At 59.0% G+C, this 111298-nt stretch carries 108 protein-coding genes, 2 tRNA genes, 3 other RNA genes, 3 pseudogenes and 1 other annotated feature (1 of these 117 cut by a window edge); of the genes and pseudogenes, 44 read left to right on the plus strand and 72 right to left on the minus strand.

Features of this window, described 5'->3' with window-relative positions; genetic code table 11:
* Positions 1-372: 372 nt before the first annotated feature.
* The 7 genes and pseudogenes from ABLV54_RS20355 to ABLV54_RS20385 form a co-directional block, all read right to left on the minus strand.
* Complete coding sequence (locus ABLV54_RS20355) at positions 373-1161, minus strand: ABC transporter ATP-binding protein (RefSeq protein ID WP_060592572.1); 789 nt, start codon at positions 1159-1161, stop codon at positions 373-375.
* Entirely contained in the window at positions 1155-2150 is a 996-nt protein-coding gene (locus ABLV54_RS20360) for an ABC transporter permease subunit (protein WP_226564340.1), read from the minus strand. Before ABLV54_RS20360 ends, ABLV54_RS20355 begins: the two co-directional genes overlap by 7 nt.
* Positions 2131-3168, minus strand: a complete 1038-nt coding sequence (locus tag ABLV54_RS20365) for an ABC transporter substrate-binding protein (protein WP_032453216.1) — start codon at positions 3166-3168, stop codon at positions 2131-2133. The genes ABLV54_RS20360 and ABLV54_RS20365 overlap by 20 nt, the downstream gene beginning before the upstream one ends.
* Positions 3165-4139 carry an ABC transporter substrate-binding protein gene (locus ABLV54_RS20370; protein WP_226564338.1) on the minus strand — a complete coding sequence of 325 codons (975 nt, stop codon included), beginning with the start codon at positions 4137-4139 and terminating at the stop codon, positions 3165-3167. The genes ABLV54_RS20365 and ABLV54_RS20370 overlap by 4 nt, the downstream gene beginning before the upstream one ends.
* A 5-nt stretch (positions 4140-4144) precedes the next feature.
* Positions 4145-5296, minus strand: a complete 1152-nt coding sequence (locus ABLV54_RS20375) for an acyl-CoA dehydrogenase family protein (protein ID WP_226564336.1) — start codon at positions 5294-5296, stop codon at positions 4145-4147.
* A pseudogene (locus ABLV54_RS20380) lies at positions 5283-6378 on the minus strand (LLM class flavin-dependent oxidoreductase). Before ABLV54_RS20380 ends, ABLV54_RS20375 begins: the two are co-directional and overlap by 14 nt.
* 144 nt (positions 6379-6522) lie before the next feature.
* Complete coding sequence (locus ABLV54_RS20385) at positions 6523-7416, minus strand: LysR family transcriptional regulator (protein ID WP_044523784.1); 894 nt, start codon at positions 7414-7416, stop codon at positions 6523-6525.
* Between the two features lie 106 nt (positions 7417-7522).
* Here ABLV54_RS20385 and ABLV54_RS20390 point away from each other — a divergent pair, with 106 nt between their 5' ends.
* A complete protein-coding gene (locus ABLV54_RS20390; RefSeq protein WP_032453221.1) occupies positions 7523-8125 on the plus strand; it encodes a cysteine dioxygenase in 603 nt (200 codons plus the stop codon).
* A 5-nt stretch (positions 8126-8130) separates the two neighbouring features.
* Positions 8131-9711, plus strand: a complete 1581-nt coding sequence (locus ABLV54_RS20395) for a rhodanese homology domain-containing protein (RefSeq protein ID WP_101976364.1) — start codon at positions 8131-8133, stop codon at positions 9709-9711.
* Positions 9712-9723: 12 nt separating this feature from the next.
* On the opposite strand, the gene ABLV54_RS20400 is transcribed toward ABLV54_RS20395, so the two are convergent.
* The 8 genes from ABLV54_RS20400 to ABLV54_RS20435 all read right to left on the minus strand — a co-directional run bounded on the left by ABLV54_RS20400 (position 9724) and on the right by ABLV54_RS20435 (position 18086).
* The gene (locus ABLV54_RS20400) at positions 9724-10449 is read right to left on the minus strand and encodes a polyphenol oxidase family protein (protein WP_023290058.1); all 726 of its coding nucleotides are present in this window, start codon (positions 10447-10449) and stop codon (positions 9724-9726) included.
* A gap of 102 nt (positions 10450-10551) precedes the next feature.
* Entirely contained in the window at positions 10552-11748 is a 1197-nt protein-coding gene (gene mhpT / locus ABLV54_RS20405; protein WP_226564001.1) for a 3-(3-hydroxy-phenyl)propionate transporter MhpT, read from the minus strand.
* Positions 11749-11819: 71 nt separating this feature from the next.
* Positions 11820-12836: a 4-hydroxy-2-oxovalerate aldolase gene (gene mhpE / locus ABLV54_RS20410; RefSeq protein WP_226564003.1), complete on the minus strand. Its 1017-nt coding sequence runs from the start codon at positions 12834-12836 to the stop codon at positions 11820-11822.
* The gene (gene mhpF / locus ABLV54_RS20415) at positions 12833-13783 is read right to left on the minus strand and encodes an acetaldehyde dehydrogenase (protein WP_104467214.1); all 951 of its coding nucleotides are present in this window, start codon (positions 13781-13783) and stop codon (positions 12833-12835) included. The genes mhpE and mhpF overlap by 4 nt, the downstream gene beginning before the upstream one ends.
* Positions 13776-14582, minus strand: a complete 807-nt coding sequence (gene mhpD / locus ABLV54_RS20420; protein ID WP_023290062.1) for a 2-keto-4-pentenoate hydratase — start codon at positions 14580-14582, stop codon at positions 13776-13778. Before mhpD ends, mhpF begins: the two co-directional genes overlap by 8 nt.
* A gap of 9 nt (positions 14583-14591) precedes the next feature.
* The gene (mhpC, locus tag ABLV54_RS20425) at positions 14592-15458 is read right to left on the minus strand and encodes a 2-hydroxy-6-oxonona-2,4-dienedioate hydrolase (RefSeq protein WP_048297720.1); all 867 of its coding nucleotides are present in this window, start codon (positions 15456-15458) and stop codon (positions 14592-14594) included.
* Positions 15459-15475: 17 nt separating this feature from the next.
* Positions 15476-16420 (minus strand): 2,3-dihydroxyphenylpropionate/2,3-dihydroxicinnamic acid 1,2-dioxygenase, encoded by a 945-nt coding sequence (gene mhpB, locus ABLV54_RS20430; protein ID WP_023290064.1) that lies wholly within the window; start codon positions 16418-16420, stop codon positions 15476-15478.
* Between the two features lies 1 nt (position 16421).
* Complete coding sequence (locus tag ABLV54_RS20435) at positions 16422-18086, minus strand: bifunctional 3-(3-hydroxy-phenyl)propionate/3-hydroxycinnamic acid hydroxylase (protein WP_226564008.1); 1665 nt, start codon at positions 18084-18086, stop codon at positions 16422-16424.
* A gap of 177 nt (positions 18087-18263) precedes the next feature.
* Here ABLV54_RS20435 and ABLV54_RS20440 point away from each other — a divergent pair, with 177 nt between their 5' ends.
* The 4 genes from ABLV54_RS20440 (at position 18264) to ABLV54_RS20455 (ending at position 21970) form a co-directional block, all read left to right on the plus strand.
* Positions 18264-19076 carry a DNA-binding transcriptional regulator gene (locus ABLV54_RS20440; RefSeq protein ID WP_226564010.1) on the plus strand — a complete coding sequence of 271 codons (813 nt, stop codon included), beginning with the start codon at positions 18264-18266 and terminating at the stop codon, positions 19074-19076.
* A 92-nt stretch (positions 19077-19168) separates the two neighbouring features.
* Complete coding sequence (locus ABLV54_RS20445; RefSeq protein ID WP_109547219.1) at positions 19169-20227, plus strand: ABC transporter substrate-binding protein; 1059 nt, start codon at positions 19169-19171, stop codon at positions 20225-20227.
* Positions 20217-21224 (plus strand): iron ABC transporter permease, encoded by a 1008-nt coding sequence (locus tag ABLV54_RS20450; protein WP_109547218.1) that lies wholly within the window; start codon positions 20217-20219, stop codon positions 21222-21224. Before ABLV54_RS20445 ends, ABLV54_RS20450 begins: the two co-directional genes overlap by 11 nt.
* Positions 21221-21970, plus strand: a complete 750-nt coding sequence (locus ABLV54_RS20455) for an ABC transporter ATP-binding protein (protein ID WP_226564014.1) — start codon at positions 21221-21223, stop codon at positions 21968-21970. The genes ABLV54_RS20450 and ABLV54_RS20455 overlap by 4 nt, the downstream gene beginning before the upstream one ends.
* On the opposite strand, the gene ABLV54_RS20460 is transcribed toward ABLV54_RS20455, so the two are convergent.
* The 4 genes from ABLV54_RS20460 to ABLV54_RS20475 all read right to left on the minus strand — a co-directional run bounded on the left by ABLV54_RS20460 (position 21954) and on the right by ABLV54_RS20475 (position 26853).
* Entirely contained in the window at positions 21954-22697 is a 744-nt protein-coding gene (locus tag ABLV54_RS20460) for an extracellular solute-binding protein (RefSeq protein WP_109547592.1), read from the minus strand. The genes ABLV54_RS20455 and ABLV54_RS20460 overlap by 17 nt on opposite strands.
* A 56-nt stretch (positions 22698-22753) precedes the next feature.
* Positions 22754-23590, minus strand: coding sequence for a shikimate dehydrogenase (locus ABLV54_RS20465; RefSeq protein WP_032453232.1), 837 nt, complete (start codon positions 23588-23590; stop codon positions 22754-22756).
* A gap of 15 nt (positions 23591-23605) precedes the next feature.
* Positions 23606-24928 (minus strand): MFS transporter, encoded by a 1323-nt coding sequence (locus tag ABLV54_RS20470; RefSeq protein WP_023290068.1) that lies wholly within the window; start codon positions 24926-24928, stop codon positions 23606-23608.
* Positions 24929-24999: 71 nt separating this feature from the next.
* Positions 25000-26853 (minus strand): sugar phosphate isomerase/epimerase and 4-hydroxyphenylpyruvate domain-containing protein, encoded by a 1854-nt coding sequence (locus ABLV54_RS20475; protein WP_050533313.1) that lies wholly within the window; start codon positions 26851-26853, stop codon positions 25000-25002.
* Positions 26854-26979: 126 nt separating this feature from the next.
* On the opposite strand from ABLV54_RS20475, the gene ABLV54_RS20480 reads away from it, so the two are divergent.
* Positions 26980-27618 (plus strand): TetR/AcrR family transcriptional regulator, encoded by a 639-nt coding sequence (locus tag ABLV54_RS20480; RefSeq protein ID WP_023290070.1) that lies wholly within the window; start codon positions 26980-26982, stop codon positions 27616-27618.
* A 17-nt stretch (positions 27619-27635) separates the two neighbouring features.
* On the opposite strand, the gene fumD is transcribed toward ABLV54_RS20480, so the two are convergent.
* Entirely contained in the window at positions 27636-27848 is a 213-nt protein-coding gene (gene fumD / locus ABLV54_RS20485) for a fumarate hydratase FumD (RefSeq protein ID WP_004203074.1), read from the minus strand.
* Positions 27849-28084: 236 nt separating this feature from the next.
* The gene (locus ABLV54_RS20490; RefSeq protein WP_032428887.1) at positions 28085-28216 is read right to left on the minus strand and encodes a hypothetical protein; all 132 of its coding nucleotides are present in this window, start codon (positions 28214-28216) and stop codon (positions 28085-28087) included.
* A gap of 137 nt (positions 28217-28353) precedes the next feature.
* On the opposite strand from ABLV54_RS20490, the gene pykF reads away from it, so the two are divergent.
* Together pykF and ABLV54_RS20500 are read left to right on the plus strand one after the other, a co-directional pair.
* Positions 28354-29766, plus strand: coding sequence for a pyruvate kinase PykF (pykF, locus tag ABLV54_RS20495; protein ID WP_023290071.1), 1413 nt, complete (start codon positions 28354-28356; stop codon positions 29764-29766).
* A gap of 313 nt (positions 29767-30079) precedes the next feature.
* Positions 30080-30316 (plus strand): major outer membrane lipoprotein, encoded by a 237-nt coding sequence (locus tag ABLV54_RS20500; protein ID WP_002908860.1) that lies wholly within the window; start codon positions 30080-30082, stop codon positions 30314-30316.
* A 61-nt stretch (positions 30317-30377) separates the two neighbouring features.
* Here ABLV54_RS20500 and ABLV54_RS20505 read toward each other — a convergent pair whose 3' ends face one another.
* The 8 genes from ABLV54_RS20505 to ABLV54_RS20540 form a co-directional block, all read right to left on the minus strand.
* Positions 30378-31364, minus strand: a complete 987-nt coding sequence (locus ABLV54_RS20505) for a L,D-transpeptidase family protein (RefSeq protein ID WP_060592553.1) — start codon at positions 31362-31364, stop codon at positions 30378-30380.
* Between the two features lie 99 nt (positions 31365-31463).
* Positions 31464-31880 carry a cysteine desulfuration protein SufE gene (gene sufE, locus ABLV54_RS20510; protein WP_023290073.1) on the minus strand — a complete coding sequence of 139 codons (417 nt, stop codon included), beginning with the start codon at positions 31878-31880 and terminating at the stop codon, positions 31464-31466.
* Positions 31881-31891: 11 nt separating this feature from the next.
* A complete protein-coding gene (gene sufS, locus ABLV54_RS20515; RefSeq protein ID WP_226563550.1) occupies positions 31892-33112 on the minus strand; it encodes a cysteine desulfurase SufS in 1221 nt (406 codons plus the stop codon).
* Positions 33109-34383 (minus strand): Fe-S cluster assembly protein SufD, encoded by a 1275-nt coding sequence (sufD, locus tag ABLV54_RS20520; protein WP_226563551.1) that lies wholly within the window; start codon positions 34381-34383, stop codon positions 33109-33111. The genes sufS and sufD overlap by 4 nt, the downstream gene beginning before the upstream one ends.
* The gene (sufC, locus tag ABLV54_RS20525; RefSeq protein ID WP_048335957.1) at positions 34358-35104 is read right to left on the minus strand and encodes a Fe-S cluster assembly ATPase SufC; all 747 of its coding nucleotides are present in this window, start codon (positions 35102-35104) and stop codon (positions 34358-34360) included. The genes sufD and sufC overlap by 26 nt, the downstream gene beginning before the upstream one ends.
* Before the next feature lie 16 nt (positions 35105-35120).
* Positions 35121-36608: a Fe-S cluster assembly protein SufB gene (gene sufB / locus ABLV54_RS20530; RefSeq protein ID WP_023290077.1), complete on the minus strand. Its 1488-nt coding sequence runs from the start codon at positions 36606-36608 to the stop codon at positions 35121-35123.
* A 2-nt stretch (positions 36609-36610) separates the two neighbouring features.
* Positions 36611-36988 (minus strand): Fe-S cluster assembly scaffold SufA, encoded by a 378-nt coding sequence (gene sufA, locus ABLV54_RS20535; protein ID WP_004143232.1) that lies wholly within the window; start codon positions 36986-36988, stop codon positions 36611-36613.
* Positions 36989-37468: 480 nt separating this feature from the next.
* Positions 37469-37666, minus strand: coding sequence for a hypothetical protein (locus ABLV54_RS20540; RefSeq protein WP_226563552.1), 198 nt, complete (start codon positions 37664-37666; stop codon positions 37469-37471).
* Between ABLV54_RS20540 and ABLV54_RS20545 the strand changes: the two are divergent.
* Positions 37665-37754: pseudogene (locus ABLV54_RS20545) on the plus strand (hypothetical protein); the annotation flags it as partial. The gene ABLV54_RS20540 and the pseudogene ABLV54_RS20545 sit on opposite strands and share 2 nt — an antisense overlap.
* A 289-nt stretch (positions 37755-38043) precedes the next feature.
* On the plus strand, positions 38044-39228 hold the full coding sequence (lldD, locus tag ABLV54_RS20550) for an FMN-dependent L-lactate dehydrogenase LldD (RefSeq protein WP_060592545.1): 1185 nt from the start codon (positions 38044-38046) through the stop codon (positions 39226-39228).
* A gap of 49 nt (positions 39229-39277) precedes the next feature.
* Here the strand turns inward: lldD and ABLV54_RS20555 are convergent, their stop codons facing one another.
* From ABLV54_RS20555 to ABLV54_RS20570, 4 genes are all read right to left on the minus strand, one after another.
* A complete protein-coding gene (locus ABLV54_RS20555; protein ID WP_226563553.1) occupies positions 39278-42379 on the minus strand; it encodes an efflux RND transporter permease subunit in 3102 nt (1033 codons plus the stop codon).
* Positions 42376-43485: an efflux RND transporter periplasmic adaptor subunit gene (locus tag ABLV54_RS20560; protein WP_348814217.1), complete on the minus strand. Its 1110-nt coding sequence runs from the start codon at positions 43483-43485 to the stop codon at positions 42376-42378. Before ABLV54_RS20560 ends, ABLV54_RS20555 begins: the two co-directional genes overlap by 4 nt.
* Positions 43486-43559: 74 nt before the next feature.
* Entirely contained in the window at positions 43560-44174 is a 615-nt protein-coding gene (locus ABLV54_RS20565; RefSeq protein ID WP_065805468.1) for a TetR/AcrR family transcriptional regulator, read from the minus strand.
* 97 nt (positions 44175-44271) lie between these two features.
* Positions 44272-45267, minus strand: coding sequence for an NAD-dependent epimerase/dehydratase family protein (locus tag ABLV54_RS20570; RefSeq protein ID WP_226563554.1), 996 nt, complete (start codon positions 45265-45267; stop codon positions 44272-44274).
* Between the two features lie 96 nt (positions 45268-45363).
* Between ABLV54_RS20570 and ABLV54_RS20575 the strand changes: the two genes are divergently transcribed.
* The 5 genes from ABLV54_RS20575 (at position 45364) to ABLV54_RS20595 (ending at position 50473) form a co-directional block, all read left to right on the plus strand.
* Positions 45364-46275 (plus strand): LysR family transcriptional regulator, encoded by a 912-nt coding sequence (locus tag ABLV54_RS20575; RefSeq protein WP_023290091.1) that lies wholly within the window; start codon positions 45364-45366, stop codon positions 46273-46275.
* Positions 46276-46432: 157 nt separating this feature from the next.
* On the plus strand, positions 46433-47431 hold the full coding sequence (locus ABLV54_RS20580) for an ABC transporter substrate-binding protein (RefSeq protein ID WP_032453249.1): 999 nt from the start codon (positions 46433-46435) through the stop codon (positions 47429-47431).
* Positions 47431-48468, plus strand: a complete 1038-nt coding sequence (locus ABLV54_RS20585; RefSeq protein ID WP_032453250.1) for an iron chelate uptake ABC transporter family permease subunit — start codon at positions 47431-47433, stop codon at positions 48466-48468. The genes ABLV54_RS20580 and ABLV54_RS20585 overlap by 1 nt, the downstream gene beginning before the upstream one ends.
* The gene (locus ABLV54_RS20590; RefSeq protein WP_023290094.1) at positions 48468-49229 is read left to right on the plus strand and encodes an ABC transporter ATP-binding protein; all 762 of its coding nucleotides are present in this window, start codon (positions 48468-48470) and stop codon (positions 49227-49229) included. The genes ABLV54_RS20585 and ABLV54_RS20590 overlap by 1 nt, the downstream gene beginning before the upstream one ends.
* Positions 49230-49240: 11 nt before the next feature.
* On the plus strand, positions 49241-50473 hold the full coding sequence (locus ABLV54_RS20595; RefSeq protein ID WP_226566135.1) for an MFS transporter: 1233 nt from the start codon (positions 49241-49243) through the stop codon (positions 50471-50473).
* Between the two features lie 64 nt (positions 50474-50537).
* Here ABLV54_RS20595 and ABLV54_RS20600 read toward each other — a convergent pair whose 3' ends face one another.
* Both ABLV54_RS20600 and ABLV54_RS20605 read right to left on the minus strand, forming a co-directional pair.
* A complete protein-coding gene (locus ABLV54_RS20600; protein WP_023290096.1) occupies positions 50538-51569 on the minus strand; it encodes a methionine synthase in 1032 nt (343 codons plus the stop codon).
* A 23-nt stretch (positions 51570-51592) separates the two neighbouring features.
* Positions 51593-52573, minus strand: coding sequence for a DUF1852 domain-containing protein (locus tag ABLV54_RS20605; protein ID WP_032453251.1), 981 nt, complete (start codon positions 52571-52573; stop codon positions 51593-51595).
* A gap of 598 nt (positions 52574-53171) precedes the next feature.
* Here ABLV54_RS20605 and ABLV54_RS20610 point away from each other — a divergent pair.
* Positions 53172-53492 carry a hypothetical protein gene (locus tag ABLV54_RS20610; RefSeq protein WP_072421549.1) on the plus strand — a complete coding sequence of 107 codons (321 nt, stop codon included), beginning with the start codon at positions 53172-53174 and terminating at the stop codon, positions 53490-53492.
* A 98-nt stretch (positions 53493-53590) separates the two neighbouring features.
* Here the strand turns inward: ABLV54_RS20610 and ABLV54_RS20615 are convergent, their stop codons facing one another.
* The 3 genes from ABLV54_RS20615 to ABLV54_RS20625 form a co-directional block, all read right to left on the minus strand.
* Entirely contained in the window at positions 53591-53839 is a 249-nt protein-coding gene (locus tag ABLV54_RS20615) for a GlsB/YeaQ/YmgE family stress response membrane protein (protein ID WP_004203110.1), read from the minus strand.
* 203 nt (positions 53840-54042) lie between these two features.
* Positions 54043-54453: a 1,4-dihydroxy-2-naphthoyl-CoA hydrolase gene (menI, locus tag ABLV54_RS20620; protein WP_023290099.1), complete on the minus strand. Its 411-nt coding sequence runs from the start codon at positions 54451-54453 to the stop codon at positions 54043-54045.
* On the minus strand, positions 54450-57506 hold the full coding sequence (locus tag ABLV54_RS20625; protein WP_060592533.1) for an FAD-binding and (Fe-S)-binding domain-containing protein: 3057 nt from the start codon (positions 57504-57506) through the stop codon (positions 54450-54452). The genes menI and ABLV54_RS20625 overlap by 4 nt, the downstream gene beginning before the upstream one ends.
* Before the next feature lie 218 nt (positions 57507-57724).
* Here ABLV54_RS20625 and ydiK point away from each other — a divergent pair, with 218 nt between their 5' ends.
* A complete protein-coding gene (ydiK, locus tag ABLV54_RS20630) occupies positions 57725-58837 on the plus strand; it encodes an AI-2E family transporter YdiK (protein ID WP_023290101.1) in 1113 nt (370 codons plus the stop codon).
* 189 nt (positions 58838-59026) lie between these two features.
* Positions 59027-59134: antisense sRNA RprA (gene rprA, locus ABLV54_RS20635), an RNA gene on the plus strand.
* Between the two features lie 86 nt (positions 59135-59220).
* On the opposite strand, the gene ppsA is transcribed toward rprA, so the two are convergent.
* Positions 59221-61599, minus strand: a complete 2379-nt coding sequence (gene ppsA, locus ABLV54_RS20640) for a phosphoenolpyruvate synthase (RefSeq protein WP_348814218.1) — start codon at positions 61597-61599, stop codon at positions 59221-59223.
* Between the two features lie 74 nt (positions 61600-61673).
* On the opposite strand from ppsA, the pseudogene ABLV54_RS20645 reads away from it, so the two are divergent.
* The 4 genes and pseudogenes from ABLV54_RS20645 to hemP form a co-directional block, all read left to right on the plus strand.
* Positions 61674-61790, plus strand: a pseudogene (locus ABLV54_RS20645) (hypothetical protein); the annotation flags it as partial.
* Positions 61791-61937: 147 nt separating this feature from the next.
* Positions 61938-62771, plus strand: coding sequence for a pyruvate, water dikinase regulatory protein (locus ABLV54_RS20650; protein WP_002909061.1), 834 nt, complete (start codon positions 61938-61940; stop codon positions 62769-62771).
* Between the two features lie 154 nt (positions 62772-62925).
* Positions 62926-63972: a 3-deoxy-7-phosphoheptulonate synthase AroH gene (gene aroH / locus ABLV54_RS20655; RefSeq protein WP_032453261.1), complete on the plus strand. Its 1047-nt coding sequence runs from the start codon at positions 62926-62928 to the stop codon at positions 63970-63972.
* Between the two features lie 155 nt (positions 63973-64127).
* The gene (hemP, locus tag ABLV54_RS20660) at positions 64128-64307 is read left to right on the plus strand and encodes a hemin uptake protein HemP (RefSeq protein WP_023290103.1); all 180 of its coding nucleotides are present in this window, start codon (positions 64128-64130) and stop codon (positions 64305-64307) included.
* Positions 64308-64336: 29 nt separating this feature from the next.
* On the opposite strand, the gene selO is transcribed toward hemP, so the two are convergent.
* From selO to ABLV54_RS20680, 4 genes are all read right to left on the minus strand, one after another.
* Positions 64337-65779 carry a protein adenylyltransferase SelO gene (gene selO, locus ABLV54_RS20665; RefSeq protein ID WP_050533304.1) on the minus strand — a complete coding sequence of 481 codons (1443 nt, stop codon included), beginning with the start codon at positions 65777-65779 and terminating at the stop codon, positions 64337-64339.
* 113 nt (positions 65780-65892) lie between these two features.
* A complete protein-coding gene (locus ABLV54_RS20670) occupies positions 65893-66357 on the minus strand; it encodes an NlpC/P60 family protein (RefSeq protein ID WP_002909082.1) in 465 nt (154 codons plus the stop codon).
* An 81-nt stretch (positions 66358-66438) separates the two neighbouring features.
* Positions 66439-67188, minus strand: a complete 750-nt coding sequence (btuD, locus tag ABLV54_RS20675) for a vitamin B12 ABC transporter ATP-binding protein BtuD (RefSeq protein ID WP_023290105.1) — start codon at positions 67186-67188, stop codon at positions 66439-66441.
* The gene (locus ABLV54_RS20680; RefSeq protein ID WP_004203124.1) at positions 67188-67739 is read right to left on the minus strand and encodes a glutathione peroxidase; all 552 of its coding nucleotides are present in this window, start codon (positions 67737-67739) and stop codon (positions 67188-67190) included. The genes btuD and ABLV54_RS20680 overlap by 1 nt, the downstream gene beginning before the upstream one ends.
* A gap of 236 nt (positions 67740-67975) precedes the next feature.
* On the opposite strand from ABLV54_RS20680, the gene ABLV54_RS20685 reads away from it, so the two are divergent.
* Positions 67976-68776 carry a MetQ/NlpA family lipoprotein gene (locus tag ABLV54_RS20685; protein WP_065812933.1) on the plus strand — a complete coding sequence of 267 codons (801 nt, stop codon included), beginning with the start codon at positions 67976-67978 and terminating at the stop codon, positions 68774-68776.
* A gap of 45 nt (positions 68777-68821) precedes the next feature.
* On the opposite strand, the gene btuC is transcribed toward ABLV54_RS20685, so the two are convergent.
* On the minus strand, positions 68822-69799 hold the full coding sequence (gene btuC, locus ABLV54_RS20690) for a vitamin B12 ABC transporter permease BtuC (protein ID WP_023290108.1): 978 nt from the start codon (positions 69797-69799) through the stop codon (positions 68822-68824).
* Positions 69800-69920: 121 nt separating this feature from the next.
* Positions 69921-71354, minus strand: a complete 1434-nt coding sequence (locus ABLV54_RS20695; RefSeq protein ID WP_226563556.1) for a gluconate:proton symporter — start codon at positions 71352-71354, stop codon at positions 69921-69923.
* A gap of 275 nt (positions 71355-71629) precedes the next feature.
* Between ABLV54_RS20695 and ABLV54_RS20700 the strand changes: the two genes are divergently transcribed.
* Genes ABLV54_RS20700 through ABLV54_RS20710 form a run of 3 tightly spaced genes read left to right on the plus strand, consistent with a single transcriptional unit; the run spans position 71630 to position 74197 of the window.
* On the plus strand, positions 71630-72544 hold the full coding sequence (locus tag ABLV54_RS20700; protein WP_023290110.1) for a LysR family transcriptional regulator: 915 nt from the start codon (positions 71630-71632) through the stop codon (positions 72542-72544).
* A gap of 37 nt (positions 72545-72581) precedes the next feature.
* Positions 72582-73847 carry a D-amino acid dehydrogenase gene (locus tag ABLV54_RS20705; RefSeq protein ID WP_323067061.1) on the plus strand — a complete coding sequence of 422 codons (1266 nt, stop codon included), beginning with the start codon at positions 72582-72584 and terminating at the stop codon, positions 73845-73847.
* A complete protein-coding gene (locus tag ABLV54_RS20710; protein WP_077263840.1) occupies positions 73844-74197 on the plus strand; it encodes a RidA family protein in 354 nt (117 codons plus the stop codon). Before ABLV54_RS20705 ends, ABLV54_RS20710 begins: the two co-directional genes overlap by 4 nt.
* A 52-nt stretch (positions 74198-74249) precedes the next feature.
* On the opposite strand, the gene ihfA is transcribed toward ABLV54_RS20710, so the two are convergent.
* The 10 genes from ihfA to ABLV54_RS20760 all read right to left on the minus strand — a co-directional run bounded on the left by ihfA (position 74250) and on the right by ABLV54_RS20760 (position 83111).
* The gene (gene ihfA / locus ABLV54_RS20715; protein WP_002909098.1) at positions 74250-74549 is read right to left on the minus strand and encodes an integration host factor subunit alpha; all 300 of its coding nucleotides are present in this window, start codon (positions 74547-74549) and stop codon (positions 74250-74252) included.
* 4 nt (positions 74550-74553) lie between these two features.
* Positions 74554-76941 carry a phenylalanine--tRNA ligase subunit beta gene (pheT, locus tag ABLV54_RS20720; protein WP_224359813.1) on the minus strand — a complete coding sequence of 796 codons (2388 nt, stop codon included), beginning with the start codon at positions 76939-76941 and terminating at the stop codon, positions 74554-74556.
* Between the two features lie 15 nt (positions 76942-76956).
* Positions 76957-77940, minus strand: a complete 984-nt coding sequence (gene pheS / locus ABLV54_RS20725) for a phenylalanine--tRNA ligase subunit alpha (protein ID WP_002909105.1) — start codon at positions 77938-77940, stop codon at positions 76957-76959.
* Between the two features lie 63 nt (positions 77941-78003).
* Positions 78004-78128: a sequence feature (Phe leader region), on the minus strand.
* Entirely contained in the window at positions 78079-78123 is a 45-nt protein-coding gene (pheM, locus tag ABLV54_RS20730) for a pheST operon leader peptide PheM (RefSeq protein WP_001386830.1), read from the minus strand. Its footprint overlaps the feature before it by 45 nt.
* Before the next feature lie 118 nt (positions 78129-78246).
* Entirely contained in the window at positions 78247-78603 is a 357-nt protein-coding gene (rplT, locus tag ABLV54_RS20735; protein ID WP_000124850.1) for a 50S ribosomal protein L20, read from the minus strand.
* A 50-nt stretch (positions 78604-78653) separates the two neighbouring features.
* Complete coding sequence (gene rpmI, locus ABLV54_RS20740) at positions 78654-78851, minus strand: 50S ribosomal protein L35 (protein ID WP_001124225.1); 198 nt, start codon at positions 78849-78851, stop codon at positions 78654-78656.
* 92 nt (positions 78852-78943) lie between these two features.
* Positions 78944-79486 carry a translation initiation factor IF-3 gene (infC, locus tag ABLV54_RS20745; RefSeq protein ID WP_004189469.1) on the minus strand — a complete coding sequence of 181 codons (543 nt, stop codon included), beginning with the start codon at positions 79484-79486 and terminating at the stop codon, positions 78944-78946.
* A gap of 3 nt (positions 79487-79489) precedes the next feature.
* Positions 79490-81418 carry a threonine--tRNA ligase gene (gene thrS, locus ABLV54_RS20750; RefSeq protein ID WP_017900777.1) on the minus strand — a complete coding sequence of 643 codons (1929 nt, stop codon included), beginning with the start codon at positions 81416-81418 and terminating at the stop codon, positions 79490-79492.
* A 431-nt stretch (positions 81419-81849) separates the two neighbouring features.
* On the minus strand, positions 81850-82083 hold the full coding sequence (locus ABLV54_RS20755; RefSeq protein ID WP_023290114.1) for a hypothetical protein: 234 nt from the start codon (positions 82081-82083) through the stop codon (positions 81850-81852).
* A 269-nt stretch (positions 82084-82352) separates the two neighbouring features.
* Positions 82353-83111: a YdiY family protein gene (locus ABLV54_RS20760; RefSeq protein WP_004203142.1), complete on the minus strand. Its 759-nt coding sequence runs from the start codon at positions 83109-83111 to the stop codon at positions 82353-82355.
* A gap of 355 nt (positions 83112-83466) precedes the next feature.
* On the opposite strand from ABLV54_RS20760, the gene pfkB reads away from it, so the two are divergent.
* From pfkB to ABLV54_RS20775, 3 genes are all read left to right on the plus strand, one after another.
* Positions 83467-84399, plus strand: coding sequence for a 6-phosphofructokinase II (gene pfkB / locus ABLV54_RS20765; protein WP_023290115.1), 933 nt, complete (start codon positions 83467-83469; stop codon positions 84397-84399).
* 93 nt (positions 84400-84492) lie between these two features.
* Positions 84493-84777, plus strand: coding sequence for a type V toxin-antitoxin system endoribonuclease antitoxin GhoS (gene ghoS / locus ABLV54_RS20770; protein ID WP_023290116.1), 285 nt, complete (start codon positions 84493-84495; stop codon positions 84775-84777).
* A 105-nt stretch (positions 84778-84882) separates the two neighbouring features.
* A complete protein-coding gene (locus ABLV54_RS20775) occupies positions 84883-85755 on the plus strand; it encodes a fructosamine kinase family protein (RefSeq protein WP_023290117.1) in 873 nt (290 codons plus the stop codon).
* 43 nt (positions 85756-85798) lie between these two features.
* On the opposite strand, the gene tonB is transcribed toward ABLV54_RS20775, so the two are convergent.
* Complete coding sequence (gene tonB / locus ABLV54_RS20780; protein ID WP_032428890.1) at positions 85799-86545, minus strand: TonB system transport protein TonB; 747 nt, start codon at positions 86543-86545, stop codon at positions 85799-85801.
* Positions 86546-86755: 210 nt separating this feature from the next.
* Here tonB and ABLV54_RS20785 point away from each other — a divergent pair, with 210 nt between their 5' ends.
* Both ABLV54_RS20785 and ABLV54_RS20790 read left to right on the plus strand, forming a co-directional pair.
* Positions 86756-87052, plus strand: coding sequence for a YciI family protein (locus ABLV54_RS20785; RefSeq protein ID WP_002910042.1), 297 nt, complete (start codon positions 86756-86758; stop codon positions 87050-87052).
* A 685-nt stretch (positions 87053-87737) separates the two neighbouring features.
* A complete protein-coding gene (locus ABLV54_RS20790) occupies positions 87738-88385 on the plus strand; it encodes a YceI family protein (RefSeq protein WP_348814219.1) in 648 nt (215 codons plus the stop codon).
* Between the two features lie 276 nt (positions 88386-88661).
* Here the strand turns inward: ABLV54_RS20790 and ABLV54_RS20795 are convergent, their stop codons facing one another.
* Positions 88662-88835, minus strand: coding sequence for a YciY family protein (locus tag ABLV54_RS20795; RefSeq protein ID WP_023290120.1), 174 nt, complete (start codon positions 88833-88835; stop codon positions 88662-88664).
* Positions 88836-88978: 143 nt separating this feature from the next.
* Between ABLV54_RS20795 and cls the strand changes: the two genes are divergently transcribed.
* Positions 88979-90439 (plus strand): cardiolipin synthase, encoded by a 1461-nt coding sequence (gene cls / locus ABLV54_RS20800; protein WP_023290121.1) that lies wholly within the window; start codon positions 88979-88981, stop codon positions 90437-90439.
* Positions 90440-90473: 34 nt separating this feature from the next.
* The gene (locus ABLV54_RS20805) at positions 90474-90803 is read left to right on the plus strand and encodes an HI1450 family dsDNA-mimic protein (protein ID WP_002910079.1); all 330 of its coding nucleotides are present in this window, start codon (positions 90474-90476) and stop codon (positions 90801-90803) included.
* A 63-nt stretch (positions 90804-90866) separates the two neighbouring features.
* Here the strand turns inward: ABLV54_RS20805 and ABLV54_RS20810 are convergent, their stop codons facing one another.
* The 8 genes from ABLV54_RS20810 to ABLV54_RS20845 form a co-directional block, all read right to left on the minus strand.
* On the minus strand, positions 90867-91694 hold the full coding sequence (locus tag ABLV54_RS20810) for an ion transporter (protein WP_050533297.1): 828 nt from the start codon (positions 91692-91694) through the stop codon (positions 90867-90869).
* Positions 91695-91748: 54 nt separating this feature from the next.
* Positions 91749-92753 carry a murein tripeptide/oligopeptide ABC transporter ATP-binding protein OppF gene (gene oppF / locus ABLV54_RS20815; protein ID WP_002910083.1) on the minus strand — a complete coding sequence of 335 codons (1005 nt, stop codon included), beginning with the start codon at positions 92751-92753 and terminating at the stop codon, positions 91749-91751.
* The gene (locus ABLV54_RS20820; protein WP_023290123.1) at positions 92750-93763 is read right to left on the minus strand and encodes an ABC transporter ATP-binding protein; all 1014 of its coding nucleotides are present in this window, start codon (positions 93761-93763) and stop codon (positions 92750-92752) included. The genes oppF and ABLV54_RS20820 overlap by 4 nt, the downstream gene beginning before the upstream one ends.
* A gap of 11 nt (positions 93764-93774) precedes the next feature.
* Complete coding sequence (gene oppC, locus ABLV54_RS20825; protein ID WP_004145396.1) at positions 93775-94683, minus strand: oligopeptide ABC transporter permease OppC; 909 nt, start codon at positions 94681-94683, stop codon at positions 93775-93777.
* 14 nt (positions 94684-94697) lie between these two features.
* Complete coding sequence (gene oppB / locus ABLV54_RS20830) at positions 94698-95618, minus strand: oligopeptide ABC transporter permease OppB (protein WP_002910089.1); 921 nt, start codon at positions 95616-95618, stop codon at positions 94698-94700.
* 85 nt (positions 95619-95703) lie between these two features.
* A complete protein-coding gene (oppA, locus tag ABLV54_RS20835; protein WP_023290124.1) occupies positions 95704-97338 on the minus strand; it encodes an oligopeptide ABC transporter substrate-binding protein OppA in 1635 nt (544 codons plus the stop codon).
* Positions 97339-98082: 744 nt separating this feature from the next.
* A complete protein-coding gene (locus ABLV54_RS20840; protein ID WP_002910095.1) occupies positions 98083-98730 on the minus strand; it encodes a YchE family NAAT transporter in 648 nt (215 codons plus the stop codon).
* A gap of 183 nt (positions 98731-98913) precedes the next feature.
* On the minus strand, positions 98914-99129 hold the full coding sequence (locus ABLV54_RS20845) for a hypothetical protein (protein ID WP_032428896.1): 216 nt from the start codon (positions 99127-99129) through the stop codon (positions 98914-98916).
* 77 nt (positions 99130-99206) lie between these two features.
* Here ABLV54_RS20845 and adhE point away from each other — a divergent pair, with 77 nt between their 5' ends.
* Positions 99207-101882, plus strand: a complete 2676-nt coding sequence (gene adhE / locus ABLV54_RS20850; protein ID WP_023290125.1) for a bifunctional acetaldehyde-CoA/alcohol dehydrogenase — start codon at positions 99207-99209, stop codon at positions 101880-101882.
* A gap of 146 nt (positions 101883-102028) precedes the next feature.
* Here the strand turns inward: adhE and tdk are convergent, their stop codons facing one another.
* Entirely contained in the window at positions 102029-102646 is a 618-nt protein-coding gene (tdk, locus tag ABLV54_RS20855; protein WP_032429180.1) for a thymidine kinase, read from the minus strand.
* A 7-nt stretch (positions 102647-102653) separates the two neighbouring features.
* Between tdk and ABLV54_RS20860 the strand changes: the two genes are divergently transcribed.
* Together ABLV54_RS20860 and hns are read left to right on the plus strand one after the other, a co-directional pair.
* Entirely contained in the window at positions 102654-102785 is a 132-nt protein-coding gene (locus tag ABLV54_RS20860) for a hypothetical protein (RefSeq protein WP_032428897.1), read from the plus strand.
* 422 nt (positions 102786-103207) lie between these two features.
* A complete protein-coding gene (hns, locus tag ABLV54_RS20865) occupies positions 103208-103615 on the plus strand; it encodes a histone-like nucleoid-structuring protein H-NS (protein WP_002910103.1) in 408 nt (135 codons plus the stop codon).
* A 123-nt stretch (positions 103616-103738) separates the two neighbouring features.
* Here hns and galU read toward each other — a convergent pair whose 3' ends face one another.
* The 3 genes from galU to rssA form a co-directional block, all read right to left on the minus strand.
* Complete coding sequence (galU, locus tag ABLV54_RS20870) at positions 103739-104641, minus strand: UTP--glucose-1-phosphate uridylyltransferase GalU (protein ID WP_226564296.1); 903 nt, start codon at positions 104639-104641, stop codon at positions 103739-103741.
* 197 nt (positions 104642-104838) lie between these two features.
* Complete coding sequence (gene rssB, locus ABLV54_RS20875) at positions 104839-105852, minus strand: two-component system response regulator RssB (protein WP_226564298.1); 1014 nt, start codon at positions 105850-105852, stop codon at positions 104839-104841.
* Between the two features lie 89 nt (positions 105853-105941).
* Complete coding sequence (rssA, locus tag ABLV54_RS20880; RefSeq protein WP_109547201.1) at positions 105942-106844, minus strand: patatin-like phospholipase RssA; 903 nt, start codon at positions 106842-106844, stop codon at positions 105942-105944.
* Positions 106845-106956: 112 nt separating this feature from the next.
* On the opposite strand from rssA, the gene ABLV54_RS20885 reads away from it, so the two are divergent.
* The 6 genes from ABLV54_RS20885 to ABLV54_RS20910 all read left to right on the plus strand — a co-directional run bounded on the left by ABLV54_RS20885 (position 106957) and on the right by ABLV54_RS20910 (position 109019).
* Entirely contained in the window at positions 106957-107415 is a 459-nt protein-coding gene (locus ABLV54_RS20885) for a YchJ family protein (protein ID WP_226564300.1), read from the plus strand.
* Between the two features lie 42 nt (positions 107416-107457).
* Positions 107458-108300, plus strand: coding sequence for a formyltetrahydrofolate deformylase (purU, locus tag ABLV54_RS20890; protein ID WP_226564302.1), 843 nt, complete (start codon positions 107458-107460; stop codon positions 108298-108300).
* A 159-nt stretch (positions 108301-108459) separates the two neighbouring features.
* Positions 108460-108544 (plus strand) — tRNA-Tyr (locus ABLV54_RS20895).
* 43 nt (positions 108545-108587) lie between these two features.
* Positions 108588-108720, plus strand: a non-coding RNA gene (locus ABLV54_RS20900) — RtT sRNA.
* A 39-nt stretch (positions 108721-108759) separates the two neighbouring features.
* Positions 108760-108844 (plus strand) — tRNA-Tyr (locus ABLV54_RS20905).
* A gap of 43 nt (positions 108845-108887) precedes the next feature.
* Positions 108888-109019: non-coding RNA, RtT sRNA (locus tag ABLV54_RS20910), on the plus strand.
* Positions 109020-109135: 116 nt separating this feature from the next.
* Here ABLV54_RS20910 and ABLV54_RS20915 read toward each other — a convergent pair.
* Positions 109136-109579, minus strand: a complete 444-nt coding sequence (locus tag ABLV54_RS20915; protein WP_023290130.1) for an Lrp/AsnC family transcriptional regulator — start codon at positions 109577-109579, stop codon at positions 109136-109138.
* A 107-nt stretch (positions 109580-109686) separates the two neighbouring features.
* Between ABLV54_RS20915 and ABLV54_RS20920 the strand changes: the two genes are divergently transcribed.
* Positions 109687-110583 carry a DMT family transporter gene (locus tag ABLV54_RS20920; protein ID WP_348814220.1) on the plus strand — a complete coding sequence of 299 codons (897 nt, stop codon included), beginning with the start codon at positions 109687-109689 and terminating at the stop codon, positions 110581-110583.
* Here ABLV54_RS20920 and narI read toward each other — a convergent pair.
* Both narI and narJ read right to left on the minus strand, forming a co-directional pair.
* The gene (gene narI / locus ABLV54_RS20925) at positions 110580-111257 is read right to left on the minus strand and encodes a respiratory nitrate reductase subunit gamma (protein WP_002910189.1); all 678 of its coding nucleotides are present in this window, start codon (positions 111255-111257) and stop codon (positions 110580-110582) included. The two genes, ABLV54_RS20920 and narI, sit on opposite strands and share 4 nt — an antisense overlap.
* On the minus strand, positions 111257-111298 hold the 3' portion of the coding sequence (narJ, locus tag ABLV54_RS20930) for a nitrate reductase molybdenum cofactor assembly chaperone (protein ID WP_226564361.1). Its footprint extends 669 nt past the window's final position; the window shows 42 of its 711 coding nt (coding positions 670-711); its start codon lies off the right edge, out of view; its stop codon occupies positions 111257-111259. Before narJ ends, narI begins: the two co-directional genes overlap by 1 nt.

Genomic DNA, 111298 nt, shown 5'->3' on the forward strand with positions numbered 1-111298 from the left:
GTGGCGCATGGCGCCGGATGTCCATTGCCGGGCGGCGCTGCGCTTGCACCGGCCTACGTTCTACGGTCCTTCCCCTTCTGTGGAGCTCGTAGGCCCGGTAAGGCGCAGCCGCCACCGGGCAAAATCGTGGCGCATGGCGCCGGATGTCCATTGCCGGGCGGCGCTGCGCTTGCACCGGCCTGCGGTCCTTCCCCTTCCTCTCGAGTTCCCAGGCCCGGTAAGGCGCAGCCGACACCGGGCAAAATCGTGGCGCATGGCGCCGGATACCCATTGCCGGGCGGCGCTGCGCTTGCACCGGCCTGCGGTCTTCCCCCTTCCTCTCGAGTTCGCAGGCCCGATAAGGCGCAGCCGCCACCGGGGAGTGCGTTTACCCTACCAGTCCTCCTCCTGGCCGAGGATGCGCAATATATCCTGACGATGCTGCAGCAGCTGCGGGTTATCGCGGTGGCGGGGAAAGGCCAGCGGCAGCGCGAACTCGGCGATAATCCGCCCCGGACGCGGCGACATCACCAGCACCCGCTCGCACAGCAGCAGCGCCTCTTCGATATCGTGAGTCACCAGCAGGCTGGTATACCCCTGCTGCTGCCAGAGGGCGATCAGCTCCCGCTGCATGCTGATGCGGGTCAGCGAGTCCAGCTTGCCCAGCGGCTCGTCGAGCAGCAGCAGGCGCGGCTCGTTCAACAGCGCGCGCGCCAGCGCGGCGCGCTGCGCCATCCCCCCTGACAGCTGCCGCGGCCACGCCTCGCTGAAGGCCTGCAGCCCGATGCGGTCAATCAGCGCGTCGGCCTTTGCTTCCAGCCCCCTTTTGCCCTGCGCCTGCGGGCCCAGCAGCACGTTCTGCCGCACCGTCAGCCAGGGATAGAGCGTCGGGTCCTGAAACACCAGTATGCGCTCCGGCCCCGGAGCGCCGAGCGGCGCGCCGTCGAACTGCATCTGTCCGTTCTGCGGGGCTTCCAGCCCGGCCAGCAGCCGCAGCAGGGTGGATTTACCGCAGCCGGAAGGGCCCAGCAGCGCCACGCTTTCCCCTGGCCGCAGCTGCAGGCTGATATTCTCCAGCACCGGCACCGCCTGTTTGCCGAGCGTAAACGCGTGATGAAGATGGTTTATCGATACCGCCGCGCCGCGCGCTATCGTCTGCGAACCTGACGTCGCGGTTACCATTGCATCCCTCCCCGCTGCCAGCTCAGCAGCTTATCGCGCAGCATAAATAATCCGCTGATCAGGCCGGAGCACAGCAAGGCCATCACCAGCAGCGCGGCGTACATATTGGGATAGGCCGCCCAGCCCTGGGCCCACTGAAGGTAGAAGCCGATCCCCGACTTCACCCCGACCATTTCAGCCACAATCAGCACCGAAAACGACGCGCCAAGCCCCATAAACAGGCCGACAAAGACGTTCGGCAGCGCGGCGGGGATCGCTACCCGCAGGATCAGGAAACGCTGGCTGGCGCCGAGCGTCCGCGCCACGTCGTACCACGCCTTGTCAATGCCGATGACCCCGGACCAGGTCAGCACCGTGACCGGGAACCAGGTGCTCAGCGCAATCAAAAACACGCTGGCGCCGAAGCTTGACGGAAAGATAAACAGGCACAGCGGCAGCAGCGCGGTGGACGGCACCGGCCCCAGCAGGCGTAACACCGGATGGACCCAATAGCCTATCCGTTGCGACCAGCCAATGGCCAGACCGGTGACGAACCCGCTGCTGGTGCCGAGCAGCACCCCAAGCCCCAGCAGCCCCAGGGAGTGCAGCAGGCTGTCGAGCAGACGCGGCAAGTCGTCGTGCAGCACCTCAATCAGCGCCTGCGGCGGCGCGAAAAACGGCACCGGCAGCACGCCGCTCTTGGCGGTCAGCCCTTCCCAGGCAGCGAACAGCACCGGCAGCAGCGCCAGCCACTTGCCGGCATGCAGAACGCGCGCGCCGCGCGCTCGCCAGTAGCGATAGCTCAGCGCCAGCAGTAGCAAGCCGCCGCCGAAGGCGAACTGCGCCAGCGCCCAGCCCTCGCTAAACGGCCAGCGCCGCCCGGCATCGGGCCAGGCCAGGGTGAACAGACCGCCCAGCAGCCACAGCACGGCGGCCAGCAGCCCTTCTCCCCACAGCGGCGTGCGGCCGGTTGGGCGCGCCAGCGCCTGCTCAGGCGAATACGTTGGCATAGATACTCTCCGCAAACTGATGGGGATCGGTGCCCGGTTTGATCACCTGCACCCGCTGCAGGTCGACCGCATACTGCGTCAGCTCTTTCACGAACGCCTCCCCCACCGCGTGGTGGCCGTGCCCCTGTCCGTGCAGAATGCCGCTTACCTCCGCTTCACTGGTGTTGAGCGCATGGGCGAGGAAAGATTGCGCCACGCTTTCCGGGTGTTCGGCGGCATAGCTGTGCGCTTCAAGGATTGCCTGGGTGAGCGCCGCGGCGGCCGGTTTATGGTCCCGCGCCAGGCTCCCGCTCACCCCCAGCACGCAGCAGCTCAGATTGGCATAGTCCCCGGTCATATTGCTGGCGATCAGCTGATACTTGCCGGTCTCCAGCAGCCGATAGCTGAACGGCTCGCTGCCGCTGATGGCGGCGATCTCGCGCTTATCCAGCGCCACGCTGAGCAGATCCGCCGGGTAGACTTTCCACTGCACGTCGCTTATCGGATCGATACCGTGGCGCTTAAGCAGGATGGCGAAGAAGTTTTTATCCGGCCCGGCCATGTCGGTGACGCCGATGGTTTGCCCTTTCAGGCTCTCAAGGCCGTTGAACGGTGACGCTTTGGCCGTCAGCAGGTTCAGGCAGCCGCCATGGGTCCCGGCGGTGAGCTTGACGTCAAAGCCCTGCTCCAGCGCCTTCAGCCAGCGCAGCGCCATCCCCACCCCGGCGTCGGCCTTGCCGGTGGCGATCGCCTCCAGCAGCACATCGGTGGAGTTGCCGAAGTTAACCAACTCAACGTCGAGGTTATATTTACTGAAAATCTTCTGCTGCTCGGCGACGGCGACCGGCGCGAGGCAAACCGCGCTTTTGTTGATCGCCAGCTTGATCTTGTACGGCTGCGGCAGGCGCAGCGCCGGATGAGCATCGCCGCTGGCCATCTCCGCCATATCGTGAGCCCACAGCGGCAGGGAAACCCCGGCCAGCGCCAGGCCACCGCTTAGCTTTAAAAAACGACGACGGGAAAAAGCGGACGGGGTCATGGCGTTACCTCCGCGTGGGCCGGCCCGGCGGGCACGCTAAAGCTGGGGTCAAAGGTCGGCTTCACGTCCAGCCGGGTGCGGATCAGGCCGTTGGCGAGATAAAAGTCCGCCGTCGCCTGCTGCTGGGTCACCGTTTCCTCCGCCAGCGACTGCCACTGCGACTGGCGGTTGGCAAACTGCGCGCGGGCGATCTCCGCCGGGAAGCGGATGATCTCCCCCAGCGTTTTGCCGTAGCTGTCGAGATTGGCGTAGGCCCAGCGTTCGGCGCCGACCAGGCGCTGGAGATAATCCTGCAGCGCGGCGCGCTTTTGCGGATCGTTAAGCGCTGAATCCGTTGCCGCAAGGAAGGTATTCCCCGGCAGCAGCCCTTTGCCGCTCACCAGGATCTGCCCCTCGTTGGTCTTCACCATCTGGGTGGTGTAGGGCTCCCAGGTCGCCCAGGCGTCCACCGAACCGTTAAGCAGCGCCACTTTGGCGTCAACCGGACCGAGGAACACCCACTGCACCTCCTTCGGTGAAATCCCCGCCTGCTCGAGCGCTTTCAGCGCCACGAAATGGCCAATCGACCCTTTACCCGTGGCAATGCGCTTGCCTTTTAACCCGGCGGCGGTTTTTATCGCGCTGCCGGGAGAAACCAGCACCGCGGTCCCCGCCGGGTTGCTTTTGTCCACGGCGATCGCTTTTACCGGCGCGCCGTTAGCCAGGGCGAAGAGCAGCGGCGCATCGCCGATGATCCCCGCGTCCACCGCGCCAGCGTTAAGGGCTTCCGCCAGCGGCGCGGCGGCCGGAAATTCGGCCCACTTAATGTCGTAGGGGAGGTTTTGCAGGGCGTTGGCCGCCTCCAGCTGCGAACGCATGCCGCCTTTTTGATCGGCGATGCGCAGGGTAAGCCGCTCCTGCGCCGTCGCGTAACCGCCCAGCGCCAGCAGCATCAGCGCTGCCGCCACCCGGCCTGAGAATGATAGACGCATCGTGATTATCCTTGTGATTGAAAGACGAAGTGGCCGGCTGCCAGCCAGGCGCTGTCGCTCTGCGGGGTATGCACCCGGCCGCAGAGCACATTGCGGTAGTGGCGTTCCAGCGGGTTTTGTCGGCTGAGGCCATGATTGCCGGTCAGCTCGAGCGCGATATTCACCGCCTGAATGGCGTTGTCGGTGATAGTGACTTTCGCCAGGTTGGCCTCGATGGCGGAGAAGCGCAGCGCGGCGGCCTGCTCCAGCAGGCTGCGGTTAACCAACAGCAGTTCGGCGATCTGCCCGACCTTCTCCTGCACCCGCGGCAGGCGGGAAAGCGGATGGCCGAGACCCGCGGGCACCCGCCCCGCCAGCCACCTCACCAGCCAGTCGTGAGCGGCGCGGGCGATGCTGTCATAGATCGCCGCCAGCAATGCCGTCTGTCGGTTGGCGAACAGGCGCAACGGTTCCGCCTGAGCGGCGGGTGGCGCATCGACCGGCCAGACATCCACCGCGTGCTCTGCCGCCAGCCGCACGTGGCGAAAAATCACCTCATGGCTGCCGGTAGCCCGCATCCCGGCGTGATCCCAGCTTTTCACCACGCTAATTCCCGGGCTGTCGCCAGGCACCAGCCAGGTGCCCACCCGCGGCGGGTTCTCATCGCTTCTCGCCCATACCGCCAGCCAGCGCAGCCCTTCAATGCCGGTGGTATAGATTTTATGGCCGTTGATGTCCCAGCCGTCCGCGCGGCGGCTCGCCACGGTGTCCGGCAGGCCGCCGCGCGCCGGGGAGCCCAGATCCGGCTCAACGCGCAGACTGTTGATCAGGCCGCCGTGTTCGACGGCATCATGAAAAACCTGCTGGCGCAGCGGCGCGTGCCAGGCGTCGTTTTCCGCCAGCCGCAAATGGTGCAGATACTGCATGCAGACGATCAGCGCCGTCGCCGGCTCACCCCAGGCGATGGCGGCGATGGCCTGCTGCAGCTGGGCCAGGCTGGCGCCCGCGCCGCCGTATGCACGCGGCACGGCGAGGCTTAACCAGCCCCTCGCGCGCAGCGGGTCGATATTGCGCCAGGGAAAGTCGCCGCTGGCGTCAAGACTGGCCGCCTGCTCCGCCATCTGTTGGCGTACCGCCGTCAGCTGCTGCGCCCAGTCGTCGCGCTCAGGATGGATCACGATGCGCGCTCCGCCACCGCACGACGCGCGGCTTTTTCACGAGCGATCGGCAGCAGCGCCCGGCCGTAGTCTGCCGCATCGTTCAGCGGGTCGAATCCGCGGATCAGGAAGTTGCGCACCCCGAGGTCGTAGTAGTCGAGCAGCGCATCGGCCACCTGCTCCGGGGTGCCTACCAGCGCGGTGGAGTTATGCCCGCCGCCCACCAGCTGGGCGATGCCGGTCCACAGGCGTTTGTCCACCACTCTGCCCTGCGCGGCGGTGGCCCGCAGCCGCTGGGCGCCGATGCTGTCCGGTTTGGCCTTGAACCCGCCCCCGCGCTGCGCCGCCTGCTCGGTGGCGACGTGCAGGATATGCTCGGCTTTCTCCCAGGCCTCGGCTTCGCTGTCGGCGATAATCGGCCGGAACGAGACGCTGAAGCCAATATCACGCTGGTGTTTCGCCGCTTCGGCGCGCACGCGCTGGATGGTCTCGCCGGTTTGCGCCAGCGACTCGCCCCACAGGGCGAAGACGTCGGCGTGTTTGCCGGCGACAGCGATGGCCGCTTCCGACGAACCGCCGAAGTAGATGGGAAGATGCGGCTTTTGCAGCGGACGAATGGCTGACCAGGCCTGTTCGGCCTGATAAAAATCGTTGTGAATATCTACCGGCTGCTCACTGGTCCACACCCGGCGTACGACGTCAAGGAAGGCGTCGGTGCGGGCATAGCGCTGGTCGTGATCGAGGTAATCGCCGTCCCGGCGCTGCTCGGCGTCATTGCCGCCGCTGATGATATGCACCGCCAGCCGGCCCCCCAGCAGATGCTCAAGGGTGGCGAATTTGCGCGCGGCAAGGGTCGGCGAGACAAAACCGGGGCGATGGGCCAGCAGGTACTGAATTTTCTGCGTCGACAGTCCGGCCAGGGCGGTCACCAGAAAGCCGTCGGGTTGATCGGACCAGTGACCCACCAGCAGGTGATCGAACCCGGCGGCTTCATGGGTTTGCGCAAAGCGAACGATATAGTCGCGGTCAAAGATCGGCCCCACCGGGGCAATCGTTTCGGAAGAGAGGCGATGGCCAATCATGCCGAGAAACTGAATGCTCATGAACAACTCCTTGCGTCAGGGTAATGGAGTGGCCGCGACGGCGGCGCTGGTCATTACCCTATACAGGGTGTGTTAATGAACAAAATGCATTTTTATCATATCTTAATATGCAAGACTGGCATTAAACAAAAATACATAGTGCTTTCAGTCGGATACTGTCAGCTGCTGCACCACTTTGCTGGCGAAAAAGGTCAGCGGCGACTGCAAGTTTGCCAGATACCGGGCGTGGATCAGCCACAGCGACACCGCAGGCTGAAAGTCGCTGAGGTTGACGACCTCGAGCTCGTCACGCCACGGGCTGGCCGCCAGCGCCGCCCGCGGCACCAGCCCCAGCCCCAGTCCCTGCGCCACCAGCGCCATCTGCAGCTGGGCGCCCGCGCTCTCAACGTTAAGCTTCAGGCGCAGACCCTGGCTTTGCAGCTCGCGGATGAGCCCGGCGCGTAGTCCACAGCCGTCGGGGTTAAGGATCCAGCCCTGTTCGACGCACTCCCGCAGCGACGACGCCCGCAGATTCAGACGCCGGGCGGCAATCGGCACCACCTCCAGGGGACACAGCAGCCGCCCGCTGTAGCCCTCGGCGAAGGTCTGCTGGGCGGGGCCCATCGCCAGCATGCCGTCCAGTTCGCCGTTTTCCAACCGGCGCTGCAGCTCTCCGCTCCAGCCGCAGGCGACCTGCGGGGACAGTGCGGGAAACTGCTGGCTCAGCGCCGCCAGCGCCGCCGGCAGCGCGATCTCGCTGATACTCTGCGGTACGCCGAGACGCAGCGCGCCGCGCGGCTCGCCTTCCGGATCCAACAGGCTGTAGAGCTTTTTCGTCTCGCGCTTAATGCTCAGGCACTGCTCGTACACCCGCTGACCGGCGGCGGTCAGGGTCAGCGGGCGGGTCTGACGCGCCAACAGCGTGACGTTCAGCTCCTGCTCCAGACGCTGCAGGCGCCGGGTGATAGCCGACTGGGTGATCCCCAGATAGTCCGCCGCCTGATTGAGGGAAGAAAACTGCACCGTGGCCAGCAGAGCGTCAATATCGTCGATGCGCATAGGATCCTTATGTGTAATTTGCATATTAATATATGCGTAAATTGCATTTAAATAATATTAACGCCTCTGTTAGCGTTTTGACCAGTCCCTCTGACAGGAACCGCACATGACTGGACCACGACTGGAAAAATTACGCCATTTTATTCATGAGGTTGATCGCCTGCACCGTGAACACCACCAGACCGCGCCGCTGCTTGACGCCGTGGCCCAACGGCTGGCGGCGCTGGTACGTCACGACGACTGGCTGCCGGAAGAGTACACCCTGCCGCACCCGCACCATTACCAGCAGTATCTGCTGCATGCCGACTCCGGGGAGCGCTTCTCGATCGTCAGCTTCGTCTGGGGGCCGGGACAGGCGACGCCGATCCATGACCACCGGGTATGGGGGGCCATTGGTATGCTGCGCGGCGCGGAGGAGAATCAACGCTACCAGTTGGATGCAGACGGCATACCGCGGCCGCTGGGCGCCGCCACGCTCCTGCAGGCAGGTCAGGTGGAGAAAGTCTCCGTTGACGATGGCGATATTCATCGCGTCAGCAATGCGCTGGCGGACCGCGTCTCCATCAGCATTCATGTTTACGGCGGCAACATCGGCGCGGTGAAGCGCGCGGTGTATACCCCGGAAGGCCAGCAAAAACCGTTTATCTCCGGCTACGCCAACCGCCATGTGCCCAACATCTGGGATCCCTCCCGCGAACACCAAGGATAACCATTATGTCCACTTACGCTTACCGACAGGCCGCCGGGATCCGCCAGGCGCTGCTCGACCGTCGTGAACTGGCGCTCATCGACGTCCGTGAAGAGGCCGATTTCGCCACCGCTCATCCGCTGTTTGCCGTCAATCTGCCGCTCAGCAAACTGGAGCTGGAGGTGCGCCGGCGGATACCGCGCTTCACCACCCCGATCACCGTCTACGACAATGGCGAAGGGCTGGCGGAGATCGCCGTCGAACGACTGCGGACCTGGGGCTATCAGGATGTGGCCCTGCTGGCCGAGGGTCTCGCCGGCTGGCGCCGCAGCGGCGGCGAGCTGTTTCAGGACGTCAACTCCGCCAGTAAAGCCTTTGGCGAGCTGGTGGAAAGCGTGCGTCACACGCCGTCGCTCAGCGCCCGGGAGGTTCAGGCGCTCATCGACAGCCGACAGGAGGTGGTGATCGTCGACGCCCGGCGCTTCGACGAGTACCAGACCATGAGCATCCCCGGCAGCATCAGCGTGCCCGGCGGCGAGCTGGCCCTGCGGGTGGAGAGCCTGACGCCCTCCCCGCAAACGCCGGTGATCGTCAACTGCGCCGGACGCACCCGCAGCATCATCGGCACCCAGTCGCTGATCAACGCCGGCGTGCCGAACCCGGTCCATGCCCTGCGCAATGGCACTATCGGCTGGACGCTGGCCGGCCAGACGCTGGCGCACCAGCAGCAGCGGCAATACGATCCCTCCGCCCGCGCCTCTGGCGCCCGGGCCGCCGAGGTGGCGCATCTCGCCGAACGGGCCGGGGTGGCGGTCATCGATGAGGCGACCCTGCAACGCTGGCTGCAGCAGAGCGACCGCACCACCTTCCTGTTTGATGTGCGCAGCCCTGAGGAGTACGCGGCGGGCCACTATCCTGGCAGCCTGAGCGCGCCAGGCGGCCAGCTGGTGCAGGAGACCGATCACTTCGCCAGCGTACGAGGGGCGCGAATCGTGCTACTGGATGACGATGGCGTCCGGGCGGCGATAACCGGCTCGTGGCTGGCGCAGATGGGCTGGGAGACGGCGCGGCTGAGCGCGCTGTCGGCCAGCCAGCTGAGCGAGCGCGGGGTACCGGCCGCCGAAGTGCCCCCCGCCCCGCAGGCGGCGGAGATAAGCCCGGCGCAGCTGGCGCAACAGCTGGACGACCCCGGTACAGTGGTGCTCGATTTCACCACCAGCGCCAACTTTGTCGCCCGCCATATCCCCGGCGCATGGTGGCTGACGCGCTCGCAGCTGCGCCAGGCCCTGGAAGCGCTCCCTCCCGCTCAACGTTACGTGGTGACCTGCGGCAGCAGCCTGCTGGCCCGCTACGCGGTGCCCGAGGTGGCGGCCTTAACCGGTAAGCCGGTACAGGTATTGCGCGGCGGGACGCTGGCATGGATCGCCGCCGGTCTGCCGCTGGCCCATGGCGTCGCCGGCCTCGCTGTCGAGCGCCGGGACCGCTATCGCCGTCCCTATGAAGGGACCGATAATTCCGCAGAGGCCATGCAGGCCTATCTGGAGTGGGAGTACGGCCTGGTGGATCAGCTGGCCCGCGACGGCACCCACGGTTTTCAGGTGATCTAACGCCAGCGCGACTCAGGCCTCACGCATGATCCACGAGTACTGAAAGCTCTTCGGCGCCGGAAAATGGGTCCGGCGCCGGTAGGAGCCCAGCGACTGCGGCGTGCAATAGGTGCAGCTCCCCAGCCATTCAACGCTCGTTGACGCCACCCCCGCCTCTGCGAAGATCGCCTCAGCGAAAGCGCGCAGATCAAACCACAGATTATCGCTGCCGCGCGCCGCGGCTTTGAGCGGATCGCTGACCGGGCCAGAACGGGAATGGAACAGCCGCTGGCGGTGCCGGGCCACCCGGTCACCGCCGGGCTGGTCCAGCAGTTGCTGATAAAATCCGGCGGAGACTTCGTAACAGCAAGGGTGAATATGCGGCCCCACGGCGATGACCAGATCGGCCAGCGCCGCCCCCTGCTGGCGAAAAGTCGCCAGACTGTTGTCGATAATGCCGCTGGCCAGCCCCTGCCAGCCGGCATGCACGCTGCAGATGAAGCGACCGTCGCGCGAGGCGATCAGTATCGGCAGGCAGTCGGCGGTTACCACCCCCACCTTTTGCCCGGCGACGGCGGTAAACACCGCGTCGGCATGCGGGCGCGTCGGCAGCGGCTGCTGATAATGATGAACCTCATTGCCATGGACCAGCTTCACCGGCGCCATTTCGGCATAGGGAAAGGCGGCGGTTTCGTGGACATCGAGAAACGCGTGGCGGATGCCAGGGATAGCGTCGAGCAAGCGGGAGCGGTAAGCCATAGAGACGATTAGCGACAGAGAATGATGTCTTACCTTAGGCCAGGGCACGCGCAGAGGCAAGGCGGCGGCCCGGCATTTTTTCGCCGGACCGCCGGACAGGCTTCAGACAATGGCCGCGCGCTGCTGGCGATGCATCAGCCAGAACACCGCCACGCCGGCCAGCACAATGCCCGGCGCTGAGGCCGCCATCACCCCGACGGTGCCGGTGCCGAGGGCCAGCATCTTGCCGGCCAGCAGCGGACCGCTCATCGCCCCCAGGCGTCCCACCGCCACGGCGGTGCCGACCCCGGTGGCGCGGATCGCCGCGGGATAGAAGAGCGGCGCCAGCGCGTAGAGCACGCTCTGGCCGCCGGTGGCGAACAGCCCGGCGACAAACCCCGCCAGCAGCATCCCGCTCAGCGACGATGCGCTGCCCAGCGCCAGCAGCGACGCCAGAATGCCGCTGTATATCAGCAGCGACATGCGCAACGGAGTAAGCTTATCCATCAGCGCCCCCAGCAGCAGGGTGCCGCAGGCGGCGCCGATCTGCAGAGAGAACATCACTCCCGCCGCCTGGCTGGCGCTGAATCCCTGGCCTACCAGCAGCATCGGCAGCCAGTTGATCAGCATATAGACCACCAGCAGAGTAAAGAAATAGCCCAGCCACAGCAGCAGCTTGGCGGCGGCATGCCCCGGGGCAAACAGGGTGCGCAGCGGCACGCTGTTCTCCACGCGTTGAAACGCCTGCGATTCCGGCAGCCAGCGCATCAGCAGCGGGATCAGCAGCAGCGGAACCACGCCGCCAATCCAGAAGATGGTCTGCCAGGCCGCGGCAAGGCCAGAGAACCCCAGCGCCGCCGCCAGCGCGGCGCCAATGGGCACCCCGCAGTACATCAGGCTCACCGCCCGGCCGCGAAAACGCGGGCCAGCGGCTTCCGAGGTTAAGGCAATCAGGTTCGGCAATGCCGCCCCCAGCCCGACGCCGGTGAGCAGGCGCGCCAGCAGCAGCGTCGGGAAGCTCCAGGCCACCGCGGTGGCCAGCGAGAACAGGCCAAACAGCAGCACCGAGCCCAGCAGGATGCGTTTGCGCCCGTGGCGGTCCGCCAGCATGCCGCCCACCAGCGCGCCGGGCAGCAGGCCGAGGATCCCGGCGCTGAAGATCCAGCCCATCTGCATTTTATCCAGCGCAAAGGCCTGCGCCATGCCGACGGCGGCGATCCCCGCCGCCTGCAGATCCAGCCCCTCCATCAGGGCCACCATAAAACAGAGCCCGATGGTGACCACCAGGCGCGAGGAGTTTGCGGTCGTTATCTTGGTCATAGGGTACCTTTGCGATAGCCGGACAAACGGAGCAGGTGATGGGCGGCTGATGCATGGTCAGCCGCCCGTTGTTATTTTTGGCGGTTAAGCAGATCCAGCGCGACGTCGACGATCATATCCTCCTGGCCGCCGACCATCCGCCGTTTGCCCAGCTCGACGAGAATATCCACCGCGCTGAGGCCATAGCGCGCCGCCGCCGCTTCGCTGTGGCGCAGGAAGCTGGAGTAGACCCCGGCGTAGCCCAGCGCCAGCGTTTCGCGGTCGACGCGCACCGGGCGGTCCTGCAGCGGCCGCACCAGCTCGTCGGCGGCATTCATCAGCGCGTAGAGGTTGGTGCCATGCCGCCAGCCGAGCTTGTCGGCGGCGGCAATAAATACCTCCAGCGGCGCATTGCCCGCCCCCGCCCCCATCCCGGCCAGGCTGGCGTCGATCCGGTCGCAGCCCTCTTCCACCGCGGCGATAGAGTTAGCCACCCCGAGGCTCAGGTTATGGTGGGCATGCATCCCGGTGGCGGTCTCCGGCTTCAGCACCGCCTTCAGCGCGCGGAAGCGATCGCGAATGTCGTTCATGTTCATCGCCCCGCCGGAATCCACCACGTAGATGCAGGTCGCCCCATAGGATTCCATCTTCAGCGCCTGCTGCGCCAGCGCCTGCGGGGAGATCATATGGCTCATCATCAGAAAACCGACGGTGTCCATCCCCAGCTCGCGGGCAAAGGCAATATGCTGCGCCGCGACGTCCGCTTCGCTGTAGTGGGTGGCGACCCGCACCACCCGCGCCCCGGCCTGATACGCGGCTTTCAGGTCGTGCAGGGTGCCGATGCCCGGCAGCAGCAAGGTGGCGATTTTCGCCTGGCTGACCGCCTCCGCCGCCGCTTCAATCCAGGCGATATCGCTGTGGGCGCCAAAGCCGTAGTTGAAGCTCGATCCCTGTAGCCCATCGCCGTGGGCGACTTCGATGGAGTCCACCCCCGCCTTATCCAGCGCGCCGGCAATCTGCTGCACCTGCGCCAGGGAATACTGGTGACGAATCGCATGCATACCATCGCGCAGCGTCACATCCGAAATGTAGAGTTTTTTACCGTTCATGCTGTCGCTCCCGCCGCGCTGTTCATTGCCCCGGCCATTTTCTCCGCCGTCGCCAGCGCCGCCGAGGTCATAATATCGAGGTTGCCGGCGTACGTCGGCAGATAGTGCGCCGCCCCTTCCACTTCGAGGTAAACCGCGGTTTTCAGTCCGGAAAAACGGCCCACGCCGGGCAGGTTGACCGGATTATCCTCGGGGATAACCTCAAACTGCACCTGCTGCTTCAGCCGGTAGCCAGGCACGTAAGCCTGCACCGCCGCCGCCATCTCGGCGATTGAGGCGGCAATCGCCTCCTGGGACGCCATCTCGCTCAGCACATACACGGTATCGCGCATCATCAGCGGCGGCTCCGCCGGGTTCAGCACGATAATCGCCTTGCCCTTGCCCGCGCCGCCGACCTTTTCAATCGCCTGCGAGGTGGTTTCAGTGAATTCGTCAATATTCGCTCGCGTCCCCGGCCCGGCGGATTGACTGGCGATGGAGGCCACGATCTCCGCGTAATGCACCTTCGCCACCCGCGAGACCGCGGCGACCATCGGGATGGTGGCCTGCCCGCCGCAGGTCACCATATTGACGTTGCCCTGGTGGAGATTGGCCTCAAGGTTGACCACCGGCACGCAGTAGGGGCCAATCGCCGCCGGCGTCAGGTCGATGACGCGGATCCCTGGCTTCGCTTCGCGCAGCGCGGCGTCGTTTTTGACGTGCGCGCCGGCGCTGGTGGCGTCGAAGACAAAGTCGATATCGGCAAACTCCGCCATCTGCATCAGGCCGCCCACCCCTTCGTGGGTGGTCGCGACGCCCATGCGCCGGGCGCGGGCCAGGCCATCCGACTGCGGATCGATGCCGACCATCACCGCCATCTCCAGTTGCTGGCCGTGGCGCAGAATTTTAATCATTAAATCGGTGCCGATATTCCCGGAGCCGATAATGGCGACTTTACGTTTACGCATCACGATGTCCTTCTCCGGCGGCGACGAAGCGTGCCGCGACTGAGCCAATACCTTCAATATGGGCGACAAAGCTGTCCCCCTCGTTAATCGCCACCATCGGGCCTAACGCCCCGGTCAGCACGATATCCCCCGCCCGCAGCGGTTCGCCGAGGCTGGCCATCTTGCGCGCCAGCCACACCGCGGCGTTCAGCGGATGCCCCAGGCACTCGCTGCCCCGGCCGCTGGAGACCAGCTCCTGGTTGCGGGTCATCTGCATGGCGCACGCTTTCAGATCCAGACCCGCCGGTCGCTGCGCCGGGCCGCCGATGACGTACAGGCCGCAGGAGGCGTTATCGGCGACGGTGTCGACAAAGCCGATTGACCAGTCGCGAATGCGGCTGCCCACCACCTCCAGCGCCGGCAGTACCCATTCGATGGCGTTATACAGCTCATCAAAAGTGGTATCGGCATGGGGTAGATCATGTTTCAGCACCAGGGCGATCTCGGCCTCCACCTTGGGCTGCAGCACGCGGCCAAACGGCACATCGGCGTTGTCGCCGTAGCACATGTCGGCAAACAGGGTGCCGAAATCCGGCTGGTTGACCCCCAGCTGCTGCTGCACTTTGGGATGGGTCAGGCCCACCTTGCGGCCCACCACCCGTCGGCCATGGGCCACGTGGTGCTGCACGTTCAGGCGCTGGATAGCGTAGGCGGCGTCGGCGTTGTCGACGCCGAGGATATCGCGCAGCGGGGCGATCGCCTGGCCGGTTCGTTCGGCGTCGCGCAACTGTTGCGCCAGCGCGTCAAGAGAAATAGTCATCATCACTCCTTAAGCCCGTGCGAGGAAATTGAGCACCAGCTGATTAAAACTGTCGGCATGTTCCCACTGCGCCCAGTGGCCGCAGTCGCGGTAAATGTGCAGCTCAGAGCCGGCGATCCCGGCGAGCAGGCGTAGTCCGGCGTCCATCGGCACGAAGCGGTCATTGCGTCCCCAGACGATGAGAGTTTGCGCAGCGATCTCGCCGAGCCGCGGGCCAAAGTCAGGGAATTGTTTCGGGTTGGCTTCGAGGCTCTTGACGAAGTTGTCCAGATGGTCGCGGCGCGACAGCATATTGTTCAGCCGCGCCTCGAACAGCGCGTCGGTGAGGTCACGGGTATCGAAGACGAAAATGCTCATCATCTTCTTCAGGTTTTCAATGGTCGGCTCGCGGTACAGGGCGTTCAGCAGTTTGATGCCCTCCGTCGGCATCGGCGTGAACAGGCTCATGCCGCCGGTTCCCCCGCCCATCAGCACCAGCTTCGCCACCCGCTCCGGCCAGCTCAGGGTGAAGGCCACCGCGCTGTGGCCGCCCATCGAGTTGCCCAGCAGATGGACTTTATCGATCCCCAGCTGATCGACCACGCTTTTCAAAATGCGGGCGTTGAGATCCGAACGCGAACCGCTGTTGACAATCGAATCGCTCTTCCCCCACCCCGGACAGTCCAGGAGCAGCACGCGATAGCCCGCCTCGACCAGCGGGTCAATGTTGCGGCTGAAGTTGGCCCAGCCGGTGGCCCCCGGCCCGGAGCCGTGCAGCATCACCACGGTCTCTTCCCCGTCGCCGCAGTCATTGATATGGATGCGCAGCGTGCGGCCTCCCTCGTCGACGTTGAGGAATCGGCTGGTGGCGTCTTCGGTTTGCGGTTGATAGCTCATGTTAGTCTCCCGGTTAATCAAATCTCGGTGGTGGCGCTCAGCGAGCCGAATCCGGCGATCCACTCGGGGATCGGCCGGTAATAGCGGCCTTCGCTGCGCCAGCGGCCAAAAGCGGATAGCGCGGCAAAGGCGGCCACCCAGGTCTTAATTTCGTGCGTCGATTTGCCGGCCATCGCCGACAGCTCGTCGTTGCCGATCGCGTCCAGTTCGCTCAGCCGCCCCTGCTCCAGCAGGCTCATAAAGCGGTTGTCCCAGACCGGGTTGAGGGGATGGAGCGAGCGCTGGTCTTCGGTAAACCGTCGGGCGGCGCTGATCACCCGCTGCTGGCGCAGCTCGCGTTCGTCCGGCGGCAGCTGTTTGCCGCTGCCGAGCAGGCGGTCGCGCAGATGGGCGTCCGCCTTCGCCAGCTCCGGCACCGGCGGCTGGTGCGAAAGCCCGCCAGAGCCGAGGATCAGCACCCGCTTATTGAGGGTGTTGAGGAAGCGGCCCATCGCCTCGCCCAGCAGCCGGGTGCGTTGAAACCCCGGCAGCGGCGCGGCGACGCCGTTAATAAACACCGGCAGCACCGGCAGGCGATCCAGCCCACCCAGCAAAAACTCCAGCGGCTGGGCGAAGCCATGGTCCACCTGCATGTTGTACGACACCGCCAGGTCGATACCGCTGTTGATCACGGCGTGGGCGCAGGCTTCCGCCAGCTCGGTGGGCACCGGCAGGTCGCCGGCGGCGCTGGCGAAGTCGCCGATGGCGGTGGCGCCGACGCCCAGGCAGAACGGCGGCATCACGTCATAGAAAAAACCGTTGTAGTGATCGGGGGCGAAGAGCACCACCAGCTCGGGATCGAATTCAGCGATCCGCCGCCGGGCGTCGGCAATCACCCCGTTCACCTCATCGAGGACCGCCTGCTCCGGGTCAACGAATCCCACCAGCGGGGTGTGCGACAGACAGTGTAAATAGGCATGCATATCAGGCCACCTTCTCTTCAGCGTGGCCGGTATCCCCGGCCGCAAGGGTCATTTTTTCCGCCAGGGCGGTCAGCTGCGCGCCGAGGGTTTGCGGGATAGCGAGAGCGGCGACAAAGCGGTCCGGCCTGACCACGGCGATGGCGGTGTTATGTTGCGCAAACCAGCTCTTCAGACGGTTTTGCTTATCCCCCACCCGCAGCGTGCCCGGGGCGTTATCCTGCTCGCGATGGATCTGCACCTCCGGCACGACCTGGATAAAGCGCACCCCTATCGCGCGCCAGCGGGCGATCTGCCCGGCGTCGAGCCCCCACTGCGGGTTGCAGCCCCAGCCGATAATGGCGAAATTCGCCCCGATAACCTCATCGAGCAGGAGACTCTCGCCGTTCTCCAGCGTCACCTGCGGTTGAATAAACATTTTGCCCACCGGCGAGGCTTTGCCTGCGCCGTCGGTCAGCAGCGCCCCTTCGCGATACTGCGGCATCGGCTTAAAACGCATTTCGAGGAAGTAACGTTTCACCGGCGGCAGGTAGTTCAGCAGCCAGGAGAGGCCATCGCGCGCCGCGCCCTGCCAGCGCTTCGGCGGCGCCAGCACGTGACCGGCGGTGACCGACAGGTCAATCATCGCCTTCGCGTGGTCGCGACGCTCCTGCTGGTAGCTGTCAAGCAGCGCCTCTCCCGCTTTGCCGTTGACCACCAGCGCCAGCTTCCACGCCAGGTTGAAGGCGTCACGCATGCCGCTGTTGTATCCCTGGCCCTGCCAGACCGGCATGATGTGCGCGGCGTCGCCGGCCAGCAGCACCCGGTCAATGCGAAAGCGCTCGGCAAGGCGCGCGTTATGGGTGTAGACCCGCTGGCGGATCAGCTCGACGCGATCCGGGTCCGGCAGCACTTTGCTCAGCAGACGGCGCATATTGTGCGGCTCGCTGAGCTGGGCTTCGGTTTCCCCGGGCATCACCATAAATTCAAATCGGCGCACGCCGTGGGGCAGCGCGGCGGAAACGTAGGGCCGCACCGGGTCGCAGCACAGGTAGACGTGCGGGGTGGCCAGCGGATCGTTGGCGATATCGATGACGATCCACTGGTTCGGCGCGGTCTTGCCTTCGAAAGGGACGTTCAGCGTGCGGCGAATAAAGCTGGCGCCGCCGTCGCAGGCCACCAGCCAGTCAGCGCGCACCGTCTCCCGCTCGCCGTCCGGTCCTTTGATATTTAACGTGACACTGTCACTGCTCTGGCTAAAGGCTTCCACCTTGCGGGAGAAGAGGCAACGGACCTGCGGGAAACGCTGCAGGCCGTGATACATCACCGCATCCACCTGCGGCTGAATAAAGGCATTGCGCCGCGACCAGCCAAACTCATCGGTCATCGGCTGGATGTCGGCAAAGCAGCGGCCCTTCGGGGTCAGAAAGCGCATGGCGTGCCACGGCGTGGTGTGCGGCAGCACGTCATCCACCAGCCCCACCGCCTGCATCGCCCGCAGCGATTCATCGTCAATACCGATGGCCCGCGGGTAATCGATCAGTTTGTCGAGCTTTTCCACCAGCAGCACGCTGATGCCCATCTGGCCAAGGTAGTTGGCCATCATCAGGCCTACCGGACCGGCGCCGGCGATGGCGACCTGGGCGGTATGCTGCACGGCGGGTTGAATATCGGGTGTAGATGTTGTCATTCTCAGCGACCTCACGACTCGGAAACTGCCCGGCTGACAGGCAATTTGTTAATCATGTGTAAACGTATTTTTATAATGGGCTGAGTATAGGGCGGGTGTTTTCGGCTACAATCAAAACATCGCTGAATGTGCACCAGGTGCACATCGCTGTTTATAAAGTGTTTTAAGGAAGGATTTATGCGTGATGATGGAGCCACTGAGTACAAAACGGTGCGCGGATTAAGCCGGGGTTTATTGTTATTAAAATTGTTAAATAAATTCGACGGCGGCGCGACGCCCGGCCTGCTGGCGGAGTTTAGCGGCCTGCATCGCACCACCGTGCGCCGGCTGCTGGAGACGCTGCAGGAGGAAGGTTTTGTCCGCCGCAGCCGCTCCGATGACAGCTTTCGTCTGACCATTAACGTCCGCCAGCTGAGCGACGGATTTCGTGACGAACATTGGATTTCTGCCCTCGCCACGCCGCTGCTCGGGGAGCTGCTGCGCGAGGTCCAGTGGCCGACGGATATCACCACCCTCGACGTCGACGCCATGGTGGTGCGCGAAACCACCCACCGCTTCAGTCGGCTGTCGTTTCACCGGGCGATGGTCGGACGGCGACTGCCGCTGCTGCTCACCGCCTCCGGTCTGACGTGGCTGGCCTTTGCCCCCGACGCGGAGCGCGACGCCATTCTCAGCATGCTCGCCGCCCGTCCGGAAGCGGAGTATCAGCTGGCTCGCGAATCGGAACGGCTGGCGGCGATCCTCGCCCGCACCCGCCAGAACGGCTATGGCGAAAATTTCCGCGGCTGGCGGCAGGAGGAGAAAATCGCCTCTATCGCCGTGCCGGTCTGCAGCCAGCAGCGGGTCATCGGCTGCCTCAACCTGGTCTATATCGCCAGCGCCATGACCATTGAGCAGGCGGCGCAGAAGCATCTCTCCGCGCTGCAGAGGGTGGCGGGCCAGATAGAAGCCCGTATGGAAGATGAAGAGGTGTTATACGACATTCCTTGATCGTGAAGGGGTGAAAGGCGATCAATTATTGCCCCCGGCATCGTTATATAATTTAATATATATCGAATTTTTCAAGCCACTCGAGCCACGCCATGTCAAAACACCCCTTACTGCTGGGCCTGACGCTGCTCAGCGCCAGCCTGTTCACCGGCCAGACCTTCGCCGACCGTACCGTCACTGACCAGCTGGGTCGCCAGGTCACCCTCCCCGACCACGTCACCCGCGTAGTGGTTCTGCAGCATCAGACGCTCAATCTGCTGGTGCAACTCCATGCCGCCGAGGATATCGTCGGCGTCTTAAGCAGCTGGAAGAAACAGCTCGGGCCGCAGTTCGTCCGCTTTATGCCGACAATCGCGCAACTGGCGACGCCGGGCGATCTCACCCAGGTCAATATTGAAAGCCTGCTGGCGCTACGTCCGCAGGTGGTTTTCGTCGCCAACTATGCGCCGCCGGCGATGATCGCGCAGATCCAGCAGGCCGGGATCCCGGTGGTGGCCATCTCGCTGCGCCACGATGCCGCCGGGGAAAAAAATAAAATGAACCCTACCATGGCTGACGAAGAGCAGGCCTATAACGCCGGGCTGGTGGAGGGGATCCGCCTTATCGGCGAGGTCGTCGAACGCCAGCCCGAAGCCGAGGCGCTGATTCACTACACCTTTGCGGCGCGCCAGCAGGCCAACGCGCCGGTGGCCGATATTCCGCAGAACCAGCGGGTGCGGGTCTATATGGCCAATCCCGATCTGAACACCTACGGCGCCGGAAAATACACCGGACTGATGATGGCCCACGCCGGGGCGCTGAACGTGGCGGCAGCGAGCGTTAAAGGCGCCCGCCAGGTATCGCTGGAGCAGCTCCTGGCGTGGAACCCGCAGGTGATCTTCGTCCAGGACCGTTATCCGCAGGTGGTCAAACAGATAGAGAGCGACCCGCAGTGGCAGACGATCGATGCGGTGCAACATCATCGCGTCTGGCTGATGCCGGAATACGCCAAAGCCTGGGGATACCCAATGCCGGAGGCGCTGGCGCTGGGCGAGCTATGGATGGCGAAAAAACTCTATCCTGCACGCTACCAGAACATCGATGTGGACAGCAAAGCCAGGGATTACTATCAGCGTTTTTTTCGTGTGACGTGGTCACCCGATGCGCGTTAATTCCCGTCCCTGGCTGTTGCCGCTTTGCCTGGCGCTGATGACGCTGACGATCGCCGTTGCCTCTCTCGGTGTCGGCCAGTATCCGTTAAGCCTGAGCGCCGTCGGGCATACCCTGATCCAGCTGCCGCCCGGTGAAGGGGTGGTTGGGCAGATCGTCTGGTCGGTTCGCCTGCCGCGCGTGGCCATGGCCCTGCTGGCCGGCGGCGCGCTGGGGCTGTGCGGCGCCACCTTACAGGGGGTGTTCCAGAATCCGCTGGTGGATCCGCATATCATTGGGGTGACCTCCGGCTCCGCCTTCGGCGGCACGCTGGCGATCCTGTTGGGATTCGGCAGCCTGTTGATGATGGCCTCGACCTTTTTCTTCGGCCTCATCGCGCTGGGGCTGATTTATCTCCTCGCCGCCCTGCAGGGGCGGGAAAGCACGCTGGGGCTGATTCTGTCAGGGATCATTCTCAGCGGTTTTTTCGCCGCCCTGGTCAGTCTGATGCAGTACCTCGCCGATAGCGAAGAAACGTTACCGAACATTGTCTTCTGGCTGCTCGGCAGCTTCGCGACCGCCAACTGGCATAAGGTATTGCTCATGCTTTTGCCAATGACCGTGGCTGCCGGGCTGCTGTGGCAGCTGCGCTGGCGCATCAACCTGCTGGCGCTGGAGGAGCGGGATGCCCGCAGTCTTGGCGTTCCGGTGGCCGCGCTGCGTCGCGGCGTGCTGGTCTGCTGCGCGGTGCTGGTGGCCGCCCAGGTAGCGGTCAGCGGCAGCATCGCCTGGATGGGGCTGGTGGTCCCTCACCTCGCCCGCCTGCTGGTGGGGGCCGATCATCGTCCCCTGCTCCCCACCGCATTCTGGCTCGGCGCCGCCCTGATGCTGGTGGTGGACGATCTGGCGCGCACGCTGACCCAGGCGGAGATCCCGATTGGGATTATCACCGCCCTGCTGGGAGCGCCGCTGTTTACCTTTTTGCTGGTGCAGTCCCGACGCCGGAGGATGGCGCCATGAACATATCCTTATCGCTGGAAGCGCTACGCTACGGTCGCCGTCAACCGCTCTTCGACCCGCTGACACTGGCCTGCCGGTCCGGTGAGATCTGGGCGGTACTCGGCGCCAATGGCCGGGGAAAAAGTACTCTGCTGGACACCCTGAGCGGCGTATTGCCCCCGCTTGGCGGCCAGATGCAGTGCGAGGGCGGCGTGGCCCTTGTCCCGCAGTCGTTTCGCCCCGCTTTCAGCTGGCGAGTGAGTGATGTGGTGCTGATGGGCCGCGCCCGTCACGTGGATCTCTTTGCCCAGCCGGGCGAGGAGGACGCTCGACGGGTTGTGAAAGCCCTGGCGCAGCTGGGCATTGCCCCCCTGGCCCGACACGATTTTAGCTCTCTCTCCGGCGGCCAGCAGCAGCTGGTGCTCATCGCCCGCGCGCTGGTCAGCGCCAGCCAGAATATCCTGCTGGATGAACCCTGTTCTGCGCTGGACCTTGGTAACCAGCAGGTGGTGTTGCAGCTGATCGACGACCTCGCTCACCGTCAGGCGCGCACCGTCCTGTTCACCACCCATGACCCGAACCATGCCCTGCAGGTGGCCAGCCATACGCTCCTTCTCCTGCCGGAGGGCCAGTGGCTGGCGGGCGAGACGGCCGACGTGCTAAGTGAAACGCACCTCCGGCAAGCCTACGGCCTGCCGGTACGTTTGATCCACCATCCCGCGGCCGCTTATCCTCTGCTGGCCCCCGGGTTTACCCTGCATCGCTGAAGGATAAAAAACCCGCCCGCCGGAGACAGGCCTGCCCGGCCTCGCCGAGGATAAAGCGATACAGGGCTGTGGCGGCGGGGTCGGCGCTAAGGCGCGCCAGCTGATAGTCGCAGCAAATGTTCCACGGCGCGGGGATGACCAGGGTGCGCAGATCATCGCAGGCGGCCAGCGCGGCCCCATAGTGCGCATAGCCGATAAACAGATCCGCCAGGTTCTGGCGAATAAGCCACGCGCCGGCTATCGCTCCCGGCGGCACGCTCAGCGAATCTCTGCCGCCGACCAGCGGCTGCGCCCGCCCGGACAACGCTTTGCCCAGCCCCGGATAGCGCGCCTCAAGGCGGGTAAACAGCTGCCAGGTATAATCTCCCGACGGATCGCAGCCCGGGGTGGAGGTCGCCAGCCGCAGGCGGGGCGCGCTGAGCAGCGCCAGCCAGTCCAGCGCGTCGTTCTCCGGCGACCGCCGGACGGTGAGCATCAACTGGTTACGGGCCAATCCCCGGCACTCCTGCGCCAGACCCGCCTGCAGCAGCGCCTGCGGGTGCGCCGCGTTGGCGGAAGCGAAAACCGCGCACGGCGTCCCGGACTCAATCCGCTCGCGCAGCAGGCCGGCGGGGCCAAACTGCACATCGACCGCCAGGCCGGTGTGCTGCTGGAACTGCGCCACCAGCGGCTGGAAAGCGCTTTTCAGGCTTCCCGCCGCCAGCAGCATGAGAGGAGGAGAGATCATCGTCATTCGCTATAAAACAGATAATATAACGCTATCTTACCCGAACTGACGCCGCGTCAGTAGCGAATTTCCGCCAGCGCCCGCAGCTGTTCGGGGGTGGCTACCGGCAGGTCGAAAAAGCGCAGATAGGCAGGGATCATTTCAAACAGCATGTCGGTCCCGCGCTGGATGTGGCACTGTCGCGCCTGGGCGGCTCTCAGCAGCGGAGTATACTCCTGGGTCATCACCACCTCCCCCACCCAGGTGCCTGGCGCCAGACGGTCAACGTCCAGCGGCAGCGGATCGCTGACCTTCATTCCCAGCGGCGTGGCGTTGACCACCAGCTCGTGTCCGGCAGGATCGTGCTGCATCAGAGTGATATCGAGCTGGGGATAGTGCTGATGCAGCCGTCCAGCGAGAGCGTGCGCCACCTCGGGACGGGTATCGTACAGGGTCAGGGCGCTGACCCCTGCAGCCGCAAGGGAGGCGGCGATAGCCGACCCCACCCCGCCGCTGCCGACCACCAGCGCCCGCGTCCCCTCAGGCTGAAATCCCTTACGGCGCAGGCCCAGCACAAAGCCGTCGCCATCGAACATGTCCCCGGAGAGGCTGCCGTCCGCCTCGCGACGGATGGCGTTGCAGGCGCCGGCGATAGCCGCCGTCGGGCTCAGGCGTTGCACCAGATCGCAGGTGGCGATTTTATGCGGCATCGTCACCAGCGCGCCGATGATATTGGTCATCGTAAACAGCGGCGGAATAAACGCGGCATAGTCCTCCGGCCTGACGCCCATTGGCACCACCTTCACGTCCACCTGCTGGTCGACAAACCACGGGTTGTAGATCATCGGCGCCTTAAAACTGGCGGTCGGATAGCCAAGATGCGCTATCAGCCGCGTATTCCCACTAATCACCATGCCTTGCTCCTTTGCTTACTGCGATAACTCGATACGTTTGACGTCGCCGAGGATAAACAGATAGGCCGCCACGCCCAGCAGCGCGGCGCCGCCGATGTAGATCAACGCGTAGAAGAAATTGCCGAACCCGGCGACGATAAAGCCGATCACCAGCGGGGTGAGGATCCCCGCGAGGTTGGCGCAAAAGTTGAACAGGCCGCCGGTGAGCCCGCCCAGCCCCTTCGGGGCGATGTCGGAGATCAGCGTCCAGCCGAGGCCCACCATCCCCTGGCCAAAAAAGGCAAACGACATCACCAGGATCACCGCCAGGTCGCTCTGCAGCCAGTTGGCGGAGATGATGCAGCTGGCCATCAGCAGGCCGGCGACGATCGGCAGCTTACGCCCCAGATTGGCCGACCCGGTGGCTTTAAGCAGCTTGTCGGAGATCCAGCCGCCAAACATCACCCCGCCGGCGGCGGCGACAAACGGCAGGATGGAAAAGAAACCGACCTTCAGCCACGGCATATGGCGTTCGGTGGCCAGCCAGGTGGGAAACCAGGTGAGAAAGAACACCAGCACCGTATTGCCGGCAAACTGGCCGATACTGGCGCCGATGATCTGACGTTTGCTCAGCAGCTGGCGGACCAGCGGCCAGCTGAACGCCACCTGCTGGTCGGCTGGGGCGCTCAGGCCGCCGCCGTTTTCGATATGCTCGCGCTCCTGCTGGCTGAGACGAGGGTCTTCATGCGGTTCGCGGTAGCAGCGCCACCACACCAGGGCGAACAGAATGCCGACCACGCCGACGCTGACGAACAGCACCCGCCAGCCGAAGCCGTCCATGATCCAGAACAGCAGCGGGGCAAAGCAGGCCAGCCCGAGGTATTCCCCCACGGTGTACACCGCCGTGGCCTTCGCGCGCTCCTGCTGCGGGAACCAGGCGCTGACCACCCGGCTGTTCACCGGAAAGCACGGCGCTTCGCTGACGCCAAGCCCGAAACGGCACAGCAGCAGCGTCTTCAGCCCCACCGCCATGCCGTGGAACAGGGTAAACAGCGACCACAGGGTCAGCGACAGAAAATAGGTCACTTTGTTGCCAAAACGGTCGAGAAACAGCCCGCCGGGGATCTGCGCCAGAGCGTAGGTCCAGGCGAAAGCGGAGAAGAGGATCCCCATGAGCGCAGGGTCGATCCCCAGCTCACCGGTCAGCTTTGGGGCGGCGATCCCCAGCACGGTGCGATCGAGGTAGTTGATCATGGTGCCGATGGCCAGCAGCGCAAGAATGCCGATGCGCCGCCGGGAGCGGCGCGCGGTGACGGCTGGCTGGGCGGCGGCCGTCGGGTTAGGGCTATATGAGCTCATAGTCGGTTCCTGTCTCGGGTACAGAGGGTGTTGTTATTGTGTTTCAGGCATAATGAACCATTTGATTCAGGCTAACAATACTGCATCGCCGCCAGACGGACGGCCGCATTCGCCGCGCCATAGAGCGCGTAGCCTGCCCGTCGTTCGGTTAATTCAAAGAAGAAGCGCCCGGCGATGAAGGGCCGGGTATACAGATGCAGGAACGCTCCGCCCTGCGGATCGCGGTCGTAGAGGAGCTGCCGCCGCTGGAGCTGCCCGACGTCCAGCTCGCCGCCAAAGCGCGCCAGCAGATCGTCATAGTAATTGGCCGGGATCGGCAGCGCATGATCGGCAACCGCGGCGAGCTGGTCGCAGGTGGCCGGCAGATCGCGGCAGGCAAAGGCGGCATGCTGCAGCCCCGCCCCCTGGTAGCAGGCGACCGAGCGGGCGATCTGCGTCGCCCGGCTCTGGGAGATATTCAGCGCCAGGCGGATCTCCCCCTGCGGGCTGCGCACCGCCAGACTACGCACCAGCCCATAGGGATCCGGCAGCGTCTGCTCATGTTCGAGCGTAAAACCAAACACCGTGCGGAAGAACATCACCCAGTTGTCGCGGCTGTCGGCCTCCATCCCCAGCGCCAGATGGTCGATGCCGAGGTAATCTTCGCGCACCGTCACGCCATCGCGCAGGAGAAAGTCGCGCTCGTAGATCGCCTCCCCGGCGTCGATGAGGTAGACCAGGCTGCCGTCAGGGGCGCAGATCGCCGGGATCGGCGTTTCGTTCGGCCCGGCGTCGCCCTGCCAGGTGGCATACCCCAGCGCGCGGGCGCGAGCGACAATCGGCGCGCTGCTGTCGACCCGCAGCGCCATCGCGCAGAGCGATACCCCGTGGCGTTGATAAAAGTGATCGGCCCAGCTGTGCGGCTGATGGTTTATCACGATCCGCGCCCCGCCGTTGCGCCACAGCGTGACCTGTTTGGAGCGGTGGCTTCCCTCGTGCTGAAAACCCAGCGCCTGCAGGTGCTGCCCCAGGCGCTGCGCCTCGGCGACGCTGGCGGCGAATTCGATAAACTCCAGCCCGTGACAGACCGGCGGTGGAGGCGGTGAAAACAGATCGGCATCGCACGCCGGGAGCCGGCGACGAGTCTGCTCCTCCAGCCACAGCAGCGAACGATAGCCATCTTTGGCCGTCGCGCCGTTCGGCGAGGCGCGAAAACCGTCATTAAAAATCTCCAGCGACCAGGGGCCGCGATAGCCGCAGCGGGTGATCTGCTCGGCAAACGCCTCCAGCGGCAGCTCCCCCTGCCCGGGGAAGCAGCGGAAATGGCGACTCCACTCCAGGAGATCCATTTTCATATACGGCGCATCGGCGAGCTGAACGAAGGTGATTTTCTCCACCGGCACCGATGGCAGCGCGTCGAGGGTGTCGCCCCGGGCCAGGATATGGAAGCTGTCGAGCACCAGGCCCAGCGCCGGGCTGTCCACCCGCTGCACCCGCTCCCAGGCCTGCTGCCAGCGGTTCACATGGGTTCCCCAGGCCAGCGCCTCATAGCCGATAGCGATCCCCTCCTCTTCCGCCAGCGTGGCCAGCGCCCGCAGGTCCGCCACCTGCAGTTCGCTATCCGCCGAGCAGTCCGGCTGCACATTGCTGCACAGCAGCAGCGTGTCGCAGCCCAGCTCGCGCATCAGCGCAAATTTGCGTCTGGCGCGGGCCATATTGGCCGCAAACTGCGCCCGGCTGGCGCCTTCAAAATCGCGAAAGGGTTGAAAAAGCGTGATTTTTAACCCTAAATCGGCGGCCAGCTGGCGGATTTCCGCCGGCGTCCCCGTATAATAGAGCAGATCGTTCTCGAAAATTTCCACACCCTGGTACCCCGCCGCCGCAATAGCGTGCAGCTTCTCTGGCAGGGTGCCGGAAATCGAAACGGTGGCGATAGAGCGCAGCATAAGGTCCTCGGGTCAACAGCTGACGTGAGCCTTGAATATGTATCATTTGGTTCATTTGCGCCATACCAGGTTGCTAAATTGTGATCATTATGTGTATTTTTTGTCACCCAAGAAAAAGGAGTTGCCATGACCGCCGTTGCTCATGATGAAGCACAATCTCTGAAGGAGCGGATCTTCAGCGCCGCTATCGCCGTCTTTGCCGAACACGGGCTGTCAGGCGCCCGCATGGAGCAGATCGCCACCGAGGCGCAGACCACCAAGCGCATGGTGGTCTACTACTTCAAAAGCAAAGAGCAGCTCTATCAGGAGGTGCTGCAGCATGTGTATGCGCGGATCCGCGAAACCGAGCAGCAGCTGGGGCTGGAGAATGTGCCGCCGGTAGAGGCGCTGGTGCGGCTGGTGCGCTGGAGCGTGCGCTATCACGCCACCCACGCGGACTATATGCGGGTGATTTGCATGGAGAACATGCAGCGCGGCAAGTGGCTGAAGACCTCGGGAGAGCTGAAGCCGCTGAATCGTACCGCGCTGTCGATTCTGGAAGACATTTTGCAGCGCGGCCAGCAGCAGGGGGTCTTTCAGGCGGGGCTGGAAGCGCGCGATGTGCACCGGTTAATCAGCAGCTTTAGCTTTTATCAGGTGTCGAATTTCTACACCTTCAGCAGTCTGTACCTTGACGATCCGCTGCCCGCCATTGACGATGAAGCGATGGTGGCCCACCACTGCGACATTGCCGTCCGGGCGGTGGTCCGCTTCGTGATTTCCTGACCCGCCGGCGAAAGGCGTCAGTGTCCGGAGAGGGCGTGAATGACCTTCGCCATTGCCTCCTCGGTGAGCGGTGAACGCTGGATTTTGCTGTTCGCCAGCGAGGTGCGCAGCACGCCGGCGATGACAATGTGTTTCGGCTCCTGGCCAAGGTCACGCATCTCCAGCACCACTTTGCCCACCACGCGGCACATTTCCTGGTACAGCTCGTCGTCTTTCGCTTTATTTCCCATTGAGTCTGGCTCGCATTTTCTCATTATCAATCAAATCATTATTGATAGATTTTTCCGGCAACGCAAATCATCCTCCCGTTACCGGGTCAATGGCGCATTTTACCGCCTCTTGACGGGAGAAAATTCCCTTTCCGCCGCCCCTTTTCATCCCGCCTGATGAAAAAATGTGTTGCATAGTTTTATGCATAACGTGCCGGTTTTGTTACGCGTTTTGTCCATAATTTGAAACGAGGTTTTTATTTTCCTTTTTGATTTCGCCAGCGTATAATGCGCTTCGATTCTTTCTTGAATGGTTTCAGCGCATTGGACTGCATGATAAAACGCATAACACCTTGCCACATTTCATGGGCTGAACCGCCAGCACACATTCTTCTGCACGCTTCGGGGTTGTCACCTATCCTTAGGGCGTGGCTTAGCAACTTTCGTAATACAGGTTTGGCTCCCCGGCAGTGCGCCCGCGGAGCGAGAATTCCATATCCTTCACAACTTAAAGACTAAAACTGTCATGAAAAAGACCAAAATTGTTTGCACCATCGGTCCGAAAACCGAATCTGAAGAGATGCTGACCAAAATGCTGGAAGCCGGCATGAACGTGATGCGTCTGAACTTCTCCCACGGTGACTATGCGGAACACGGTCAGCGCATCCAGAACCTGCGCAATGTGATGAGCAAAACCGGTAAGAAAGCCGCTATTCTGCTGGACACCAAAGGACCGGAAATTCGTACCATCAAGCTGGAAGGCGGCAACGACGTCTCCCTGAAAGCGGGCCAGACTTTCACCTTCACCACCGATAAATCGGTCATCGGCAACAGCGAAATCGTTGCGGTAACCTATGAAGGCTTCACCTCCGACCTGAGCGTCGGCAACACCGTTCTGGTGGACGATGGCCTGATCGGCATGGAAGTGACCGCTATCGAAGGCAACAAAGTTATCTGTAAAGTGCTGAACAACGGCGACCTTGGCGAGAACAAAGGCGTGAACCTGCCGGGCGTCTCTATCGCCCTGCCGGCGCTGGCGGAAAAAGACAAACAGGACCTGATCTTCGGTTGCGAACAGGGCGTGGACTTCGTCGCGGCCTCCTTCATCCGTAAGCGTTCCGACGTCGTCGAGATCCGTGAGCACCTGAAAGCCCACGGCGGCGAAAACATCCAGATCATCTCCAAAATCGAAAACCAGGAAGGCCTGAACAACTTCGACGAAATCCTCGAAGCCTCTGACGGCATCATGGTTGCTCGTGGCGACATGGGCGTTGAGATCCCGGTTGAAGAAGTTATCTTCGCGCAGAAAATGATCATCGAAAAATGTATCCGCGCGCGCAAAGTGGTTATCACCGCGACCCAGATGCTGGACTCCATGATCAAAAACCCACGTCCGACCCGCGCTGAAGCCGGCGACGTGGCCAACGCCATCCTCGACGGCACCGATGCGGTAATGCTGTCCGGCGAATCGGCGAAAGGTAAATACCCGCTGGAAGCGGTCACCATCATGGCGACCATCTGCGAACGTACCGACCGCGTCATGACCAGCCGTCTGGATTTCAACAACGACAACCGTAAACTGCGCATCACCGAAGCGGTGTGCCGCGGCGCGGTAGAAACCGCTGAGAAACTGGAAGCGCCGCTGATCGTGGTCGCCACCCAGGGCGGTAAATCCGCACGCGCTGTGCGCAAATACTTCCCGGATGCCACCATCCTGGCGCTGACCACCAACGAAACCACTGCTCGCCAGCTGGTGCTGAGCAAGGGCGTTGTGCCGCAGCTGGTGGAAGAGATTGCCTCTACGGATGATTTCTATCACCTGGGTAAAGATCTGGCGCTGAAGAGCGGCCTCGCGCGCAAAGGCGACGTGGTGGTGATGGTCTCTGGCGCATTAGTCCCGAGCGGCACCACTAATACCGCTTCCGTGCACGTGCTGTAATAATTTACAGGTTAATTGGTTTTTTTTTAATAAAGCGCCTCTCGGGGCGCTTTTTTTTATTCATCGACTAGCTCTTCCTATTAAAAATGCAAATCGGAATTTACTATTTAATAAGAGATTATCTAAGATGAATCCGATGGAAGCGCGCTGTTTTCACTCGCCTTTTTCAGCGATTTTGACCAATTCGATGCTTCTTTGAGCGAACGATCAAAAATAAGTGCGTTCAGGTAAAAAAAATATTCTCATCCCAAAAAAGTTTGTGTAATACTTGTAACGCTACATGGAGATTAACTCAATCTAGAGGGTATTAATAATGAATCGTACTAAACTGGTACTGGGCGCGGTAATCCTGGGTTCTACTCTGCTGGCTGGTTGCTCCAGCAATGCTAAAATCGATCAGCTGTCTTCTGACGTTCAGACTCTGAACGCTAAAGTTGACCAGCTGAGCAACGACGTGAACGCAATGCGTTCCGACGTTCAGGCTGCTAAAGACGACGCAGCTCGCGCTAACCAGCGTCTGGACAACCAGGCTCACTCTTACCGTAAGTAAGAGTTCTGGTAATAAAAATGGCGCACTCTGTGCGCCATTTTTTTTGCCCTCGCGCTGAGGGCTACTGGGTGAGCAGGCCGTTGTCAGACGAACTGTTCTGCGCCGACAGCGACGTCGCCGCGCTACCCGCCCCCGTCGATACCACCACCGGATAGCCCGCCCTTCTCGACATCGCTTTTTTCAGCTGCAGGTCATCCACCGCTTTATCCTCAGCGAAGGCGTGAAACGCCGCTGGCAGCGTGTAAGCGATGGTCCGGGTGTTTTCCCCTTCCGTCTGCGACAGCGGCCTGTGGACCTCTACGTAACGTTTACCATCCGGCTCGACGGCAAACTTCACCGGCTGATTGATGATCCGCACCGGCGTCCCGGTTTTCACCTGACTGAACAGCGCCTTGATGTCATCGGCGTTCATCCGCATACAGCCCGAGCTGACGCGCAGCCCAACGCTGTCCGGCGCGTTAGTCCCGTGGATGAGATATTCGCCGTTACCGTAGGCCAGACGCAGCGCATAGCGGCCCAGCGGGTTATTCGGCCCGGCCGGCACCACCGCCGGGAGCGTCACCCCTTTCTCCAGCGAGCGCGCGCGGATGCCGGCGGTGGGTGTCCAGGTCGGGTTAGGGATCTTCTGCCCGACGCGGGTGGTCATCTCCGGCGTTTCCAGCCCTAACTGGCCGATGCCCAGGGGATAAACCTGGACCTGATTCTCTCCCGGCGGGAAGTAGTACAGCCGCAGCTCCGCGAGGTTGACGACAATCCCCTCCCGCGGCACGTCGGGCAGCAGCATCTGAGAAGGGATCAGCACCTGGGTCCCGGGCTTCGGCTGCACCGGCGCGATGGTATCGTTGGCTTCAAGGATCAGCATCGCCGCGGTATCGAAATGGCGGGCAATCGCCTGCAGGTTGCGATCGCTCTCCTGAACCGTCCAGTACTGGTTCTGGCCAATAAGCCGACTGTTGGCCGGAGGCAGCGGGTAATCGACGGCCCAGGCGGCCGGTGAGGCGCCAAGGGCGCCGAGAAGGGCTAAAGCGATCATCGTTTTGCGTTTCATACTGAGATTCCTTCTTTCGCTGATAAAACGCCAGGAGACTGAACGGCGGCAGGGTCAGCGCCCTGCCGGACGTAACAGAATGAAATCTACCTGTTTATTCTAGCTAATATTTGCGGCTTTCGCGCGTATCGCGCGGATCATGGCTTCGAGGCCCTGCGAGCGGGAGGGGGTAAGATGCTGGGTGAGGGCCATTTTTTCAAACCACGGGCGGACGTCGAACTCGGTGATGTCCTGGGCGGTCATCCGGTCATAAAGGATAAACACCACCGCAATCAGCCCTTTGACAATCGCCGCATCGCTGTCGCCGCGCAGGGTGACAACGCCGGAAGGATCCTGCGCCATCACGATCCACACCTGGCTTTGACAGCCCTGAATAATGTTCTGCGGGCTGTGCTCCTCGGCGCTCAGCGGCGGCAGCCGCTGGCCCAGCTCAATGATATAGAGATACTTCTCTTCCCAGTTGGCGCAACGGCTAAAATTGCGCAACAGTTTGTCTTTGTCCGGTAATGCCGCCATCGTCACGTCCTTTACCCTAATAGTTTGTGGATCCGCTGGAGGCCGGCCACCAGGCGGTCCACCTCTTCCGTGGTATTGTACATCGCCAGCGACGCCCGACACATGGCCGGTACCTGATAGCGGGCCATCAGCGGCATGGCGCAGTGATGCCCGGTCCGCACGGCGATCCCGTAGTTATCGAGGAAGCTGCCGACGTCATAGGCGTGATGCTGGCCGAGGTTAAAGGCAATCACCCCTTTGCGCTGCGCCGGACCGTAGAGGATCAGATCCGGCACCGCGCGCAGGGCCTCCAGCGCGTAGTGCATCAGCGTCTGCTCGTATTCGGCGATCTGGGTCAGTCCCAGCTGGCTGACGTAGCTCAGCGCCGCGCCGAGGCCAATGATCCCCCCGGTATTCGGCGTGCCGGCCTCAAAGCGCCAGGGCGCCTGGTTCCAGGTGGTGCCCTCCGTCAGGCTGACGGTGGCGATCATCGACCCGCCCCCTTCCCATGGCGCCATTGTCTGCAGCAGCTCGGCCCGGGCGTAGAGCACGCCGATCCCGGTCGGGCCGTACAGTTTATGGCCGGAGAAGACATAAAAATCGCAGCCCAGCGCCTGAACGTCCACCGGGTGGTGCATCACCGCCTGGGCGCCGTCCACCAGCACTTTCGCGCCATGCTGATGCGCAAGGGCAATCAGCGCCGACAGCGGGTTTTCCGTCCCCAGCACGTTGGAGACTTCGGTTATCGCCAGCAGGCGGGTACGCTGGTCAAACAGCCCGGGAACCACGTCCAGCTGCAGGGTGCCGTCCGGGTTGAGGGGGATCACCCGCAGCTCAGCCCCTACCCTGGCGCAGAGCATCTGCCACGGTACGATGTTGGCGTGGTGCTCCATCTCGCTGATGATGATGTTATCCCCGGCGCCGACGTTGGCGTTTCCCCAGCTGTTGGCCACCAGGTTAATGCCCTCGGTGGTGCCGCGCACGAATACCAGCTCCTCCGCCGAGCCGGCGTTAAGGAAGATGGCCGCCTGCTGGCGCACCGCCTCCATCCGCGCGGTGGCTTCCGCGCTGAGGGTATGGATCCCACGATGCACCGCCGCGTAGCCGTGGCGATAGAATTCCGCTTCGGCGCCAATCACCGCCTCCGGTTTCTGGGCGCTGGCGGCGCTGTCAAGATAGACCAGCGGCTGGCCGTTGACCTCCCGGCTCAGTACCGGAAAATCGGCGCGAACCCGTTCTACTGAAAATGTCATGCTGTGCCTCCCGGCAAACGCTCTCCAATCCGCGCCAGCACCTGCTCTCTGAGCGCGTCGCTGCGGATAGCTTCGGTAAGCTCGGCGGCGAAGGCGTAGAGGATCATCTGCTGCGCCGCCTGCTGTTCAATCCCGCGCGAGCGCAGATAGAACAGCTGTTCTTCGTCAATACGCCCTACCGTCGCCCCGTGGCTGCATTTCACGTCATCGGCGTAAATCTCCAGCTGCGGTTTGGTGTCGACCTCCGCCAGCCGCCCGAGCAGCAGATTGTTGTTGGTCATCTGGCCGTCGGTTTTCAGCGCATGCGGCGCGACGTTGATCAGCCCGTTAAACACCGCCCGGCCCTTATCGCTGACAATGGTTTTGTGCAGCTGGCGGCTGGTACAGTACCCCACCTGGTGGTCCAGCCAGGTGCGGCTGTCGCAGACCTCATTTTTCACCGGCATCGCCAGCGAGTTAAGACGCAGGTCGCTGTTTTCGCCGCCCAGACGCGTGCTGGTGTGATGACGCAGCACCTGACCGCCGAGCAGGAAACTGCTGCTGAAAGCCGAGGCGTCGCGGCCCAGCAGCAGGTCGTTATGGGCGAAGTGGTAGCTGTGCGCGTTCTCGAACGCCAGCTTGATGTGCTGCAGGCGCGCGTTGTCCGCCACCGTCATGGTCAGCCGCCCGCCGGTGAAGTGCGGTTGCTCATCAAGGCTAAGAAAGTGCTCGATAATCGTCGCCTCCGCCCCGCTCTCCAGCGCCAGGTGGTGACGATAGTGAGCGGTATTCAGCGCATCGCCGGCCAGGCCGCGGGTGATATGCATCAGCAGCAGCGGCTTATCCAGGCGGCGGTTGCGCGGCACGCGCAGGCGGGTCACCGTCTGCGCCAGGCTTTCGGTCAGATGGAGAAACACCTCCGGCTGGAGGGCATCCGGCAGATGCTGGCGCTGGTTATCGACACTGACCTCCACGCCGCTGGCGGCGAGATCGTCGCTCAGCTCAGGATGATAGCGACCGTCGATAAACACCAGTCGCCAGGCGTCCAGCGGCAGCGCCAGCGCGTCACGCTGTTCGGCGCTGATCGATGCTCCCTCATCGGCGACGAAGCGGCCGTTAATCAGCGCGTCCAGCGGGGTGTATTTCCAGTCCTCCTGCTTGCGCGTCGGCAGACCCAGGCGCAACAGCTGCTGCAGATGCTGGCTGGCCTCCGGCGTACGCTGGTCGCCCTGCGCTTCAAACAGATGGTGCCACTGCTGCAGCGCATTACTGCTGTTCGGTAAGCCAGCCATAGCCCTGCTCCTCCAGCTGTTTGACGAGAGTGAAATCCCCCGACTTCACAATCCGCCCCTGATACAGCACATGGACATAGTCCGGCTTGATATAGTCAAGGATGCGCTGATAGTGAGTGACGATGATGAAGGCGCGTTTGCCGTCGCGCAGCGCGTTCACGCCCTGGGAGACGATTTTCAGGGCATCGATGTCGAGCCCGGAATCCGATTCATCGAGAATGCACAACTCCGGCTCAAGCACCGCCATCTGCAGAATGTCGTTGCGCTTTTTCTCGCCACCGGAGAAACCCACGTTCACCGAACGGGTCAGCAGATCTTCCGGCATCTGCAGCAACCTGATTTTCTCTTCCATTAAATCCTGAAAGTCGAAGCGATCCAGCGGCTCCTGGCCGCGATAGCTGCGCACGGCATTCAGCGCGGTCTGCAGGAAGAACTGGTTGCTGACGCCGGGGATCTCCACCGGATACTGGAAGGCCATAAAGATGCCTTCCCCGGCGCGATCTTCCGGGGCGAGCTCCAACAGGTTTTTGCCCTTAAATTCGACGCTGCCGCCGGTGACCTCGTAATCTTCGCGCCCGGCCAGGGTGGCCGAAAGCGTACTTTTCCCCGAGCCGTTCGGCCCCATAATGGCGTGGACCTCCCCCGGACGCACCGCAAGGTTCAGCCCGCGCAGGATCGCTTTATCTTCGACGGCGACGTGTAAATCTTGAATACTTAACATCTTTTTTCCTTAATTATCAGCCGACGCTATGCTCAAGGCTAATGGCCAGCAATTTTTGCGCTTCGACGGCGAACTCCAGCGGCAGTTCGGAGAAGACGTCTTTACAGAAGCCGTTGACGATCATCGAGATGGCATCGTCTTCGCTGATCCCGCGCTGCAGGCAGTAGAACAGCTGGTCTTCACCGATCCGCGAGGTGGTCGCTTCGTGCTCCAGCTGGGCGCTGTTGTTGCGACATTCCACATACGGGAAGGTATGCGCCCCGCAGTCCGGGCCGATCAGCATCGAATCGCACTGGGTGAAGTTGCGGGCGTTGGTCGCGGTCGGCATGATTTTGACCAGCCCGCGATAGCTGTTCTGGCTGTGTCCGGCGGAGATCCCTTTCGAGATGATGGTCGAGCGGGTGTTCTTGCCGATATGGATCATTTTGGTGCCGGTGTCCGCCTGCTGATGGCCGCTGGTCAGCGCCACCGAAAAGAATTCGCCGATCGAGTTATCGCCGCGCAGGATGCAGCTGGGGTATTTCCAGGTGATGGCCGAGCCGGTTTCCGACTGGGTCCATGACATTTTGCTGTTCTCCCCTTCGCACAGGGCGCGCTTGGTGACAAAGTTGAGGATCCCGCCGGTGTTGTTATCCCCCGGGAACCAGTTCTGCACCGTGGAGTATTTCACTTCCGCGTCTTTATGAATGATGACTTCCACCACCGCGGCGTGCAGCTGATAGCTGTCGCGCACCGGCGCCGAGCAGCCCTCAATGTAGCTGACGTAGCTGCCTTCATCGGCCACCAGAATGGTGCGTTCAAACTGGCCGGTCTTTTCGGCGTTGATGCGGAAATAGGTCGACAGCTCCATCGGACAGCGGACGCCCTTCGGCACATAGATAAAGGTGCCATCCGAAGCCACCGCGGCGTTCAGCGCGGCAAAGAAGTTGTCATTGCCCGGCACCACGGTCCCGAGATACTTTTTCACCAGTTCCGGATGGTCGTGGATCGCCTCGCCGAAAGAGCAGAAGATGATCCCCTGCTCCGCCAGCTTTTCACGGTAGGTGGTCGCCACCGACACCGAGTCGAATATCGCGTCCACCGCCACCTCGCGCCCTTCGCGCACCGGCACGCCCAGCTGGTTAAAGGCTTCTTCCACCTCGCTGGTCAGGAAGGTGTTGGCCCCGGTCTGCTGCACCGCGCCGGGCTCGGAGGCGCAGGTCTCATCGCAGTTGCCGCAGGAGGGGGCGGAATAGTAGCTGTAATCCTGATAATTCAGCTTATCGTAATGCGCCTTCAGCCAGTGCGGCTCTTCCATCTCCAGCCACGCCCGGTAGGCATTGAGCCGGAACTCCAGCATCCACTGCGGCTCATTGCGGCGGGCGGAGATGGCGCGAACCACCTCTTCATTAATGCCTTTGGCCAGCTCATCGGTCTGCAGGCGAGTGAAAAAGCCCTCTTTATAGTTGAGCGGGCCGCCGGTCCAGGTTTTGACATCGTCTGTTGCTTCAGTATTACGCGACATAGTTACTCCGCCTGCACCCCAAAACTTTCGCCGCAGCCGCACTCGTGCTGCGCTTTCGGGTTATGAAATTTAAAGATTTCATTTAAACCTTCCCGGACGTAATCCAGCTCCGTGCCGTCAATGAACGGCATCGCCTGCAGCGGCGCAAACAGCTTCGCCCCGTCAGATTCAAAGAGCAGATCGTCGGGCGCCGGCTCGGCAATCATTTCGAGCACATAGCCAAAACCGGCGCAGCCGCTGGTTTTGATACCCAGCCGTAGCCCCTTTTTGTCCGGCTGCTTACGCATCAGATCGCGAATATGCGCGGCAGCGGCCGGCGTCATGGTCAGTCCCTGCCAGCTGAAATCGGCGGGATTAAAGGTTCCTGCTTGTACTTCCATCGATAGACCTCCAGGTTGGCGCCATCAAGGCATACCGCCATGTTAGTGATAATGATTATCACTTCAACCCTTCTCCAGCAGGGGTATTGCCTCATTTAGCGCTTTTTATAAGCATAGACCCTTGCCCGGGGATTATCAGGGTACGCAAGTCGAACCTAATCATATGATTTATAATATGTTATTCTGATATTGTGCTGTTACCGCACGCAATGGCAAAGATGTATCGAAAATACCGATTTATGCGATAGCAGCAGACCACCTTCCTGATTCACCCTGGCGCAGAAACGGAAAAAGTGACGACGTCACTAAGCGGCCATGCGCGCTGAACAGGCGCTGGCCTGCGGAATGAGAAAGCGTGAGAAGAAAGCGTCAAGGCGCGACGCTTTCGGCAGGGGCGGTCGCGGCCTGGCGGGGACGTGGCCGCGATCGGGGGGGATGTAAACCGCGATGAAACGGGTAGTCAGGAAGGCTATCGGTTGGCTAGGTCCCTTTTCTCACCAGGCGGGCGGCCTGGACAAAGACCTCATCCTCCACCCCATCCCCCTTCTGTCTGCCCAGCTGCACCAGCTCATCCACGATACTCCCCTGATTAATCTGCTTTTGGGTCGCCACTAAGCTAATGACCGCCGCGCCGATAGCCATGCCAATCAATGCCGTTTGTTCATCTTTATCTTTCATGGTGTCGCTCCGTCTGTCCTCATCAGAAAGGCTAGCAAAAGATAGCCACTGCTCCATTTCAAATTCACTTTCTTTACGCCTGCTGGAAAAGGCAGGCGCCGAGTTGACCACGCTTCCTTGCTATGGCGATAGCGCATAACGCTGTCGCACCACGTCGGGTCTTTTATTTGGCCGAATTCACGCGTCGCGGAAATAAATAAAAATAACGCGCGTGCCTGAGGCAAAAAAAGAAATAACTCATTAAGCGACAAATCCAGATTATTCCATTAGGGAATGGCTGAGATGCTAATATTTCATTTCCCCAACGATTTTAAGAAGCCTATAGTTTTTTTGCCTGCAGAACATCCACTTAGGTTAAAAGACATAAGGATATAATTATGATTGTTTCAGCCCCCAGCGATTATCGCGAAGCCGCTCGTCGCCGTCTGCCCCGTTTCCTTTTTGACTATATTGACGGTGGCGCGGTGGCGGAAAATACCATGAACGCCAATGCCGCCGAGCTCGCCTCGGTCGCTCTTCGCCAGCGCGTGCTGTGCGGGGCGGGTGAACCGACGCTGGCCACCACCATCCTTGATGCCCCATGGGCGATGCCCGTGGCGCTGGGGCCGGTCGGCGCCACCGGCATGTATGCCCGCCGCGGCGAAGTCCAGGCGGCCCGCGCCGCCTCCCGCGCCGGGATCCCTTACACGCTGTCCACCGTGTCGGTCTGCTCCATTGAGGAGGTGGCGAGCCACGCCAGCGGCGCGCTCTGGTCCCAGCTGTACGTCCTGAAAGATCGCGGCTACATGCGTAACGCGCTGGAACGCGCCTGGGCCGCCGGCATGAAAACCCTGGTATTCACTGTCGATATGCCGATCCCCGGCTCACGGTATCGGGACAACCGCTCAGGAATGTCCGGGCCGCACGCCACCTTGCGACAGTATCTTCAGGCCTGCACCCACCCGCGCTGGGCAATGAACGTCGGCCTGGCGGGCAGGCCTCTGTCGTTCGGTAATATCGAAGCCTATACCGGCCACAAAATGACCATGGACGACTATATGGGGTTTATCAGCAACAACTTCGACCCGTCCATCGCCTGGCACGATCTGGAGTGGATCCGCGACAGCTGGCCAGGAAAGCTGATCATCAAAGGGATCCTTGATGCCGAGGATGCGCGCAATGCCGTGCGGCTGGGCGCCGACGGCATTGTGGTCTCCAATCACGGCGGCAGACAGCTCGATGGCGCCATCCCCACCGCCCGGGCGCTGCCGCGGGTGGCGGAGGCGGTCGGCGACGATCTGACGGTCCTTGCCGACTCCGGAGTGCGCTCCGGCGTGGACGTTATTCGCCTGCTCGCCCTCGGCGCGAAGGGGGTCCTGCTTGGTCGGGCCTATATTTATGCCCTGGCCGCCGCGGGCGAAGCGGGCGTGGCGCGCCTGCTGCGCTTATTTGCCGAGGATATGAAGGTCACCATGACCCTCACCGGCGCCACCTCCCCCTCGGCCATCAGCCTCGATTGCCTCGACCGGCTGGAAAAAGATCAACAGCGCAGCCGTGCGGTCCCGGTATCCTTATCTGCCTGACGCAGCCCGGGGCCGGGCCTGACCGCGTGCCTTGACCCGGCAACCGAAATTACCCCTGCGGGTCCAGCGCCGGCCGTTGCGCTGCGTCAGCCGGGCGCTCCGGGCGGATGCGGAACCAGATCGCATACATGGCCGGCAGGAAGATAAGGGTCATGATGGTTCCCCCCAGCGTCCCGCCAATCAGCGTATAGGCGAGCGTCCCCCAGAAAACCGAATGCGTCAGCGGAATGAACGCCAGGATCGCCGCCAGCGCGGTCAGCAGAACCGGACGGGCTCGCTGCACCGTCGCCTCCACCACCGCGTGGAACGGATCGAGCCCCGCCTGCTGGTTATGGTGGATTTGACCAATCAGGATCAGCGTATTTCGCATCAGGATCCCCGACAGGGCGATCAGGCCCACAAGGGCATTGATGCCAAACGGCTGATTGAACAGCAGCAGCGTCGGCACCACGCCAATCAGCCCCAGCGGGGCGGTCAGGAAGACCATGACCATCGCCGACAGGGAGCGCACCTGCAGGATAATGATCAGCAGCGTGAGGGCGATCATGATCGGAAATAACGGCACCATCGCCCGGGTGGCTTTGCCGGACTCCTCGATTGACCCCGCCGTCTCGATGCGATACCCCGGCGGCAGGGAGTCGATAATGGGCTGCAGCGACGTCATCAGCGCGGTGGAGACATCCGGCGGCTGCAGGTTATCCGCGACATCGCCCCGGACGGTAATGGTCGGCGTGCGGTCGCGACGACGGAGCAGGGGTTCTTCCATCCTGATCTCGACTTCACCGATCTGCGACAAGGGAACTCGCTGCCCGTCGCTGCCCACCAGGGTGAAATCGGCGATTTTCGCCGGATCCAGACGGATATCCCCCGCCGCGCGGCCGATGACCTGCACGGCGCGAATATCTTCCCGGACGGTGGTGATGGGGATCCCTGACAGCAGGAACTGCAGCTGCCGGGCGACGGCCTGGGAGCTGAGCCCACTCGCCTGCAGCCGGTCCTGATTGAGGCTGAAATGCATCACCGGCACGCGCGAACCCCAGTCGCTATTGACGGTGCGCATCAGCGGACTGGCCTGCAGCACCGATTTCACCCGATCGGCGATGTCGCGCAGGGTATGCGGATCGGGCCCCATTACCCGCCAGGCGACCGGATACGGCGAATAAGGACCAAAAACCAGCTGCGTGACGCGCACCCGCGCCTGCGGCGCCAGGCCATTGGCCACCGCCTCCCGCAGCCGCAGCTTAAGCGCCTCGCGAGAGGCCGGGCCGTCGGTCAATACCACCAGTTTGGCAAAGGAGGGGTCCGGCAACTCCGGGGCCATCGCCAGGTAAAAGCGCGGCGCGCCCTGGCCGATATAGCTGGTGACAATCTTCGCCTCCGGCTGCTGCTGCAGCCAGCGCTCAATATTCGCCGTCGCGGCGCTGGTCTGAATAATCGACGACCCGTAAGGCATCTGCACCTCAACCAGCACTTCCGGGCGATCGGAGGTGGGGAAAAACTGCTTTTTCACCACGCTCATTCCCAGTAACGCCACCATAAACAGCACCACCACCCCGGCGGCCACGCGCCATTTGCGGGCGATAACCCGGGTCAGCAGCCGGCGAAAGCGCTGATAGCGTGGGGTGTCATACAGCGCGGCGTGGCCCGCCGCCGCGGATTTCCTCTCCGGCAGCAGGTGCACGCCCAGCCAGGGGGTAAAGATCACCGCCACAATCCAGGAGGCAATCAGCGCGATACCGACGATCCAGAACACATTGCCGGCATACTCCCCGGCGGTGGATTGCGCAAACCCGTTGGGCATAAAGCCCACCGCCGTCACCAGGGTGCCGGCCAGCATCGGCGCCGCGGTATGGCTCCAGGCATAAGCCGAGGCTTTGAGGCGGTCGTACCCCTCCTCCATTTTGACCACCATCATTTCGATGGCGATAATGGCATCATCCACCAGCAGCCCCAGGGCGAGGATCAGCGACCCGAGGGTGATGCGATCGAAGTTTTTGCCGGTGGCCGCCATCACCACAAACACTACGGCCAGGGTGAGCGGCACCGCCGCCGCGACCACCACCCCCACGCGCCACCCCATGCTGACAAAGCACACCGCCATCACCACCAGCAGGGCGACAAAGAATTTGATCATGAACTCATCGACCGCGGCGCTGATATTCACCGCCTGATCGGTCACTTTCGTCAACGACATGCCGAGCGGCAGGTTCTGATTGATGCTGGCCGTTTCGGCATCCAGCGCTTTCCCCAGCGCCAGGCCATTCCAGCCCTCGCGCATCACCACGCCGAGCAGCAGCGCCGGTTCGCCCTGATTGCGGATCAGGAAGGTGGCGGGATCTTCATACCCCCGCTCAACCGTGGCGACATCGGCGAGCTTCAGCGTTCTGCCCCCGGCAATTATCGGCGTGTCGCGGATCTGCTGCAGGCGGTCGAACGCCCCGTCGAGGCGGATAAAGATCTGCCCGCCGCGGGTCTCGATAGCCCCGGCCGCGGTCAGCACATTCTGATTGTTCAGCGCGGCAAAAATCGCCTCCGGCGAGAGCCCCAGGGTGGCAAGACGGTCATGAGAAAACGCGAGATAAATGCGCTCCGCCTGTTCGCCGAGAATATTCACTTTTTTCACCCCGGGAACATGCAGCAGCTGCTGGCGCAGGGCTTCGGCATCACGCACCAGCTGCCGGGGCGGCTCTCCCCGCGCCTTCAGCGCAAAAAGGGCAAAGGTGACATCGGCGAATTCGTCATTCATCATCGGACCGGAGACGCCGGCAGGCAGGTTTTTCGCCTCATCGCCCAGCTTCTTGCGCGCCTGATAAAACTGCTCCGGCACCTCGGAAGGCGGGGTCTGATCCTGCAGCGATAAGGTGATTAACGCCATCCCGGGGCGGGTATAGGTCTCGGTGCGATCGTACCACTTCAGCTCCTGGAGCCGTTTCTCCAGCGGCTCGGCGACCTGATCCTGCATCTCCTGCGCGGTGGCGCCGGGCCAGACGGTAATGACCGTCATTTGCTTGACCGTGAAGGGCGGATCTTCCGCCCGCCCGAGCCCGAAGAAGGCCACCAGCCCGGCGACCGAAATAAGGATAATCAAAAACAGGGTCACCGACCGCTCGCGGACGGCCAGCGCGGAGAGATTAAAACGTCCGTCGCTCATGGCTGGCTCCCGGCGGCAGTATGCTCGCGTCGTTCCGCCAGCCGCACCGCCTCGCCCTGGTGCAGAAGATGGGCGCCCAGAGCGACGATCGGCTCCCCGGGCTTCAGCGGACCGGTCACTCGCGCCGTTTCATCATTCAGGCCGACCACCGTCACCGGTTGCCAGGAGACGGTGGCCGGGCGGGAGGCAACGCGCCAGACGCCAGGGCCGTTGCCCGGATCGTAGACCGACGCCAGGGGCACCTCCAGCACCTCGCCTGGCCCCTGGTCGTTGCCGATGCGCAGGGTTACGGTAGACCCCAGCGGGGCGTTCGCCAGCGCGCCGTTCAGCACATAGCGCGCTTCAAAGGTGCGAGTGGCGGCGTCAGCCGCGTCCGAAAGCAGGCGCAGGGTTGCGGTGACCGGCTGAGATTCGCTGCCATAGCGTGTCGCCAGCGCCTCGCTGCCGACCGCCGGGCGCAGCGTCTCCGGAAGCTGCACCCGGGCTTCGCGCTGCCCCGCCCGCGCCAGGCGGATCACCACCTGCCCGGCGCTGACCACCTGCCCCGGCTCGGCGAGCGTTTCCACCACCACGCCGTCAGCGTCCGCCAGCAGTCCGGCATAGCCGGTGGCGTTTTGCGCCACGTTTGCCTGCGCCTGAGCCGCGCTGAGGTCGGCTCTCGCCGCCTCTGCCGCCGCGTTGATCTGATCGAACTCCGCCGCCGAGACGGCGCCGCTGGCCACCAGGCCGCGATAGCGGGCAAGATCGTTAGCCGCCTTTTTGGCTCGTGCCCGCGCGGCGTCGACCGCCCGCTGTTGGGACTGCGCCTGCAGGGCAAGATCAGCCGGATCCAGGCGCAACAGCAGTTGACCGCGCCGGACGCTCTGCCCGGTCTCTACCAGCCGTTCAAGGACTTTTCCCGCCCCCCTGAAGCCGAGGTCGCTTTGGGTACGAGCCACCACCACGCCGGTAAAGGCTCGCGAGCTGGCCTCCGCGCGCTCGACAGTGGCCACCCGCACCAGCGGCGGCCGCGTGCGGGGATCGTCATGGTCGGCAGGTTCGCCGCAGCCCGCGAGGGCCAGCGGCAGGAGGCAGACGGCAAAATGGACGGCGTTGAGCCTGAGCATGGGTCACCTTAATGAAAAGACCGGTTGGTGAGCGCATTCTCAGACGAGTGACCAATAAAGTCAATAGTCACTAATCAGGGGGAGAGACTTCTCAGGATGAGGGAGGCAAGCAGCACCGCCGCGGTAGGCGCGGTGTCGAGATTGTATTGCAGCTGCACCGGGTTGATGAAAGGACACATCACCATATAGACCGCCAGGGTCGCCTCATCCAGCGGAGTTTTGCGCTCGAACTCGCCCGCCTGGCGGCCTTCGACAAGAATTTGACCAATCAGCTGCTGCAGATGACCGGCATACTGCTCCGTTGAGGGCCATTTATCGCGCGCCGCGACGGCGGCGATGTCGTACAGTTTGCGATCCTCGAAAAACAGTTCACTGCCGGCCTCGGTCAGCGCCCGGAAGAGGCGGCGCAGCTTTTCGCTGGCGGAGGGCGCATCGGCGATGGCCTCGCTGACGGCCACCATGATCTTCTCCAGCCGGCTGGCGCAGATTGCCTCGCCAATCGCCTGCTTGGAGTCGAAAAACTTGTAGATATAGGCTTTGGAAAAGCCTATTGCTTTGGCGAGATCGGTAACCGTGGTCTTTTCATAGCCATAGCGACTAAAGTGCGCCATGGCCGCGTCAAGAATCTGGTCGCGAACGCTGTGGTCAAGGGGGCCACGGCTTGCTGGGGTGGAGGTATTTTTCGTCATCCGTTTAGCTTAATGCGATCGCTATCGTTTGACAACGAGTGACGTTATTATGATTTGGTCACAATAACGCCCCGCCCTGATCCTCTCTCTCGCCGCGTTACGCCTCACGCGCCTCATTATTTATCGCGCCGGCGGGCAGACAGCCCAGGCCTTGCAGCGTCATATGTACGGCACGATCGAGCGGGGTATGCGGCTCCGCGCCTAAAAAGGCCACCAGCTTATCGTTGCGCAGGCGTACCGGCAGACGCCAGAGATAGTGCATCTCGACCATTTCGCGCAAGGTGGCGTTGAAGGGCGCCGCCAGCTTCACCAGCCACCAGGGAAAGGACTTCACTACCGCCCTGCCGCCATAGCGGGCGACCACCCGCTGGATCGCCTGGCTCATTTCGCTGCCGTCCGGGTCCCAGTGGCCCTGCATATGTAAGCGGGCAAACGGCTCAAGCTCATGCCTGCGGGCCAGCAGCGCGGCGATGGTGGCGGCGACGTCGGGCAGCCAGGCCCACTGATGCCCCACGCCGATCGCCCCCGGGCGGCGAATGACGCCGGGAAGCTGACCGGGCCTGATCAGCCCCTGGGAAAACCAGCTATTCCCGGCGCGCGGACCAAAAAAATCCCCCGCCCGGACAATCAACGCCCGGCCGCCGCGCTGCACATAATCCTCCAGCGCCTGCTCCATCTCCACCCGGATGGCGCCTTTGCGGGTCACCGGCTGTTGTGCGGCCTCTTCCGCAATCAGCGGAAAGGCATCCGGTCCATAGTTATAGACCGTGCCGGGCAGGACAACTAACGCCCGCTGCTGTTCGGCGGCCTGCAGGGTGTTGCGCAGCATAGGCAGTACCTGTTGCCGCCAGTGCCGGTATCCCGGCGGATTGACCGCATGGACGATCACGTCGCAACCGGCAGCAGCCGCCGCCACCTGCCCGGCATCCAGCGCGTCGCCGGCTATCCACTGCATCCCCTCTCCGGGATCGCGCACCTGGGCGCCGCGCTTTAGCGCCCGAACCTGCCAGTTGTCCGCCGCCAGCCGGCGGGCTACTTCCCCGCCGATGCCCCCGCTTGCTCCCAGAATAAGGACCTTGCCGCTGCTGTTCATCGTCTTTCCCCGTTCGCTAATGGATGCTTGACAGCCTACCTGCCGCTCATATCAAATGAAATTGCATATCATCATCGAGCGGCTATACATTTTTGTATGAATACCTCTATTCCCTGGGAGTGGTACCGAACCTTTCTCGCCGTCCTGCAGGAAGGCTCTTTATCGGGCGCATCGCGCACTTTGAACATCACCCAGCCGACGGCGGGGCGCCATATCGCCGGGCTGGAAGCCGCCCTCGGCCAGGCCTTATTTACCCGTTCGCAGACCGGCCTGCTGGCGACCGACGCGGCGCTGGCGCTGCGGGTGCACGCCGAGGCGATGGCCAACACCGCCCGGGCGCTGGCACGCACGGCGGCCAACTTTAGTCGCGACAGAACCGATCTGCGTGGCGTGGTGCGCGTGGCCGCCAGCGAGGTGGTCGGCGCCGAGGTGTTGCCGCCGCTGATTGCCCGGCTCAGGCAGGCGTGCCCGAATATCGTCATCGAACTGATGCTCTCCAATCGGTTTCAGGATCTGCTTCACCGGGAGGCGGATATCGCGGTGCGGATGGTCGCTCCGCAGCAGGAGCAGCTTATCGCGCGGCGTCTCGGCAGGATCGAGCTCGGGCTGCATGCCGCCGATGCCTATCTGACCCGCCGGGGTCGGCCCGCTACGCCTGAGGAGCTTGACGGTCACGCGCTGATTGGTTTCGACAGCGCCACGCCCCTCGTTCGCCGGGCGCTTGAGCGCTACCCCCGTTTCCAGCGCGAGGCGTTCGCGATGCGCACCGATAGCGACCTCGCCCAGCTGAGCCTGATCCGCGCCGGGGCGGGGATCGGCATCTGCCAGGCGCCCCTTGCCGACGGCATCATTCCCCTGCGGCGAGTGCTGGCGGCCGACTTTTCTCTGTATCTCGAGACCTGGCTGGTGATGCATGAGGACCTGCGCCATAGCCCCGCCTGTAAGCGAGTATTTGATTTCCTCGCCGAGGGGTTGCAGGCGTATATTCGCGGCCCACTGGCGCGCTGAGCCACCCGCCTCGCGGGTAACTCCTTCCCTGCTGAAATAGTCACTCATTGACACTGTAAATACGGCATTGTATAAAACCCCGCCTCAATAATGAGTTTCATTTGCATTACTTCCATTTGCTGGTCATCCACTCGCCTGTTTACAAGGATAGCGTTTAATGAAGAAGGTCCTCTGCGCGTTAGGCTTGATGTTCACCGCCGTCAGTTCCGCGCTGGCAACAACCTACCCCCTGACGATTGAAAACTGTGGCTATCAGGAGACCTTCACCCGGCCGCCGGAGCGCGTGGTCGCGCTGGGGCAAAATACGGTCGAAATCCTGCTGCTGCTTGGGCTGCAAAAGCAGGTGGTGGCCAGCGCCTTCTGGCCGACCAGGGTATTACCGCAGCTGGCTGAGCAAAACGCGAAGATTAAAACCCTGACGGTGGAAATCCCGAGCCTGGAATCCGTACTGGCGCAAAATCCCGATTTCGTTCCCGCCCAGTTGCCGCTGCTGCTGGGGCCGGAAAGCAAAGTCGCCAAGCGTGAAGATCTCGCGACCGTCGGCGTGAACAGCTACGTGTCGCCGGGGATGTGCGCCACCAAAAAGGCTACCGGCGATATGTACGGCAGCCGGCAGAAGCTGTGGGACATGACCTGGCTGTATCAGGAAATTAGCGATTTTGCCCGCATTTTCAACGTGGAAGATCGTGGCCAGGCGCTGATCGCCGATTTCAAAAAACGTGAAGCCGACCTGCGTCAGGAGTTCGGTAAAAGCAAAAAAGATCTCTCCTTCGTCTTCTGGTTCTCCAGCGCCTCGCCGTCGGCCGATGCCTATGTCGGCGGCAAAAACAGCGCCTCCGGCTTTATCGCCAGCGTGCTGGGCGGACATAACGCCATTACCGCCGAGACCGAATGGCCCACGGTGAGCTGGGAGAGCATCATTGCCGCCAACCCGGACGTGATCGTGGTCTCAAGCCTGGATCGTAACCGCTGGGCGCTGGATAAGGCCGAGGAGAAGATCAAATTCCTCAAAAGCGATCCCGCCGTCAGCCAGCTGGAGGCAGTGAAAAAAGGCCATATCGTGGTGATGGACGGCCAGGCGATGAATCCGACCATCCGCACCCTCTACGGCGCGGAACAGGTGGGCGAACAGCTGAGAAAAATGGGGCTTAACTGATGAGCGTCGCCGTGCTTCAGACGCGCCGCAGCATGCTGCTCACCGGCTGGTGCGTCGTGGCAGTGTTCGTGCTGGCGCTGGTGATAGCGGTAGGCGTCAGCGTTGGCGAACTGCCCATCCCGCTGCACAACGTCTTTTACGCTATCAGCAATAAAACCGGCTTAACCGCGGTGCCTCTCAATCGTATCTACGAGAGCGTCATCTGGGATTTCCGCCTCAGCCGCGCCCTGGTCGCCGCCTGCTGCGGCGCCGGCCTGGCTATCTGCGGCGCCGTGCTGCAAAGCCTCCTGAAGAACGCCCTCGCGGAGCCCTACGTCCTCGGCGTCTCCGCCGGGGCCTCCACCGGCGCGGTATCAATCGTGGTGCTGGGCCTTGGCGCCGGGGCGATCTCCCTCTCCGCCGGGGCGTTTGCCGGAGCCTTCGCCGCCTTCGCCTTTGTCGCCTTTCTGACCAACGGCGCGCGCGGCGGCAATGAGCGCACCATCCTGGCGGGCGTCGCCGCCTCGCAGTTATTTAACGCTCTCACGGCCTACACCATCAGCACCTCCGCCAGCGCGCAGCAGGCGCGCGATGTGATGTTCTGGCTGCTGGGCAGCTTCAGCGGCGTCCGCTGGCCCGAATTCCAGCTGGTCCTGGTGGTGGTTCTCGCGGGCCTGGCGGTCTGCCTGTGGTATGCCCGGGCGCTGGACGCGTTCACCTTCGGCGACGATGCCGCCGCTTCGCTGGGCATTGCCGTGCCGCGCGTGCGCCTGATCCTCTTCACTACTGCGGCGGTGATCACCGCCACCATCGTCAGCATGGCCGGCTCGATCGGCTTTGTCGGCCTGGTGGTGCCCCACGTGATGCGCTTCTTCTTTGGCCCGTTGCACCGGACGTTGCTGATCGCCAGCGCGCTGGCGGGGGCGATCCTGATGGTGCTGGCGGACATTGCCTCGCGCCTGCTGATTGCCCCGCAAAGTCTGCCGGTCGGGGTGGTGACCGCTCTGGTTGGGGTGCCTTTCTTCGCCGTGATTATCTACCGCTCAAGGAATAAGTGATGAGTATTTGCGCTGAAAATATCACCTGGAAGGCAGGCAAAAAGGTCATCGTCAATACGGTCTCACTGCGGGTGTCGCGCGGCGAAACGGTGGGACTGCTGGGGCCCAACGGCTGCGGAAAATCCTCGCTGCTGCGGGTTCTCGCGGGCCTGCGCCGCCCGGATGCGGGTCGCGTCACCCTCGACGGCCAGGACATCGCCAGGATGGCGAAAAAGCAGCTCGCCCGCCGGGTGGCCTTCGTCGAGCAACACGGCATGACCGAGGCCAATATGCGGGTGCGCGACGTCGTGCGCCTGGGGCGTATTCCGCACCACTCACCGTTCTCAAACTGGAGCGCTCAGGATGACGAGGCGGTCACCGCCGCGCTGCAGCGGGTGGCGATGCTGGAGAAAAGCGACCAGGGATGGCTGAGCCTCTCCGGCGGCGAGCGGCAGCGGGTGCATATCGCCCGCGCCCTGGCGCAGAACCCGAGCGAGATCCTGCTGGATGAACCCACCAACCATCTGGATATTCACCATCAAATGCAGCTGATGCAGTTGATCAGCGAGCTGCCGGTGACCAGCATTGTGGCCATTCACGATCTTAATCATGCCGCGATGTTCTGCGATTCGCTGATCGTGATGCAGCAGGGGCAGATCCTCGCCAGCGGGACGCCGGAGGAGATTTTGTCCGAAGCGCTGCTGTGGGACGTTTTCCGGGTGAAAACCAAAATCGAGATCTCCCCGTACCACGGTAAAAAGCACATTCATTTCATCGTTTAGGTTTGGCGTATATGCCTCTCTTCTCCCTGCGCCCTGTGGCGACCCTCTGGCCTCCCGTTTTACTGGGAAGCCAGTTCGTTTTTAATATTGGCTTTTATGCGGTCGTCCCTTTCCTTGCCCTCTTCCTGCGCGACGAGATGCTGCTCTCCGGCGGGCTTATCGGCCTGATCCTCGGGCTGCGCACCTTCTCCCAGCAGGGCATGTTTATCATCGGCGGGACGCTGGCCGACCGCTATGGCGCTAAGGCGATCATCCTCGCCGGCTGCGTGGTTCGCGTCGCCGGCTATCTGCTGCTGGCGTGCGGCACAACGCTGGAGCCTATTATCCTCGGCGCCTGCCTGACCGGCGTCGGCGGAGCGCTGTTTTCTCCGTCGATCGAGGCCCTGCTGGCGCGGACCGGTACCCACAGCCAGGCCAACGGAAAACGCAGCCGCGCCGAGTGGTTTGCGCTGTTTGCGGTGTGCGGTGAACTGGGGGCGGTTATCGGCCCGGTGGCCGGAGGGCTGCTGAGCGGGATCGGCTTTCGGCATATCGCCCTCGCCGGTGCGGGGCTATTTCTTCTGGCGCTGCTGGTGCTCTTTTTCTGTCTGCCCGCCGACGGGCAGCGGACACAAACGCGCAGCCGGGTGCCGTGGTGGACCCCTTTGCGTCAGCCGCGCTTTGTCGCGTTTATTATCGCCTACAGCTCATGGCTGTTGAGCTATAACCAGCTGTACCTCGCCCTGCCGGTGGAGATCCAACGCGCCGGCGGCCGTGAGCAGGATCTGGCGCCGCTTTTTATGCTGGCCTCGCTATTGATTATTACCCTGCAGCTTCCTCTCGCCCGTTTCGCCCGACGTATTGGCGCCGTGCGCATTCTGCCGGTGGGCTTTCTGCTGCTGTCGGCTTCTTTTGTCAGCGTGGCGTTATTCGCCGCCTCGTCGCCCGCCGAAGGCTGGCTGCGATTATTGCCGTCGGCCTGCTTTGTCACGCTGCTCACCCTCGGCCAGATGCTGCTGGTGCCCTCAGCCAAGGACCTGATCCCGCTTTTCGCCGGGGAGTCGACGCTGGGCGCCCACTACGGGGCGCTCGCCACGGCGGGGGGTTGCGCGGTGTTAGCCGGGAATTTGCTGCTCGGCCCTATGCTGGACCAGGCGCTCACCCCCTCGCCGCAGGCGGTCTATCCCTGGCTTCTGCTGGCGCTGTTTCCGTTGTGCAGCGCCGTGGCCCTGCGGGCGATCTGCCGCCCGCTGGCGGCAACCTGACGCTGAGCGGGCAACGGCCCGCTCAGGAAGTTAACCGGGAGAAGCGCACGGAGGCCAGCCCGCCTTATTGTGCCGCCAGCTCGCGGCGAACGATCTCGGCGCCGGCGCTTAAGGCGTGAAGTTTGCCGGTCGCAACCTGGCGCGGCAGCGGCGCCATACCGCAGTTGGTGGACGGATAGAGCTTGTCGGCATCGACGAACGCCAGCGCCTTGCGCAGGGTAGCGGCCACCTCTTCCGGGGTTTCGATAGCATGGCTGGCCACATCGATGGCTCCGACCATCACCTTTTTACCGCGGATCAGTTCCAGCAGATCCATCGGCACCCGCGAGTTGTGGCACTCGAGAGAGATAATATCGAGGGACGATTTCTGCAGCTGCGGGAAGGCCTCCTCATACTGACGCCACTCAGAGCCCAGCGTTTTTTTCCAGTCGGTATTGGCCTTGATGCCGTAGCCGTAGCAGATATGCACCGCCGTCTCGCACTTCAGCCCTTCGGTGGCTCGTTCCAGCGCGGCGATCCCCCAGTCGTTCACCTCATCGAAGAAGACGTTGAAGGCCGGCTCATCGAACTGAATAATATCGACCCCGGCGGCCTCTAACTCTTTCGCTTCCTGATTGAGGATTTTGGCGAACTCCCAGGCCAGCTTTTCCCGGCTTTTATAGTGGTTGTCATACAGCGTGTCGATCATGGTCATTGGGCCCGGCAGCGCCCATTTAATCGGCTGGCTGGTGAGCTGACGCAGATAGCGCGCGTCCTCAACGAAGACCGGTTTCTGGCGCTCCACGGCGCCCACCACGGTTGGAACACTGGCCTCATAGCGGTTACGAATTTTCACGATCTCGCGTTTGGCAAAATCAACGCCGCTGAGGTGCTCAATAAAGGTGGTGACAAAGTGCTGCCGCGTTTGCTCGCCGTCGCTGACAATATCGATCCCGGCCCGCAGCTGGTCGTCGAGGGACAAACGCAGGGCGTCGCGCTTGCCGGCCAGTAATTCTTCGCTGGACAGTTTCCAGGGCGACCACAGGGTCTCTGGCTGCGCCAGCCAGGAAGGTTTCGGTAAACTGCCGGCGGTCGATGTCGGAAGCCATGTTTTCATAATCAGTAGCCTTTTATTTTGGTTTAGCAAAGCGCGAAGTTAGCAGACCATTGCTCAAGCAACGTCTTGTGCGGGTTGATAAAATGTTGTTGTGTAAATTTACCCTGCTCTATCGCCAACAGGCTGCGCTCTTCCCGGTCATAAACAATTTTGGTGACGGAATGATCCAGGTGATTGAGATTGGGCTGATAGTATTGCCCCGCCGCAGAATTCGCGTTGTAGATCTCCGGTCGGTATATTTTCTGAAACGTCTCCATCGTGCTGATGGTCGCGATCAGCTCCAGGCTGGTGTAATCGCTGAGCAGATCGCCGGAAAAATAGAAGGCCAACGGCGCGACGCTATGTTTTGGCATAAAATAGCGCACCTGCAGCCCCATTTTGCTGAAATAGCGCTCGGTCAGCGAGACGCCTTCCTGGGCATATTCAATGCCGAGGACCGGATGTTCGTTGCCAGTGCGACGGTAAACATCTTTGCTGGATACGCTCAGGCAAATCACCGGCGCCTTGCTGAAGCTGGTCTTATAGGCGCTGGACTGCACGAAATCCTTAAAGATATTGCCGTGCAGCTCGCCAAAATTTTCGGGCACGCTGAAGCGGTTCTGGTCTTTATTATGCTCCAGCAGCAGCACGCTAAAATCATAATCCCGCACATACGAAGAGAAGTTATTGCCGACGATACCGGCATGGCGCTCACCGGTTTTTTTATCGACAATATGCGTTTGCAGGATCTCTATCACCGGAAAACTGGCGGCATCCTGAGCAATATTCATCTCGACAGAAATAATATCCAGTTCCACCGCATAGCGATCGTTGTAGGGATTATCCCAGTGCGCCAGGGTATTAAACCGGTTATTCATCATGATTAACGTATTGCGCAGATTGTCCTGACGGCTCTCCCCTCTGGCCAAATTGGCAAAGTTGGTGGTAATACGCGTATTTTCCGCAGGGTTATAATTTTCATCAAACCGGCTGCGCTTAATCGTATAGGTAAATTCGTTATTCATGGCGATTGTCCATCCTGGTGTCGGGCATAAAGCGGAATAAGAGGAGTATTTTCCACAGGCGACGCAGAGTCAGACCTGGCGCGCTTCAACCGGTAAATGTTGTTGATTCGTTAATGGGTCTATTTTTGCCAGAGTCGGTGATGGAGGGAAAGCGACTTAAATTCATTGCAACATGAGCTATCCTCATGTTGCTCCGCTAAGCGCCAGGTGTACTCGAGGTATCGTCATGATGCCATGGTCAGGGGCGGCAGTTCAGGCCACGTCAGCCTAATAAACGTTTGTCGTGTGAATGTATGCCAGGGTACAATCTTTAACCACTATAATACGTGCTTTAACATAGCCGTCGTACCCGTTTAGCTGGAGCTTTTGTCGTACAGAATGATTGTTGATATCAGTATTATGTCGATGTGCATGGCCGTGCTGCTGATTATGAGCGTACTGCTGAATTAAGAGGCTCCCGAACACAATGACACCCGCTCTCATCTGACCTTCACATTCGCGAGGAATAAAGGAGATTCAGAGGATTCGCGCCGCACGGGATTGTCCCGCCTGCCGCCGCCCTCTACTCTTTTGGTAATTGTTAATCGAGGAATACCAGATGAAAAAAGCTCTCCTTGCCCTGTTCGCTATCGCCGCCGTGGCCGCCGCCAGCGCGTTTGCCGCCGATAAAACCGACGCCCCGACGTCCGTTGTCGACAACGGCGGTCGTCCTCCGCTGGAGATGGGTCATGGCCCCCAGCCGCCGTTCCCGCCACCGTTTCCGCCGCGCAAGCCGGTGCTGTTTTCAGCAACGGTCGCGACCGATACGCCGGCGGAAACCATTAACAAACTGACCGCCCTGATCCCCACCGGTCAGGCGAAGCACTACGAAGTTCACGTTGAGGTGGTGCCGGTTGCGGAGGATGCCGACGGGAAATAGCCCTGGCGTGGGCGCTTTGCATGAGTCCTGCGATAATAAAAAAGCTGCCGCTTATCGCGGCAGCTTTTGTTAGCTTGAATAAAACAGAATGCAGAAAATTAGCTGCGCACTTTACGGTAGATAAACAGCACGACCAGCGCACCGATTACCGCCACCACGAAGCTGCCGAAATTAAACCCGTCGACTTTGCCAAAACCAAAGAAGGTACTGATCCAGCCGCCGACCACGGCGCCGATGATCCCCAGAATAATGGTTACAATAAACCCGCCGCCGTCTTTCCCCGGCATAATCCACTTGGCTAAAATACCGGCAATAAGTCCAAAAATGATCCAGGAAAGAATACCCATGGTTAACCGTCCTCTTGTTACCTTTAAGCATTTCGTATTGAAAAGAGTAGCATATATAACGAGATTGGATCGGTAATAATCTATTTATTAGATAATTTCTTGCCGCCGCGCGGTAGCGCTGCTGGCCTGATGTTTCGCGCTGGCGGCCCCGCCCCCGCTTATTCCCCTGAAAAAAGGGAGGCTATTCGCCTCCCGGTCATGACTTATATTACCGCGGTGGTTAGCCGCGATGAACAGCATAATCGCGACTGTTCGTCGAAGATTTCAATTTGCCAGACCTGGTGGCGAGTCCCGACGTGCAGCGCTTTGCACACGCCCCGCACCCGGCCCCCGCGCGCCGAACGAATGTGGTTGGCGTTAACCTCCAGCCCCACCACCTTCTGTTCGCCTTCGCTGCACAGATAACCCGCCACCGACCCCAGCGTCTCCGCCAGCACCACCGACGCCCCGCCGTGCAGCAGGCCAAACGGCTGCTGTGTGCGCCCATCCACCGGCATGGTGGCCTCCAGCGTATCGTCGGTAAAGGTCTCAAAGCGAATATCCAACAGCCCTACCATGTTTCCCTCACCGAGCCGGTTGAGCTGCTCCAGCGTGGCCTGACGTTTCCAAATCATCCGATTATCTCCAGTAACGCCTGCAGCGGGTGGCGAACGCCGCTGCCTTCAATGCGCTTCACCTGGCTGCGGCAGGAGTAGCCCGTCACCAGACAGCGGTTACGCGGCAGCCGCTGCATCGCCTGCTGCCAGGAGAGCGCGTAAATGGCCAGCGAGTTGGCATGGTTTTTCACTTCATGACCATAGGTGCCTGCCATCCCGCAGCACCCGACGCTGACATTTTCCAGCTTCGCGCCGAAGTGGGCAAAAATCTCTGCCCACTGCTTCGTCGCCGCCGGCAGCGCGGTCACTTCCGTACAGTGACCGAACAGGTACCAGGGCTCGCCGCCCGGATCGGGACGGGCGTCGGCGGTCAGGACCTTCGGCAACCACTCATGGACTAACAGCACCTGAAAATCGCCGCGCTTGTCGCCAAGCGTTTGCTTGTATTCATCGCGGTAGCAAAGCACCAGCGCCGGATCGACGCCGACCAGCGGCATACCCAGCTGCGCCACGCGGTTAAGGAAGTCTGCCGTTTTCTGCGCGGTGCGCGCGAAGCGGGTCAGGAATCCTTTAATATGCTGCGCCTTGCCGTTCGGCGAGAACGGCAGCAGCACCGGCTGATAGCCTAAGGCCTCAACCAGACGGATAAAGTCAGCCACCACCTGGGCGTCGTAATAGCTGGTAAAGGGATCCTGTACCACCAGCACCATCTTCGCTTTCTGCTCGGCGCTCAGCGCTTCGAGCTGCTCAAGGGTCATGTTGGCGGAGCGGTGGCCGGCCATCTGCTGCTTCAGCGACGGCGCCGAGAGCAGCGGCAGATCGACCATCCCGATATGCTTCTCCGACAGCTTTTTCAGCCACGGCTGGTTCATGAAGAAGTTAAAAGTCTTCGGCGCCTGGGCCATCAGCGGCGCATAGGATTCCACCGACGCCACCAGATGATCGCGCACCGGCCGCAGATAGCGGCTGTGGTACAGCTGCAGGAAGCGTGAGCGGAACTCCGGGACATCGATTTTGATCGGGCACTGGGTCGAACAGGCTTTGCAGGCCAGACAGCCGGACATCGCCTCTTTGACCTCGTGAGAGAAATCATATTCCCCTTTGCGCGCATGCCAGCTGTTGCGCGTGCGCGCCACCAGCGAGCGCAGGCTAACGCCCTGCTCCGGCAGCGCCTTCTCCAGCTGATTGGGATCGACGCCGCGATCTGCCAGCAGACGCAGCCATTCGCGGACCAGCGTCGCCCGCCCTTTCGGCGAGTGGATGCGCTGGTTGCTCACCTTCATCGACGGACACATCGGGCTTTTTACGTCAAAGTTGAAGCACAGCCCGTTGCCATTACACTCCATCGCCCCGCGCCAGGCGCTGCGCACCGCGATAGGGATCTGCCGATCCCAGGTGCCGCGCTTCACCGCGTCGACTTTCATCATCGGCGCGTCGATCCCTTCCGGCGGACAAATTTTCCCCGGGTTCAGTCGGTTATCCGGATCGAAGACCGCTTTGATCTTCCGCAGCTCGCCGTACAGCGCCTCGCCAAAGAATGCCGGGCTGTACTCGGCGCGGAAGCCTTTGCCATGTTCCCCCCACAGCAGACCGCCATACTTCGCCGTCAGCGCTACCACATCGTCGGAGATCTGCTTCATCAGCACCTCCTGCTGCGGATCGCACATGTCCAGCGCCGGGCGCACGTGCAGCACCCCGGCGTCGACGTGGCCAAACATGCCGTAGCTCAGGCCGTGGCTGTCGAGCAGCGCGCGAAACTCCACGATATAATCCGCCAGGTGTTCGGGCGGGACGCAGGTATCCTCGGCAAAGGGGATCGGCTTGGCGGCGCCTTTGGCATTGCCCAACAGGCCTACCGCCTTCTTGCGCATGGCGTAGATGCGCTCCACGCCATCAAGATCGTGACAGACCTGCCAGCCGATGACCCCCGCCTCGCTGCGGGCCATCAGCTCGTCCAGACGCCGGCACAGCGTGGTGACCTGCTGGTCAATCAGCGCCGCGTCATCCCCGGCGAATTCGACGATATTGAGCCCGAGCATCTCTTTATCCGGTACGTCGGTGATCAGTTCGTTCACCGAGTGCCAGACGATATCCTCGCGCGCCAGATTGAGGACTTTAGAGTCGACGGTCTCCACCGACAGGGCCTTGGCCTCCACCATAAAGGGCGCATTTCGCAGCGCAGAGTCAAAGGAGTCATATTTGACGTTGACCAGCCGGCGTACCTTCGGCAGGCGGGTAATATCCAGCCGCGCTTCGGTGATAAACGCCAACGTCCCTTCCGAACCGGTTAAAATACGCGTCAGGTCGAACTCGCTCATCTCATCGTTAAAGACGTGGCGCAGATCGTATCCGGTGAGGAAGCGGTTGAGTTTGGGAAACTTATCAATGATTAGCTCGCGCTGCGCCTTGCAGCGCTGGTAGACCGTGTTGTAAATCCGCCCTATCGTCGAGGGCGTATTGCCAAGCGTCTCCGCCAGCGCCACCGGCACCGCCTGGGTATCGAGGATATCCCCGCCCATCAGCACCGCCCGCAGGCCAAGCACGTGATCCGACGTTTTACCATACACCAGCGATCCCTGACCGGAGGCGTCGGTGTTTATCATCCCGCCCAGGGTGGCGCGGTTGCTGGTGGAGAGCTCAGGCGCAAAGAAGTAACCATAGGGTTTAAGAAACTGGTTTAGCTGATCTTTGATGACGCCGGCTTCGACGCGCACCCAACCCTCTTCGGGGTTGATTTCGATAATGCGGTTCATATAGCGGGACATATCGACGATAATTCCGCCGTTCAGCGCCTGGCCGTTGGTGCCGGTGCCGCCGCCGCGCGGGGTGAAGATCAGCGATTTAAAGCGTGGTTCGGCGGCGACCCGCGCCAGTAACGCTACGTCTGCCGTGGAACGTGGAAACAGGACCGCATCCGGCAACAGCTGATAGACGCTGTTGTCGGTGGCCATCGTCAGCCTGTCGGCATAGCTGGTGGCGGTATCGCCGGTAAAACCCTGTTGCTCCAGTACCTGCAAAAAATTCAGCACCAGTTGAACTACCCCTGGCGCCTGAGAAATTTGTGGGATCATCACACTTGACCCTGCCTGACTATGTTGTGTTTGAAAATATTGTGTTGGTGCTAACTAAACGTTTGCGTAGCGCATTCAACTTTTTATCACATTTTTTTCATATGCGCCCACGTGTTTTATGTGCAAAATCAGCCCGGCAAAATTATTGATATTATTATCAGTACATGGATTTACGCGGCGCCAGCTTTTTGGCGCGACTGGAAAGGTAAAAATTCTCTATGATTAACCCCCATCAGCCTCGGGACATACCGCAAATACTGCTGTCGGTGCTGTTCCTGGCCCTGATTATCATATCCTGCCTGTGGGTTGTGCAGCCGTTTATTCTGTCCTTCGCCTGGGCCGGCACCGTGGTGATCGCCACCTGGCCGGTGCTGCTGCGTCTGCAGCGCGTGCTGTTCGGCAAACGGATGCTGGCGGTGCTGGCGATGACCCTGCTGCTGTTTTTGCTATTCGTGATTCCTATCGCTCTGCTGGTCAACAGCCTGGTGGATAACAGCGTTCCGCTGATCAAACTCATCAGCAGCGGAAATGTGACGCTGCCGGATTTCGCCTGGCTCAACAGCGTGCCGCTGGTCGGCGATAAACTCTACGCCGCCTGGCATGGCCTGCTGGATATGGGCGGCTCGGCGATTATGGCCAAGGTTCGCCCCTACATTGGCACCACCACCAGCTGGTTTGTCGGTCAGGCGGCGCACATCGGCAAGCTGCTGGTCTACTGCGGCCTGATGCTGTTGTTCAGCGCGCTGCTTTACTGGCGCGGCGAGCAGGTGGCCTACGGTTTTCGCTATTTCGCCACGCGCCTGGCGGCTAAACGCGGTGACGCCGCCGTGCTGCTGGCCGGCCAGGCCGTGCGCGCCGTGGCGCTGGGCGTGGTGGTGACGGCCCTCACTCAGGCGGTGCTAGGCGGGATCGGCCTTGCCATCTCCGGCGTGCCCTACGCCGCCCTGCTGACCGTGGTGATGATCTTTACCTGTCTGGTCCAGCTCGGGCCTTTACTGGTTCTGGTGCCGTCGATTATCTGGCTTTACTGGAGCGGGGACACCACCTGGGGCACCGTGCTGCTGGTGTGGAGCTGCGTGGTCGGCACCATGGACAACGTTATCCGTCCGGTGCTTATCCGTATGGGCGCCGACCTGCCGATGATCCTCATTCTTACCGGCGTCATTGGCGGCCTGATCGCCTTCGGCATGATCGGCCTGTTTATCGGTCCGGTGCTGCTGGCCGTCTCCTGGCGCCTGTATGACGCCTGGGTGCACGAAGTGCCGCCGCCGCCGAAAGACCCCGATGTCGTGCTCGAAGAGCTCAGCGAGCTGGAGGCCGGGCGCAAGTAATGCCCTGTCAGGCGGGGGGCCCCGCCTGTCTCCCCCCAGGACAATTGTTAAGCAAAATTTATTGATCGGCGGCAAAACGCCAGCCTTGTACGCCCCGCACCCGCTTTTACCCTCCCGGTCCTTCACAACAATTTAACTATTGAGAGGAATCTGATCGACGGCAAAGGCCCCGCTGCCTACTATTAGCTCACGGTTATAAATCAACACCTTGATTTATAAGCATGGAAATCCCCTGAGTGAAACAACGAATTGCTGTGTGTAGTCTTTGCCCATCTCCCACGATGGGCTTTTTTTTGTCCTGCGCATCGCGACGCCGGGCGGCCTGACACCGGCAAAAAAAATCCCCGGCATCGCTGCCGGGGATCTGTACTGTCAGGGCGAACTTATTTATTCAGTTCCGCCAGACCTAACCAGGTTTGCACCACGGTATCCGGGTTGAGGGACAGGCTATCAATCCCCTCCTCCATCAGCCAGGCGGCGAAATCTTCATGGTCAGACGGCCCCTGGCCGCAGATGCCGACGTATTTACCCTGCTGCTTCGCCGCGCGGATCGCCATCGACAGCAGCGCTTTCACCGCGTCGTTGCGTTCATCAAACAGCTCAGAGACCACGCCGGAGTCGCGGTCCAGACCGAGCGCCAGCTGGGTCATGTCGTTCGAGCCGATGGAGAAGCCGTCGAAGTACTCGAGGAACTGCTCGGCCAACAATGCGTTCGACGGGATCTCGCACATCATGATGATCTTCAGCCCGTTCTCGCCGCGCTTCAGCCCCTGACGCTCCAGCTCTTCGACCACCGCTTTCGCCTGGGCGACGGTACGGACGAACGGCACCATCACTTCGACGTTGGTCAGCCCCATGTCGTTACGCACGCGCTTCATCGCTTCACATTCCAGCGCGAAGCAGTCGCGGAAGCTTTCGGAAACGTAGCGTCCGGCGCCGCGGAAGCCGAGCATTGGGTTCTCTTCTTCCGGCTCATAGCGCTCGCCGCCCACCAGGTTGGCGTATTCGTTCGACTTGAAGTCAGAGAGGCGCACAATCACCCGTTTCGGATAGAACGCGGCGCCAAGGGTGGCGATCCCTTCGGTCAGGCGGCCAACGTAGAACTCTCTCGGCGAATCGTAGCCTTTCATCAGCTCGCGGATTTCGTTCTGCAGGTCCGGCTCCTGGTCGTCAAACTCCAGCAGCGCGCGCGGGTGAACGCCAATCATGCGGTTGATGATAAATTCCAGCCGCGCCAGACCCACGCCTTCGTTCGGCAGGCAGGCGAAGTCGAAGGCGCGATCCGGGTTGCCGACGTTCATCATCACCTTCAGCGGCAGATCCGGCATGTCGCCGACGCTGGAGCTCTTGACGCTGAAATCCAGCAGCTCGGCGTAGACATAGCCGGTGTCGCCTTCGGCGCAGGAGACGGTCACGTTCTGGTTTTCCTGAATGCGATCGGTGGCATCGCCGCAGCCGACCACCGCCGGAATACCCAGCTCACGAGCGATGATCGCCGCGTGGCAGGTACGTCCGCCGCGGTTGGTGACGATCGCCGAGGCTTTCTTCATGATCGGTTCCCAGTCCGGGTCGGTCATATCGGTAACCAGCACATCGCCTGGCTCAATGCGGTTCATCTCGCTGATATCGTGGATCACCTTCACCGGACCGGCGCCAATGCGGTGGCCGATGGCGCGCCCTTCGGCGATGATCTGCCCCTGAGCGTGGAGGGTATAACGCTCCATCACCTGGCCGCGGGAACGCACAGTTTCCGGACGCGCCTGGACGATAAACAGCTTACCGGTGTGGCCATCTTTCGCCCACTCGATATCCATCGGACGGCCGTAGTGCTTCTCGATCTGCACCGCCTGCTTCGCCAGCTCCTGCACCTCCTCGTTGGTTAACGAGAAAATATCGCGCTGCGCCTGCGGCACATCTTCGATACGCACCTGCTTGCCGTGCTCCTGAGTCGGCGCGTAAACCATGCGGATCTTTTTCGACCCCATGGTGCGGCGCACGATCGCCGGGCGGCCAGCGGCCAGCGTCGGTTTGTGGACGTAGAATTCGTCCGGGTTCACCGCGCCCTGCACCACCATCTCGCCCAAACCCCACGCCGAGGTGATAAACACCACCTGGTCAAAGCCGGATTCGGTATCGATGGAGAACATGACGCCGGAGGAGGCCAGATCGGAGCGGACCATCCTCTGCACCCCGGCGGAGAGCGCCACGCCGCGGTGATCGTAACCCTGATGCACTCGATAGGAGATCGCGCGATCGTTAAACAGTGAAGCAAACACGTGCTTCACGGCAACGAGCACGGCGTCAAAGCCCTGCACGTTGAGGAATGTCTCTTGCTGCCCGGCGAAGGAGGCGTCCGGCATATCTTCCGCGGTGGCGGAAGAGCGCACGGCGAATGAGGCCTCGGCGTCATCGGCGGACAGCAGGTCATAAGCATCGCGAATCGCGTTTTCCAGTTCGCTCTGGAAGGGGGTATCGATGATCCACTGTCGGATCTGCGCGCCCGCTTTCGCTAATGCGGAAACGTCGTCAATGTCGGTTTCATCCAGCAGCGCATAAATGCGCTGGTTAACACCGCTTTGGTCCAGGAACTGATTGAAAGCATCAGCGGTGGTGGCAAACCCGTTAGGTACGGACACACCCATACCGGACAGATTCGTAATCATTTCACCAAGGGAGGCATTTTTGCCCCCAACTCTGTCTACATCATTCATGCCGAGTTGGTTATACCAAAGCACCAGCGGTGACGAGCCATTGTTGGACATCGAGACAATCCTTTTGTGATTTAATACCAGTGAAAAAATTTCACGATCGACTGCAAGATTATCCTGACATATTTATGGTGCTGAAAAAAACGGTGAATCGTTCAAGCAAATTATTTTTTCTTTTTTCGGACTGTTCCCGCGATATAGATAACTCAATGATTTTTAGGAATTATGACGAAAAACGCTGGAAATTACGGCAAAAAAAAGAAAATGAACCACCCTTTTCATAAAAAACAAAAATAGCGTTTCAATTTTAAGAAGAGACAAATCAAACAGGGATATGCTTAAATTTAATATCCGCTTTCAGGCAATTAAACTCATTATACCGGATGGTCAAAATGGAAAGTGCTGTAGATCGCCACGTATTTTATATTTCTGACGGTACCGCCATTACGGCGGAGGTGCTGGGGCATGCCGTCATGTCGCAATTCCCGGTCGCCATCAGCAGCGTGACCCTGCCGTTTGTGGAAAATATCAGCCGCGCGCGGGCGGTGAAAGAGCAGATCGACGCCATTTATCAGCAAACGGGCATCCGCCCGCTGGTGTTCTATTCCATCGTTATTCCGGAGATCCGCGATATCATTCTGCAAAGCGAGGGCTTTTGTCAGGATATCGTTCAGGCGCTGGTGGCCCCGCTGCAGCAGGAGCTCAACCTCGACCCGACGCCAGTGGCCCACCGCACCCACGGCCTGAACCCCGGGAACCTGATCAAATACGATGCGCGCATCGCCGCCATCGATTACACCCTCGCCCATGACGATGGCATCTCGCTGCGCAACCTTGACCAGGCGCAGGTGATCCTCCTCGGCGTGTCGCGCTGCGGCAAGACGCCCACCAGTCTGTACCTCGCTATGCAGTACGGCATTCGCGCCGCCAACTATCCGTTTATCGCCGACGATATGGACAATCTGGTTCTGCCGGCGTCGCTGAAACCCCTGCAGCATAAGATGTTCGGCCTGACCATCAATCCGGAGCGTCTGGCGGCGATCCGCGAGGAGCGCCGGGAGAACAGCCGCTACGCTTCGCTGCGCCAGTGTCGGATGGAAGTGACCGAAGTGGAGGCGCTGTATCGCAAGAATAAAATCCCCTGCCTGAACAGCACCAACTATTCCGTTGAGGAAATAGCGACAAAAATCATGGACATCATGGGGCTGAATCGCAGGATGTACTAATACACTAGTACATTATTAAAAATTTGTTTATGCTATCACCCGTGGCCTATACAGGATCATGCCCTGCTCTTGCAATAAGCAGGGATTGGTTTATCGTGATGCGCATCACTTCCCGGCATTTTCGCTGGCGAAGAAACAGATTTTTGAGACCCCAATGAATAAAACAGACGAATTGCGTACCGCGCGCATTGAAAGCCTGGTAACGCCCGCGGAGCTGGCCCAGCGCCATCCCGTCACCGCCGACGTGGCCGCCCACGTCTCGGCCTCCCGTCGCCGCATTGAAAAAATCCTCAACGGCGAAGACCGCCGCCTGCTGGTGATTATCGGCCCCTGCTCCATTCACGACACCGACGCGGCGATGGAGTATGCCCGCCGCCTGCAGACCATGCGCGAGCGCTACCAGCCGCAGCTGGAGATCGTGATGCGCACCTACTTTGAAAAACCCCGTACTGTGGTGGGCTGGAAAGGCTTAATCTCCGACCCGGACCTCAACGGCAGCTATCGGGTCAACCACGGTATTGAACTGGCACGGCGCCTGCTGCTGCAGGTTAATGAGCTGGGGGTGCCGACGGCCACCGAGTTTCTCGATATGGTGACCGGTCAGTTTATCGCCGATCTCATCAGCTGGGGAGCCATCGGGGCGCGCACCACGGAAAGCCAGATCCACCGTGAAATGGCCTCGGCGCTCTCCTGCCCGGTCGGGTTTAAAAACGGTACCGACGGCAATACGCGCATCGCCGTAGACGCCATCCGCGCCTCCCGCGCCAGCCATATGTTCCTCTCTCCGGACAAGCAGGGGCAGATGACGATTTACCAGACCAGCGGCAACCCGTACGGGCATATCATTATGCGCGGCGGCAAACGGCCGAACTATCACGCCGAGGATATCGCCGCCGCCGGCGAGGCGCTGCGTGAATTCAATCTGCCGGAGCAGCTGGTGGTCGACTTCAGCCATGGCAACTGCCAGAAGCAGCATCGCCGTCAGCTGGAGGTGTGCGCCGATATCTGTCAGCAAATTCGCGCGGGCTCTACCGCCATCGCCGGCATTATGGCGGAGAGCTTCCTGCAGGAAGGGACCCAGAAAGTGGTTCCCGGCCAGCCGCTGGCCTGGGGCCAGTCGATCACCGATCCCTGCCTGAGCTGGGAAGACAGCGAACGTTTATTGAGCGAACTGGCGGCCGCCACGGCCACCCGTCTGTGACCGCTCCGCCCGCCGCGCCTGCGGTGGGCGATCCCCTTCTGCCATTCCCCTACCAAATTCGGTAACGCGATAAATAACGCTTGCCGTCAAAAACAACATTATTGATAATGATTATCATTGTTGCTTTGATTTTTATTTTGAGAGCTATGACGCGTATGGATAACACTGCCACAGCTGAAAAACCAAAAGACAATGCCCCCTATCCCGTGGCGACGGACAGACAGATCAGCAGTCGGGTTCTGTTAGGCAGCGAAGGACGGGTAGTCATTGAGCATGGCGGCCAGCGCTATCTGTTGCGCCAGACCCACGCCGGGAAGTTGATCCTGACCAAATAATCGCCCCGCAGCGCGCGGGGCGAGGCGAGTTAGCTCGAGCAGCTGACTTCCAGACGTTTCCCCCAGTCCGGCGGCCGGCGGACGTAGTCGTCCTCGCGATCGGTGAAGGGATCGGCCAGCGCGGCATGCAGACGCTCCAGCTCCCCCATATCGCCAGCCTCAGCCTGCTCGATCGCCCGCTGCGCCAGCCAGTTACGTAACACCAGCGCCGGGTTGACGCCCTGCATCCGCTGCTGGCGCTGGGCATCCTCCACCTGTTCACCACGAAGCCGCGCGCGATAGCCGGCGAACCAGCTGTCGAATGCCGCACGGTCGATAAACTCGTCGCGCAGCGGCGTGGCCGCGCTGAGCTGTTCGCTGTGGCTCAGCAGGCGGAACGTTCGGGTATAGTCGCTTCTCTCGCGGATCATCAGGGCAAACAGACCGTCGAGCAGATCGTTATCCCCTTTCTGCTGAGTGAACAGGCCAAGTTTGTCGCGCATCCGCTGGCCATAGGCGGTCAGCAAGGCGTGCTGATACTCATCCAGCGCCGCGTTCAGCGCTTCGGCGCTGATGAACGGCGACAGCGACTGGGCCAGACGCTGCAGATTCCACAGCCCCACCGCCGGCTGGTTTTCAAAACTGTAGCGCCCCTGGTAATCGGAGTGGTTGCAGATAAAGTCCGGCTGAAAATCGTCAAGGAAGCCATACGGCCCGTAGTCGATGGTCAAACCGAGAATTGACATGTTGTCGGTATTCATCACCCCATGGGCAAAGCCCACGGTTTGCCAGCTGGCGATGGTCTGCGCGGTACGCGTGACAACGTCACGGAACCATAACAGGTACTTGTCCGCCTCATCCTGCAGCTGCGGCCAGTGGTGACGAATGACATAATCGGCCAGCTGCTGAACCTTCTGCGGCTCGCGACGATAGTAAAAATGTTCGAAATGACCAAAGCGGACATGGCTCTCGGCCACCCGCATCAGCATCGCGCCAGGCTCCACGCGCTCGCGGTAGACCGGGGTATCACTGGTGACCATCGCCAGAGCGCGCGTCGTTGGGATCCCCAGGGCGTGCATCGCCTCCGACGCCAGGCTTTCCCGGATCGTCGAGCGCAGCACGGCGCGGCCGTCCCCCATCCGTGAATAGGGGGTCAGGCCGGCGCCTTTCAGATGCCAGTCGTAACGGCGGCCATCCGCCAGCTGCTGCTCACCGAGCAGGATCCCGCGTCCGTCGCCCAGCTGGCCGGCCCAGGCGCCAAACTGATGGCCACTGTAAACCTGCGCCAGTGGCGACATGCCCGGGAGCAGCGCTTCGCCGCCCCAGACGCCAGCCCCGCTTTCCGGCGCAAACAGCGCGTCAGGGACGCCCAGCTGCTGCGCCAGCGGAGCGTTGCGCCAGATGAGTCGGGCGTTATCGAGCGGCGTCGGTGACAGGGAAGTGTAAAAGTCCGGCAGTTCATCCCGCCAGTGGGTGGTAAAAGAAAGGGTCATGGTTCCTCCTCTCTCCAGTGTAGTGCCTGGAACAGCGGATTAACACGGGCGGAGTGCAGGGTTATCGGCATAAAAAAGGGAAGCGCTCGCTTCCCTCCGGCCGCTGAATGACGTCAGATACGCCGCGCCTGCCAGAATTTTTTGTTCCAGTAGACGTTATCCAGCGAGGAACGGGTGACGCCCTGACTGGTGGAGGCATGAATAAACTGGTTATCGGTATCGTAGATGCCGACGTGCAGGCCGCTTTCGCCTGAGCCGGTTTTGAAGAACACCAGATCGCCGGGCAGCAGATCGCGCTTATCAATACGGGTGCCGATTTCCGCCTGCTCGCGGGTTTCGCGCGGCAGCTGGAGGGCAAATTTATCGCGAAACGTGCGCACCACAAAGCCGGAGCAGTCGACGCCGCGCGGCGTCATGCCGCCGTAGCGATACGGTGCGCCGCGCCAGCTGCGCAGCTGCTCGTTCAGATTCGCCACCACCGTAATGGAGTCAGCCAGCCGAGGATTCGGCGGCGGTGCCCGATGGCTGCTGCAGCCGGCTAAAATTAACGCCGCCGCCAACATGAACCAGAAGCGCATTTCAGATGATCCCTCTGTCCCTAGTCTCTTTATCGCAATAATTTAGCTTGTTTATCAATATAGTGACAAGATAACTGCGTGCTACTGTGACGCGATGAGCATAATATGACCGGCCACCTCCACGCGCTGGAACGGGATCGCATAGGCAGCGGTTAAATTTTCCTCGTTCAGCACCTCGGCGGTCTCCCCGCAGGCGATGGCTTCCCCCTGGCAGAGCAGCCAGCTCTGTCCGGCATGGCGCAAAGTGTGGTTGAGATCGTGACTGCTCATCACCACCGCAATTCCCGCCGCGCTCAGCTCGCGTAACAGCCGATCCAGCGCCGCCTGTTGGGCCACATCCAGACTGTTCATCGGCTCATCCAGCAGCAGCAGCTGACCCGCGGGATTGCTTAAGGGATCGATCTGCAGGATCACTGCCGCCAGCCGCACGCGCTGCCACTCGCCGCCCGACAGCTGATTGACCTGACGGCCCAGCTTATTGTCAAGGCCAAGCCTGGCCGCGATATCGTTCACCCGGGCGCTGTCGCCCTGCTGCTGCCTGTGCAGCGCCAGATAGTGCCACACCGGCATGGCGAACGGCGGGGTCTGCTGCTGGCACAGATATCCGCGGCGGCGCGCCAGCTCCGTCGCCGGCCACTCGTCAAGCAACCGTCCGTTAAAATGAATCGCGCCGGGGCCGTCGGACAACCCCGCCATGCGGGCCAGCAGCGTGCTCTTCCCTGCGCCGTTCGGCCCCACCAGGTGAACGATCTCCCCGGCGCGAAAGGCCGCAGAAAACGGGGCCAGACGCCCCGCCGCTTCTACATCCTGTAGCTGCATCAGAAACGACATTATTTCGCCAGCGCTCCTTTAATCGCCGCCACCAGCTGCGGATCGTCCGGCGTCATATCCGGAGAGAAGCGCTGAATGACGTTGCCCTGGCGATCGACGAGGAATTTTTCGAAATTCCACAGAATGTCGTCCACATACAGCGGCGCGCGGCCCTTGCTGGCCATCCGCTCATAAAAACCGCTGCCTTCCGGGGCCACCGCCTTCGGCGCGGCGGCAACCAGCTTTTGATAGAGCGGTGCGCGATGCTCGCCGTTGACGTCAATCTTGCTGAACAGCGGGAAGGTGACGCCGTAGGTGGTGCTGCAGAAGGTCTTAATCTCTTCTTCACTCCCCGGCTCCTGGCCGAGGAACTGGTTGCAGGGGAAGCCCAGCACGCTGAAGCCCTCGCCGGCAAACTGCTTTTGCAGGTCCTCCAGTTGCTCATACTGCGGCGTCAGGCCGCATTTGGAGGCCACATTGACGATCAGCAGTACCTTGCCGGCAAAGGATGCCAGGGTGGTCTTCTCGCCATCAATGGTCGTCACTTCGGTATTCAGAATGTCATGTTGCATAGCCTGTCCTCGATGGATAAACCGGTTTCCGGTGAAGGTGATCCCTATCTACTGTAGCGGATTCAGCGCCCGCCATTCTACTGCCAATCCCCGCGAGTTGTCGCATGATGTAACAGCGCTTCGCTGCCCGTCGGCAACATGAAATCCTCTCAATTGGGCAGGCACCTATTTACGTGTACAGTGTTCCATGAATGTAATATGGTTTCGTTACTTGTTAATTTAAGAGAGTTTTGTTGATGAAGAAGTTGTTTAGCCTGGCGTTAATCGCCGCCTCTGTCGCCCTGCTGAGCGCCTGCTCTCCGGATGAAGATAATAAAGTGAAAGTCGCTATCAATACCGGGCCGGACGAAGCCATCTGGAAAGTGGTGGAGCAAGTGGCGAAGGATAAATATCACCTCGACGTCGAAGTGGTCTCCTTCAATGATTATGTGCTGCCTAACGAAGCGCTGAACAACAAAGATGTGGATGCCAACGCCTTCCAGACCCTGCCGTACCTTGAGGCGCAGTCGAAAGAGCGCGGCTATAAATTCGCGGTGGTCGGTAAAACCTTTGTCTTCCCTATCGCCGCCTATTCACATCGCATCAAAAATATCAGCGAGCTCCCCGAGGGAGCGACGGTGACCATCTCTAATGAAACCACTACCCTGGGCCGCAGCCTGCTGCTGCTTCAGGCGCAGGGGCTGCTCAAGCTGAAACCGGGCGTCGGCTATTTACCCACCACGCTGGATATCATCGACAACCCGAAACAGCTGAAAATTTTGGAGGTGGATACCCCGCAGCTGACCCGCACCCTGGATGACCCGAACGTCAGCCTGTCAATCATTAACACCAACTTCTCCGCCCAGGCGGGCCTGTCGGCCGCCCGCGACGGCCTGTTCATGGAGGGACCAGATTCCCCTTACGTGAATGCGATTGTCGCCCGCGAGGATAACAAGGACAGCAAGAAAATTCAGGAACTGAAAGCCGCCTTCCAGACCAGTGAAGTCGCGGAAAAAGCGAAGGAAGTCTACAAAGGCGACGCGATCAAAGGCTGGTAAGCCTGAGCCGGCGCCGTCCCTGCAGACGGCGTCGCGCTATTCCCGTCACCGCGAGCGCAGCAGCAACCAGATAAAGACCGGCGCGCCCAGCGTCGCCGTCACCACGCCAATCGGCAGCTCAGCGGCGGAAAGCGCCAGCCGGGCGATAATATCCGCCCCCAGCAAGGCGCTTGCCCCTGCCAGCATGCAGGCCGGGAGCAAGACCCGGTGATCGCTCAAGCCGCATAGCCGCAGAATGTGCGGAATTACCAGGCCGATAAAGCCAATCGCCCCCGCCAGCGCCACGCTCACGCCGACCATCCAGCCGGTCGCCACCACCAGCAGCTTACGCCACAGCCACAGCGGCAGCCCGAGCTGACGGGCGGAGACTTCGCCCAGCGCCAGTAAATTCAGGGGTTGCGACTGCAGACAGACCCAGCAGAGCGCTGGCAGGAGGGCTATCATCAGCCACAGCTGCTGCCAGTCGACGCCGCCAAACCCGCCCATCATCCAGTACATCAGCTGACGCAGATCAAAAGAGGTGGAGAAGTAGACCGCCCAGGTCATCAGGGCGCTGCAGATGATCCCCAGCGCCACCCCCGCCAGCAGCAGGCGGCTGGTGGAAAGATGGCGGCGGGCAAAACGCAGCAGAATAAAGGTTATCAGCAGCGCGCCCAGGATCGCGCACAGCCCGAGCGCCCAGCCCGGTAACAGGCCTTTACCCAGCAGGACGGCGGCAATCAGCCCGACGCCCGCGCCGTTGGAGACGCCCAGCAGACCCGGTTCCGCCAGCGGATTTTCAAACAGCGCCTGCATTATCGCCCCGGAGAGCGCCAGCGCCGCCCCCACCAGCAGCACCGCCAGGGTCCGCGGCAGGCGGATCTGCCAGATAAACAGCTGACCTTTGGCGCTGAGCCACTCGCCGGGCGGGATCCATTGATCCCCCGCACACAGGCTGATCAGCAGGGTGACCAGCAGCAACAGCGTTAAACCAAGGAGCCAACGCCGGCTGCGGCGCTGTTGAAGATGGGCGAGAGTCAGCATAGATTCCATTACGCAGTGGGAACAAGAGGCTGATTTTACGGTGGGTGTCGCGGTGAGAAAAGGAAAACCTCACGACCAAACGTCGACGCGGAGGACCCTCCCCCCCGTCGACCATCCCGCTTTACACCAGAATCTGAAACAGCAGCGCGAAGAGAATGATGTTCGCCACCACGATTGCCCAGCCGTTATAGAGCATATACTTCAGATGTGTAGACTGCGCCAGCCCCATCTGGCCGAACATGTCCGATGAGGGGAACGGCCCGAACCAGTCCACCTGAGACGAAGCCAGCAGCACCGCGGTGGTCCCCTGCGGCGGCACGCCGGCGGCCATCAGCATCGGGCCAAAGATTTTATGCGTAAAGGTCATCTGGGCTACCGCCGCGCCGGGCACATGGCCGATAATATTGAACGCGAAGATGCTAAAGCACAGCCAGGCCGGGGAGATCCCCTCCAGCAGCGGCTGAGTATACTCCAGCAGCCCCTGATAGGCGTGCAGGCCATCCATCAGCTCAAGGATCGGGTTATACAGCCAGTAGAGAATAAACATCCACACCAGACGACCGCAGCCGTGATACAGCGCCTGCAGGATCTGCGTCGGCCGCAGGCCGCCCACCAGCCCGGTCATCAGCGCCACCAGCAGCATGACGATAATCGCAAAGCTGAAGCCGGCTTTAATCACCACCCCAACCACCGCCATCACGATGATGGTCGCAGCGAAAGCCAGCGCGCTTAATTTACGCCGGCGCTGCTGCGCGGCGCTAAGATCCTCTTGCGGCTTTTCCGAGAGATCGACCTCATAGCGCAGTTTGCCTTCGGTCATCTTCTGGATCCGTCCGGCCATGATCCAGCCGGCTAACAGGGTGACGGCGCTCATCGGCAGGCCGACATACAGCAGATAATCCGGATAGCTCAGTCCGCCGAGGCTGAGGATCGTCACGGTGCTGGGGGTGAAGGGCCCGGTAAAGAGTCCAACGGAACCGGCGGTCATCATCAGCGCGGCTACCGTCGGCGGCGTTAAGCGTACCGCCGCCGCTACGGGGATAATCACTGCGACAATAATCGCATTGCCGCCGGCCATGGTGCCCAGCGAACCGCAAATTAAAATCGATGACACCACAATGCCGAACTTGACCCGCGTCTGGCTCGACAGCCCAATACGGTGGACCACGAATTTCACCAGTTCAACCGCCGCGCCGGTGCGGGTGGCCACTTCCCCCACGCCGGCGCCGAGCATAATGATAAGCCCGACGGTGGCAATAAATGACCCGGTGGACTTCGCCAGCATCGCGCCCATTTCCGGCAGACCGGTCGAGGTCATGATCATGGCGATAATAATCGAGGAGATGACCGCCAGCACTATATCGACGCCGATCAGCGATAATATCGCTAACGCCACCAGCGGCGTAAATCCCAGCAGGCCAAGCTCGCTGCCCGGTCGACCGTGGCACCACAGCGCAATCAACACGAACAGCAGCAATAACAGACCGATAATAACGTTTTTTCGCGTGATATTTCGTCTGACAGGCGTATTGCCTGCGAGCGTTGAGTCACTCATAACACTCCTTAATGCCAATCAATCCGACCATGATGGTCAGGTGGTGTATGGGGCCTGCTCAGAAAATATCCTCCCTCTTTTTCATTATTGGCCGCAGCCTGAGGGTCTGTTGGGGTACAAAGGAAACGATTCTGAGAGCGTTTTATTCCGCCATCAGGCGGGGCCAGCAGCACAATATGTAACCAATGCGCTGATTGGTGATTAAATTTATGTTAACTTAGTGTTAGTAGAAAATGACTTTTTATCGGTAGGCTATAACCCTGAGTTAACTGTTCATGAAACTGCGTCATCTGGAAATCTTCTATGCCGTCATGACCTGCGGCTCTCTGTCACGGGCGGCGGAATCGCTCAATATCTCCCAGCCAGCGGCCAGCAAAGCGTTAAAAAGCGCCGAACTGAAGCTGGGCTTTACCCTGTTTCAGCGGGTGCGCGGTAAGCTGCTGCCGACCAGCGAGGCGATCACACTTTTCGAAAAAGCGCAGACTATTTATCAGGACCTTGATAACCTGCGCCTGCTGGCCGATAACCTGGCCCGCGATCCGCGCGCCAAAATCACCTTAGGCTGTCTGCCGAGCCTGGGGTTAAGCCTGGTGCCGGAGCTGGTGACCGATTTTTATCAGCAAAACAGCAACCTGGTGATGACGCTCACCACCGAGCACACCGAGACGCTGGTCAGAAAACTGGATTTACGCGAGATAGACTTAGCGCTGACGCTGCAGCCGGTGCAGCAGGGAGAGATCCTTACCACCCTGATTGCCGAAGTGCCGCTGGTCTATATCGACCGTCATTATCGTCAGGGAGCGGTGGATATCAGCCAGATCGACCAGCAGCGCTGGATCTCGCCGGGGCCGCACTCGCTCTCCGCCGCCATCGCCACCCGTCGCGACTTTTCCACAACCCGGCTGAATGTCCAGACCTACTACATGGCCACCGAGTTCGTGAAGCGCGGCATGGGCTGCAGCATTACCGATATCTTTTCCGCCCAGCACAACCTGGCGCCCGAGATGATCCATCCCATTACGCCGCCGATGGCCATTAACCTCTGCCTGCTGCGTCGGGCCGACGTTTCCCTGAGCCCGATGGCGCAAAAATTCGTCGATTTTCTCTGCCAGCGCCTGCGCCAGCAGCTCAAGGAGATTAACCTGCGGTTATACCCTGACCATAAAAAGTCAATTGCGCCGCCAGGGTAAATGCTTTGACATAACCCGATAAATTGAACAGCGGTGGATATATCGGATTATGAACAAACGCATTGTCATTATCGGCGGCGGCGTGGTCGGTCTGGCCACGGCCTGGGAACTGATTAAGCGCGGCCATCATGTGCAATTACTGGAGCGCAACGGCGAACCGGCCAGCGCCACCAGTTTTGCCAACGGCGGACAATTAAGTTACCGCTACGTCGCCCCCCTTGCCGACAGCGGCGTTCCCCTGCAGGGGATAAAATGGATGGGCAAAGCCGATTCGCCGCTCAATATGCGTCTCAATATCTCTTTACAGCAGTGGCGCTGGCTGGTGCAGTTCCTGCGCGCCTGTAATAGCCAGACCAATAAAATAAACGGCGCTCATATATTGCGTCTGTCGCTGCTCAGCCGGCAGGTCATGCAGTCGTGGCGGGAAGAGGATAATCTTGCCGATTTTCACTGGCGGCGCAGCGGAAAATTAATTATCCATCGCCGGGAATATGATTTTACTAAAGCGGCAAAAGGGATAGATCCTCAGTATCAGCAGGCGCTGAATGCTGAAGCCTGCCTGCAGCTGGAACCGGCGCTAAAACATATCAGCCCTTCGCTGCAGGGCGGAATTTATTCGCCGGGGGATGAAACGGCGGATTGCCATCAATTTTGCCTTGCGCTGATCGACAAGCTCACCGCCAGCAGCCGCTTCAGCCTGCTGACCCACTGTGAGGTGCAGCGGCTCGCCAGGCGCGGCGGACGCGTCAGCGCCCTGGAGACCAGCCGCGGGACCATCACCGGCGATGAGTACGTCGTCGCCGCCGGCAACGGCAGCGGTCCGCTGCTGGGGCACATGGGCGTTCGCGTGCCGCTCTGCGCCCTGAAGGGGTACAGCCTGACCCTTCCCTATCCGCAGCAGGCGGGCATTGCGCCGGACATCAGCGTCACCGATTACGGGCACAAAATCGTTTATGCCCGCCTGGGCCAGCAGCTGCGCATCGCGGCGATGGTGGACATCGGCTACGACGGCGACACACTGCGCGAGAGCCGCATTCAGGCGCTGAAAAAAATCGTCTCCCTCAGCTTTCCCGAACTCGAGGGGTTGGACCAGGCCGAAGCCTGGACCGGCATGCGCCCCTCAACGCCAGCCGGGCCACCGCTACTGGGACGCGCCGGCTACCCCAACCTGTGGATGAATCTCGGCCAGGGCAGCCTCGGTTTTACCCTCGCCGCCGGCAGCGCGGTGGTGCTGGGCGCGTTAATCGACAATCAGATGCCAGACATTTCTTTAGAAGGTCTCACATGGAAACAAACCGCATGACAATCATTCGCAATCATCCTCAACCTCGTCTTTCCGCCAGCGTTGCGTATGGCAATCTGCTGTTCCTCTCCGGACAGACGCCGAAAAGCAACGAGGAGGACATCGCCTTGCAGACCCGCGAAGTGCTGGAGAAAATCGACGCCCTGCTGGCGGCGGCCGGGAGCGATAAGCGGCACATTCTCTCCGCGCAGATCTGGCTGAAAAATATCAAGCGTGACTTTGCCGCGTTCAATGAGGCGTGGGTGGAGTGGATGCCGGAAGGCCATAGCCCGGCGCGCGCGGCCGTGCAGGCGGAGATGGCGCGACCAGAAATCCTGGTGGAGATCATGCTCACCGCCGTTAAAGCGTAAGATTCGACAGAAAAGAAAAAGGCCGCAATGCGGCCTTTTTAATTAGTTCAGATTATTTGTCTTTAGGCGACGCGTTTTCGACACGGCTTTTCAGCTTCTGACCGGGTCTGAAGGTCACCACGCGCCGGGCTGTAATGGGAATATCCTCCCCCGTCTTCGGGTTACGTCCCGGGCGTTGGTTTTTATCCCGCAAATCGAAGTTGCCGAACCCGGAGAGTTTGACCTGTTCTCCGTTTTCCAGAGCACGACGGATCTCTTCGAAAAACAACTCGACCAGTTCTTTGGCATCCCGCTTGCTAAGCCCAAGCTTATCAAACAGATATTCTGACATTTCAGCTTTTGTAAGCGCCATAGGTTCAATCCCTCAATGATGCCTGGAATCGCTCTTTTAATGCCTCTACACATCTGGCAACGGTAGCGGCAATCTCCTCTTCTTCGAGTGTACGGCTGGTATCCTGCAGGATCAGGCTAATCGCAAGGCTCTTATACCCTTCCGCCACACCTTTACCACGGTACACGTCAAATAAGTTTACGCCAACTACCTGATTTACGCCAACTTTCTTACATTCGGCTAAAACATCGGCGGCAGCCACGTTTTCCGCGACCAGCACCGCGATGTCGCGACGGTTCGCCGGGAAGCGGGAAATGTCGCGCGCCTGAGGCACCACGCGGTCTGCGAGCTTGTTCCACTCCAGTTCAAACACCAGAGTGCGACCGTTCAGATCCAGTTTACGTTCCAGCTCAGGATGAACAACCCCAATGAAACCAATGCGTTCACCTTTAAGATAAATCGCTGCGGATTGCCCCGGATGCAGCGCGGTGGTCGCTTCAGCACGGAATTCGATATCCGCTAATTTTCCGGTTAAATCCAGAACGGCTTCCAGATCGCCTTTCAGATCATAGAAATCGACCGTCTCTTTCGCCAGTGTCCAGTGCTCTTCGTAGCGGTTGCCGCAGATCGCCCCGGCCAGCATCACATCCTGACGAATGCCCAGCGGCGCATTGGTGTCCGGCACAAAGCGCAAACCGCTCTCAAAGATGCGAACCCGGCTCTGTTGACGGTTCTGGTTGTAGACCACGGTCCCCAGCAGGCCAGTCCACAGCGACAGGCGCATCGCCGACATTTCGCTGGAGATCGGGCTTGGCAGGATCAGCGCCTCTTCACCGGCGTGGATCAGCTGCTGGACTTTCGGGTCGACGAAGCTGTAGGTGATCACTTCCTGATAGCCTTTGTCATTCAGCAGCGTTTTCACGCGCTTCAGCGACAGGTCGGCTTCACGGTGGGAACCCATGATCAGACCCGCCTGCACCGGCTCATCAGGAATGTTGTTGTAGCCATAAACGCGAGCCACTTCCTCGACCAGATCCTCTTCGATCTCCATGTCGAAACGCCAGCTCGGTGCCACCGCCTGCCATTCGCCCTCGCCCACCGTCACTTCGCAGCCGAGGCGCTGAAGAATGTCAGTGACCTGCGCATCGTCGATATGGTGGCCAATCAGGCGATCCAGTTTGCTACGACGCAGAGTGATGGTGGCGCGTTTTGGTAGGGTCGCTTCGTTGGTCACGTCGATCACCGGGCCGGCTTCGCCGCCGCAGAGGTCGATCAGCAGACGCGTGGCGCGCTCCAGCGCTTTATACTGCAGGGCCGGATCGACGCCGCGCTCATAGCGATGAGAGGCATCGGTGTGCAGGCCGTGACGGCGCGCGCGGCCGGTAATGGACAGCGGGCTGAAGAAGGCACACTCCAGCAGTACGTTCTGGGTTTCGTCGTTAACGCCGGAGTGCTCCCCGCCGAAGATCCCGCCCATTGCCAGCGCTTTGTTGTGGTCAGCAATGACCAGGGTATCGCTGTCGAGCTTCGCTTCGGAGCCATCGAGCAGGACCAGGGTTTCACCCTCTTTCGCCATGCGCACCACGATCCCGCCTTCGATACGGTCGCGGTCAAAGGCGTGCATCGGCTGGCCCAGCTCAAGCAGCACATAGTTGGTCACGTCAACCACCGCGTCGATGGAGCGGATCCCGCAGCGGCGCAGTTTCTCTTTCATCCACAGCGGCGTCGGCGCTTTGACGTTGATGCCTTTTACCACGCGGCCCAGATAGCGCGGGCACGCCTGCGGGGCGTCAACCTGAATCGGCAGCACATCGTCAATGGTGGCGGCTACCGGGGTGATTTCCGGCGCGTTCAGCGGCGCCTTGTTCAGCACGGCCACATCGCGCGCGACGCCGATGATGCCCAGGCAGTCGGCGCGGTTCGGGGTGACGCTGATTTCGATGGTGTTATCGTCAAGCTTCAGATATTCGCGAATATCGGTACCGATCGGCGCATCCGCCGGCAGCTCGATAATTCCGCTATGATCATCGGAAATGCCCAGCTCGGAGAAGGAGCACAGCATCCCCTCTGACGGCTCGCCGCGCAGCTTCGCGGCTTTGATTTTAAAATCGCCCGGCAGAACGGCGCCGATGGTCGCCACGGCGACTTTCAGCCCCTGACGGCAGTTTGGCGCGCCGCAGACGATGTCCAGCAGGCGTTCGCCGCCGACGTTGACTTTGGTGACGCGCAGTTTGTCGGCGTTCGGGTGCTGACCGCACTCCACTACTTCACCGACAACGACGCCGTTGAAGCTGCCGGCAACCGGCTCCACGCCGTCCACTTCGAGGCCCGCCATGGTGATCTGATCGGAAAGCGCTTCGCTGTCGATCGCCGGGTTAACCCACTCGCGTAACCACAGTTCACTGAATTTCATTGTTCTGTCCTGCCCTTATTTAAACTGTTTGAGGAAACGCAGATCGTTTTCGAAGAACGCGCGCAGATCGGTGACGCCATAGCGCAGCATGGTCAGACGCTCCATGCCCATGCCGAAGGCGAAGCCGGAGTACACTTCCGGATCGATACCCACGTTGCGCAGCACGTTCGGGTGCACCATCCCGCAGCCCAGCACTTCCAGCCATTTGCCGTTTTTACCCATCACGTCAACTTCCGCGGACGGCTCGGTGAACGGGAAGTAGGACGGACGGAAGCGTACCTGCAGATCTTCTTCAAAGAAGTTGTTCAGGAAGTCGTGCAGGGTTCCTTTCAGATTGGTGAAGCTGATGTTTTTATCAACGATCAGACCTTCCATCTGATGGAACATCGGGGTGTGGGTCTGATCGTAGTCGTTACGATAGACGCGGCCCGGCGCGATAATACGGATGGGCGGTTGCTGGTTTTCCATGGTGCGGATCTGCACGCCGGAGGTCTGGGTGCGCAGCAGGCGAGTGGCATCGAACCAGAAAGTGTCGTGGTCAGCGCGCGCCGGATGGTGACCCGGGATATTCAGCGCATCGAAGTTGTGGTAATCATCTTCGATTTCCGGGCCCGTCGCCACGGTAAAGCCGAGCTCACCGAAGAAACTTTCAATACGGTCGATGGTGCGGGTGACCGGATGCAGACCGCCATTCTCAATGCGGCGGCCCGGCAGCGAAACGTCGATGGTCTCTGCAGCCAGACGAGCATTCAGCGCCGCGCCTTCCAGTTCGGCTTTGCGCGCGTTCAGCGCCTGCTGTACCTGCTCTTTCGCTTCGTTGATGACCGCACCGGCTGCCGGACGCTCTTCCGGCGGCAACTCACGCAGGGTGGTCATTTGCAGGGTCAGATGCCCTTTCTTACCCAGGTATTCCACGCGGACGTTGTCCAGCGCAGCAACATCTGATGCCTCGTTAATGGCTGCCTTGGCACTGGCAACCAGCTCTGCGAGATGTGACATGGTTTTCCTCATTATGTCGGTGCAGACACCGGTTATAGTGAAATTAATATTCCGAATCCATATACGAAAAAAGCCTCCACAGGGGAGGCTTTCTGGCGCTGTTTTCCGTTTCTTCTTTCACGCGCTAGCCTCCTGAGTTCAGGTGCTAAAGTAAAAAAAGAAGCGGAAAATAGCAGCATTCATGCTTGCATTACCTTGTCTGGTAAGAAACGTCAGACCTGTATTGAAAAGCCTGCGCCGATAAAAGTCAATGTATTGATGGTGTTGAAACGAAAAGAGGGAGACAAGCTCCCTCTTTCAACTGGCTTATGCCAGAGCTGCTTTCGCTTTTTCGACCAGAGCGGTGAACGCTACTTTGTCGAATACGGCGATGTCAGCCAGGATCTTACGGTCGATTTCAACAGAGGCTTTTTTCAGGCCATTGATGAATTTGCTGTAAGAAATACCGTTCTGACGTGCTGCTGCGTTGATACGTGCAATCCACAGTTGACGGAACTGACGTTTACGTTGACGACGGTCACGGTAAGCGTACTGACCAGCTTTGATAACAGCCTGGAAGGCAACGCGGTATACGCGAGAACGCGCACCGTAGTAGCCTTTAGCTTGTTTCAAAATTTTCTTGTGACGTGCACGTGCAATTACACCACGTTTTACGCGAGCCATGTGTGCTCTCCTGTATCTATTCTAAGTTAAAAAAGTTAAACGTTAACGACTTATGCGTACGGCAGGCACGCGATAACCAGGCCCAGATCGCCTTTGGAAACCATGGCTTTCGGACGCAGGTGACGTTTACGCTTGGTAGCTTTTTTAGTCAGAATGTGACGCAGGTTAGCGTGCTTGTGCTTAAAACCACCTTTACCGGTTTTTTTGAAGCGCTTAGCAGCACCGCGTACGGTCTTAATTTTTGGCATTTTAATAACTTCCACTTCGCATTGTTAATAAACGAAACAAAGGCGAACAAAACCAGTGAGCCGAAGCCCACCGGAAATGTTTCTTGATGGCCTTACTGTTTCTTCTTAGGAGCGAGCACCATGATCATCTGGCGGCCTTCGATCTTCGTTGGGAAGGATTCGACTACTGCCAGTTCAACCAGATCGTCTTTCACGCGGTTAAGCACTTCCATACCGATCTGCTGGTGGGCCATCTCACGACCGCGGAAACGCAGCGTGATTTTGGCCTTATCGCCATCTTCGAGAAAGCGAATCAGGCTGCGGAGTTTTACCTGATAGTCACCTTCATCAGTACCAGGGCGGAATTTAATTTCCTTAACCTGGATAACTTTCTGCTTCTTCTTCTGTTCCTTAGAAGACTTACTCTTTTCATAAAGGAACTTGCCGTAGTCCATGATACGACAAACTGGCGGCTCGGCGTTAGGGCTGATTTCAACTAAATCTACTCCAGCCTCTTCAGCCTTTTCGATAGCTTCTCTCAGACTCACAATACCCAGCTGCTCACCTTCCAGACCTGTTAAGCGAACTTCCTGGGCGCGAATCTCGCCATTGATACGATTCGGACGTGCCGTTTGAACTCGTTTTCCGCCTTTAATACCTTATTCCTCCAGTTGTTGAAGACTGCGGCTGCGAATCTCTTGTTGCAGCTTCTCGATCACTTCATTTACGTCCATGCTGCCGAGGTCTTTCCCGCGACGGGTGCGCACGGCCACTTTGCCGGCTTCGACTTCTTTGTCGCCACAGACCAACATATACGGGACACGACGTAAAGTGTGCTCGCGGATTTTAAAGCCAATCTTCTCATTTCTCAAGTCTGCTTTTACACGAATGCCCGCATTTTGTAGTTTACGCGTCAATTCGTTAACGTATTCAGCCTGAGAATCGGTGATATTCATGACCACCACCTGCACTGGTGCAATCCAGGTTGGGAAGAAGCCAGCGAACTCTTCGGTCAGGATGCCAATGAAGCGCTCCAGAGAACCGAGAATCGCACGGTGGATCATGACCGGCACCTGACGCTCGTTGTTTTCGCCCACATAGGAGGCGCTTAAACGCTGCGGCAGAGAGAAGTCCAGCTGTACCGTACCGCACTGCCATGCACGATCGAGGCAGTCATACAGGGTAAATTCAATTTTCGGGCCGTAGAACGCCCCTTCACCCAGTTGATATTCAAATGGGATATTATTTTCTTCCAGCGCCACCGCCAGATCCGCTTCCGCGCGATCCCAGGTCTCGTCGCTGCCGATACGTTTTTCCGGGCGAGTCGACAGTTTGACGACGATCTTCTCGAAGCCAAAGGTGCTGTACATATCATAAACCATACGAATACAGGCGTTCACTTCATCGCGAACCTGATCTTCAGTACAGAAGATATGCGCATCATCCTGGGTAAAGCCGCGAACGCGCATCAGACCGTGCAGCGCGCCTGATGGTTCGTTACGGTGGCAGCTACCAAACTCCGCCATACGCAGCGGCAGATCGCGGTAGGATTTCAGCCCCTGGTTGAAGATCTGCACGTGGCCCGGGCAGTTCATCGGCTTAATGCAGTATTCACGGTTCTCAGAAGAGGTGGTGAACATCGCATCTTTGTAGTTGTCCCAATGGCCGGTTTTTTCCCACAGCACACGGTCCATCATGAACGGACCTTTGACTTCCTGGTACTGATACTCTTTCAGTTTCGAACGGACAAAGGTTTCCAGTTCACGGAAGATAGTCCAGCCGTCGTTGTGCCAGAACACCATCCCAGGCGCCTCTTCCTGCATATGATACAGGTCGAGCTGCTTACCGATTTTACGGTGGTCGCGCTTGGCGGCTTCTTCCAGACGCTGCAGATAAGCATTCAACGCTTTTTTATCTGCCCACGCGGTGCCGTAGATACGCTGCAACATTTTATTGTTGCTGTCGCCGCGCCAGTAGGCACCGGCGGTTTTCATCAGCTTGAAGTGATGGCAGAAGCGCATGTTCGGCACGTGCGGACCGCGGCACATATCGATATATTCTTCATGATGATACAGGCCAGGCTTGTCATCATGGGCAATGTTTTCGTCAAGAATAGAAACTTTATAGCTTTCGCCGCGCTTCACGAAGGTTTCACGCGCTTCGTGCCAGCTCACTTTCTTCTTGATGACATCGTAGTTTTTCTCGGCGAGCTCATGCATACGTTTTTCGAGCGCGTCGATATCTTCCTGAGTCAGGGTATGGTCGAGGTCTACGTCATAGTAGAAGCCATTATCAACAACCGGACCGATAGCCATTTTGGTGTTGGGCCACAGCTGCTTGATGGCATGACCTAACAGGTGCGCGCAGGAGTGACGAATGATCTCCAGCCCTTCTTCATCTTTAGCCGTGATAATAGAGAGGGTGGAATCAGTTTCAATCGGGTCGCAGGCGTCTACCAGTTCACCGTTTACCCGCCCGGCGATGGTGGCTTTCGCCAGACCCGGGCCGATATCCAGCGCGACGTCCATCGGGCTGACAGCGTGATCAAAATGGCGTTGGCTGCCATCAGGAAGCGTAATTACAGGCATTTTATGTCCTTATTTGCAGTGGTGCCCCACACGAAAGAGCACATACAAAACTATATAATCATCATTATCATCAGGTTAAGGCGCAGTTCCCGCTTCACTCTGCGAAAAGAGGAGCACGACCGGAGCGATCGTTCCCGCCTGCTGCCGCCTGCTGATAACACCGGGGAGTAGTTTACACATCATTGGTACGTGATTAAAGCCGTAATAGCATAAATGATGGCGGAATGTGGAGAAAACAAGAGCCGCGCGGATAAAAGCAGAATATCCGCCAGGAAGACGCGATAATAATCACCAGCGAAGCCGGATGATATTATGCGGACAAACTAAAAGAGACGCCTTGATATTGTCTGCGTGATGTTTAGCGCGGGTCGTTAAACCGGTACCACTCTACCCGGCTTAATAGTCCGCCCGTGAAGCAGTAGCCTGCGATATTAAGACCACTCGCCAGCCACCAGCGTATGCACATTAAAGGCATCGCTCATGGATTGTCCGGTGCTACGGGAACCGGGGGCAATATTCGAACCGGCCTCAACGTCGGTTGCTTTGGCGATACCTACCTGCGTATGGTCCTGGTTACCCGACGGCGGAACTGGCGTGGCGGCTGATGCGCCAAAGGAAAGCACGCACAGCGCCAGGGCTGCGATGGTAAATTGGCTGTTTTTCATGATGTTTATTCTCTTATTACGGAAGACGGACCGAACAATGTCGCCATTCGGTCAGTGACTCTTAGTATAGATCCAGATCACATATTTGTCCGTCGAATATTTAGCTTTTCGTGTCAAATAGAATGAATATTTGTCAGCAAACGGAGAATAATGGAGAAAAGATGGAGGCCCGTTTCTTTTTATAAAAACTAAAACGAATTGCCAGAAAAAATAATGTCACTTATTGCTAAATCTAAAACGGTCAGGCCGGGAAACCCGGCCTGAAAATATTACATCTTATACCCGAGGGAGAGCGAGGTCCGGCGATCGGTATGCTCCGGCGCAGACGCAGGCGGCTCCGAGTTCCAGGTGACGTTGTACGCCACTTTCAGCGCAAAGTGGGCGTTAATCGCCACGTTTAACGCGCTCTCTGAGTTGACCGTGGTGTCCTCGGCGCCAAACACCGATACCCCTTGAGTAAATTTGGCGTTGTCGGTCATCTGCCAGGCCCAGGTTCCGGAGGCGTAACCCAGCGGCTGAGTGTCGGTATCCCCGTCGGTGTATTCGTCATAGCGGACGCCAGGACCAAATTCAAACCGCAGGCTATGCACTGGTCCGTTGAGGATTTGACGACCATAGCCCGCCGTCAGAACATCGCGCTGCTGATAGCCGTTGTAGCGGTCGGTTAGCCAACTGCCCTGCCCAAAGACGTAGTTCATATCGGTCAGGTTATAGCGGCTACGGCCACCGACAGCATATTTCTCTGAGGAGCGCTCATCGTTGGACGAGGTGTTGCTGGCGTTGCCCCACAGCGACCAGGCGGTGGTATTGCCATACCAGGTCAGGGTGGAATCGGCCGTCATTGAGGAGTTCTTGGTGTTGCCGGACTGCGCCAGGTAACCTGCGTTGACCACTCCTTCGAACGGTTTTTTGGCAGCGGAAGGGTCATCCATGACGGTAAATACAGAATCATCGGCCATTGCGCCAACAGACGCAAAAAGCCCCCCCGCCAGCATGACCGCTGCGGGTACTGTCTTTAAAAGCTTCATTATAACTCTCTAAAATACATTTTTTAGGACAGTACAAATGATGAACAGGCGTCACTTTGCCGGCTCATTGAATTTAGCGTCCGTACAACATAAAAGAGACCTGTGGGTCCCGGAAACTTTCGCGAGGATCGCGGAGTGCAGGTCCTAAGAAAGGTAGCAAATTATAAAAAAGCACGAATAACATAGCAATCACTTACTCTTTCGTTTTTTGAATAAGACAGCTCCGGAAACAATCTTTATTTCATAATGAAAATACAGGCTTCTTTGCAAATCTCTCAGGGACAGCACTTTCCCTCCCTGGATCATCGTGCCATGCTTAAATAAAGTACAGTCGCCGTATTAAGGAGGAGAAGGAATGACCAAAATTTATACGCTCACGCTGGCCCCCTCGCTGGATAGCGCCACCCAAACCCCGCAGATCTACCCGGAAGGGAAACTCCGCTGCAGCGCGCCGGTATTTGAACCCGGCGGCGGTGGGATCAACGTCGCCCGCGCCGTGACCTTTCTCGGCGGGAAAGCCACCGCCATTTTCCCTATTGGCGGCGCCACCGGCGAGCACCTTGCCGCCCTGCTGGCCGATGAGCAGGTGCCGGTCGAGACCGTCGAAACCCGCGACTGGACGCGACAGAACCTGCACGTTCACGTAGCCGCCAGCGGCGAACAGTATCGCTTTGTGATGCCCGGCGCCGCGCTGACAGACGATGAATTCCGCCGTCTGGAAGAGAAAGTCCTGACCATCGACCCCGGCTCTCTGCTGGTGATCAGCGGCAGTCTGCCGCCAGGAATCAGCGTCGAAAATCTGATGCAGCTGGTTAAGCATGCGCAACAGCAGGGCCTGCGCTGCATTATCGACAGCTCCGGCGACGCGCTGGCCGCCGCGCTGGACGTCGGCAATATTGAATTAGTGAAGCCAAACCAGAAAGAGCTCAGCGCCCTCGTGCAGCGCGATCTGAGCCAGCCCGATGACGTTCGCCTTGCCGCTCAGTCGTTGATCCAGTCCGGTAAAGTTCGCCGGGTGGTGGTCTCCCTTGGTCCGCAGGGGGCGTTGGGGGTTGACGCCAGCGGCAGTGTTCAGGTGGTGCCGCCGCCAATGAAAAGCCAGAGCACCGTCGGCGCCGGCGACAGCATGGTGGGCGCCATGACCTTACGTCTGGCGGAGAACGCCAGCCTCGAAGACATGGTACGCTTTGGCGTCGCCGCCGGTAGCGCCGCGACCATCAACCAGGGCACCCGCCTCTGCTCGCAGGCCAATACGCAAAAAATCTACGATTATCTCTGCGGGCGTTGATCTCCCCTGCCCCTCCGCGCTGGCGGAGGGGAACCACGATATTTGCAGGATGGTCTATGCTGGAAAGGCCATGCATAACAACGGGGTGTAGAAATGAGCAATGATATTACCGCCTGGGTCGTCAGCGTGAACTTCCACGAACAGGCGCTAACGGAGATCAATGAGGTCAGCAACCATTTTACCCGGGCAGGGTTTGTACTGACGCTCAATGATGAAGAGGGCACTCCCCATGAGCTGGGCACCAATACCTTTGGCCTGCTGAGCGCCCAGGCAGCCGAGGAAGTGAAGGCCCTTAGCGCCGGACTGGCGGAAGCGGCCCTTGGCCGCCCGGCGGAGATCGCCGTCAGCACATTCGCTGAATGGTTAAAAGCTCAATAAGTGCGTTTAGCGCAACGTAAAGCGTCAGTTGTGCGTCAGTTCCAGGTTTACCCGGTAGTAATGCGCTAACCTTATGATATGGTGGAAAACATGGGGAGAGACAGCATGTGGCAAGCAATCAGTACTCTTTTACGCGATTGGCATACCGAAGACGCTGAAATCGAACTGAAAACCGAGCTGCCCGGCGGAGAGATCCATTCCGCCTGGCATTTGCGTTTCGGCGGCAAAGATTACTTCGTGAAATGCGACGAACGGGAACTCCTGCCTATCTTCACCGCCGAGGCCGATCAGCTGGAGCTGCTGTCGCGAAGCAAAACTGTTCGCGTACCACAGGTCTTTGCCGTCGGCAGCGATCGCGACTACAGCTTCGTGGTCATGGAATACCTCCCTCCCCGTCCGCTGGATGCGCATAACGCTTTCCTGCTTGGCCAGCAGTTAGCCCACCTGCATCAGTGGAGCGATCAGCCGCAGTTCGGTCTGGATTTTGATAACGATCTTTCCACCACGCCGCAGCCCAACGCCTGGCAACGTCGCTGGTCGGTGTTCTTCGCCGAGCAGCGTATCGGCTGGCAGCTGGAGCTGGCGGCGGAGAAAGGGTTGCACTTTGGCGATATCGATACCTTAGTCGATGTGGTACAGCAGCGGCTGGCCAACCATCAGCCGCAACCTTCGCTGCTACACGGGGACCTGTGGTCCGGCAACTGCGCCTTAGGGCCGGATGGCCCCTACATCTTCGACCCGGCCTGCTACTGGGGCGATCGCGAATGTGATTTAGCTATGCTGCCGATGCACCCGGAACAACCCCCGCAGATCTATGACGGCTATCAGTCCGTCTCACCGCTGCCGGCTGGTTTTCTCGAGCGTCAGCCGATCTACCAGCTTTATACCCTGCTGAACCGGGCGATATTGTTCGGTGGTCAGCACCTGGTGACGGTCCAGCAGGCGCTGGACGATGTCTTGATGGAAAAAACGCGTTAGACAAGGCTTACGGCGGACCTCCCCGGTCCGCCGCCCTGCATTATCAGTTAATCTCGACGCCGTTGAGACGGAATTTAATGGTCATCGTCACGCCGGTTCCCGGTCTTGCCTGCTCGTAACGCCATCTGCGCATCGCGCTTTTCACCTCGCGCTCAAACATATTCGCCGGCTGGGCGGAGAGGATCTGCAGATTATCAATTCGGCCATCAGGCGTGACGTCAAACTTCACCCGCACCGTTCCTTCAATGCGCAGCGCCTGAGCGCGCGCCGGATAGGTCGGCTGAACGCGGCTGATCGCCCGCGGGCCGCTCGGGGCAGTGACGGTGGGTTTGGCCGCTGCGGTGGAGGTGCTCGGCGCGGTGCGCGCTGGCGTCGTATTGTTGTTTTCAAACGGTGAAGCCGGACGCGGCTCCGCGGCCGGTTTGACGTCCCGCTTCGGCTGCTCAACCTTTTTCTCCGGCCTGGGCTTCGGTTTAGGTTTGGGCTTCGGCTTAGGTTCTGGTTTATGGATCACCACCGGCGCCTCTTTCGGCGGCTCCGGGACCACCTCAGGCTCCGGCTCCGGTTCAGGTTCAACAACGGGCTGCACGACGGGTTGCGCCGCCGGGGGCGGCTCAAGATCGGCCGGCGCCACCATCGTGATCTCTATCGGCTGCGTCGGGGAAGGCTGTTCAATAACCTGATGTACCGAGGTATAAAGCAGCCCCGCCACAACGGCACCGTGGATAGCCACGGATAACAGCGTTGGCCACGGGAAGCGGCGAGGTAAATCAAGGGTCATTGCGCTCATAGTCGTTTCTGTTGAAAAATGATGCTCCGATTTTAAATGCAAATAGCAATCATATTCAATAAGCCGTCTTAACCTGAGTCAATTTTTGCCACCATTTGCGGAAAAAAGCCGCGTCGGCGGGGCATTCGCCGCCGGGGCGCATCTTTGCATTGCAGTCCATCGTCGTTTAACTTAACGTAATTCGCCTGTTTAATGATAAGGAGCTTTGCCGTGCTTTACGTTATCTACGCTGAAGATATCGCCGATTCTCTGGAAAAGCGGCTCTCGGTTCGCCCCGCGCACCTTGCGCGTCTACAACTTTTACATGACGAAGGTCGGCTGCTTACCGCCGGGCCAATGCCGGCCGTTGACAGCAACGAACCGGGCGCAGCCGGATTCAGCGGCTCAACGGTGATCGCTGAGTTTGAATCGCTGGAAGCGGCTCAGGCCTGGGCTAATGACGATCCGTATATCGCCGCCGGCGTCTACCGCCAGGTCTCTGTTAAACCATATAAGAAGGTATTTTGAAAATACCCTTTTCTTTTTCTGGTTAACGGCAACAACGCACCAGGCCATCAGATGAAAGGGCGCATTTTGCTACATCACATTAAAATGTCGCCCTTTTTAACCGCACGCAAGCGTTGGCTGTTATCCGCCTGAGACGCCAGGAAGATGAGCACATCCCTTCTCCTTCGACGACATCATCGACCCTCACCTCGCCTTCTGCGGCCAAAGAAATTGCTGACTAAACGTCGACGCCGGGCATGATTTTGAATTGCTAATGTATTGAATCAGTCTGCAACAGAGGTCTTGCATTGGATTTAGCGCTTGCTTTACAAGCCAGCACATCCTGACATCGGCCGGTAAATCCAAAATACAGTTGAAAGAAGATCGTTAAAGAGAGATAGATGCTGACCAACAGATATAAAGGCCTGGAATAAATAAGCATGCATATCCCGTTCCGCAGGTATGGGACCCCATATCGCCGTCTTACTGCATTCAGAAACGCGGTGGCTTGAAAGTGTCTGAAAATAAACGGAGTGCGCTGACACAGGCACATATTAATATGGAATGAACGTCTAAAAACTACGCAACCAGATTTACGTTGCAGATGATCATTTTTTAAAGTCGATTAATTTCGCCGGGTAAACTTCACGCAGAGTAATTGTAGGGTGATTTTTGGTTGATTAAAAAATTTGAACGGGAATAACAAATGTTTTCAATAAGTGCCGAATTTTTTTGGGCTACCATTTATGTACCTGACGCTTATGAGGATTTTTATGTGAATACCCTGAAAAAAACCGCATTGCTTTCTCTGCTTGCCTTATATATTCCTGTGTCACAAGCCGCAGCGACAGAATATAGCCTGGATCCGCAGCATACTTCCGTTGTTATTGCCTGGAACCATTTTGGCTTCTCTAATCCTACAGCGTATATCTCTGATGTTTCAGGGAAACTGTCTTTTGACAAAGACAACCCGGAGCAATCCTCTGTGCACGTCACGCTGCCAGTCAAAACCATTGACACTCACGTCAAAGCGTTAACGGATGAGTTTTTAGGCAAAGAGTACTTCGATGTCAACACGTATCCTGAGGCCACTTTTCAGAGCACCCGGGTGGAAAGTAAAGGCGGCAATAAATATGATGTTGAAGGTAACCTGACCATTAAGGGCATCACCAAACCGGTTGTATTGCATGCCACTTTGAATAAACAGGATATGCATCCGATGGTGAAAAAACAGGCCATTGGTTTTGATGCCACAGGGGTAATAAAACGTTCAGACTTCAAGCTTGATAAATATGTTCCGGCGGTGAGTGATAACGTGACTATCACGTTATCCACGGAAGCCTATGCCAAATAAATTAACGCCCGCAAAAGCGGTGCGTTTTATTCAGGGTGGGTATCCTGATAGTGAGCACGACATTGAAAAACGATCGACGACCCCACGCCCTGTCCGGACTTCCACACGGCGGTGAATGCCTGTTGCGGAAAAAGGCGTTCTGTCGATAATCCCCCTCATACCCTGACAGGCATCGCATAGATATTTCAATAGGCGATCTGGCGATGTTAAAAGGGAATGCCGCGCAGAGCGGGAAAACGACAACGGCACCGCGTTCGGTGCCGTTGTTCTGCTCGTTTAACAGTCGGGGAAGATAAACAGCAGAGCATGACGCTGCCGTTTCACCAGTCCCTTCCTGATAGCGAGGATCCGCATATTGCGGCGTGATTGGGCTTCCAGCCAGCGCGCTTTACGGCGATTCACCTGTCTCAGCATGCGCCAGCGCCCTACTTCCGTTCTACTACGCTTCATTGCAACGACTCTACGAGTGAAAACAGCCCCCATTATAAACCTCTGCCGGCGACTGACCACCGCTTTCGCTGCGTTTTTATTTGCCAGAAAAATACTGATGCGTAAACTCATCACATAACGTCATTCAAAAGGATTTTACATCTATGACAACCTTTTACACGGTGGTGAACTGGCTGGTCATTCTGGGGTACTGGCTGTTGATCGCCGGTGTAACATTACGAATTCTAATGAAACGCCGCGCTGTGCCGTCCGCCATGGCATGGTTATTGATCATTTATATCCTGCCGCTGGTGGGGATCATCGCCTATCTCTCCTTTGGCGAGCTGCATCTTGGCAAGCGGCGGGCAGAACGCGCGAGAGCGATGTGGCCTTCCACGGCCAAATGGTTAAACGACCTCAAAGCCTGCAAACATATCTTTGCCGAAGATAACAGCCCGGTGGCCGAGTCCCTGTTCAAGCTTTGCGAACGGCGCCAGGGCATTGGCGGCGTAAAAGGCAACCAGCTGCAGTTGCTGACCGAATCTGACGACGTCATGCAGGCCCTGATCCGGGATATTCAACTGGCTCGCCATAACATAGAGATGGTCTTCTATATCTGGCAGCCAGGCGGTATGGCCGACAGCGTCGCCGAATCGCTAATGGCCGCCGCCCGTCGCGGGGTTCACTGCCGGTTGATGCTCGACTCCGCGGGCAGTGTGGCCTTTTTCCGTAGCCCATGGGCGGCGATGATGCGTAACGCCGGCATTGAAGTGGTCGAGGCTCTCAAGGTCAATCTGATGCGTGTGTTTCTGCGCCGGATGGACCTGCGCCAACATCGTAAAATGGTAATGATCGATAACTATATCGCCTACACCGGCAGCATGAATCTGGTCGATCCCCGCTACTTTAAGCAGGACTCGGGGGTCGGGCAGTGGATTGACCTGATGGCGCGCATGGAAGGCCCAGTGGCGACCTCGATGGGCATCGTCTACTCCTGTGACTGGGAGATCGAGACCGGAAAGCGTATTCTGCCACCGCCGCCGGACGTCAATATCATGCCGTTTGAAGAGGCCAGTGGGCATACCATCCACACGATCGCCTCCGGGCCGGGCTTTCCGGAAGATCTGATCCATCAGGCGCTGCTCACCGCCGCCTACGCGGCGAAAGAGCATTTGATCATGACCACGCCCTACTTCGTACCCAGCGACGACCTGCTGCACGCTATCTGTACCGCCGCCCAGCGCGGCGTGGACGTGAGTATTATTTTACCGCGCAAGAACGATTCGCTGCTGGTGGGCTGGGCCAGCCGGGCCTTTTTCACCGAGCTGCTGGCGGCAGGGGTGAAGATTTACCAGTTTGAAGGCGGCCTGTTGCATACCAAGAGCGTGCTGGTCGATGGCGAACTGAGCCTGGTGGGAACCGTGAATCTGGATATGCGCAGCCTGTGGCTCAATTTTGAAATCACGCTGGTCATCGATGACGCCGGCTTCGGCAGCGATCTGGCGGCGGTTCAGGATGACTATATCTCGCGCTCGCGCCTGCTGGACGCCCGTCTCTGGTTAAAACGTCCGCTGTGGCAGCGGATCGCCGAGCGACTGTTTTACTTCTTCAGCCCGTTGCTGTAAAACGTGCCCATCAGATACCGAATGAGTAGCAATCATGGATATGGATTTAAACAACCGCCTGACCGAAGACGAAACGCTTGAGCAGGCATACGACATCTTCCTCGAACTGGCGGCCGATAACCTCGACCCGGCGGACATCATTCTGTTTAACCTGCAGTTTGAGGAGCGCGGCGGCGCCGAGCTGTTCGACCCATCCGCAGACTGGGAAGAGCATGTGGATTACGATCTGAACCCGGATTTCTTCGCCGAAGTGGTGATTGGCCTGGCGGATACCGACGGCGGGGAAATCAATGATATCTTCGCCCGCGTGCTGCTGTGCCGCGAGAAAGATCACAAGCTGTGTCATATTCTGTGGCGTGAATAACGCTGACCCGCCAGTGAAAAGCCTGCCGCGTTCCACCCGGCAGGCTTTTTTTATGCCGAGGGTTTACTTCGGTAAGACATGACCGCAGGCGTGGCAAAACCGGGCGTTATCGTCATGGTCGCCCTGCTGGCACTGCGGGCATACCCGCTGCTGGCGCCGCCGGTTCAGGGCGCTGGTCATATGGGTGGTGATAAGCCCGGTCGGAATGGCAATAATGGAGTAGCCGATCAGGATGAGAATGGAGGCCAGGATGCGGCCCAGCGGCGTGTGCGGCGTAATATCCCCGTAGCCGACGGTGGTGATGGTCACAATGGCCCAATAGACCGAAGCGTTGAGCGTGGTAAAACCATACTCTGGCCCTTCTATCAGGTACATTAACGAGCCGAAAATCACCATCACAATGGCGATAAACGAATAGAACAGGATCAGCTGATGGCGCGCGCTGACAATCGCCCGCCAGAACACATTGAGCGAAGGCATAAAGCGCAACAGTTTGAGAATACGCAACGCGCGGATCGCCCGCATTGCCCGCCAGGCAAAGACATAATTGAGGCTAATTTCCGGCCACAGCCACATCACGTATAGCGGCAGGATGGTCGCTAAGTCAATAAACCCCCAGAAGCTGAAAATGTAGTGGAGCGGATTGGGCCATGTCGCAATACGCAGCAGATACTCCAGGGTAAAGACCGCGGTCACCATCAGCTCCAGCCAGACGAATACATGCCATTCATCTAATGTCAGATGATATTGCGTGCCCAGCCCCGATTCGACAAATATCACCACCACGCTGAGCAAGGCGAAAAGTCCGCACAGCCCTTCGAAGCGGCGGCCGGAACGTCGGTTTTGATCGAAAAGTAAATGATAAAGCCGCAGGCGAGCGGCAGAAAGCATACCCACTTCGTTAACCTCGCAAAAAAAAGGGCTGACCTGCGTCAGCCCCTGAGATTATAACGGGTCTACCTTAAGGCAGGAAACCGCATGGCGGAAACTGCCCTCCAGCACCGGGCGGGTTTTGGCGCACTCCGGTCCGGCGAGCGGACAGCGGGTGCGGAAGACACAGCCCGACGGCGGATTAATCGGCGAGGGTAATTCGCCCTCCAGCAGCTGGATGGTTTTCGTTTTTTCGAGGTCCGGATCGGGGATCGGCACCGCCGACATCAGCGCTTTGGTATAGGGATGTAGCGGATTATGGTACACCTCATCGTAGGTTCCCAGCTCCACCGCATGGCCCAGATACATCACCAGTACGCGATCGGAGATGTGCTTAACCACCGCCAGATCGTGGGCGATAAATATCAGCGACAGTCCCATTTCACGCTGCAGCTGCTGCAGCAAGTTGACCACCTGAGCCTGGATGGACACGTCAAGCGCGGACACCGGCTCATCGCAGATAATCAGCTTCGGCTCGAGGATCAGCGCCCGCGCAATGCCGATGCGCTGACACTGACCGCCAGAGAACTCGTGCGGATAGCGGTTGATCAGGTTAGGCAGCAGCCCGACTTTCATCATCATCGCCTTCACGCGATCGCGCACTTCCTGACGCGGCATCTTCGGATGATAGGTACGCAACGGCTCAGCGATGATTTCTCCGATGGTCATACGCGGGTTCAGCGAGGCCAGCGGATCCTGGAAGATCATCTGGATATCGCTGCGCACGTCGCGCCACTCTTCCTGCTTCATGCCCAGCAGATCTTTACCCAGCCAGGCCACTTTGCCATCGGTAGCCTTCACCAGACCAATGATGGCACGGGCGAAAGTCGATTTACCGCAGCCGGACTCCCCCACCACGCCGAGGGTCTCACCTTCATAGAGACGCAGCGTCACGCCATCTACGGCTTTCAGCGTTTTCGACGGCTGCCAGAACCACTGTTTGCCATCTTTAATATCGAAATGCACCTTCAGGTCGGCAATTTCGAGCAGGACTTTTCGTTGTTCAGTTACGGCGTTCATAGCAGCTCCCCCACCGGTTTAAAGCAGGCGCGCAGGCGGCCTGGCGCGAACGACTCCAGCGGCGGCGCGCTGCTGCACTGTTCCATTGCGTGCGGACAGCGCGGCTGGAATGGGCAGCCCTTCGGCAAACGCAGCAGGTTTGGCGGGTTGCCCGGAATGGTCAACAACGCATCGCCTTCGGCATCCAGACGAGGAACCGCATTCAACAGCCCAATAGAGTAAGGGTGAGACGGCTGATAGAAGACATCGCGCGCCTGACCGTACTCCATGGTGCGGCCCGCATACATCACCAGCACTTTATCGCAGATCCCCGCCACCACTCCGAGGTCATGGGTGATCATAATGATGGCCGTATTAAATTCGCGTTTCAGCTCATTCAGTAACGTCATGATCTGCGCCTGCACAGTGACGTCCAGGGCGGTGGTCGGCTCATCGGCAATCAGCAGCCGGGGCCGGCAGAGCAGCGCCATGGCAATCATCACGCGCTGACGCATCCCGCCGGAGAACTCGTGTGGGAACATCTTCATGCGCTTGCGCGCTTCCGGCATTTTTACCGCGTCGAGCATCTTTACCGACTCTTCAAACGCTTCGGCTTTGCTCAGCCCTTTATGCAGCATCAGGACTTCCATTAACTGCTCGCCCACCCGCATATACGGGTTCAGAGAGGTCATCGGATCCTGGAAAATCATCGAGATTTGCTCGGCGCGCAGTTTGTTCAGCTCACGCTCGGGCAAATTGAGGATTTGCCGGCCGTTAAAGGTGGCGGAACCCCCGATTCGACCGTTGGCCGCCAGCAGTCCCATCAGGGCGAAGGCGGTCTGCGATTTACCGGAGCCGGACTCCCCGACAATACCGAGCGTCTCCCCCGCCTGCAGGGTGAAGTTCAGATCATTGACGGCGGTGACATCGCCATCCGGCGTTTTAAAGGTGACGCGAAGATCTTTCACGTCCAACAGCAGGCCGCTGTGGCTCTGCGCTTGCGGCGCTTTTGCCGTTTCAATCATGGTCATGGCAGCGCTCCTTAGCGGTCTTTCGGGTCGAGGGCATCACGCAGACCATCGCCGATAAAGTTGAAACAGAACAGGGTCACCACCAGGAAACCCGCCGGGAACAGCAGCAGCCAGGGCGAGACTTCCATTGAGTTGGCGCCATCGCTGAGCAATGCCCCCCAGCTGCTGAGCGGCTCCTGCGTCCCCAACCCCAGGAAGCTGAGGAAGGATTCAAAAAGGATCATGCTGGGGACCAGCAGCGAGGCGTACACCACCACCACGCCCAGCACATTAGGAACGATATGGCGCAGCACGATGCTCGCTGTGGAGACCCCGCCAACCTGCGCCGCCTCAATAAACTCTTTGCGCTTCAGGCTCAAGGTCTGTCCACGTACGATACGCGCCATATCCAGCCAGGAGACCATGCCGATAGCGACAAAAATCAACAAGATATTCTGGCCAAAAAAGGTCACCAGCAGGATAACGAAGAACATAAACGGGAAGGAGTTGAGGATCTCCAGCAGACGCATCATCACCGAATCCACTTTGCCGCCGAGATAACCGGAAAGCGAACCGTACAGCGTGCCGAGGATCACCGCCACCAGCGCCGCCGCCACCCCGACCATCAGCGAAATACGCCCGCCGATCGCCACGCGCACCAGCAGATCGCGACCGGAGGAGTCGGTCCCGAAGTAGTGGCCAGAGGCCATGTCCGGGGCGTTAGACATCATGCCCCAGTCTGTGTCGAAATAGGAGAATGACGACACCATCGGCGCGAAGGTCACGAACAGCGCAATAAGCACCAGCATAATCAGGCTGGTGACCGCGGCGCGGTTATGCATAAAGCGGCGACGCGCATCCTGCCAGAGGCTACGCCCCTCCACTTCCAGCTTCTCACTGAAGTTTTCCAGCGCCTCGCTATTTTTCTTACTTAACATCATGGCGAACTCCGGCTTCAGTAGCGAATCTTCGGATCGATAACGGCGTACAGCACGTCAACGATGGCGTTGAACAGGATAGTCAGGGCGCCAACCAGGATCGTCAGGCTGAGCACCAGCGAGTAGTCGCGGTTAAGCGCTCCGTTAACGAACAGCTGACCAATCCCCGGCAGGCCGTAAATGGTTTCAATGACCATTGAGCCCGTAATGATGCCCACGAAAGCCGGCCCCATATAGGAGAGCACCGGCAGCAGCGCCGGCTTCAGCGCATGGCGCAAAATAATGCGGCGCATCGGCAGCCCCTTCGCCCGCGCGGTGCGGATAAAGTTAGAGTGCAGCACTTCAATCATTGAGCCGCGGGTAATACGCGCGATACTGGCGATATAGGCCAGGGAAAGCGCCACCATCGGCAGGATCATAAATTTCAGCGCCCCGCCGTTCCAGCCTCCGCCCGGCAACCAGTGTAGGGTAATGGCAAAGATCATCACCAGCAGAGGCGCCACCACAAAGCTCGGAATAACCACGCCGGTCATGGCTACCCCCATCACCGCATAGTCCCAGCGGGTATTCTGCTTCAAAGCGGCAATAACGCCCGCAGCGACACCGATCACTACCGCCAGCAAAAAGGCGGCGAAGCCCAGTTTCGCGGAAACCGGGAAGCTGGCCGCCACCAGATCGTTGACCGAATAATCTTTGTATTTAAAGGAGGGACCAAAATCGCCATGCGCCAGCTGCTTCAGGTAATTGAAGTACTGCGTCATGATGGGGTCGTTTAAATGGTATTTTGCTTCAATATTCGCCATGACTTCCGGCGGTAGCGTGCGTTCCCCGGTAAAAGGACTTCCCGGAGCCAAACGCATCATGAAGAATGAGATGGTGATAAGAATAAATAGCGTCGGAATCGCTTCCAGACAGCGACGTAAGATAAATTTTAACATTGCCCGTACCTTCTGGCGTGTGCCTTTGCACTGCTCTCAAATAAGACACGATGGAGCGAGCACTGGCCCGCTCCACGTATTGCCATTAATGTTTGATAACGTAAAGGTCTTTTGTATAGACGTTATCCATCGGGTCTTTACCGGTGTAGCCACCGACCCACGGTTTCACCAGGCGGGCGTTAACATAGTAATAGACCGGTACGATCGCGCTGTCTTTATCCAGCTGCTGCTCCGCTTTCGCATAGGCCGCCGTGCGCTGCGCTTCATCGGATGCTTTTACGGATTCAGCCATAATTTTGTCGAACGCCGGGCTCTTATAGTGCGCAGTGTTCATTGAGCTGTCAGAAAGCATGGTGTTCAGGAAAGAGGTTGGCTCGTTATAGTCAGCGCACCAGCCCGCACGCGCCACGTCATAGGTGCCCTGATGACGGGTATCGAGGAACGTTTTCCACTCCTGGTTGACCAGCTTCACGTCAATGCCCAGGTTTTTACGCCACAGCGAGGCGGCGGCAATCGCCAGCTTCTTGTGCAAATCAGAGGTGTTATACAGCAGGTTGAAAGTCAACGGTTTATCGGCGCTATAGCCGGCTTCGGCCAGCAGTTTTTTCGCTTCTTCATTCCGTTTTTCCTGCGACCAGGTAAACCATTCCGGCTCGGTCAGCTTCGCGCCATCGGTATACGGCGGGGTGTAGCCGTAGGCCGGCAGATCGCCCTGTCCTTTCACCTTATTGGCAATGATATCGCGATCCAGACCCAGCTTCAGCGCGGTACGCACGCGCACGTCGGTGAACGGCGCTTTCTGGTTGTTAATTTCGTAGTAATAAGTACACAGATACGGGTCAACGTGCAGCTCGTTCGGGATCTCTTTTTTCAGTTTCTGGAAGAGCTCGATCGGCAGCTGGTTATAGGTCATATCCAGTTCACCGCTGCGATAACGGTTAACATAGGTCACTTCAGAAGAGGTCGGCAGCCAGGTGACGGTGTTGATAACGGTTTTGGCATTATCCCAGTAATGCGGGTTGCGCTCCATCACGATACGTTCGTTGACCACCCAGTCTTTCAGGGTGTAGGCGCCGTTGGTGACGATATTGCCAGGCTGCGTCCACTTCTCGCCAAACTTTTCAATCGCTGGTTTATAGACAGGAGACATCGCCGGGTTAACCAGCAGTTTGTAAAAATAGGGTACCGGCTCGCTGAGGGTGACTTCCAGCGTATGGTCGTCAATGGCTTTTACGCCCAGCTCGCCTGGGGCTTTCTTGCCGTCAATGATTTCATCAACGTTGAGGATATGACCATACTGCGGGTAGCTGGCATAAGGAGACGCTGTTTTCGGGTCTACCAGACGCTGCCAGCTATAAACGAAATCCTGGGCGGTAACCGGCTCGCCGTTAGACCATTTCGCATCTTTACGGAGATGGAAGGTCCAGACTTTGAAATCTTTATTATCCCAGCTCTCTGCCACACCAGGGATCGGGTGGCCATCTTTCGGCGAGGTATTCAGCAAGCCTTCGAACAGGTCGCGGCTAATATTCGCCTCGGGCACCCCTTCAATTTTATTCGGGTCCAGCGATTGCGGCTCGGCGCCGCTATTTCGCACCAGCGTTTGCTTATCCGAAAGCTGCACACCGGCTGGGACATCCGCTGCCATAGCCATATTGCCAGCCATGAGCGCGGATAGCACTCCTGCGGCGATCAAACGTTTTTTAGTGATGATGGTCATTGTGTTGTAACTCCAGTCATTATAATTACTGGTTTTTTAACCAGCCTGTTTTTTTCCCCGTTTTCGGGATCTGTCCAACGCAGGAGTGTTTGCGATTGGCAGATTGCTATCACCGACTTATTTATTACGACCGCTCGAACGGCAGTCTTAACGTCGATTCGTTCCCCCTCGCTGGAGGGCAGTTCAGGCGCAATGAGACGATTAAAAATGATTCTCATTTACACGCATAATTCAGCAGACGATAACGGCGGAAAGTACCAAAAGGTAAACACCTCCGCCAATGCAATTTGCAAATATGTTACCGGATTCTCTTTTATTGCCGGCTTTGCCAGCGTCACTAGCGGTTGCCACAATATGCCGACAGAAAAATGTTTTTAACAATCATATAGTTACTTAACTTCCATCAGTCATCATACTGCGCAGCGACCGCGAGATGATTTTTTGTACAAAAATTTAACAATAGATTACTTTTTAGCACATTCATCTGCAGCCTTGTTAAAATTACTAATATCATTTCGATGATCCGACAGCAAGCGCCAGAGAATGATGTGAAGAAAATAACATCATAGGAGGGGGAGACGTGAGAGGAATGTTAAGAGAAATATTTCATATCTTAATGAAAAACATGAAATTAATAGCGATATCGCAAAATAGTATTCCTACCGCCGGTTCCGCGCTGGTTGATAGGTTTTGCTAATAATCGCGCAGGCGTGAAGGGAGCCTCCCCGCCTGCGTGGCAACAAACTAACTCAGCAGCCCCGGGAAGAGCGCTTTAATCCCCGTCACAATAAACTCAATGCCGAGAGCCATCAGCAGCAGGCCCATAATACGGGTGATAACGTTAATCCCTGTCTGCCCCAGCAGACGCACCAGCCATGGCGCCATGCGGAAAATCCCCCAGCAGCAGAGGGCAAAGACCGCAATCGCCAGTGAAAAACCGACGAGATGCACCCAGGAGTGATACCGCGTACCCCATACGATAGTGGAACTGATTGCCCCCGGTCCGGCCATTAACGGTAGCGCGAGAGGAACGACGCCGATGCTCTCCCTAACCGCCGTCTCCGACTTCTCCTGCTTGTTCTGCTTATCTTCGCCGAGCTTACCGCTGATCATCGACATCGCGATGGTCACCACCAGGATGCCGCCGGCGATACGGAAGGAATCAATGGAGATACCAAAAATCTGCAGAATGCCATCGCCGAGAAACAGTGACGTCAGGAGGATGATCGCCACCGACAGGTTGGCGGTCAGGTTGGTCTTATTGCGCACTGCTGCCGGCTGGTAGCTGGTCATACTAATGAACACCGGAATAATGCCCACCGGGTTAACCAGGGCAAATAAGCCGATGAAAAACTTGAAATATGCAGAAAAATCGAACAGTGATTGAGTCACAATGGGCTCCGCAGCATCATCAAAATTGGCGGTTGACTGTTAACAGCATAAAATAACTGCGCGAAACATACGCTTTTTGCATGCAATATTCATTATAAATATGCATAACCCGGTGATATGTATCGAATGTTAGCTATTTGTAGTTTTAATGCTAATCGTTTTTTTAATTTCAAAACCCTCCCATTACACTTGATCGAACCGGTCAAAAAGCAGCCAGCTGAAAGGTATCAGCAGTGCCAATACTTGATCTAAATCACGTAATTTGTACTCAGAAGTGAGTAATCTTGATGACACCAACAGAGTGGAAGGCAGCAGTACCTGAAAGTTAAAAAGAGAAAGCTTTTTTAGTAAATCGGTAAAACAGCGTCCTGATTTTCCTACATAAACATTTACATGCAAGCTGTTTACAGCCTGTCTATAATGTCGAATCGAGCGACTGATTTACTAAAAAAGTTTAACATTATCAGGAGAGCATTATGGCTGTTACTAATATCGCTGAACTGAACGCGCTTGTTGAGCGTGTCAAGAAAGCCCAGCGTGAATATGCCAGTTTCACTCAAGAACAAGTCGACAAAATCTTCCGCGCCGCCGCGCTGGCCGCTGCAGATGCTCGAATCCCTCTCGCCAAAATGGCCGTTGCCGAATCCGGCATGGGCATCGTTGAAGACAAAGTGATCAAAAACCACTTCGCTTCCGAATACATTTACAACGCTTATAAAGACGAAAAAACCTGTGGCGTCCTGTCAGAAGACGACACCTTTGGTACCATCACTATCGCTGAACCTATCGGCATCATCTGCGGTATCGTACCGACCACTAACCCGACTTCAACAGCCATCTTCAAATCGCTCATCAGCCTGAAGACGCGTAACGCCATCATTTTCTCTCCGCACCCGCGTGCTAAAGAAGCCACCAACAAAGCGGCTGACATCGTCCTGCAGGCTGCCATCGCTGCCGGCGCGCCGAAAGACCTGATTGGCTGGATCGATCAGCCGTCTGTTGAGCTGTCTAACGCCCTGATGCACCACCCGGACATCAACCTGATCCTTGCGACCGGTGGTCCAGGCATGGTGAAAGCAGCATACAGCTCCGGTAAACCTGCTATCGGCGTAGGTGCCGGTAACACCCCGGTGGTGATTGATGAAACGGCTGACATCAAACGCGCCGTTGCTTCCGTTCTGATGTCTAAAACCTTCGATAACGGCGTTATCTGTGCTTCTGAGCAGTCCGTTGTGGTGGTTGATTCCGTTTATGACGCGGTTCGCGAACGTTTCGCCAGCCACGGCGGCTACCTGCTGCAGGGTAAAGAGCTGAAAGCCGTTCAGGACATTATCCTGAAAAATGGCGCGCTGAACGCCGCTATCGTTGGTCAGCCTGCGGCGAAAATCGCTGAACTGGCAGGCTTCACCGTACCGGCCACGACTAAAATTCTGATTGGCGAAGTCACCGACGTTGACGAAAGCGAGCCGTTTGCTCACGAAAAACTGTCTCCGACGCTGGCGATGTACCGTGCGAAAGATTTCGAAGACGCCGTGACCAAAGCTGAAAAACTGGTCGCCATGGGCGGTATCGGTCATACCTCTTGCCTGTACACCGACCAGGATAACCAGCCGGCTCGCGTGGCTTACTTCGGCCAGATGATGAAAACTGCGCGTATCCTGATCAACACCCCGGCTTCTCAGGGTGGTATCGGTGACCTGTACAACTTCAAACTCGCTCCTTCCCTGACTCTGGGTTGTGGTTCCTGGGGTGGTAACTCCATTTCTGAAAACGTTGGTCCGAAACACCTGATCAACAAGAAAACCGTTGCTAAGCGAGCTGAAAACATGTTGTGGCACAAACTTCCGAAATCTATCTACTTCCGTCGTGGCTCCCTGCCTATCGCACTGGATGAAGTGATTACTGATGGTCACAAACGCGCGCTGATCGTGACTGACCGCTTCCTGTTCAACAACGGCTATGCCGATCAGATCACCTCCGTACTGAAAGCAGCGGGTGTTGAAACTGAAGTCTTCTTCGAAGTTGAAGCTGACCCGACGCTGACCATCGTACGTAAAGGCGCCGACCTGGCGAACTCCTTTAAACCAGACGTGATCATCGCGCTGGGCGGCGGTTCCCCGATGGATGCGGCAAAAATCATGTGGGTCATGTACGAACATCCGGAAACCCACTTCGAAGAACTGGCGCTGCGCTTTATGGACATCCGTAAACGTATCTACAAGTTCCCGAAAATGGGTGTTAAAGCCAAGATGGTGGCGATCACTACCACCTCCGGTACCGGTTCTGAAGTTACGCCGTTCGCCGTTGTGACCGATGATGCGACAGGTCAGAAATATCCGCTGGCAGACTACGCGCTGACCCCGGATATGGCCATCGTCGATGCCAACCTGGTGATGGATATGCCGAAATCGCTGTGTGCGTTCGGTGGTCTGGATGCCGTGACCCACGCCCTGGAAGCTTACGTTTCCGTGCTGGCTTCTGAGTTCTCTGACGGCCAGGCTCTGCAGGCGCTGAAACTGCTGAAAGAGTACCTGCCGGCTTCCTACCACGAAGGTTCCAAGAACCCGGTTGCCCGCGAGCGCGTACACAGTGCCGCCACCATCGCCGGTATCGCGTTTGCTAACGCCTTCCTCGGCGTGTGTCACTCCATGGCGCACAAACTGGGTTCCCAGTTCCATATTCCGCACGGTCTGGCCAACGCCCTGCTGATCTGCAACGTTATCCGCTACAACGCGAATGACAACCCGACCAAGCAGACCGCGTTCAGCCAGTACGACCGTCCGCAGGCTCGTCGTCGCTACGCTGAAATCGCCGATCACCTGGGTCTCTCCGCACCGGGCGACCGTACCGCAGCGAAAATCGAGAAGCTGCTGGCATGGCTGGAAAGCGTGAAAGCTGAGCTGGGTATTCCGAAATCTATCCGCGAAGCTGGCGTTCAGGAAGCTGACTTCCTGGCCCACGTTGATAAGCTGTCTGAAGATGCATTCGATGACCAGTGCACCGGCGCTAACCCGCGCTACCCGCTGATCTCCGAGCTGAAACAGATCCTGCTGGATACCTACTACGGTCGCGAGTTCGTCGAAGGTGAAGCAGCCGCGAAAGCCGAAGCAGCTCCGGTGAAAGCTGAGAAAAAAGCGAAAAAATCCGCTTAATCGACAAGCATAAACGTACTGCAAGCCCCGTCATCTGACGGGGCTTTTTTTTGCCCACCGACAGCCAAGCTTTAACGCCTGCTGGCCCAACGGAGCGCAGGCAATAAAAAGGCGCCCAAAGGCGCCTGGACGAGCTTCTGCGCGTATTAGCTGGGGCGGTGCTGGTTTTGTACCTGAGTTAACGAGCCGACGCTCAGCGCCTCTTTATAATGCTTACGACAAACTGACACGTACCGCTCATTGCCGCCGATGACGACCTGCTCGCCCTCGTTGTAAGGACGCCCCTCCTGATCGAGGCGCAGCACCATACTGGCCTTCCGGCCGCAGAAACAGATGGTTTTCAGCTCCACCAGCTTATCTGACCAGGCCAGTAAATACTGGCTGCCGGTAAAGAGCTCACCGCGAAAGTCTGTCCGCAAGCCATAGCAAAGCACAGGAATATCCAGCGTATCGACAACTTCAGACAGCTCATGAACCTGCTCGCGCGTCAGAAACTGGCTTTCATCCACCAGCACGCAGTGAATCGGCTTTAGCTTGTGCTCTGCGGCAATATCGTTAAATAGCGACGTCTGTGGATTATACAATCGGGCCGGCGAGGAGAGACCGATACGCGAGCTGACTTTTCCGGCGCCAAAGCGGTCATCAATCTCAGCGGTATAAACGACGGTACGCATCCCCCGCTCCTGGTAATTGTACGAAGATTGCAACAGAGCGGTCGACTTACCTGCATTCATTGCAGAGTAGTAGAAATAAAGTTGTGCCATCGGCTGCGTGACCCCAATCAAAGTGTTTTATCGCGGCGGCGATTGTACCATATTTTATGCGTACAGCCGCCCATTCGGCAGGGGTATTGTATCGCAGCTGAAGAGCCTGCAAAGCCAAAGGATTAAGAGGATGAATTGAATTTTCAGGGCCATTATTTGTACGCCTCGTTACGCTACTGGCGGGGTAACCATTGTCTTTTCGTGCTTATAGGGCGGTTACCTATGGGGCTATAAGCGGCGCCGCGCGTTGTTTTATATTAAGCCTCATAACCAAAAATGCGCTAATACTGACAAGGGTTATTTACCCATGTAAAGGATAATTTTTCTCACCGAACCTCAGAAAAAGCATACCGTCTCAGTGTTTTAGCTTACCTTCTGCTCATCGCTATAAGGATGAAAGATGTGAAGCGGCACGGGAATTTTAACTTAAATTAATTAATTCTCGCGACAAATAACCAGTAATTTTGAATTCCTTACATTCCCCCCTATTGCACAACGCATTTTATCGCTCTATTATTAGTTCAACAAACCACCCCACAATATAAGTTTGAGATTACTACAATGAGCGAAGCACTTAAAATTTTGAACAACATCCGTACTCTTCGTGCGCAGGCAAGAGAATGCACCCTGGAAACGCTCGAAGAAATGCTGGAAAAATTAGAAGTCGTTGTTAACGAGCGCCGTGAAGAAGAAAACGCCGCCGCGGCAGAAATTGAAGAACGTACGCGTAAGCTGCAGCAATATCGTGAAATGCTGATCGCTGACGGTATTGATCCGAATGAACTGCTGAGCACCATGGCAGCCGTTAAAGCCGGTACCAAAACCAAGCGTGCTGCACGTCCGGCTAAATACAGCTATGTCGACGAAAACGGCGAAACCAAAACCTGGACCGGCCAGGGCCGTACCCCGGCGGTGATCAAAAAAGCAATGGATGAGCAAGGTAAATCACTGGACGATTTCCTGATCTAATCTCCGTTGTTACGATATAAAAAATCCCGCTGCGGCGGGATTTTTTTTGCCCCCAGGGGCCGATATAAAAAACCGGGAGCGCATCTGCGACTCCCGGTTTTGTGCTTTCAGCAGCGCTGCGGATTACTTCGCAACCGCGGTTTCCAGCCAGGCTTTAAAATCGTCACCCAGCGTTTTGTGGCGAATACCATATTCGACGAACGCCTGCATGTAGCCAAGCTTATTACCGCAGTCATGGCTCTTGCCTTTCATATGATAAGCTTCGACCGTCTCTTTTTCGATCAGCATATCAATCGCGTCAGTCAGCTGAATTTCATCACCGGCACCCGGAGGAGTCTTCGCCAGCAGCGGCCAGATATCGGCGCTGAGGACATAGCGCCCCACTACCGCCAGGTTGGACGGCGCGACGTCAGCTTTTGGCTTCTCGACCACGCCTACCATCGGCACGCTTTCTCCCGGCTTGAGAGATTCACCTTTGCAGTCAACGACACCGTAAGCGGTCACGTCGTCGACAGGCTCAACCATAATCTGGCTGGCGCCGGTCTCATCGAAACGAGAGATCATCTCTGCGAGATTATCGCAGCTCAGATCGGATTCATATTCATCCAGAATAACGTCTGGCAGAATAACTGCGACCGGCTCATCACCCACCACCGGATGGGCGCAAAGCACCGCGTGTCCCAGACCTTTTGCCAGGCCCTGACGAACTTGCATAATGGTTACGTGCGGCGGACAAATAGACTGCACTTCTTCCAGCAGCTGGCGTTTCACACGTTTTTCCAGCATCGCTTCCAGCTCAAAACTGGTATCGAAATGGTTTTCGATAGAGTTTTTGGACGAGTGCGTTACCAGAACAATTTCAGTAATTCCTGCAGCGATACATTCATTAACAACGTACTGAATTAACGGCTTATCTACCAGCGGCAGCATTTCTTTTGGAATCGCTTTGGTGGCCGGCAGCATCCTGGTGCCTAATCCCGCAACCGGGATAACCGCTTTTCTGACTTTAGAATTAAGGGCAGCCATTGAAATCTCCTGGACTGTTTGTTTTTTAAACTTCTCGTTACAAATAACGTGTCGAGTATATCAGTCAACCGCGTATTCACTGGTCTGAAAAGCTTCCGATAGCCTCGAATTAGGACTTTTACGCATAAAACTGCTCGATGTTACCACCGCTAAAGGACAACGGGTAATCCCGTCTGCTTAGATATAAATGCAATTGCTCAATCCGCAGACAACATTAAGCGTAAACGGCCTCCCGCCCCCCAAATTTGGCACTGCCATGAGGTACAGCGTTGACTAATTTGATTAAGGTAAGCATCACCCAGGGTGCCCAAAGGAACGCCATTGCTAATCTGAATTTGATGCTCACCGGTATTCAGCGTGCCATTAAGTCCCGCCGACACCAGAATTAAATTCTTCAGTCCGCTGTGGTAATACCCCACTAACAAAGGAAACTGGCCGGGAAGGTTTGCCTGACGCAGGAGCTGATTCACCTGTTTTAGCAGACTCCCCATTTCTGGTAGCCGTTGTCCCTGATGCGCCAGCTGCTCCTGTAGCAAGCCATTGAACAACGCGCGCAATAATAAAGCGGCCAGGACGCCATTATCTCCTGCCCGTGTGACATCCAGACAATAGAAGGCCAAATCATTGTCCGAGAGCGGGGCGATATCGAGTACCAGACCGGGTTTATCCGCCGACACCAGCTGGCGATAATGAATGCGGCAGTGCGACATTTCCTGTTGCACCGGCGGCTGTAATTCCTGCAGTAATCGTGAAGCCGCAATGGGATTACTGACCAGCGCGTCCCAGTCCTCAAATAATCGCTCTTCCTCTTCCACCCGTGAACTGAACATCGCAGGATAGAGGCAGGCATAAACGGTTTCGCGCAGGCGATCGAAATCTTTTACTGGCTTTAACAACACGTCCTGAACGCCAAGCCGCAATGCTTTGGCTATATCGGCCATGTTTTCGGTAGCGGAAATCATCAGGATCGGTAGCTGCTCGCCGCGATTACGCAACGTCTCCACCAGCTCCAGACCGTTCATTCTCGGCATCGAAATGTCGCAAATCATCAGGTCCGGATGCACCTCCGTCATTTTATGCAGGGCATCCTTGCCATCTTCCGCCTGGAAGGTTGTTGCTCCCAGCGAGGTCAGCCATCCATGCAAGAGTGAGCGGAAAACGGGTTCGTCTTCAACTATCAGAATCTGTTTTCCCGCCAATGGCTGCGTCATGATATCTCCCCTGGCTGACGATAATTCAATAGTGGCACGCTATTCTCACTATCGCCTGTCAGAATTTGCTTAAGTCAGGTACTCGTGCGTCAAATCGCGGTACGCACTAAGGGTAATAATTCATCCATTTTCTTTTCTACCGCCAACTGCCCTGCGGTAATCGCCTCGCCGGCGCGATGGAAATCAAGCGTCGAGACTTGCGGACAGTACGGTTGCAACAGGATATCCGGCGGGTCACCCGCCATACGATTGCGTTTAAGACGGTTCTCCAGGACCTGGATAGAGGTGGTCATGATCTCCATCGCCGTCGGCGTCACGGCCATACGGCGGGAACTCATTTGCGTCAAGCGTGCGCGCAGACGAGTATGCCATGGCCCCTCCTTCGCTTCGGCTTCCCGCCGCGGCGTTTCGAGGGAGAATAAATCCTGCTGCATAAGGTGGGCATCATGTTGCAAATCCACGGCAATCACGATATCCGCCCCCATTGCCCGCGTAAGCGATACGGGAACCGGATTGACCACCGCGCCATCGACCAGCCAGTAACCGTTATGCCTGACCGGCGACATTAACCCCGGCATACTGCAGGAGGCTCGAATCGCTAAGTGCAGATCGCCTTCGGTAAACCACAGCTCCCGGCCAGTGCTTAAATTTGTCGCGACGGCGGCAAATCGCCGCTCGCAGTGTTCGATATCGGTCACGGGCATGATGCGGCGATAATGATTGAACACCTTTTCACCCCGCAGTAGTCCACCGCGGCGCCAGGAGAGGTCCATCAGTTTCAGAACGTCCCAGTTACTGAAAGAGCAGACCCAGGACTCAAGGGCCGGGAGTCGGTTACAGGCATACGCCGCCCCTACCAGCGAACCGATAGAGCAACCGGCCACGATATCAATCTCAATGCCGGCCTGCTGGAGGGCGTTGATGACGCCAATATGCGACCATCCGCGGGCGGCGCCCGCACCTAACGCCAGACCAATTTTAAGCTTTCTCATTAGTACTGATAACTATCCTTCCACTCTGAGCGTGGCAACATTGTCACGGCTCAGTTAACATAAAGCCCTTTGGCGTAGAAGCGCCGTTACTCTTTCTTCCATGGAGGCAATTTTGTCGCAATTATGCCCCTGTGGCAGCGCACTGGAGTATAGCTCATGTTGCCAGCGATATCTGTCCGGCGCTGAGCTTGCGCCAGGCCCGTCACAGCTTATGCGCTCCCGTTACAGCGCGTTCGTCATGAAAGATGCCGACTATCTGATCAAAACCTGGCATCCGTCCTGTCAGGCGCAGCAGTTTCGCGCCGAACTGGAGAAAGGCTTTGCCCACACCGAATGGCTGGGCTTAACCCTGTTCGCCAGCGATGATCGACGAGCCGCCAATGAAGGCTTTGTCAGCTTTATCGCCCGCTTTAATGACAATAACCGCCCGGGCGCCATTATTGAACGTTCCAGATTCTTAAAAGAAAATGGACAGTGGTACTATATCGACGGGACACGGCCGCTGATTGGCCGTAACGACCCCTGCCCTTGCGGTTCAGGTAAAAAATTTAAAAAATGCTGCGGCCAGTAACGCTACCGCAGCGCTTGCAAACACTACAGGATTTTCCTCGCGATGCATTCATTACAACGTAAAGTACTACGCACTATTTGCCCTGATCAGAAAGGCCTCATCGCGCGTATCACCAATATCTGCTACAAGCACGAACTTAACATTGTGCAGAACAACGAATTTGTTGACCACCGTACCGGTCGTTTCTTTATGCGCACCGAACTGGAAGGCATCTTCAACGACGCTATTCTGCTGGCCGATCTGGACAGCGCCCTGCCGGAAGGCTCGATTCGTGAACTCAATCCGGCAGGCCGCCGCCGGGTAGTGATTCTGGTGACGAAAGAGGCGCACTGCCTCGGCGATCTGCTGATGAAAGCCAACTACGGCGGGTTGGATGTCGACATTGCCGCGGTTATTGGCAACCATGACACCCTGCGCCCGCTGGTGGAACGTTTTGGCATCCCGTTTGAACTGGTCAGCCATGAAGGGCTGAGCCGCGAAGAGCACGACAAGCAGATGGGCGACACGATTGCCGCCCACGAACCGGATTACGTGGTGCTGGCCAAGTATATGCGCGTTCTTACGCCGGAATTTGTCGCTCGTTTCCCGAACAAGATCATTAATATTCACCACTCGTTCCTGCCGGCGTTTATCGGCGCACGTCCGTATCATCAGGCCTATGAGCGCGGCGTGAAGATCATCGGCGCCACCGCCCACTATGTGAATGATAACCTGGACGAAGGTCCCATCATTATGCAGGACGTCATTCACGTCGATCATACTTATACCGCAGAAGATATGATGCGTGCCGGGCGCGATGTCGAAAAAAACGTATTGAGCCGGGCGCTGTATCAGGTCCTGGCGCAGCGCGTCTTCGTATACGGTAACCGGACGATTATTCTTTAATCGACTGAGAAATGAATTGGTTAGCTTTCCGGCGTTACGGGTAAAAATCAGGCAACCAGTTTATTTTTGTCAAAGGAATGCTTTACAGGGGCGCATCATTTGGTATGATGCGCCCCGCTTCCCGAGAAGGAAGCAGGCCAGTACTAAGCACTACCCCGTGGTGGGGTTCCCGAGCGGCCAAAGGGAGCAGACTGTAAATCTGCCGTCATCGACTTCGAAGGTTCGAATCCTTCCCCCACCACCATTATTCACTACAGTGATAGGGTTTCCCCGGCAGGCGTAAACGATGTTTGCACTTAGCGGGAAGGGTAAGAACCTTCGACTAAGGTTCGACTCGAGCGCCAGCGAGAGAACGTTGCCGCAGGCAACGGCCCGAAGGGCGAGGAGCGATAGCGACGAGTTATCCTTCCCCCACCACCATTCACTTTGCTGAATAGCCTACAATTTGATTTTACCCCTGGTGGGGTTCCCGAGCGGCCAAAGGGAGCAGACTGTAAATCTGCCGTCATCGACTTCGAAGGTTCGAATCCTTCCCCCACCACCATCTCTTCATGTATTACCCAACTTACTTCACTTGCGATACTCTATATTCTGCCCCACGGGGAAGGATAAGAAGCGTCGACTAAGGTTCGACTCGAGCGTAGCGAGAGAACGTTGCCGCAGGCAACGGCCCGAAGGGCGAGGCGCGTTAGCGCCGAGTCATCCTTCCCCCACCATTCTCGCGCTCTCTGCAACCACCTGTACTGCTACCTCCTCGCTCGCGCTTCGCTTAGCGAGGCTACAGGTGGTGCCGTTTGGCAGCCCGGACGGGTGCGCCGCGCCGCCTCCGGGAAACTCACAGCGGGGGCAGTCGTCTCTTCACCGGCGAACTCTTCACTACCGAGGTATTGCACTGAGCAAATTCAGCCAGGCCGTCAAGCAGCGTATCCAGTTGGGCAATATCACGCACCACCAGTCGCATCACGAAACAATCCTCTCCGGTCACTTTGTCACTTTCGATGCACTCCGGCATCGCCTGGATATATTTATCCACCTTCTGCAGCAGACCAGGCAGAGGCCGGACCCGCACCAGCGCCTGCAGGCTGTAGCCCAGCGCGGCGAGATTCACCCGCGCCCCATAGCCCTGGATCACCCCCCGCTCCTCCAGGCGCTTCACCCGCTCGGCGGTGCTCGGCGAGGTCAGCCCCACCCGCGCGCTCAATACCTTCAACGAGACTCTGGCGTCCTGAGTCAGGCAAGCGAGGATCGCCCGGTCAATTTCATCAAGTAAGTCATTCATGGTTTTTACCTAATTATGAAAGGAATTTCCCCCTGCTTACCTTAATTCAGCCATGTCAGGCTGTCAGGATTTTTCGCACAATAATGGAAAACTTCTGGAGGTGAAATATGCAACTTACCCGCGGCGTCTGGCAAATGAGCCTGGCGATGATAATTTCTGGCTCGATCGGCGCGTTCGTGCTGCTCTCTGGTTTGCCGGTAATTGATGTGGTGTTCTGGCGCTGCCTGATTGGCGCGCTGACCCTGCTGCTGTTTATCGTTCTCAACCGCCAACCCTTCAGTCGTCTCACGCGCTTCACCCTCGCCCTCGCGGTGCTTGGCGGCATTGCGCTGGTCATCAACTGGCTGCTGCTTTTTGCCGCCTACTCGCGTATTTCAATTGGCATGGCCACGGTGGTCTACAACACCCAGCCGTTTATGCTGGTACTGATGGGCATGGTGCTGGGGGAGCGAGTCAGCGCCGTAAAATGGGGATGGTTACTGCTGGCCTTCGGCGGCGTGGTGATCCTGCTGTCAAGCGAGCTTGCCCCGGCGCACGGCGATAGTCTCGCGACCGGCGTTTTGCTGGCATTAGGCGCAGCATTTTTCTATGCTCTGACCGCCATTATCGCCCGCAAACTGCATCCGCTCCCTGCTCAGCATATCGCCTTTATTCAGGTGCTGGTCGGCGTCGTGATGCTGCTGCCGCTGGTGCAAATGCCCGAGTTTTCTGCCAGCTTTCCCTGGCGCTATCTGCTGATCCTCGGCGTCGTCCATACCGGGATCATGTATCAGCTTTTATATAGCGCGATACAGAAGCTGCCAACGCCCATTACCGGTTCACTCTCCTTTATTTATCCACTGGTGGCGATGGGGGTCGAATATCTGGTCTTCCACCATGCGTTAACCCCTGTGCAGTGGTGCGGCGGGATGCTGATTCTGTTTGCCGCCGCGGGGAATAACCTCGGCTGGGGCGAAAAAAAACCCCGCCAGAGCGGGGTCAGTCAGCAGTCGCGGGCCAGTTAGCGACGGGCGCGAACAATCTGGTATTTGCGCGTCAGGTACTCTACCGGCGCGCTCCAGATATGAACCAGACGGGAGAACGGGAACAGCAGGAACAGGGTCATACCCAGCACCAGGTGGACGCGGAAGATAAACGCCACGCCATCCAGGTGCTGCGACGCACCGCCGTGGAAGGTGACCACCGACTGCGCCCAGCCGACCAGCTTCATCATTTCGCTGCCGTCCATATGCTGGGCTGAGAACGGGATCGTCAGCAGGCCCAACGCACACTGCACCATCAGCAGGGAGAGGATCAGAATATCCGCGCCGGTGGTGGTGGCGCGAACGCGCGGGCTGAGCAGACGACGCTTGAGCAGCAGTAAACCGCCCACCAGGGTCATCACGCCGCAGGCGCCGCCGGCGATCATCGCCATCTTCTGCTTGACGTCGATCGGCAGGAAGGATTCATACATCCAGTGCGGCGTCAGCATGCCGAGGAAGTGGCCGGCGAAAATGCCGAGGATGCCGATATGGAACAGGTTCGACGCCAGATTCATCCCTTTACGGTCCAGCATCTGGCTGGAGGCCGCGCGCCAGGTGTACTGACCGTAGTCATAGCGCAGCCAGCTGCCGATCAGAAACACCGAGCCCGCAATGTACGGATAAATGTCAAAGAAGAACATATTCAGGAAGTGCATTATTGCTGTCCTCCGTTAGAGATATTCAGATATTGCGGGGC

It is taken from the genome of Klebsiella sp. JB_Kp042, from assembly GCF_040065275.1.
GTDB lineage: Bacteria > Pseudomonadota > Gammaproteobacteria > Enterobacterales > Enterobacteriaceae > Klebsiella > Klebsiella quasipneumoniae.

Excerpts from the sequence above, each read along its gene's own strand:
- ABLV54_RS20385 (WP_044523784.1), bottom strand. The coding sequence starts at position 7,416 with ATGCGCATCGACGATATTGACGCTCTGCTGGCCACGGTGCAGTTTTCT.
- ABLV54_RS20615 (WP_004203110.1), bottom strand. The coding sequence starts at position 53,839 with ATGGGTATTCTTTCCTGGATCATTTTTGGACTTATTGCCGGTATTTTA.
- btuD (WP_023290105.1), bottom strand. The coding sequence starts at position 67,188 with ATGTCGTTTCTGATGCAGCTACAGGATGTAGAAGCGGCGGGGCGTCTG.
- aroH (WP_032453261.1), top strand. The coding sequence starts at position 62,926 with ATGAATAAAACAGACGAATTGCGTACCGCGCGCATTGAAAGCCTGGTA.
- thrS (WP_017900777.1), bottom strand. The coding sequence starts at position 81,418 with ATGCCTGTAATTACGCTTCCTGATGGCAGCCAACGCCATTTTGATCAC.
- ABLV54_RS20370 (WP_226564338.1), bottom strand. The coding sequence starts at position 4,139 with ATGCGTCTATCATTCTCAGGCCGGGTGGCGGCAGCGCTGATGCTGCTG.
- sufE (WP_023290073.1), bottom strand. The coding sequence starts at position 31,880 with ATGGCGGCATTACCGGACAAAGACAAACTGTTGCGCAATTTTAGCCGT.
- ABLV54_RS20450 (WP_109547218.1), top strand. The coding sequence starts at position 20,217 with ATGCGCGTTAATTCCCGTCCCTGGCTGTTGCCGCTTTGCCTGGCGCTG.
- ydiK (WP_023290101.1), top strand. The coding sequence starts at position 57,725 with ATGATTAACCCCCATCAGCCTCGGGACATACCGCAAATACTGCTGTCG.
- fumD (WP_004203074.1), bottom strand. The coding sequence starts at position 27,848 with ATGGGAAATAAAGCGAAAGACGACGAGCTGTACCAGGAAATGTGCCGC.
- pheT (WP_224359813.1), bottom strand. The coding sequence starts at position 76,941 with ATGAAATTCAGTGAACTGTGGTTACGCGAGTGGGTTAACCCGGCGATC.
- mhpF (WP_104467214.1), bottom strand. The coding sequence starts at position 13,783 with ATGCGTAAACGTAAAGTCGCCATTATCGGCTCCGGGAATATCGGCACC.
- ABLV54_RS20595 (WP_226566135.1), top strand. The coding sequence starts at position 49,241 with ATGCCTCTCTTCTCCCTGCGCCCTGTGGCGACCCTCTGGCCTCCCGTT.
- ABLV54_RS20445 (WP_109547219.1), top strand. The coding sequence starts at position 19,169 with ATGTCAAAACACCCCTTACTGCTGGGCCTGACGCTGCTCAGCGCCAGC.
- sufB (WP_023290077.1), bottom strand. The coding sequence starts at position 36,608 with ATGTCGCGTAATACTGAAGCAACAGACGATGTCAAAACCTGGACCGGC.
- sufD (WP_226563551.1), bottom strand. The coding sequence starts at position 34,383 with ATGGCTGGCTTACCGAACAGCAGTAATGCGCTGCAGCAGTGGCACCAT.
- ghoS (WP_023290116.1), top strand. The coding sequence starts at position 84,493 with ATGAGCAATGATATTACCGCCTGGGTCGTCAGCGTGAACTTCCACGAA.
- ABLV54_RS20440 (WP_226564010.1), top strand. The coding sequence starts at position 18,264 with ATGCGTGATGATGGAGCCACTGAGTACAAAACGGTGCGCGGATTAAGC.
- pykF (WP_023290071.1), top strand. The coding sequence starts at position 28,354 with ATGAAAAAGACCAAAATTGTTTGCACCATCGGTCCGAAAACCGAATCT.
- ABLV54_RS20490 (WP_032428887.1), bottom strand. The coding sequence starts at position 28,216 with ATGTGTGCTGGCGGTTCAGCCCATGAAATGTGGCAAGGTGTTATGCGT.
- ABLV54_RS20760 (WP_004203142.1), bottom strand. The coding sequence starts at position 83,111 with ATGAAGCTTTTAAAGACAGTACCCGCAGCGGTCATGCTGGCGGGGGGG.
- narI (WP_002910189.1), bottom strand. The coding sequence starts at position 111,257 with ATGCACTTCCTGAATATGTTCTTCTTTGACATTTATCCGTACATTGCG.
- btuC (WP_023290108.1), bottom strand. The coding sequence starts at position 69,799 with ATGCTGACTCTCGCCCATCTTCAACAGCGCCGCAGCCGGCGTTGGCTC.
- ABLV54_RS20390 (WP_032453221.1), top strand. The coding sequence starts at position 7,523 with ATGACTGGACCACGACTGGAAAAATTACGCCATTTTATTCATGAGGTT.
- ABLV54_RS20610 (WP_072421549.1), top strand. The coding sequence starts at position 53,172 with ATGAAAAAAGCTCTCCTTGCCCTGTTCGCTATCGCCGCCGTGGCCGCC.
- ABLV54_RS20470 (WP_023290068.1), bottom strand. The coding sequence starts at position 24,928 with ATGAGCTCATATAGCCCTAACCCGACGGCCGCCGCCCAGCCAGCCGTC.
- sufS (WP_226563550.1), bottom strand. The coding sequence starts at position 33,112 with ATGACATTTTCAGTAGAACGGGTTCGCGCCGATTTTCCGGTACTGAGC.
- ABLV54_RS20625 (WP_060592533.1), bottom strand. The coding sequence starts at position 57,506 with ATGATCCCACAAATTTCTCAGGCGCCAGGGGTAGTTCAACTGGTGCTG.
- rplT (WP_000124850.1), bottom strand. The coding sequence starts at position 78,603 with ATGGCTCGCGTAAAACGTGGTGTAATTGCACGTGCACGTCACAAGAAA.
- ABLV54_RS20585 (WP_032453250.1), top strand. The coding sequence starts at position 47,431 with ATGAGCGTCGCCGTGCTTCAGACGCGCCGCAGCATGCTGCTCACCGGC.
- menI (WP_023290099.1), bottom strand. The coding sequence starts at position 54,453 with ATGATTTGGAAACGTCAGGCCACGCTGGAGCAGCTCAACCGGCTCGGT.
- ABLV54_RS20395 (WP_101976364.1), top strand. The coding sequence starts at position 8,131 with ATGTCCACTTACGCTTACCGACAGGCCGCCGGGATCCGCCAGGCGCTG.
- hemP (WP_023290103.1), top strand. The coding sequence starts at position 64,128 with ATGGATAACACTGCCACAGCTGAAAAACCAAAAGACAATGCCCCCTAT.
- sufA (WP_004143232.1), bottom strand. The coding sequence starts at position 36,988 with ATGGAAGTACAAGCAGGAACCTTTAATCCCGCCGATTTCAGCTGGCAG.
- ABLV54_RS20920 (WP_348814220.1), top strand. The coding sequence starts at position 109,687 with ATGCAACTTACCCGCGGCGTCTGGCAAATGAGCCTGGCGATGATAATT.
- ABLV54_RS20775 (WP_023290117.1), top strand. The coding sequence starts at position 84,883 with ATGTGGCAAGCAATCAGTACTCTTTTACGCGATTGGCATACCGAAGAC.
- mhpB (WP_023290064.1), bottom strand. The coding sequence starts at position 16,420 with ATGCATGCCTATTTACACTGTCTGTCGCACACCCCGCTGGTGGGATTC.
- ABLV54_RS20500 (WP_002908860.1), top strand. The coding sequence starts at position 30,080 with ATGAATCGTACTAAACTGGTACTGGGCGCGGTAATCCTGGGTTCTACT.
- rssA (WP_109547201.1), bottom strand. The coding sequence starts at position 106,844 with ATGAGAAAGCTTAAAATTGGTCTGGCGTTAGGTGCGGGCGCCGCCCGC.
- rssB (WP_226564298.1), bottom strand. The coding sequence starts at position 105,852 with ATGACGCAGCCATTGGCGGGAAAACAGATTCTGATAGTTGAAGACGAA.
- tonB (WP_032428890.1), bottom strand. The coding sequence starts at position 86,545 with ATGAGCGCAATGACCCTTGATTTACCTCGCCGCTTCCCGTGGCCAACG.
- ABLV54_RS20600 (WP_023290096.1), bottom strand. The coding sequence starts at position 51,569 with ATGAAAACATGGCTTCCGACATCGACCGCCGGCAGTTTACCGAAACCT.
- ABLV54_RS20605 (WP_032453251.1), bottom strand. The coding sequence starts at position 52,573 with ATGAATAACGAATTTACCTATACGATTAAGCGCAGCCGGTTTGATGAA.
- ABLV54_RS20805 (WP_002910079.1), top strand. The coding sequence starts at position 90,474 with ATGGATATGGATTTAAACAACCGCCTGACCGAAGACGAAACGCTTGAG.
- pfkB (WP_023290115.1), top strand. The coding sequence starts at position 83,467 with ATGACCAAAATTTATACGCTCACGCTGGCCCCCTCGCTGGATAGCGCC.
- ABLV54_RS20820 (WP_023290123.1), bottom strand. The coding sequence starts at position 93,763 with ATGACCATGATTGAAACGGCAAAAGCGCCGCAAGCGCAGAGCCACAGC.
- rpmI (WP_001124225.1), bottom strand. The coding sequence starts at position 78,851 with ATGCCAAAAATTAAGACCGTACGCGGTGCTGCTAAGCGCTTCAAAAAA.
- ABLV54_RS20590 (WP_023290094.1), top strand. The coding sequence starts at position 48,468 with ATGAGTATTTGCGCTGAAAATATCACCTGGAAGGCAGGCAAAAAGGTC.
- ABLV54_RS20455 (WP_226564014.1), top strand. The coding sequence starts at position 21,221 with ATGAACATATCCTTATCGCTGGAAGCGCTACGCTACGGTCGCCGTCAA.
- ABLV54_RS20460 (WP_109547592.1), bottom strand. The coding sequence starts at position 22,697 with ATGATCTCTCCTCCTCTCATGCTGCTGGCGGCGGGAAGCCTGAAAAGC.
- ABLV54_RS20365 (WP_032453216.1), bottom strand. The coding sequence starts at position 3,168 with ATGACCCCGTCCGCTTTTTCCCGTCGTCGTTTTTTAAAGCTAAGCGGT.
- mhpE (WP_226564003.1), bottom strand. The coding sequence starts at position 12,836 with ATGAACGGTAAAAAACTCTACATTTCGGATGTGACGCTGCGCGATGGT.
- ABLV54_RS20680 (WP_004203124.1), bottom strand. The coding sequence starts at position 67,739 with ATGCAACATGACATTCTGAATACCGAAGTGACGACCATTGATGGCGAG.
- mhpT (WP_226564001.1), bottom strand. The coding sequence starts at position 11,748 with ATGACCAAGATAACGACCGCAAACTCCTCGCGCCTGGTGGTCACCATC.
- ihfA (WP_002909098.1), bottom strand. The coding sequence starts at position 74,549 with ATGGCGCTTACAAAAGCTGAAATGTCAGAATATCTGTTTGATAAGCTT.
- ABLV54_RS20400 (WP_023290058.1), bottom strand. The coding sequence starts at position 10,449 with ATGGCTTACCGCTCCCGCTTGCTCGACGCTATCCCTGGCATCCGCCAC.
- selO (WP_050533304.1), bottom strand. The coding sequence starts at position 65,779 with ATGACCCTTTCTTTTACCACCCACTGGCGGGATGAACTGCCGGACTTT.
- oppB (WP_002910089.1), bottom strand. The coding sequence starts at position 95,618 with ATGTTAAAATTTATCTTACGTCGCTGTCTGGAAGCGATTCCGACGCTA.
- ABLV54_RS20670 (WP_002909082.1), bottom strand. The coding sequence starts at position 66,357 with ATGCGCTTCTGGTTCATGTTGGCGGCGGCGTTAATTTTAGCCGGCTGC.
- pheS (WP_002909105.1), bottom strand. The coding sequence starts at position 77,940 with ATGTCACATCTCGCAGAGCTGGTTGCCAGTGCCAAGGCAGCCATTAAC.
- galU (WP_226564296.1), bottom strand. The coding sequence starts at position 104,641 with ATGGCTGCCCTTAATTCTAAAGTCAGAAAAGCGGTTATCCCGGTTGCG.
- oppF (WP_002910083.1), bottom strand. The coding sequence starts at position 92,753 with ATGAACGCCGTAACTGAACAACGAAAAGTCCTGCTCGAAATTGCCGAC.
- mhpD (WP_023290062.1), bottom strand. The coding sequence starts at position 14,582 with ATGACTATTTCTCTTGACGCGCTGGCGCAACAGTTGCGCGACGCCGAA.
- ABLV54_RS20700 (WP_023290110.1), top strand. The coding sequence starts at position 71,630 with ATGAAACTGCGTCATCTGGAAATCTTCTATGCCGTCATGACCTGCGGC.
- ABLV54_RS20915 (WP_023290130.1), bottom strand. The coding sequence starts at position 109,579 with ATGAATGACTTACTTGATGAAATTGACCGGGCGATCCTCGCTTGCCTG.
- ABLV54_RS20710 (WP_077263840.1), top strand. The coding sequence starts at position 73,844 with ATGACAATCATTCGCAATCATCCTCAACCTCGTCTTTCCGCCAGCGTT.
- mhpC (WP_048297720.1), bottom strand. The coding sequence starts at position 15,458 with ATGAGCTATCAACCGCAAACCGAAGACGCCACCAGCCGATTCCTCAAC.
- ABLV54_RS20360 (WP_226564340.1), bottom strand. The coding sequence starts at position 2,150 with ATGCCAACGTATTCGCCTGAGCAGGCGCTGGCGCGCCCAACCGGCCGC.
- ABLV54_RS20685 (WP_065812933.1), top strand. The coding sequence starts at position 67,976 with ATGAAGAAGTTGTTTAGCCTGGCGTTAATCGCCGCCTCTGTCGCCCTG.
- ABLV54_RS20475 (WP_050533313.1), bottom strand. The coding sequence starts at position 26,853 with ATGCTGCGCTCTATCGCCACCGTTTCGATTTCCGGCACCCTGCCAGAG.
- sufC (WP_048335957.1), bottom strand. The coding sequence starts at position 35,104 with ATGTTAAGTATTCAAGATTTACACGTCGCCGTCGAAGATAAAGCGATC.
- ABLV54_RS20505 (WP_060592553.1), bottom strand. The coding sequence starts at position 31,364 with ATGAAACGCAAAACGATGATCGCTTTAGCCCTTCTCGGCGCCCTTGGC.
- ppsA (WP_348814218.1), bottom strand. The coding sequence starts at position 61,599 with ATGTCCAACAATGGCTCGTCACCGCTGGTGCTTTGGTATAACCAACTC.
- cls (WP_023290121.1), top strand. The coding sequence starts at position 88,979 with ATGACAACCTTTTACACGGTGGTGAACTGGCTGGTCATTCTGGGGTAC.
- ABLV54_RS20555 (WP_226563553.1), bottom strand. The coding sequence starts at position 42,379 with ATGAGCGACGGACGTTTTAATCTCTCCGCGCTGGCCGTCCGCGAGCGG.
- hns (WP_002910103.1), top strand. The coding sequence starts at position 103,208 with ATGAGCGAAGCACTTAAAATTTTGAACAACATCCGTACTCTTCGTGCG.
- ABLV54_RS20565 (WP_065805468.1), bottom strand. The coding sequence starts at position 44,174 with ATGACGAAAAATACCTCCACCCCAGCAAGCCGTGGCCCCCTTGACCAC.
- ABLV54_RS20480 (WP_023290070.1), top strand. The coding sequence starts at position 26,980 with ATGACCGCCGTTGCTCATGATGAAGCACAATCTCTGAAGGAGCGGATC.
- oppA (WP_023290124.1), bottom strand. The coding sequence starts at position 97,338 with ATGACCATCATCACTAAAAAACGTTTGATCGCCGCAGGAGTGCTATCC.
- oppC (WP_004145396.1), bottom strand. The coding sequence starts at position 94,683 with ATGATGTTAAGTAAGAAAAATAGCGAGGCGCTGGAAAACTTCAGTGAG.
- ABLV54_RS20575 (WP_023290091.1), top strand. The coding sequence starts at position 45,364 with ATGAATACCTCTATTCCCTGGGAGTGGTACCGAACCTTTCTCGCCGTC.
- ABLV54_RS20355 (WP_060592572.1), bottom strand. The coding sequence starts at position 1,161 with ATGGTAACCGCGACGTCAGGTTCGCAGACGATAGCGCGCGGCGCGGCG.
- ABLV54_RS20795 (WP_023290120.1), bottom strand. The coding sequence starts at position 88,835 with ATGAAGCGTAGTAGAACGGAAGTAGGGCGCTGGCGCATGCTGAGACAG.
- ABLV54_RS20465 (WP_032453232.1), bottom strand. The coding sequence starts at position 23,590 with ATGGTGATTAGTGGGAATACGCGGCTGATAGCGCATCTTGGCTATCCG.
- tdk (WP_032429180.1), bottom strand. The coding sequence starts at position 102,646 with ATGGCACAACTTTATTTCTACTACTCTGCAATGAATGCAGGTAAGTCG.
- lldD (WP_060592545.1), top strand. The coding sequence starts at position 38,044 with ATGATTGTTTCAGCCCCCAGCGATTATCGCGAAGCCGCTCGTCGCCGT.
- purU (WP_226564302.1), top strand. The coding sequence starts at position 107,458 with ATGCATTCATTACAACGTAAAGTACTACGCACTATTTGCCCTGATCAG.
- ABLV54_RS20540 (WP_226563552.1), bottom strand. The coding sequence starts at position 37,666 with ATGAAAGATAAAGATGAACAAACGGCATTGATTGGCATGGCTATCGGC.
- ABLV54_RS20790 (WP_348814219.1), top strand. The coding sequence starts at position 87,738 with ATGTTTTCAATAAGTGCCGAATTTTTTTGGGCTACCATTTATGTACCT.
- ABLV54_RS20810 (WP_050533297.1), bottom strand. The coding sequence starts at position 91,694 with ATGCTTTCTGCCGCTCGCCTGCGGCTTTATCATTTACTTTTCGATCAA.
- ABLV54_RS20755 (WP_023290114.1), bottom strand. The coding sequence starts at position 82,083 with ATGAAAAACAGCCAATTTACCATCGCAGCCCTGGCGCTGTGCGTGCTT.
- ABLV54_RS20580 (WP_032453249.1), top strand. The coding sequence starts at position 46,433 with ATGAAGAAGGTCCTCTGCGCGTTAGGCTTGATGTTCACCGCCGTCAGT.
- ABLV54_RS20570 (WP_226563554.1), bottom strand. The coding sequence starts at position 45,267 with ATGAACAGCAGCGGCAAGGTCCTTATTCTGGGAGCAAGCGGGGGCATC.
- ABLV54_RS20650 (WP_002909061.1), top strand. The coding sequence starts at position 61,938 with ATGGAAAGTGCTGTAGATCGCCACGTATTTTATATTTCTGACGGTACC.
- ABLV54_RS20435 (WP_226564008.1), bottom strand. The coding sequence starts at position 18,086 with ATGACAACATCTACACCCGATATTCAACCCGCCGTGCAGCATACCGCC.
- ABLV54_RS20560 (WP_348814217.1), bottom strand. The coding sequence starts at position 43,485 with ATGCTCAGGCTCAACGCCGTCCATTTTGCCGTCTGCCTCCTGCCGCTG.
- adhE (WP_023290125.1), top strand. The coding sequence starts at position 99,207 with ATGGCTGTTACTAATATCGCTGAACTGAACGCGCTTGTTGAGCGTGTC.
- ABLV54_RS20695 (WP_226563556.1), bottom strand. The coding sequence starts at position 71,354 with ATGAGTGACTCAACGCTCGCAGGCAATACGCCTGTCAGACGAAATATC.